Raw genomic sequence first — 80,762 nt, 5'->3', positions numbered from 1 at the left:
GCGATGACAAAAATTAAGATCAGAGCCGGCGCCATTAACAGGTAGGCGGCTTTCCAGTCTGAATTTCTACGCTGCACTTTCGTCCTCTTCATCTTTAACACCTCGTTTTAATAAACGATCAAACATGGACGTCTACGACTACGTCCTTCGTTTCAAATGCATTGGCCTCCAATAGTTTGAAGGCCAATGTTTTTAAAGCTTTATTTCATTGCAGCTTTCATTTCTTTTTCCATATTAGCGGCCGATTGTTCTGGTGTTTCTTGACCTGCCAACATTTTAGACACATGAATCTGAATAATACTTGAAATTTCTTGATAGTTAGGTGCGACTGGACGAGACGTTGCATTGGCAACAGCGTCGGTAAATCCTTTTTCTTTAAAGAATGGATTAGCTTTAAGCACATCTGGGTCTTGATACAAGCTCATAATGGCCGGTGCACTACCGCCTTTAATAGCTTGAATTTTTTCGCCTTCTTTACCTGTCATGAATTTAAGGAATTCCCAAGCCTCTTGTGGGTGCTTGGAGTATTTATTAATCCCCATTTGCCAACCACCAAGAGCAGAGGCAGAACCCTTATCACCGGCTGGAATTGCTGCAACGCCAACTTTACCTACGACTTTTGACTTGTCTTTATCATTAGCATCTGCCCACATATATGGCCAGTTACGTGCAAACACCGTTTGTCCTTCGACGAAGGAATTATCTGTATCTGTTTCTTCAAAGTTCGTCACATTATCTGGGGTAATGCCTGAGTCAACAGCAACCTTTTTCAATTCTTTTAGACCTTTTACTGTTTCTGGAGAGTTAACAGCTACATTACCATTACTATCGACAAACGCGCCGCCATAGCTGCCAAGGTATTCTACAGCGTTACAAACGAGACCTTCGTACTGCTTTGCTTGTAAAGCCATGCCATACTTTGTTCCATTTTTCCCTTGGAATTTCTTAGCGTCAGCAATAAGCTCATCCCATGTTTTCGGTGGTGATTTAACAAGATCAGTGCGATAGAATAAAACACCTGCATCAATGAAGATTGGTAAAGCCCACTGTTTACCATTGAACTGAGCAGCACTTAAAGCCCCTTTGTTATACTGGCTGAGATCAACATTATCTTGTTGAATAAAACGATCGAGGGGTAAAGTATAGCCTGCCTGAGCAAATTCAGCTGGCCAAACCACATCCATATTAATAACATCAATAGCTGAAGATTTAGCATTAAAAGCAGTGACATAGGCGTCATGTTGTTTACCTGTATCATTAGGCTCTTCTTGAACTTTAATATGAATATTTGGATGTTCCTTCTCAAATGCTGCAATCATCGACTTTGTTGCATCGGTTGTATCTTTACCACGAGCATAAACGAGTGTAACATCTTTATCCTTAGAATCCTTGCTTCCCCCATCACTTGATGAACTTGATGAATCATCCTTTGATGATGAACATGCCGTTAATATAAGACCAAATGCTAAGACAATAACCATTAAAAAGCTCAGTTTTTTCATATCACCATTTCCTCCTTATTTTCCATTTCTCGGTTGTAAACGATTTCAAATGAAACATATAAAAATCTTAAGTAGACTCTCTTATAACCAGATGCAATGGGAGTTCAATGACTTGTTGCCTAGGCTCTCGCTCCCCTTTTAGCAGGCTAATCATTAGTTCAATCGCCGCTTTACCCATTTTCTCTACAGGTTGATGAACGGTAGAAATACTTGGATAAACCAATTCTGCGATCGGTTGATCGTCAAATCCCAAGACAGCTAATTCCTCGGGAACTTTTGTATGATTTTTTCTCGCCTCAGCCAGGATCCCTAAAGCAACCTCATCACTGCTTGTGAACACACCATCGGGACGATTCTCCAGTGCCATCATTTCATAGTAAATGCGTCTGCCATCTTGGGTATCATAGGCGTCCTTAAAAATCCATTCCTCACGAAGTTCAAGACCACATTCCTCTAAGGCCTGCTTTTGACCTGTGAAACGTTCTCTAATATTCGTAAATTGGCTGCCAGCATAGCAGTGGGCAATTTTAGTATGACCGCGCTCAATAAGATGCTTTGTCCCAATATATCCTCCTTTATGTTGATCGAGACAAATAATCGGGGCCTCAGTATGAGGAGGATATTCATTGCAAAAGATAATTGGACCAAACGCCCTGTACTCCTTAATAACATCCCAATCATTTTCACTGGATGCCATGATCACACCACCCATCTGCCGTGTTTTTAACCAGTTAAGGTATAAAAGTTCACGACTCTTTTCGGATCGCGTTTGGCATACAATGACTTGGAATCCATTCTCAGCAGCAATTGATTCCATGGAATCAACAAGTTTGCTAAAAAACGGATTTGAAAGTCTAGGGATCAATACCCCTATCGTTTCGTTTATTCGGGTGCGCAATTGCCGGGCAATTGAATTAGGAACATAGCCAAGCTGTTCCATCGCTTGAAGTACTTTTCTTCTTTTCTCTTCAGATACATAAGGATAATTGTTAATGACCCTAGAGACCGTAGCCCGTGAATATCCCGTAAGCTTAGCAACATCTTCAATCGTTGTCATACAATCCTCCTCTGCGATGAACACCTCCCATGGTGAGTTAGGGTTTCGCAAAAACCATTAGTGAAATCGTTTTCAAAGTTATTATAATTGAAAGCGCTTTTAAAAGCAAGAACGAATTTAAATTATTTTTTATTATTTTTACAAGGATCCAAGGTATAAACAAAGGTAAATTTGACAAAAACCGTTACGCTTGCACTAAAGAAGCAGCGGACTCCAAAAAATGCGTCACACTAACAAAAGACAGCTACAATTAACAAATAACGCACGAATGGGAGCAAAAGCATCGACAGACAGCAAATCAAGTGGATTGGAGCGTAGGTGCGAGATTCGAAACACTTCAGGATAAGTGTGGTCCCCAACGCCAAAGCTCGCCCATCAATCCCCCAAAAAAGTAAAAAGCACTTTTCGGGGCCATCGACTCCCACCCACATCGTGTGGGCATGTGGAAAGCAAGCGACCTAAAGCGGAAATCCATACTAAAGCTCAGAGTCATCACCTTTTAGTCCTTAACATTACTCTACAAATTTACTTCTCCTCCATAATAGTGTAATAGAACCCAACATATAAATTAGTCCAAAAAAATAAGACCCCTAGAAATGTCTAGAAGGCTCAAAAAGAGTTTGAATAGCCTATGCACTTGTGTGTGGACTTTCAATAGGAAGTTTCGAGCGACGTCGAACCATCAGATAATACATGAATAAGCCTATACTCCCAAGCAGGGCCATCCACCCTAAGCAAAAGTAAAGCAAGTCGCCACCTTGCGTATCAATAATGGCTCCACCGAACAGCGAACCAACAATCCCTGAAAATCCAAAATATACGGAGAAAAAGAAAAGATGCCCTGTCGATTGTAAATCCTTCGGGATAAGCTTTGTCACATAGCTAAAAGAAGCCAGATAGAAGATCCCAAAACAGATGCCATGCATGACTTGTAAACCGACAATAATAAGTGGACTGCCTACTAACGAATAAATAAACCAGCGGATACTATAAAGCAAAGCCGCTGCACTAATAAAAAAGAGTTCATGGAAACGTCTGAACCACAATGTACCGAGCGCAAAAACCGTCGCTTCACTGGCTACACCGACAAACCAGGCCCATCCAATCAGACCCTCTCCTCCTCCTAATTCAGTGAGGTAAAGACTGATGAAACTATCATTAGCCCTATGGGTAATGGTCACAAACACCACTAAAAGTAAAAAAGTAAGGAAAGGGATGTTCTTTAATAGCCGCCAAATATCTCGAATCCGTATACTCGTGCCTTCACCTTTAACATCGGGAAGAAAAAAGCATACAATAAAGGCTAAGCTTCCATAAAACAAATAAGGGAATAGCATATATTGAACCCCTATCTTTCCAAGAAGCTGCCCAATCAATAAGGAAGAAGTCGCAAATCCAATCGACCCCCACATGCGTATGCTCCCAAAAGAAATATTGAGTTCCGCCGACTTTCTCTGCGATAAACTATCCCCGAGACCACTGATAGGCGAAGTAAAAAAATAAAATGCAACAGCGAATAAAATCAACGTCACAAAAGTGTTCATATTAAAAAACAAACAACTGCTGATTAATAGCCCAATTAAACAAATGAGTAAGGAACGTTTAACAGAATGATATTTATCACTTAAGTAGCCCCAAATCGGTTGAGAAATTAGAGCAGCAAAAGGACCCACTGCAAGCAACAAACCAATCTGTTCTCCATCCAATCCTTTATATTTTAAATAAATCGGCAAGAAGCTCACAATAATCGTGTTAGCGGAGTGAAAACAAAACAAAAGCATTCTCAAAGGAAGAACAGTATTATTTGTTGGCACAATCAACGCTCCCATTTTTTAGATTATGGTAAATAGGATCTGCCTCTCTCTTTAGCAAATCTCCAAAATATATAAAATCGTTTGCGATTATATAGCTAAGCCTCCTGTTAATAGATTAACAGAAGGCTCTGACTCTCTTATTACCTATTCTTTAATAAAATCTTTCATGGATTGAACCGCCACTTTACCCGGCTTTGCTGCAACAAACAGTCTTTCTCCAGCTACTTGTTTTGTGAATTCGATGGTTATTGGTTTTCCGGGAATAAGATCAAAGAAATTATCTGTAAATACACCGTCTTCCTCGGCAGAAAGCCAAACTTGTTTCGCAAGAACATCCGTTTCAATGGTAAATTGAGTACCCTGACTCCCTTCAACTTCAGTTACGGAGAGCGTTGGCGTCGGAAGATTTAAGGCCTTTAATGGAACAAAATAATGTTCTTTATTATCAAGCATTTCATCCTCGCTTTGAAGTTCTATAGAGAGAAAAGTTTCTTGAGGGGAATGATTCCCTAAGACTTGTTCTTCGGTCTTCTCCCATACCACTTGTGATGTATTGCTTGCCACCGTTATTTCTTCATGCCACTCATTGAGCGTATCTCCTTTAAAATTAAGAAGTTTAATGGAAAGTGTGCCCTTAATAGCGTCAAGCTTATCGGATACGGTATAAATTTTCACTTGATGATCACGACCATCTATAGAAACTATAACGTCCTGAAAGCTGCGTTTAGCATAATATTGTAGCGCCTTCCATCTGCCGTAGTAATCCATACTTGACCATGAAGCGACGGGCCAGCAGTCATTCATTTGCCAATATAAACTTCCCATAGTGAAAGGCATTTTACGACGGTGGGCCTCAATAGCCATTTTAATCGCTTCAGCTTGTTGAACTTGACTCATGTACAAGAAGGAGGGAAAATCCTTGGCCTCATTAAAGTATTGTTCCATGTATTCTTTAATCAGCCGGTTCCCAGCACCACTCCTTTGGTGTTGAAGCATCACTTCGGATTCGAGTGCCATATCCTCTTCTTCAGCATAGGTCCGCACTGTTTTTTCTTCAGGGAATGATTGGAAGCCATATTCACTCATGAACCTTCCGATTTTTACATTATAATTTTCAAAAGGCTCAACATTGTGCCAAACACCCCAATAATGAATATCCCCGTGTGGTGAATCATTGGTCGCATGCTGGTGAATATCCCCTGTTAAAGCTTGCATTGGTGAAGATGGCCAATAGGCTGTCCCAGGTGTATGCTTTTCAATCGCCTGAGGTAAAATTTCATGGAATACAGCCTCATAATCCTTCCATATTTTTTCTCGTAATTCAGGCTCATACTGTTCTTTCCAGCCCCAGCCCGCATTTTCGTCATAATGAGACCAAGCCGTATCCATCTCATTATTCCCACACCACAGGGCAATGGACGGATGATTTCTTAACCGTCTAATATTCTCTTCAGCTTCAATTTTAACATTTTCTAAAAAGGCCTGATCTCCAGGGTACATGCTACAAGCAAACATGAAATCCTGCCAGACAAGAATGCCATAAGCATCACAAAGCTCATAGAAAACATCGTATTCATAAATACCACCGCCCCAAACACGAAGCATGTTCATGTTAGAAGCTGCAGCACTTTGTATTTCATATCTGTAACGTTCATCATCAATGGACGTTAGAAAACTATCATTAGGGATGTGGTTAGCCCCTTTAGCAAATACCGGCACACCATTCAATTCGAAATAAAAAGAGGAGCCATCTTTATCCTTCTCAGTGACCAAACGTAATGAACGCAACCCTGTTTTTACGGTCTTCGAAGAATATTCTTGGTCTTTATCGCTTAAAGATGCTGTGAAATCATAAAGATGAGGTTCCCCTAAGCCGTTGCTCCACCAGAGCTTCGGTTGAGCTATTTCTCCATCCAGCTCAATCACATGCGTCCCCTTATCCAAAGAGACTTCCTTTTCTAAACTAAGACCTTCAGTAGAAACATTGACCTTCCCAACAAAATCAGCACTGCACTCTATTTCAATAACTGCAGTCACTTTCGCCAATGATGCATTGATCTCATTCTGCTTTATATAAAGGTCAGTAATCCGGCTATGATCCCAGCCCTCCAAATAGACATCCTTCCATATACCACTTGTTACAAATCTTGGACCCCAATCCCAGCCAAAATGATAAGGCGCCTTACGAGTAAACACACTCACCCTTTTATCCCCAATTTCTCCTATTTCGGAGACATCATTACCTGCGGGCAGATCATAACCCTGTTGTGCGAGTTTTACGAGACCTTTGTTAATGGGAGAATGAAAGTAAACTTTTAAAGTGTTCTTTTCCTTCCGCAAAAGGGACTTAACATCAGCCTTCCAAGTCCGAAACATATTATCCGCAAAAAATAATTTTTCCCCATTTAAGAAGACGTCCGCATAAGTATCCAGGCCTTCAAAGACAAGATGGACATGCTCTCTATTTAATACATCTTCAGAAACTGCAAACGTTGTTTCGTATTCCCAATCTTGCTTATCAATCCATTGTAAATCTCGTTCATTCTTTCCATAAAAGGGATCAGGAATTTTTTTATTTTCCAATAAATCAGTATGTACACAACCTGGAACCTTTGCAGGCAACCATTCTAAGGTATTGGATGCTTTAAATTGCCACTCATTTAATACATGCTGTTTCACTTCTACCACTTAATCGACTCTCCCTAAATTAAGGCGCTCTATACACGGCTTACCTCATTAATTTTCATACTCAATGTTATAAAACTTAAACAATTTCAATTTAAAAATCTACCTCAATAGGTAAACGGTATCAATTCTTTATTTTCAAGTAAATAGGGTTCATCTGTCAAGACTAAAACCTTGTCTTTTTTATTTTTTGAAGTCCCCGATTACGTACGCCGAAGAAAGCCCACTGATGACCTGCGACTTTTGCTTGGCTCAATTCCACATCATTAATAGAGATTGCGATGGAACGTGTAGATGGATTTTCGACTTAAACTACTCGCATAAAAGAAGGATATGACTAACAAAAGAGACCCCCCACTAACAAAAGAAGTGAGTCTCAACTTACAAAAGGAACTCATATCAAGGCTAAAATTAACAAAAAGCATCGACAGCAATTCAGTGGAGCGGAAGGTGCGAAATTATGCTTACCCGCAAAGACGACAAGAGGCACCTTAGTTTTCCTAAGGTACCTCTCTTCGACTATAGAACCTTATTTTCTTTTATCCTAAAGCCCTAAAAACATAGAGCTTCGACTGATAATCGCCGTGATCTCCTGAGGTTCGTGTCGGTTGTTGCTCCATATGCAAACCAAAGTGCATGAGTTCATCTCCATGATAGCTCTCTTCATGACCTTCTAATTGATACTTTTTGGTAGGGTCTAGTCCTAATAACTTAACTTTAGGAAGACGCACATTAGGCTGGGCTAGGGCCTGATAATAACCGAATATTGCTTGATCCTGATCCGCTGATACTACCATCCAACTGGTCACACCTTCACTTTCAAAAGGACTGATTAATCGATAAAACGTTCCATACTGAAATAGGCGGCGGTGCTTCTTAAAAAATTCAATTTGGTCCTGAACGAGTGCTTGTTCATCCTTTGTCATGTCATTGACATTTAGCTCATACCCAAAGGCCCCAAAATAAGCCACATTTGCTCGTGTCTCTAAACTCGTCAATCGACCTACTTGATGGTTCGGTACTGCTGAAACATGGGCCCCTATCGAACTGATCGGATAGACCATCGACGTGCCATACTGAATTTTAAGGCGCTCAATCGCATCCGTATCATCACTCGTCCAAGCCTGCGGCGCATAATACAGCATTCCTGGATCAAAACGAGCCCCTCCACTAGCACACGATTCAAAAAGAATCTCTGGGTATTTTGTCGTCAATCTCTCATATAAATCATAAACCCCTAAAATGTAACGATGAGCGACCTCTTGCTGGCGATCGGCCGTTAAATTAAAAGAGCCAATTTCAGTCATGTTTCGATTCATATCCCATTTGATATAAGAGATGGAGGCATCATCAATGATGGCACACATCTTTTCAAAGATGTAATCCACAACCTCTTTCCTCGAGAAATCGAGAACATATTGGTGTCTCCCTTGTGAGGGTGTACGATCAGGAACATGGATGATCCAGTCAGGGTGTTGCTCGTAAAGTTCACTCACCTTTGAAACCATTTCGGGCTCAAACCATAGGCCAAAGTCAAGCCCCAAAGCCTTAATCTTATTTGCCAATCCTTTAATCCCATTCGGTAACTTACGGGTGTCTACAAACCAATCTCCTAATGAAGAGCGATCATTGTCTCGCCTGCCAAACCAACCATCATCCAAGACAAACAATTCGACACCAAGGTTCTTCGACGTTCTAGCAATCTCTAATAGCTTCTCTTCATTAAAATCAAAATAAGTTGCTTCCCAGTTGTTAATAAGCACCGGTCTTTCACGATCCCGCCATTTACCACGGGCCATGCGTTCTCTATAAAACTGATGATAGATTTGACTCATTTTATTTAGTCCTTGATCAGAATAAACGCAAACGGCTTCAGGGGTTTGAAAAGATTCCCCTTGCTCCAATCGCCAACTAAAATCAAAGGGATTAATCCCTATCATAACTCTTGCCACATCAAAGGGGTCGACTTCAACTTGGGCTAAAAAGTTGCCACTATAGACAAGATTAAATCCATACACTTCGCCTTGGTTTTCAGTCGTGGCTTCTCTCTTAAGCGCAATAAATGGGTTTTGTTGGGCACTACTTGTGCCTCTTGTACTTGAAATACTTTGAATTCCGGGTTGTAATTTTCTTGTTTTAATATGCCTTTCGCGTGCCCAAGTCCCTGATAATTGTAGACATTCATAATCAGAATCTGGGAAGTCTATACTTGTGCTCAACAGCCTGTTGATGGTTAAGGCCTGCTCACCCTTATTGATGATTTGAGTGCTGCGGGTCAAGACATTATAAGTTTCATAGATTGAATAATAAAGTTCACATTCAGCTTGAATCACTTCATCATATAAGGTGACAATAAGTGTTGTTACCTCTTCTTCATTCTCAGCATAAGAAGCAGGTAATCCTTTAAGCTTGGGTTTCCCTTTAACAATTCTATGGGTCTTATATTTAAAATCTGAAATTCTACTGCCATTTTCTTGTGTGATTTGAATCGCTGGCTCCCTAAAATCAGTCGTGCCATAAGAAGGATACTCTTGTTTGATCATATCTAACGAAAATGTCGGATCGTCATCAAGGAAGGTGGAACTTGGCATCTCGCGTTGATAATAAAAATGTGGAAAGGCCTCTTGGTGTTGGATCGCTTTCCCATAGTAGAGAGACCCCAACTGTCCATTTTGTAAGACCTTAAAAATATAACTAGTCGACTCATTTTGTAGATGAAACTCTTTCGTCACTTCATTGAAATATATTGGCATATGATTCCTCCATTCAAACATTGACTCTCTATGCAAGTTTTCGCCCTAGTATAGAGAAAAATATATTTTAATTAAATTAATTAACTATTAAGTTAACGCTTTCAATTACCGCTGTCAATGGAAAGGATCTTATCATTTTTATTTCACTTAAAGAGTCGCTGTTACTGACCTTCCATATTCACCTCGATCACTTCCGACTCCTTTTTAAACTAAAATAAGCCAAGAACTCTATCTAGAAAACAAAAGCCCTTGGCCGCTGAATAGGTGGATTAGTATAATGCCGGAAACTCTGCGATCCTGAGACGCGCCGCTCCATAAGGAATGAGTTCCAATGTTTCGATCGGTGCATGAGGATAAGGGATAGGATTAAGCGGAGGATCTCCTGCTGAGTTATTTTCCATTATCCAATTTGAAATGAGACGCCCCTTCACTATGAGTTTGATTGGGGCATTGTCTAATGCAAACGGTTGACGTTCAACCTTATCTTTTGTAAACCTGGATTGGGGTTCGGCTTGTGTCAAAAGCGCATAGTGCCAAGCCTTTTTAGGGTAGATCTCCCAGTCATGGAATCGCTCTCGCTCTTGGACACGAACCCATTGTTCACCTAGAGGTAATGCATAGACAAGCGGTCCTCTTGTAACACTCACCGCCAAGTTATTGCGCTCTTCAAATTGAACTTGCATCGGCAAAGTCACTTCAATGCAGTCTCCATCATGCCACAGGCGCTTCACAATGGCAAAGCCTTGGTTCATCGTCTCAACTTGTTGGCGTTCTTCATTGATCTTTATTTCAAGTGCTTCACACCACTCTGGAACTCTTAAATACATCGGAAACTCCGTATTCTCTGATAAGGTCAGCTTTATTGAGACTTGCTCACGAAACGGATAGTCTGTTTTCACATCCAATTGTGCCTCAACTTCCTCCGCAACTGTTGTTACGACTTGACATGGAGCATAGGAAATTGCAGCTAGCCCCTTATCCTGAGTGGCCATCCATAAACTGGCGACAAATTTTGGCCAGCCTTGATGCATGTTAGACGTACAACACCCAAAGTTGGGTTCTAATCCAAAGATATTGGAATCTGGGGCATTAATCCACGGGCGGCGTGCTGCGTTACAGATAATTTGATTAACCTGTTGATCGTACTGATGCGCATCCCAATCTGGAGAGATGGTTGCAGGTAGGGCATTGAAGGCAACCTTTTCAAGAATATCTGCAAACTTTCCATCTCCTAATATGCGGACTAAATTTTCCATACTAAACATGTACTCCACTACAGCACATAATTCAACACCTTGGCTGGGATGTGTTCCCGATAACCATTCATCCCCAGAAAACATGCCATGGGCTTGACCATGGTATGTCATCAAACTTTTAATGCCTTTATAAACACTTTCCTTTTCCCAATCATTCTGAGTCTGTCGATAAAACACAGCAGGGGCTTTAATGCCCATAGCAACATTAACCACGTGAATGCGATGATCCCATTCCTTCTGTTTCCGCCAAAAAGGGAAATGATCAAAAAGGGTACTCCAGTCCATTGTTTGTTCACGCACTTGCTCAGCAAGCTCTATTAATGAGTCCTCTCCAGTTCTCTCATATAGCCACTGGATCGATAAAAGAAGGTCAGCTCCACGGGCCATTGCCCATTCTTTCAAGGGATACTTAAGTAAAGCCGCTTTTAAGTAATGACAATACTTAAGCATGAAAGGGATCACGCGTTCATCATGGGTAACTTCTTCGTACTGTGTCAACACCTTGAGCATGATGAAATCCTGCCACCAATCCTGGTCCTCTACCTCAGTATTAACAGTCTTAAGGTGACTGGGACCGAATGACCCATCTTTTTTTTGACTTTGCAATGTCCATTCTATCCACGGTTGAACTTTAGCTATTAAATGGTCATCCTCCAATAAATAAGCGAGTGGCAGCAACCCATCTAAATAATAGGGACCTCTTTCCCAACTGTCACCTTCACCTCCTAACCAACCATTATCAGGTCCAACATCCTTCCAGTGCTCATGCAGATGCCCGGTTAATCCTTCCGCCTGGATGTGCAATTGATTGAGTAACCAGCCCGCCGGCTTCACGCTTCCTAAGGGCAGAGCGCGAAACATCGTCTCACTTAATAAGGCTTTCTCCATCTTCTTTTCCTCCTTATACTTTTATCTCTTTAAAAGTGACCATCATTTATAGTAAATAAAGCGTTCACCAGCTGTCATCATATGAAACTTTTGGTGCGGATAATGCTGCAACAAGTAATCCACAAAATAAGCGGGATTGTCTCGATTATTTGGAAAGAGGTCAAAGTGAATGGGAAGAAGCATATCAATGCCTACTTCAACCGCAAAATCTGTAGCCTCTCTAAAGTTCATGTTGCCTATAATCCCACGCTTGGTTCTCGCATAATCTCCACCGTTAATGGGGAGAAAAGCGATATCCGGTTGAAAGGCTTTCGCCGCTTTAATGATGGGTTCTGTGACCAATGTATCACCACTGTGAAAGAGTTTGACCCCATTAACTTCAATAAAATAGCCGAAGTAAAAAGGATGGCCCTCAGCATCGCTGTCATATTCTGTATGTGCGACGGGAATAGGGATGACTTTAAATTCCTTCACAAAGAAAGCATCTTCATTTTTTACCCCCTTAAGCTTGTCTAGTTGAATCTTATCCGCCAGCAAAGCGCGATGGGAAGCAGGAACAACAATGGTCGCCTCTTCATTAGAAGCAGCGATGCCACAAATAGATCCCACATCAAGATGATCATCATGATAATGCGAGACTAAAATACCTGAAATTTGTGTCAGTTCACTGGGCGAAATCGGTGGAGAAAATGCTCTTTTAAATTCTGTTGTAGCATTCTTACTTTCAATCGATTCGGTAATATAAGGATCGATGACGATTGCCCCTGCATTTCTTTGTCCTTTAATGATCACCCCTGATTGTCCGAGATGCCAAATGGCTACTGTTCCATAAGGCATATCTGTAGATTCAATTTCTTTAGCTAAAGCGACTCCATTTTTCATTCATAACCCCTCGCCTTTTTTTATGATTAGAAAGAAGCACTCTTCAAAAGAAGAGCACTTCCAACTTTTTTATTTATTGACTTCACGTACTTTTTTTAGATCAACTTTCGGCTTCCGGTCCTCCGTTAATAGGCCATTAATTTCCTGCTGAACATCTGTGATTTGCGTATAGCAATACCCTGAAACATAATCAAGGTCTTTAATTGCCTGAGTGATCTCATGATAACGTTTAAAGAACTCTTCTTCAGTTGTGACTTGATGCCCATAGCCCCAACCACGGCCTTCGTCAAATGCAATCCCACCATACTCACTTATAATAATGGGTTGGCCTTTATACTCATAGCCTTTGGCAAAAGCGTACTTATCCTTGTTATGAGGAACGCTATTTGTAACTATTTTTTCTTTATCCTCGTAACGCTTATAAAGGGCAGAACCTAACTCTTCATAATCGTGTAAGGTGAGGATATCGGAAATGGTATGCTCCCAGCCATCATTAACAATAACTGGCCGCATGTCATCAATAGCTTTCGTTAAATAATAAATAGATTCAGTGAATCTCTGCTGCTTTTTCTGATTAAAGATTTGCTTCACACCCCAAGATTCATTGAATGGTGTCCAAGTGATGATCGAGGGATGATTATAATTCTGACGAACAATTTCCATCCATTCGGTTGTAAAATTATCGATAGCTTCATCAGAGAATTCATAGGTTGCCGCCACTTCTGACCAAACCAGCAACCCTTTTTTGTCACACCAGTAAAGATAACAAGGATCTTCAATTTTTTGGTGTTTACGAGCACCGTTAAAGCCCATTTCTAGTGTTCTATCAATATCTTCAATAAGTGCTTCTTCAGAAGGAGGCGTAAGATGGGTATCAGGCCAATAACCTTGGTCAAGGATCAATTTTTGGTAGATCGGTGAATTATTTAATAACACTTTACCGTTTTCTATAGATACTTTACGCATCCCAAAGTAAGAATAGACCTGATCCAGTTCCTTCTCACCCTCATAAAGTGTGAATGTGACGTCATAGAGATTAGGGTGATGAGGATGCCAGAGCTTCAGCTTCCATTCTTCAACATCACTCGTCATCTTGATTTTTATTTCAGAAGAGGATGAGTCAACATTTTGAATAAATGATTTGACGGGTTGCCCTTTAAACTGGATATCTGTCTTTAGGGTTAACCCTCGATTCGCGTCCACTCCCTCAATGAGATATTCGATAGCAACCGATGAGGTGTCGACATCCGGTGTGATTTTTACAGACTCAAGATGGGCGCGATTCACAAATTCTAACCAAACTGTTTGCCAAATTCCTGTGGTTTGAACATACCAGCAGCCAAAGTTCTCGGCAATCCAACGCTGCTTCCCGCGTGGTTGAGCACAGCTATCGGAATCCTCTACCTTAACTACAAGCTCATGTTGCTCAGTTTCTTGGAGAACATCACTCACATCAAAACTAAATCGCGTATAGCCGCCTTGATGTTGACCAACAAAAACACCATCAACCCAGACCTTCGTAATATAGTCCGAAGCATTAAAATGCAAAATCGTCCGTTGGTCTTGAACATGATCTGGAACTTCAAAAGAGCGACGATACCAAATATAAGGATGGAATTTTTCTTCTCCAATCCCACTTGCTTTTGTTTCATAAGTAAAGGGAACCTGTATTTTCTTATCGAAGGAGTGTTTAGCAAACCAGTTCTCCTTTTCGCCTTGATTGTCATCGTCAAAAGCAAAATCCCATTCTCCGTTGAGATTTATCCATTCCCCTCTTGTAAATTGTGGCGTTGGATGTGTTTCTTCGTTTAGTGTAGACATCTTCATCGTAACCTCTCCTTTAATTTTTCTTATGATTATCCTTTAATTCCCGAAAAGCTAATGCCTTTGACAATTTGTTTTTCAAAGAAGAAAAAGGCGATAATTAAGGGAATAGAAGATACAGCATTTACTGTCATCGGTAAGATATAGTCCTGTGAATAATTTGAATTAAATACAGGAATACCTACAGGCAATGTATATAAGTGATCTGAGAAAGTGATCATATATGGCCAAAGAAAGTTATTCCAAGAGCCAATAAAAGTGAATATAGCTATAGAGGCCAGTGCAGGCTTTGCTAGTGGAAGGACTATAGAGTAATAGATTCTGAATAAAGAACACCCATCCATTCTTGCACTTTCAATAACCTCCTTGGGGACGCTATCAAAAAAACTTTTTAGAACAATGACACCTAAAGGAGACGCAATCCCCGGGACAATCAACCCGATATACGAATCCAAAATGTGCATACTTTGGGCAATTTGATACAACGGTATAAGGGTTGCCTCCCCAGGAACCATAAGCCCAATTAAGAAAAAGATAAAAATAAACTTTTTATATTGAAAATTGATTTTAGAAATAGCAAATGCCGCTAGCGAGGTCACAATAAGAGTAATAATTGTAGTTACTATACCTACAAATAAACTATTTAGCAACCACCTTAAAACTTGGAAATCTGCAATAATGTGAACATAGTTTGTAAATGTATAAGGAGGTAAAAACCATTTTAAAGGATTACTAATCCCCAGCCCTTGAGGCTTAAGAGAAACAAAAAGCATCCATATAATAGGGAAAATAAAAATGATGGCTATGATAAAAGGAAGTAAATTCCCCATTACCGCTCTCGATTTTCTCATTAGCTTTCCCCTCCTTGACTTGTTTGTCCTTTTAATTGCAAAATAGATAAAATCAGTAAGATAACAAATAGACCGTAGGACATTGTCGCCGCATAGCCAAGATTATATTTATGAAAACCTGTTTGATAAATATATTGAATAATGGGTCTGGTCGATGTCCCAGGGCCACCATTAGTAATCAACATGATTTGTGCAAAAATTTTATAGGAAGCAAGCACTTGTAACAAAAGAATAATTCGTCCCACAGGAATTAATTGTGGAAGCGTAATGTTCCAAAATAACTGCCAACGCGTCGCCCCATCAATCTTCGCAGCTTCATACATATAATCAGGAATATCTTGTAATGCCGCGAGAAACAGGATCATATTAAAGCCAACCGTCCACCATAAAGTCACTCCAACAATAGACACCCAAGCTAAGTGAGGACCAGCCATCCAAAAGGGTTCAGCATGAATCCCTATGAGATGAAGAAAAGAATTTATAAATCCTGAATAGGGTTGTAACATAAAAATAGCAAGATACGAGATCACTGAGACAGAGAGTATAGTCGGTAAAAAGTAAGCCCCTCGATAAAAGGCTTGTAATTTTGATTTCTTATTGGCTAATAAAGCCAGAACTAATGCAAGAATGACCATTGTGGGTGTCGAAAATAGAACAAACAAAGTCGTATGCCATAGCGATGCCCAAAAATCGGGATCATGAAGCATTTGAGCATAGTTTTCTAGGCCGATAAATCTAATCTTTTTAATAATGGACCAATCATAAAAACTCATTTGTAGCCCTTTTATAATCGGCCAAATGGTAAAGAGAACATAGACCACAAAAAAAGGAAGTAAAAAAGGGATGGCCTTGATATTCCCTGAAATCCTTTTGTTTCTCATCCTTCACCTCTCCTCACATCAAAAAATTCTAAGTCAACCCTTGATTTTAACTATTTCAAAATCGAATTTTTGAGTAAATCATTGATTTGATTATTGAGTTTCTTAAATGCTCGCTCTGGAGAAACACTACCATTCCAAATCGTATCTAAATCTTCCATCATAAAATCCTTAATTCCCCCAAACTCTGCCGTTTGTCTCGGAAAGGCAACCGTACTCGCAACCTTTGTATATTCTTTACGATAAGGCAACTTTGTAAAATCGGGTTTATCCCAGTTGGTTGTATTCGCTGGAACATGCCCAGCCTGAGCCCACATTTGACCATTTTCTTCAACAAACTTGGCAAATTCTAGCGCAGCTTTCTGTTTCTTAGGATCAGGATTCTTTTGAACAGGAAATATCAGATTATGAGAATCTCCCCACGTCACTTGCTTCCCAAAAATATTTGGAATGTTCATCGCTCCAAAATCCAGTCCCTTAGTCGATGCCCACGTTCCAGTTGCCCAAACCCCTGTCATTGTAATAGCAGCCTTTTGTGTCTGGAACATTTGATAAAAGTCTGCAATATTTCTCGGAATAAATTTTTGTTTAAAATACAAGTCTTTTATGAACTGGGCTGCTTTAATTGCCTTATCCATATCTAAAGCCGACCTTTGTAAATCCTTAGAAACAATGCCTTCCGCTCCTTGTTGGAAATAAAGTGCCCACCAGAGGCGATAAGGATCGTCTCCCCCATTCGATAAGGAAAAGGGTGCAACATCATCGGGTAACTTTTCCTTCAATTGCTGTAAAAAGTTAAGAAAACCATCCGGGCCTTTTCCTATTATCGGATTTCCGCTCGCATCTAAAAGCCCTGCTTCTTTTAGATATTTTTTATTGTAAAACATGACAAAGGGATGAGTATCGATGGGTAATGAATAATGTTCACCATTAAAGATAGATGACTTTAATATATTTTGATTAAAATCATCCCATTTCACATTTACCTTTGTTTCATTTATGATGTCATCTACTGGTGATAGAATCCCTAAGTTTTCAAGTTCTGGCATCATTGTGATATGCGAAATGGCTACATCTGGAGAACGGCCTGCTGCCACCCCTGAAACAAGCTTGGTATAATATTGCGTAGAGTCCAGTTGCATATTATTGACATGGATATTTGGATGAGTCTTGTTAAACTTATCTACAATTTGCTGCATATATTCTGCATCCCCACCACCAAACAACGTCCAATATTGTAATGTGATTTTGCCTTTCGCTGACTCTGATGTACTTCCCGCCGTTGAACATGCTGTTGAAAAGGAAAACAACGCTATCGAACATAAAAGGACAACGAATACTCGCTTCAACCTTCTCCCTCCTTAACTCCATTATGTAAATCATCAATTGCACCATTCTACTAAATTAATTAATTTAATTTAGTAGAATACCAAAAAAACTAACCACAGACTGATATCGCTTACAATAAAATTAATGAGAAAAGGGCCACTTCTTTCATTACCATTAATATAACATTAAAAATTGTTTTATTACAATAAAAAATATAAAAAAGATGAGGAATGTGTGACTAAGAGTTAACGAGTGGCCCCACAATCATCATCTTTTCCTTGAGTAAATTACTCAACATCTTTCTTCACATATTGCACCTTCATAATAATATCTTGCTCATAGTTGCCAAACCTTTTACCAAACAAGTTCATTCCACCCTTATTGACAGCATCCTCCTTCACACCAAATTTTACCGAAATATAAGGTTTTGAAGAGAGCTTTAAGACGTCAATAGTTGTATCAGAAATCTTTGTTCCGTCAATATAGCACCCTTGGTCCGTGATTCTCCATCTTTTCAGCAATCCATATTGAGTGTTATGTGTTTCCCACCATGTGGGTGTTAGAAAGCCCCTTTGGCCTCCAAAATCACTTGGGGAGGTCCAAGTTCCCAGCTCAACATCATTTATCCAAAGGGTAATATCTGATGGCCAATCTAATTTTGAATAGGGAGCCTCTGAACAAAGCTCTGCCGATATTTCAAATGCTGTACTTAATGCCCCATAAGGAATTCTATTGGGAAAACGATACTCAACATGACCGGATCTGAACCATAATAATTGGGCTTGTTTATGTATGGGTTCATAAAAACTTCTTGGATCATCGTGTAGTCCTAAGATCTCATCTTCACTTAATAAACCACACGTAGGCGCGACTTCACAATTCACATATTCACCAATAGGCATTTCAATAATAATACTATCATTTGGAGCAGGGAGGTCATTTTTTAATTCAATCGAGATTCTATCATATCTGCTAGAACTAATCTTTTGACTCCCTCTTCCTGGTATCATTTCTGTCGTAATTAATCCAGCATCTTCAAGCTTTTTTACATTAACAGCTGTTGTAGAAAAGGGTAAATGAAGCCTTTCCGATATTTCATTAACATTAAGCGGCCCTTTATTTAGCATTGTTAATATCTTCATTCGATGTTCATTTGCCAACGCTTTTAAGATAGGCATTGCATTCTCAGAATTTAGCTGCAAGTTTTTCAAAAAAATCCCCCTTTTTATTACAACATTTATTGAAATAATAACACACATTCTCCAAACTAAAAAAGCGGTTCTTAAATCGGAAATTATTCACCCTGCCTTTGATTTTTGGATTGAAGCTTGGATTGTCATTCACCACCTCAGTCCAGCCTAATGTTCGTGCTTTCTCACTCAAACATTAGATTCCCCCTTCCTAAAAGCATATTTTTTACCCTCTCACCATAAAACTTTGATCATCGTATCAGGTATATATTAAGTGTAAAAAAAGAAGACATCACCAAAAGTGATGCCCCTTAATGCCTTCAAAATAAGTTTCTATGCAATTGACTATGCCCACCACATATCAGCGGGTTGATCTTTAATCAATACTGTTTTTAGATTGGTTACGGCACGGTTAAAGCCTTCTTCAATGGACATTAATGGATCCTCGTGCTCAATGCTGACGACATAATCATAGCCATAGGTTCTTAAAGCACTCATCATGTCAGACCACTCGCTCACACTGTGACCACAGCCCACCGAACGGAAGGTCCATGCCCGCGTTTGAACATTTTCATAAGGCTGCATATCGGTGAGTCCGTACATGTTAACATTGTCTTGATCAATGTAAGTATCTTTCGCGTGGAAATGGTGAATCGCTCCTGCTTTTCCTAAGATCTTAATGGCACCAACAGGATCAATACCTTGCCACCATAAATGACTAGGATCAAGGTTCGCACCGATAGCATCACAAGTCGCTTCTCTTAGCTTTAAGATTGTATAAGGGGTATGAACAAGGAAACCACCATGGAGTTCAAGTCCCACTTTTACATTATGATCCTGTGCGAACTTTCCTGCCTCTTTCCAATAAGGAATAAGCTTCTTTTCCCACTGCCATTTAAGGACATCCGCATATTCCGTTGGCCATGGAACAACTGGCCAGTTTGGATACTTAGCGCCTTCGTGGTCACCAGCAGTTCCTGAAAAACAGTTCACTACAGGAACCTTGAGCATTTCTGCAAGTCTGACTGTTTTAATAAAAGTTTCATGAGATTCTTTGGCATAAGCAGCATCCGGTGAAATTGGATTCGCATGGCAGCTAAACGCGCTGATGGTAAGACCACGTGATTCAATGGCCTCCATGTACTGCTTACGCTTTTCCTCACTCTCAAGAAGTTCATCTAACGGGCAATGGGCATTTCCGGGATTTCCTCCTGTACCGATCTCCACGGCATCTAGTCCTGCCTTTTGTGCTGTATCCAACATATCTTCAAAAGATTGGTCTGCAAATAGAACTGTAAATACACCTAGTTTCACTAATAAAACCTCCTAGAAGTTGACCTGTCCATTGTCATTTAAATTTATAATTGAATAAATGTCTTAGTCTCATTGGACTCTAGTGCGGCAATAATCACCTGAAGAGACTTCATGCCTTCCTCACCTGGAACTGGAGGCACTGTATCATTCACAATACTCTCTATAAAGTTTTCCATGACGTGAGTGGTCGTTTGTCCACCCTCTTCATTCGTCTGGATTTTGTCTAACTCATAATTAACGGTTTCACCATTTTTGTATTCTACAATTAAAGAATACTTAGGATCATCTTCAAGACGAAGCACACCCTTTTCACAGTAGATAACAGTGGAATTATCCCCATTTCTTACATAGGACCAACTTGCAGTCAGCGTCCCGATCGCACCGCTTTCAGTCTTCAATAATGTGACCGCGTTATCATCGACATCCGTATTCTCTTTGGCATTCGTTTCAACCAAAGAACCTACTTCTACAATTTCACCGAGGAGATAACGAATCAAATCAGATTTGTGGACCCCTAAGTCGCCAAGGGCACCAATAAAGGCTCTCTTTTTATCAAAGAACCAGCTTCCAGCACCATCTACGCTCCATGCTTCAGGTCCTGGATGACCAAAAGTGGTTCTAAAGGTGTAGACCTTTCCTAACTCCCCGCTGTCGAGAATCTGCTTCGCTTTGACATGGGAGCTCACAAAGCGTTGATTATGAGCAATCATTAATTTTTTTCCGTTTTCTTTTGCCGCTGCAATCATGGCTTCCGCTTCTTCTCTTGAGGTGGCCATCGGCTTTTCACACAAGACATGTTTTCCTGCATTCAGAGAATCAATAGAGACTGGTGCGTGAAGATAGTTAGGAAGACATACACTTATGGCATCGATACTTCCATCCTTTAAAAGCTCTTTGTAGTCCGTATAAGCTGTCGCACCATATTGGTGAGCGACTTCTTCTGCACGTTCAGGCACAATATCACACACAGCGACGATATCTACATTTTCTAATCCCGCATACTCAGGTAAATGCCTTCTAATGGCAATGGCGCCACAACCAATGACACCCACTCTAACCTTACTCATGATCTTCTCGCTCCTTATAGGGTTCACAACGCGTTAGATCGAATATCCCGACACTCCTTATTGAGCGAACTGTTATTGGGCTATGATCCTTTCGAAACCCTTTTTTATTTTTTTATTTTATAAGATAGTAGTTTTATAGAATATGTTGCTGTTTTAAGTAATTTATACTGATTTCTATACTTTCTAAGGGTGAACGACGGCTTTGATCCTGTTCAACAATCCACCATTCAACACCCGCAGCTTCACCATAATCGGTGACACTTTTAAGGTCAACACCACCAGTACCAAGTTCAGCAAAAAAGCGCTCATCATCGGTCGTCATATCCTTCAAGTGGACTAATGGCGTACGATTTGGGTAACGCTTGATCCATTCAAGTGGATTTTCACCTGCTCTCGTAAGCCAATAAATATCAAACTCCGCTTTGACCCATTCAGGATTAGTATCCTCTAATAGCGTTTGTAGAGCTGAGCGGCCATCACTTAATGTCTCTAACTCAAAATCATGGTTATGATAGCTGAAAGTTAACCCTTCCTTCTTACAGGTCTCGCCAATCTGATTAAGACTCTTTACAAGTTGTTTATAATCGGCCTCTGTTCGTCGGTCAGGGAAGAGAAACGGGCAGACCACATGTTTACTGCCTATGGTTTGTTGATAAGCAATCACCTCAGATAAGTTACTTTCCAGTTGATCAATAGGAACGTGACTTGAAGCAGCTTTTAAGCCGAGTTGATCTAAGATATTTTTTAATTCCTTAGCACTCAAATCCCCATATCCAGCAAACTCAACCCCTTGATAACCGAGCTGTGCTACCTTTTCAAGTGTTTTGACAAAATCCTTCTCCGTTTCTTCACGAAGCGTAAACATTTGTAATCCTACTGGTATATTTGCCACTGCCATTCTCTCCTTCAGTTAGTTTTATATTTAAAAGTCAGAGAAGAGTAAGAATCCTAGTTTTGAAAGAAACTCTACCTCTCTCTTCTTTAAATAACCCTCTATTCATGCAATCGATTACATGAAAATGTAAAAATCACCTGAAAATTACGCCACACGACTCACGAACGATTAGCTCAGCTTGGTAGATAAAATGTTGTTCCTCGAGAGCTTCATTATTAATTCTTTCAATTAATACCGTCATGGCCTTTTTCCCCATTTGAAACAATGGTTGAGCCATCGTTGTAAGTGTGGGCTCAAAAACCTCAGAAAACTTAATATTATCGAAGCCCACAACAGCAATGTCATCGGGAACCTTTAACCCACGACTTTTAATAGATTTAATGGCGCCCATGGCCATTTCATCACTTGCACAAAAAACAGCTGTTGGGGGGACTGATGTATTCAGTAGAGCCGACATCGCTTCAAAACCAGAGCTAAAGGTGAAATCTCCTTCTTTAATCAAAGTGTGATCAACAAAATAACCACCTTCTACTATAGCCTGCTGATAGCCTTGCAATCGATCTTGACTTGATGTAATATCAAGCGTTCCAGAGATATGCGCAATTCTTCGATGACCTAACTTAAGTAAATGATCAGTTGCTCTTTTACCACTCTCAACATTATCAAGGGTCACTGTTGACACTTCAACGGTCGCTTTGGCGTCCGGTGTCACGACAATAGGAAATTCATTTGCAAGATCTTGTAAAACGGGGTCAGGGAGATTAGATAACAGAACGATCATCCCATCAACCTGTCTCTGCTTAAAATGATCGATATAATCATAGATTTTCTCAACCCGATGATTCGTATTTCCTAGCAAAACCTTGTATCCCCTTTCATTGGCAACCGCATCTATCCCTCCGACAATTTGCGAAAAGACATTGTTCTCAATGTTAGGGACAACTACAAGGATTGTCTTTGTTTCCATACGTCTGAGCTGTCTTGCAAGAACATTGGGCATATAATCTAAAGCCTTAATAGCCTTGAACACCTTTTGACGGGTTTCCTCTTTGACCGTTTCAGGATTCTGCAATGTTCTTGACACTGTTGCCGTTGAAACACCCGCTAGCTTAGCGACGTCACTCATTTTTGCTCGTTTAGTCATTGCTGTTTTCACCCGATCTTCTCGGCGCTAAAAACTGACCTTTTTTGAACACGACGAAAAGTCCTTTTGTTTCAGCTTCTGATGTAATCGATTACATCGATAGGTTTAGTATACTTGATTTATTTGAGAATAACAATAGAAAAATTTAAGAACATCCAGACACATTCATCTGTTCTTCGTTTGTTCAAGGAGTAACAAAGTATTCATACCAAAGGGCATCGCTAATAATCCAATGGATTGGAACGTAAGGCACGACATTTGAAGCACTCGTATAAATTGTGGTCCTCAACACCACTGGCTCACGTGTGCCACAACTTTAGTCCATTGGGAACGAGCGTGCGACACTTCGCGAATAGACTCCCGAGTTGTTCCAAGAAAGCTGATGACGAAACCTGTATAGAAGCCGCAGGAACAGGGACATTGTGGTCGGAATCCCTTGGAAATCATCCAAAGTGAGCTGTGGCCATGTCCGTGAAAATCAACGTGTTCAGACGAAGCGATGTGCCTCATACTAAGAATGAAGAAAAATCCGCTCCATTCAAGAATGAGCGAATTTTTCTATGAGTGACAGACTACTGTCCCAACTTCATGAATAAGCATCCACAAGCCTCACCTTGATTAAATAGACTCCTAGGGATACCAATACATCGTTAAAAATTACTGATAAGAAATTGCTTGTTTCCCTTGTTGCTCCCAAGCTTCTTTAAAATCCTCTTTATTGGCTTTTCTATTTTTTATTCCTGCGAGGGGATCATTAAAATACACATTTTTTTCATCAAAGCCTGTCACTAATACAGAGTGTTCCTGCATTGTGACTTTCATCGTACCATTTTTCGTTTTCCAATCTTCCCAATAGCTATCCGCTAATTTCTTAAATTGTACGTTTACAATGACCCATACTGGTTTTCCCTTTATAATTTGCTCTTCAACCTTTTTCCAGTCACTCCCTGTCATATCCATGACCCTATTTCCAAGATACTGCTTGGCAAGGTCAGCAACAGGACCATGATATACAGAATAACCGGGGGGTCCATGATACATATTGCCGACAAATCCTTCATTAGGGTCCCCTTTAAGGCCATTTTCCTCAAAAGGCACAGTTTTCATTTTATCCGCAACGGTCATTTTATCCACATCGATTCCTGCGCTCTGGAGTAGCATCGTTAAGCTTGTGACCTCACACCCATTTGGTAACTCTGGCAATTGGTTAATCAAAGTAACGTCCAATATTTTAGATGTAGGCACCTCAGCTTCATCCGCTTTAATCCAACCTGTTTTCTTATTTTTATCATGAATATGGTACCAACTGTCCGCGTCTATATCTGCTTTTTCAAAGACAATGACAACCTCGCCTTTTTTTAACGTCTCAATCACTTGCTCCTCTGAGCCTGGATGCCCCGTGACTTTTGTGGCTGCCGTGGTGACCATGACTTTGTTCAATGTCGTGGTTTTAATACGCTTTTTTTCTAAGGCCTCTGTTTCGACATTTCCATTGACTTCCACTTCCTTCAATGCTTGGCCTGTCGTTTTTTCCTTTACACCATTCTGTTGAGTAGTGCTTTGAGTTTGATCTTTCTCACAGGAGACCACAAATAAAAGACTGAGAAGGACCAACGTGAATAACCCCCATGTTTTCATAAGTTCCTCCTCACATTGACAAAAAGATTTAGATTCTATTATAAAGGATGAACGAAAAAAATAAATCATTTTGAAAAAAACTACTTAATTGCTAAACCTCATAAGACAAGCGTCTAGGACAACCCGTCTATGGATCTAGCCGAAACCCCTATATAATTAGTGTTTCTTCATTCAATTAAGTGGGTAGACTGAAAAGACATAAGGTGAGATAAACTTAAAAGATTCACAAACTTTCCAGAGAAAAAGTTCAAAGATGACTTCAAAACATGTTATAATGGATCAGAATGTCTAAGTAATGGGTGTAAGAAATAGAGAGCGCCTATGGAGGAATGCATTAAATGTTAAGCGTAAATAATATCAGTCTACAATATGGTGGCCGCAAGCTATTTGAAGACGTCAATATAAAATTCACGCCCGGTAACTGTTATGGTCTCATTGGTGCAAACGGTGCGGGTAAGTCTACTTTCTTAAAAATTTTATCGGGTGATATCGAGGCTCAGCAAGGGGAGGTTCATCTTTCACCAGGTGAACGCCTTGCCGTTTTAAAACAAGACCACTTCGAATATGAGGAAAATGAGGTCTTACAAACGGTCATTATGGGGCATACACGTCTTTATAAAATTATGCAAGAAAAAGATGCCATTTATGCCAAAGCTGATTTTACTGAAGAAGACGGGATGAAAGCAGCAGAACTTGAAGGCGAATTTGCAGAGCTCAATGGTTGGGAAGCTGAGCCAGATGCTGCGATTCTGCTCCAGGGTCTCGGGATTCCTGAAGAATTACACACTAAGAAAATGGCAGAACTTACCGGTTCGGAAAAGGTCAAGGTTCTCTTAGCACAGGCCCTATTTGGTCAACCTGATATCCTGCTTTTAGACGAACCAACTAACCACCTTGATCTCAAAGCCATTCAATGGCTCGAGGAATTTCTCATTAACTTTGAAAACACCGTCATTGTTGTCTCTCACGACCGCCATTTTCTTAACAATGTGTGTACGCATATTGCCGATCTTGATTTTGGCAAAATCCAAATTTATGTCGGAAACTACGATTTTTGGTATGAGTCCAGCCAGTTGGCTCAAAAAATGGCACAAGAAGCAAATAAGAAGAAGGAAGAAAAAATTAAAGAATTGCAATCCTTTATTGCACGGTTCAGTGCGAACGCTTCTAAATCAAAACAAGCCACCTCTCGTAAAAAGCTTTTAGATAAAATTAGCTTGGACGATATCAAGCCTTCTTCACGTCGTTATCCTTATGTTGCCTTCACGCCTGACCGCGAAATCGGTAATGATTTACTAGAGGTTCAAGGATTGTCTAAGACCATTGATGGTGAAAAGGTGCTCGATAATATCAGCTTTACCATGAACAAAGATGATAAGATTGCTCTTGTGGGCGATGAACTGGCCAATACAACGCTATTTAAAATTTTGGCTGGTGAAATGGAACCTGATAGTGGATCGTTCAAATGGGGTGTGACGACAAGTCAAAGCTACTTCCCTAAGGACAACGCCAAATACTTCGAAAATAAGGATGTTAACCTCGTCGACTGGTTGCGTCAATTTTCACCACAAGATCAAACGGAAAGCTTCTTAAGAGGCTTTTTGGGAAGAATGCTGTTCTCTGGTGAAGAGGTCTTGAAAAAGGTTAATGTTCTATCCGGGGGCGAGAAGGTCCGTTGCATGCTTTCACGCATGATGTTGAGTGGTTCTAACGTACTCATGCTTGATGAACCCACCAACCACTTGGACCTTGAATCCATCCAAGCATTGAATAATGGCTTGATGAATTTCAAAGGCTCTGTCATCTTCACCTCACACGATCATCAATTTGTAGAGACGATTGCCAACCGTATTATCGACATTCGTCCTGACGGCATGTTTGATAAGCAAATCTCTTACGATGAGTTTCTTGAACTACAGCTACAAAAACAACAATAATTGAAAATATTAAAGGGTCTTGCCACTGGGGCAGACCCTTTTTTTAATAGATAGGAATAGATGCATCCGTTTTTCTTAGTTATCTAATTTTTTTTGCGTCAGAGACTTTAATGTTTACAAATTCTAAAGCTTTTACGACTGGTGCCTTGGTGACTAAGCTGACTACGATAAAAATAACAGTCGAAACAATCAGCCCCCACACTCCAGAGCCTAAATTCAACGGTGGCTCCATCCCTGTAAATTCAACAATAAGAACAACAATCGCCCCTATCGTAACACTTGAAATCACACCCGCAGCCGTTCCCCTTTTCCAGAAAAACGTGCCAAAGATAGCAGGAACAACAACAATTAGTCCAGCCGATGAGGCTACAGATAAAACCGAAATTAAGTTTAATTTTAACTCTGCAAAAATAAAAGCAAGAATGGCGATAATAGGCAAAATAACTTTGCCCACTTGAAGTTGTTTCGCGTCTGATGTCCCCTTCTTGACATTTCCATAAACATCTCTTGAGAAAAGTGACGATAAGGTTAAAAGAATCGCATCAATCGTTGAAACTGCCGCTGCCAATATCCCAATCATGACAATTACGCCTAGAACAGGTGGCACCAAGTGTGAAGAAAGCAGTTTTGGTGTCGCTAAATCCGCTGTTTCTAGATGAGGGAAGGACGCTAAGGCTGAGAACCCCCATAATACAGACACTAAAGTATAAATAAAGCCGAAAACTAGAAACCCCATGAGCATATTTCGAAGTCCACGTAATGAACCGGGCATATACAACCTCTGACTCACCTGCGGATTTGATAAACTAAAGAAAAACCAAGGCAATGTCATACTCAAAAAGGTTGTAAAGCTAAAATAACCATTTCCAGGAACGGCGAGTGAATCTGAATGATTCTGCTTCAAAGTATCAAAAAAGTGACTAAAGCCCCCTAAGCCATGAATGACTAAAAGAACAACAATAGTTGAAGTAATAATCATAACAATTGCTTGCAGAGAATCTGTCCAGACGACCGAACGAATACCCGCTATAAAAGAGAAAAGAAGCGCCAAAATCGTCGCAATCACAACCCCTACTGTAAAAGGAATGGCATTATTCGTCATCCCTTGAAGTAAGTAACCGACACCTGCAAGCTGAACGGCACTATAAGGAATTAAGAAAAGGCAGTTTGATAAAGCGATAATCATTGCTACCGTTTGACTCTCATAGCGGTCACCCATCATTTCCGATGGTGTTAAATAGCCTTTCTTCTTCCCAGCAATCCAAAATTTAGGACCAAATAGGGCAACAAGAGACACGCCAATAAAATAAATAATCTCAAAGCCTAAGGCCCCTACCCCACCTTGATAGGTTAGACCAGCCAGTCCCACCATCATAAAGGCACTGTATGTCGTCGCACTGTAACTCATTGCCGACAAAAATCCATTCATTTTCCGGCCCCCAAGAAAGTAGCCCTCCATATCGGTTAAATTTCCACGTCTTGAAATGACAGCAACGAACAAGGAGATCACAATATAAATGATAACCCCTATCCAAACCCAGTATGTACTCAACTTACTTCCCCCAATTCCGCGTGACTAAAAAGTTAAAACCAATAATGACCAAGGCTACGATAGCCCAAAATAAAAAGCTCCCATACCATGCATGAACTTCAGTTAAAGCTGTATAAGGAATGAGATAGGCTAAAATAACAATAATGACAAAGACCGTCCCCCAAAGGACCCCTCGCTTTGTTTCCAAAATAGATCTCCCCTCACTTCTCGTTTTGATATATAGTCATATGTCTTTACAGCTATATTTACACAAGAAACAAAAAAATACAATCCTTTTTTCTTATTCGAGGCATCCTAAAGTCATACGGAGCATTTGAAAACAGGGCTTATTTTTCACCACTTCGCTAAGCACAGCCAATGTTCTGGCATACCCTTCACACATTAGTTTGTCGCCAAGTGCCAATAACGAATGGAGCGCTTTTTTCCCCTCCTTACCCTTATCCTTGTGACAACGTCGAAGCTAGCGCCTTAACCACCCCAAAAAGTAAAGAACACTTTTCGGGGACCCCGATTACCACCCCAAAAAGTAAAGAACACTTTTCGGGGACCCCGATTACCACCCCAAAAAGTAAAGAGCACTTTTCGGGGACCCCGATGGTGCGTCGAACGCCGACCCTACCCACATCGAAAAATCGTAAAAATACGATTTTTCTGTGAGGATGATTCTCTTAGCAGCTTTCCTTAGTCGTGTGGGGCATGAGGAAAGCGAGCGCTCTGGAGTGGAGAGCCACACTGTTCTGCTGGCCAGAAATTTTATACTTTCTGATCTTTAGAAAAAACCACAGTTTGATCACTGTGGCTTTTTTCCCTTATTCTTTTTTAAGCATGGGAGCCTTCACCTGTATACGTCTCTCCCTCAAATTTATGCCGCATATATTTATGGAAAAACCATTCTCCCACCATAATAACGATAGCTGAAATAAGAGGCTCCCGTATTAAGGAAACAGGCTTATCCAAAAACAGATTTCCGAATATCCAAACCACCAAAAGTGCTAAAATAAAATCGGCAATTGTCGCCATCATATTGGCTGTTGTTGGAAGTATCCATAAGTCCCCAATTAAATAAGCGCCAACTGTCAAAATGAGACTAGTCCAAAAGACAGCTGAAAAAGACCAATTATAAAATAAACCAGCAACAATATATAAGATCGCAAAACACATGACAAACTTTATGAGTAATGGAACTAAATGTTTCATGTTAAGTCACCTACCTTTGTTTTTACATTGCTCAAAAGAAGGTGGGATTATTCTCATCACTACGATTTTTTTATCTGGATGTTCTATATTATTCTGGACAGTCTATCTTTAAGAGTCTTTAAATTTTTTTAGCCTTCACGAGTCAACGTCGAGTTGTTCCGAGAAGGCTTAACTTCGAAGCAACACTCTTAGACGCAGGAACAGGGGGCTTTTAACATAAATACTTTGGAGCCCGAAAAGACCTCTCCAAAGTGAGCTGAGGCCATGCCCGTGGAAAGCGAAGTCTTTTGACGGAGCGATTCGCCTCATGCTAGGTATAGAAAAATCAGGCCATTCAAGAATGTTCAGATTTTTCTTTGAGTGAAAGACTTCTGTCTCAACCTCTTCCTTTATCTTATATACTTTTCTCAGCCTCCATCTTGTCCCTACAACTAAAGCAATTGTTGAAGCTGTTCTACGGTCCCTTGAATGATCACTGGATTCTTCTTCGGATCCATCCACTGAAGGAGCTTTACAATATTTTCTTCAGAAACTGCTGTACATCCCGCTGTATATTTATCAGGCCCTGGCCAGATATGAAGAAAAATCGCACTTCCTTTATTAGGGATGGCGTCCTCATTATAGCCAATGACCGCAGCATATTTATACAAAGGAATGCTCAATCGCTCATAGGAACGCCAACGCAAGTCAGGATCTCCCTTGTAAACCACCCACTGATTATAGTCTTCAGAAGTCACATCATCCACCCAATAATCAAAAGCTGTGGTTTGTCTGTAAGGAAGCTTTATGCCTAGTGGTGACTTTTCCGTTCCAAAGCTTTGTCTGATTCTATAAATGCCGGCAGGAGAGCGCATCCCACCCTCCTTCATATCGAAGGTAATGCCTTTTTGTCCAATAACTGCTCGCATCTCTTCTCGTTTTTCCCAGTTGCCGTTGCCCCATTCATATACAGTTAGCAACGCTTGAGACGATCGGGAAGAGTGGGCCGTCACAATCATTGCTTGTTCTGAATGCTCCTCCGCTCTTACTCTTTCTAGCAGCCGATCTACATAAGTTATTTTCAGAGATGCTTGATTGCCTGTTTTGCTATTCATAGCTCTCTCCCTCTAGTGCCTTCACTGTTTTAAGAAGGTGCTTAATCTTATTCCCATTATATTTTACTTTCCAGCGAAAGAATGTCGATTTTTATAAAAAACTTGATTAATGATTAATTATTTTGCAAGGAGGACTGTTCCCCTCAAAAACATTTCGGAAACAGAACTGCTCAAGCAAACGTTCTGAAGCGCAAATCCACACCCTCCTGATGACCAGAAATTTTATACTTTCTGATCTTTTAACAAAAACCACTAGGACATACACTCCTAGTGGCTTTCGACTAACTTAAACATATTCTTTCACTCAATATCGAGCAAACTTTTTAGCAAGGGCAGCTACATCAGGGATACCAAGACCTGTCGCTTGATTATAGATAGTCCCTTTTGTACCCGTATAAAAGAGATTATCATTAGCACTACCTGTTGCATTTAACGGATCAAACGGTGAATCCTTTTCTTGAGCAAATCGATAAATTTGCGGGTTCCAGAATCCAACTCTGTTGTGATTATCACTATTAATCAAGGCGGAAATGCCACTCAGCTGTGGCGCAACAATACTCGTTCCCCCTATAGCAGACATCTCTCCATTGCTTCCTGGATTTCCAGGATCACTAGTATAAATTTTATAGCCACTATAAGGATCAGCATTCATCGAAAGATCAGGAAGATTGCGTCCGCTTCCTTTCCCTTTAACAATTTCAGGCTCTATTTTTTCTACAGATGAAAAATCTGCATTGGCTTGCCATTGCTTTACTCCTGTATACGTATTGACGCCTCTTACACCCTTTTGATAGTCAGGCGTATCAAATTGTGTGCTAAAGCCACCACCGCCACCAACAAAATAATTCGCCAACCAGCCTGAAGGTGTATTCAATCCAAGAGAATCAAAGAAAGGATATAAATAATCCCAGCCCCAGGCACGCTCATGATTAACTTGGACCTTTACGCCAGAACTGGTCGTAACCTCCCATGGTAAGGTTGTCCCACCAGCTGCCGTAATATAGGGACTATCAGCTGGATTATCTACTGAAAGTTGGTAGGTTCCCAAACTACGGGTCGCATCATAAGCACCTGCATCTCCCGCCGCAGCAAACATTGAAATCCCTTGTGCAGCCGCTTGCATGAAGAGCTCATTAAAGACCTCAGCGTATTCAGGGGACTCCATCTGTTGATCAACATAATAATCAATTGTCGGCTCACTTAATCCCCAGCTAACTGAAAGTTGTTGTGCCTTATTTTCATTGATCGCTTGCGCAAAGGCATCCACAAAACCTGGATCTGTATTTGGCCCTACATAAACATTAATATTGGCATCTGGAGCAAGGGCCCCTGACTGCTCTACATCGAGTGTCGTTTCATCATAGCCATCATAGCCAGAGCCACCATCAACTTCATTGACCTTAATACGATGAGGTTTTGTTTCAATGCCTTCCTGCTTCCAAAAACTATAGGCATCCTCGGGATTAAAATCCGCTAAAGTCACAATGCCTATGGTTTGTCCTTTACCAGTGGCCCCTTTATCGTATAAAGGCTGAAGATGATAATGCTCAATGAGATCCGATGGGTCTAAATTTAAAGGCCCTTGTTCAGCACTCTCTTTAATATCAACCGGCCGTTTAGCTATATTTGTTGTAAAACTGGAATAATCACTTAATCCTAGAATCGCTAAAATATTTTGAGCCACATCTTTTGGAGCTCTTGGACTTTTTTTAGTCGCTCGAAAGCTTTTCCCATGGAATTTTGCATGCTTAAGCTCAATACTGAAAGCTTTGTTAAACTGCGCCACTGTTCCTGTAGCAGTAATAACTAAATTATCTTTGTAGACCTGGCTTTGAATACCAAATGATTTTAAGTAACGAGTGACTCTATTAACCTCTGATGGGTTTGGAGCATATTTGGCTTTAAACTGACTCACATTTAAATATTTGTGGTAGTTACGACTCCCAGGGGTAACCGTGCTATTAATATAACGCTGCAATTCTGCCTGGTTCTGGACCTTCATTACGATATCCACTGTGACTTTTGTACTTGGATCAACGTCATCAAAATAATTCGCTTGATCTAATACAGCAGAGCCTGTTCCTTGTGGAATGACTTGGGTCGTTGGTTCTTTAGCAGAAGCGGTTATAGGGAGACTACCAAGAATTAATGTCCCACCAACAACAACAGACAAAAGTCCTTTTTTAAATTTAAAGTTCACTGAAATGCTCCTCTCCACTCTATTCATATCACCCCGTTTAAGAGACAGGCGGCCATGGGAATGCTTTGGCCAATGAAAACAAGTGCATAATTCGTCTATTAAACTTAGCGTGAATTTAGAATAAGTGATAGATTCAGTTTATTCAATAAGTGGATAGTCCCAAGTCTGACATAAATCAAAAGATCGCTCTAGTCATTCATACCTATCATTGGACCTATCCTTTATCACAATTAGTACTTTGTGCTTACTTCTTAATAAACTTTTTATCTATAAAAGTTTTTGTTAGTGCTTTCGTCCCTAAAAGACACCCTCAGCCCTAAAGTTTTCCCTGATAATTAATTAACTATTATAATAATTAAGACTTTCCTAAATTGGTTTACATCCCCTACTTGAGGTGGTTATCATAAGTTATAAGCAATAATAAAACTTAAGTGACATGAAGGAAGGAAAGACAAATGACGGAAGAATGGCTGTTTGTCGATACCGGTGATCAATCTGCAGCCTTTAACATGGCCTTTGATGAAGCCTTACTCAATTGGGTCCACCAAGGGAAACTTAAACCTATCCTTAGATTTTATGGCTGGAAACCTGCCGGGTTATCTCTCGGTTATTTTCAGAAAACGAAAAATCGGATCAATATTGATGCGGCTAAAAGCCATGGTTTTGATATTGTGAGACGCCCAACAGGTGGATTAGCCGTCTTGCATGACAATGAATTAACTTATAGTGTCGTCATCAGTGAGGCGCATGAAAAGATGCCTTCTTCGATAACAGCGGCCTATAAGGTGCTGTCCATGGGGCTATTAGAAGGCTATCGAAAGTTAAATCTTCAGGCGTCACTTGCCGAGCCCAAAAACATTCCTGGAAAATCGGGGACAGCTGTCTGCTTCGAAGAACCCTCATGGTATGAACTTGTGGTAGATGGGCGTAAAGCCGCTGGCAGTGCCCAAACCCGTCAAAAAGGCGTCATCTTGCAGCATGGCTCAATTCCATTAGAAATCGATGATGAAGTGCTCTTTCATTTATTTGAATTTCCAAATGAACGCATAAGAGAACGTGCAAGAAAAGCTTTTGGTGATAAAGCTGTGGCCATCAACCAAGTCGCCCAGTCCCCCTTCTCATTAACCGAGGTGAAACAAGCATTCAAAGAAGGTTTTGAAAAAGGACTTGATATTACCCTTACCCCCTACGAACCCGATAAAGAATTATTAGAAGAAGCCCGTCAGCTTGCTCTAGAGAAATACAATAATCCTGAATATAATTTCTCACGCTAGGAGTGATCGTCAATGTCTAATAATGAAGGTTACCAAAGAAAACCCGAGTGGCTAAAAATTAAACTCAATACCAATAAAAGCTACAAAAGCTTAAAGAAAATGATGCGTGATAATCGTCTACATACCGTCTGTGAAGAAGCAAAATGCCCCAATATTCATGAATGTTGGGCCAGTCGTAAAACTGCCACTTTCATGATTCTCGGCAATATTTGTACGCGCGGTTGTCGTTTCTGCGCGGTTCAGACAGGAAGACCAACTGAACTTGACTTACAAGAACCCGAAAGAGTCGCCGCCTCTGTTGAAACGATGGGTTTGCGACATGTCGTTGTCACTGCCGTTGCACGCGATGATTTACAGGATGGTGGAGCGGGTGTCTTTGCCGAAACGATACGTGCTATTCGACGGCGCGTCCCTAATTGCACCGTCGAAGTCCTTCCTTCTGATATGAAGGGAGATTATGAGAGTTTACGCACACTAATGGATGCTAAACCCGATATTTTTAATCATAATATCGAAACCGTTCGGCGCTTAACCAAACGTGTCCGTGCCCGGGCCACTTATGACCGTTCCCTTGAGCTTTTGAAGCGTGTAAAGGAAATAAGTCCAGACCTTCCAACAAAATCGAGCATGATGCTTGGACTAGGTGAGACAAAGGAAGAAGTACTAGAAGCGATGGATGATCTCCTCGCCCATAATGTCGATATCTTAACCTTAGGCCAATACCTGCAACCCACGAAAAAACACTTAAATGTTGAACGTTATGTCCATCCCGATGAATTTGATGAATTTAAGAAAATCGCCTTAGAGAAAGGCTTTAAGCATTGCGAATCAGGGCCACTCGTGCGTTCCTCTTACCATGCCGATGAACAAGTTAACGAAACCGCTCGCCGTCGTCAGTTAATGCAAGAGTGGAAAAAATTAGAAGATGCAAAATAAGTCACATTCTCTATAGAAGGACTAGACCCAACGTCTAGTCCTTTAAAATATCTTCATTCTATGAGCACTCACATCATGATCCGCCTCGTAGGTCTTTCGAGTCCTCTTCATCTTTTAATAGAGGAAGCCTCCTTCTGAAATAACTTCCCTACTCCGGATCTCCTTGAATTTTTTTATTATAGAACTACCAGCACTTGTAAGCGCAACCGCTCTTTATTTTCCATAATTTTCAATTGACACTGTTTCTTGCACACTATATTATTAATATCGTTACTTCGAAAGACTCGAATGCTGTAAAGGAAAGTGAGCTTTTCTTGCTTTATTTGTAGTATAAAAGAATCGTAACTAAATAAATAACTTATCAAGAGTGACTGAGGGAACAGGCCCGATGAAGTCCAGCAACCTTCCTCTTCGGAAAAGGTGCTACATCCTGCAGAATGAATTCATTCTGAAAGATAAGGTTCACTAAGATGCAAACCTCTTTCTGGATGAAAGTGGTTTTTTTTGATGGTTTCGTAAAAACTATCACAATAAATATGGTAAGCAAGGAGGGCCCTCATGCTTGTACTTAAAGATATTCACAAAGTATATGGAAAAGATAAAAAGCGCGTCGAAGCCTTAAAAGGCATTAATCTTGAAGTCGGCAAAGGCGAGATCTTTGGCGTAATTGGATTTAGCGGAGCGGGAAAGAGCACACTCATTCGTTGTGTCAACCTTCTTGAAAGACCGACGTCAGGTCAGGTTTTGATCAATAATGTGGATATGCAGAAACTCCCTCCACGCCATCTTAGAAAAGAACGTAAGAAAATCGGTATGATTTTTCAACAATTTAACTTACTTAACGCCAAAACGGTCTTCAAAAATGTGGCGATGCCCTTGATTATCGATGGCCGGCCCAAGCAAGAAATTGAGAAAAAGGTCAATGAACTGCTCTCCTTTGTTGGTCTATCCGATAAAGCCAAACAATATCCCGAACAACTTTCTGGGGGACAAAAGCAAAGAGTCGGTATAGCGAGAGCACTTGCGACGGATCCACATATTCTTCTCTGTGATGAGGCAACTTCAGCACTCGATCCCGATACGACTCAATCTATTTTGGAACTTCTAAAAAAGGTCCGAAATGAGCTTGGCATTACCATTTTGATAATCACACACGAAATGAATGTGATCCGTGATATTTGTGATAAAGTAGCGGTGATTGACGGTGGGGTTATTGTCGAACAAGGCTCTGTTTTAGATGTCTTCTCTGAACCTAAAAAGGAGATTACAAAGAACTTTGTGCGGACAATTCTCAATGATGAAATACCACCAACCATTAAAACATTTATAAAAACGAAGCATCAGCATTCTGACTCTCATTACATGTATCGCGTCCTTTTTAAAGGAGCATCGGCCAATAATCCCTTGCTATCCAATATCGCGAAGCAGTTCCCGGTAGATGTGAATGTCATTCATGGTACGATTACCGAGCTACAAGGAATACCTTTTGGCAATCTCATTATCGAATTGCAAGGGAAACCTGAAGATATCAAACAAGCTCTCGCATTTATTAAGCAACAAGAGGTCATTGTAAAGGAGGTCGACATCCATGCCACTTGATTGGAGCTATTTTAGACCCGAATTAATCCACGCCATTGAACAAACACTTCTCATGGTCGGAGTTGGTTTACTTATCTCACTTATTATTGGTATACCTTTAGGGATTGTATTAGTTGTCACTAGGGAAAATGGAATTTTACAGAACAAGTTTATCTTCAGTGTTCTCAGTGTCATTGTTAATATTTTTCGGTCAATACCATTTATCATTTTGATTGTTGCCATTATTCCTTTTACTCGTTTTATCATTGGAACATCCATTGGGACTGTCGCTGCCATTGTCCCTCTTGTCATTTTTACCGCTCCCTATATTGGGCGTTTAATTGAAAACTCTCTACTAGAAGTAGACAGCGGAGTCATTGAACTTGCACAAGCCATGGGAGCAAATCCGTGGCAGATCATCTGGCGTTTTCTTTTACCAGAAGCCTTAAGCTCTATTATCCTTGCCGTTACAATCGCAACGATTGGTCTCATTGGGGCCTCGGCCATGGCCGGAGCTGTCGGTGGCGGTGGATTAGGCGATCTCGCTATTGTCTACGGCTATCAACAATTCCAGACAGAAGTCATGATAATTACCGTCATCCTTCTCGTCATTTTTGTTCAGCTTATTCAATCCATTGGTAACCTGCTTGCCAAGAAAATTCGTAGAAAATAAAACAATTTTTTGGGGGTAAACATCTTATGAAAAAATCATTATTCGCACTGATTCTCGTCCTCGTTCTCATCGTCACAGCGGCGTGTGGCTCGAGTAAGGAAAGTAAGAATGAATCTAGTAGTAGCAGCGGGAAGGAAACAACCGTTAAAGTCGGGATTTCACCAGCAGAACTTCCAACATGGAATCTTGTGAAAAAACTCGCTGCAAAAGAAAATATTAACATTAAAATTGTAAAATTTAGTGACTACGTTCAACCTAATATCGCTTTAAATAATGGAGACATTGATCTCAATGCCTTTCAAACGGTGATTTATTTTGATGCTTTTAAAGAACAGCACCATCTCGATTTAACCGCGATTGGAACAACCGCTATTTGGCCAATGGGGATCTACTCCAAGAAGGTGAAGGACATAAAGGATATTAAAGATGGCGATCAAATCATTGTGCCTAATGATGCCACTAACCTTAGCCGTGCGCTTGCCCTTCTCCAAAAAGCAGGTTTAATTAAACTTTCATCTAAGTTCACAGGAACAGAAGGTATGGAAAGCATTAAAGAAAATCCAAAGCATTTAAAAATTACACCTGTAGAAGCGGGCCAAACGCCTCGTGGTCTGGACGATGCAACGGCTTCAATCATCAATTGTGATATGGCCATCAATGCTGGCTTGAATCCAACAAGTGACCCGATCTTCCATGAAGATGCCAGTAACAATGCCTACGTCAATATCATCGCTGCACACACAAAGAACAAAGACAATAAAACCTATCAAAAAATCGTTGATATCTTCCAGAAAAAAGAAGTTAGCGACTTTATCAAGAAACAATATAAAGGGGCAGCGATTCCTGTCACCAAACCTGTTTCAGAGCTTAAATATTAATAGGATGAGAGGTTGAGACAAAACAAAATAATGAATACAAATACCGAACAATGCGAGTTCAAAGATTGAGTAGGAAAAGGAGAGCGTAGTCAAAATACGGAGACTCCGACGGGAACAGCACGCGTCCGAAGATCCACTTTGGAGCACTAAAAGACACACTCCAAAGTTAGCTGTGGCCGTGCCCGTGGAAAGCGAAGTATTTTGACGAAGCGATTCACCTCATGCTAAGTATAAAGAAAAATCCGTCCGTTCAAAGAGAATGTTCGGATTTTTCTTTGAGTGAAATACTTCTGTCCCAGCCTCTTTCTTCTCCCCTTTGACTTTAATTTAGGAGGTTATGCGTAATGAAACAAGAGATTTATGATTGTATTGTTGTAGGTGCAGGAACTATGGGAATGGCCGCTGGTGCTTTCTTGGCCAAACAAGGGGTACATACATTACTTATCGATGCTTTTAACCCACCACATGCTTCTAGTAGTCATCACGGAGACACACGCATGATTCGTCATGCTTATGGGGAAGGACGACAATACGTTCAGTTGGTCAAAAGGGCCCAACAATTGTGGGAGGAACTTGATCACATTTCTGACTACAAAATTTTTGAAAAAACAGGTGTTCTTGGTATCGGAGCGAAAGACTCTCCCTTTTTACAAGAAACCATTGAAGCAGCACACAAATACGATCTACCTTTAGAAATTCTCACTGCACAAGCCATGATGGAAAGATGGCCAGGCATCACTGTCCCTGAACATTTTATCGGTTGTTTAGAACCTGATTCCGGCTTATTATATAGTGAGCATTGTATCCAAGCATATAAAGAACTTGCCTTAAAACATGGGGCTGAAATGGTTAGCAATGCGCCTGTATTAGCTATTGATACCAGCGAGTCCAATGGTGTTAAAGTCTCTACTCGTGAGGCTACTTTTTATGGAAAAAAGGTCATCGTCACCGTTGGCGCTTGGGCTGGGAAATTATTCAATCATTTCGCACTCCCGATTCAACCAATACGGAAAGTCTTTGGATGGTTTGATGCGCCTAAAGCATTGTACAGTAGCTCCCATTTTCCCTCATTCTATATTGATGAAGGCACGCGCATGTTCTACGGCTTTCCTGTGCTTAACAATACAGGCTTAAAAATAGGGCGCACTGACGGTGGCCAACCGATTGACCCCGATCAGCACGGGCAAAACTTCGGTGTTTACGATGAAGATGAAGGTGAATTAAGGGAATGTCTGCAAACCTACCTTCCAGCATCCAATGAAACTTTATTACAAGGAAAAACATGCCTACAAACACGTTCCAGTGATAGTCATTTCATTATAGATGAACATCCTGAAGATAGCAGAGTAATCATCGCAACAGGTTTCTCAGGACATGGATTCAAGTTTGGAAGTGTTATAGGTGAGGCTTTAAGTGAAATTGTCATCAACGGCTCCACTCAGCATGATCTCTCTCTTTTCTCGCTAGAGCGCTTTTCCAAATAAAAGCCTTTAGTCATGAAAACCTAACGAACCTATGAATAAAGAAGTGTAGTGTCAGCATATCTAAGATACACGTTTGTTGTCCTTGTTCTGAAAAATGGCACCAAGTCACCTTTCTGATGCCCGTTACCCTGCCCATAACCTGTCTCCTCAATTTATCTATGAATATTTTACAAAACAGTTATCCACAAGTCGATTATTTTATAATTTTCATGACAATGGAAAAAACCGGGCAAAAGCCCGGTCCATATTAAAACAAAAACACGGAAATAGTTTTTAATACCAAAAGGCACCGTCTGCACCCCGTTGATTGGAACGGAAGGCGCTCTGGCTCTATCAGGAACAGCAACCAGCGTTACTTCACGAATAAACTTCGAGTTGTTCCGAGGAAGCTGACTTCGAAGCAATACTCGTAGACGCAGGAACAGGGGATTTGTAACTTATATATTTTGGACCATTAATCGTCCATTCCAAAATGATCTGAGGCCACTAATGACGTTCGGCTAAAAGCATCACGTTATTAAGGAACTACGACTAAAACCGCCACATCCGTGTGACAACGCCGAAGCTAGCACCTCAACCACCCCAAAAAGTAAAGGGCACTTTTCATGAGGACAGCGAACGCTGCTATCCGCTATGTCTAGACGCCTATTAAACTTCCAATTAAACCTGCAATGATGCCTAGAATCGCCACGCTTAAGCCTAGAAAACCCAACACCCGCCAAGACAATGCTTTTCGAACCATTAAAGCGGATGGTAGGCTAATCACAGGAAGGACAATCGCCAAAACTGCAGCCGGCCCACTACTTAAACCGAAGTTCATAAAGGTTTGAATAATAGGAATCTCTCCAGATGTCGGGATCACAAATAAGGTCCCGACAATCGCAAATAATAAAATTAAGAAAAGACTGTTTCCCCACTCAATCCCTGCCTCTGGAAAAAGCCAAGCCCTAAAAGCGCCAAGGACAATGACACTTAGTACGTAAGCTGGAACTGTGGCTATAAGAATAGCACCTAAGCTTTTCAGCCAACGGAAAGCAAGATTCCCTTTCGGCTTTTGAAACGACTCTTCCACTTTATCTATCATTTCCGTCACGTTAGTATCTTTTCTCGCAAAACGTCCAGCAAGATAACTAATTCCAAAGACAAGCACCACACCAAAGATGAGGCGAAGTAAGGTAAATTTCCACCCTAATACGAAAAACATGAAAACCAATACGGCTGGATTAAGTGCTGTATTCCCGAACCAGAAGGCAACAGCTGCTGAAACTGAGCTGGACTGTTTTCTCATCCCTACAACAAGAGGAGCTGTACAACACGTACACATCATCCCCGGTAATGCAGATAACCCGGCAATCACAGTACTCCCATAGGTGGTTTTACCTAAAACCCGACGAATCCAATCCTTAGGAAGGGCCACTTGAACAAGTGAAGCTAAAATAATCGCCACTAAATAAGCCTTCCAGATCGAGTTAAAATAGTTTACTGTAAAGTCCCAGGCAGCATGCCAAGACGGCGCTGGAGCTGAAACCTTCTCACCTGAAATTGATGATGAACCTATCGCATGGTCATGTGCCGCTATAAAAGCTTTGTGAAAATAAGGATTCCACTTTGCCCAGTACAAACCTATTAATGCCACTACGATAAAAATAACCCCGCCAACGATGAATGACTTTCTGGCCTTAAGCGGAGACTCTGAAGCAAGTTTGGTTTGCCCATTCATCTCTAACACCCTCTATACTTATAAAAAGCCAAAGGTTCCATGAGACGATTAGCCTCATAAAATCAATGGCTTTTTCTTTTATTCTGCTTAATATATGAACACTTTATTATACACTTTTTAAGGTAGGACTTGCAAACAAACGGGTTTCTCAATGGTATACTGACTTCCTGTCGGTTTGGGCAGTCCTTGTGTCGTTATTTTCATGACGACGATAGTATCAGAATCTTGATTGGCCACAAGCATAAAGTCACTATTGGGAATCAGTAAAAAATTACGCGGGGTTTGCCCTAACGTGGCTGTATGTCCAATACAATCCAATGTGCCCTTTTCACCAATTTGGAAAGCAGCAATACTATCATGCCCACGATTGGAAGCATAAAGAAAGTGACCATCTTCTGAAACATGAATATCTGAAGCGGTATTTTCATCCGTAAATCCTTTCGGTAAAGTACTCACTGTTTCAACCAAGGCTAATGTACCTTCTTCATCTTGTCGATACACTGTAATGCTGGACTTCAGTTCCTGAATAACGTAGATAACCGGTTGGGTAGGATGAAAAGCAACATGTCTAGGACCCGAACCAGGAACAACGTCCACTTCATCATGAAGAGACCAATGTCCATCAGGTGTTTCGCTTCTATAAACATAGAGATGGTCCGTCCCTAAATCCGTCACTAACCGGTCAGTGGTTCCAGGTATGGTCACAATAGTATGAGGATGTGGCCCTTCCTGTCTTTCAGGATGAACACTGTGCCCTGAATGTTTAATACAATCGATTACATCACCAACGGCCCCATCTGCTTCTAGCGGATATTGACAAATACTTCCTCCCATATAATTGACAATAAATACACGTTGTTGTTCATTATCAATACTTACGTAACATGGTGCAGACCCAAGAGTGGGTTTACGGTTGATCTCCTTTAATACCTTTTCCTCTTTATCAAATGAATACGAAACAATTTGGCCTTCATCAATTTCACTCACCGCGTACAAGTGCTGACCTTTTTGATCCAAGGTTAGATAAGAAGGGTTTTTAATCCCTTTGACACCACTCACTTTTGTGAGTGTCCCTTCCCCATCTGGATCAAAGAGTAAAAGTTGGATAGCTTCATCCTCGTCTGACAAATAGGTCCCCACAAAAATATAATAACCCTCTTGCTTTTGCCCCATTACACGCTTTCCTCCCTTATGATGAAGAAGGTTGCCATTTCTTAGAAGTCAACCCACCTTCTTCGACTATAATCTCACCGTTTCATACGCTTCCTTCGCAAGAATGAGTCCACCCGTAATGCCGGCGTGATCCCCTAAGCCTGGTGGAACAATATACTGTTCAATATTTTCAGTGACTTCAGGAATGTTGAGATAACCGTTTAAAAGTGTTTGTACTTTTTTATGAATAAGTGGGAAAAGCTGCTTTTGTTTCATGACGCCCCCACCAAGGACAATCCTCTTTGGAGATAAAATGAGCATATACTGCATCAGTGCTTCCGCAATATAATGCGCTTCCAATTCCCATACTTCTTTTTTGTCTGCAAGTTCAATACCTTTCTTCCCCCAGCGTGCTTCAATCGCTGGTCCCGCAGCAAGTCCCTCTAAACAATCTTGATGATAAGGGCATTTCCCTGAATAGGCATCGTCAGGATGTCTAGGAATAAGAATATGTCCCATTTCTGGATGGGACAGCCCAGATAATAGTTGACCCTGAACAACAGCACCAGCACCAACACCTGTTCCCACTGTTATGTATAAACAACTATCTAATCCTTTTGCTGCGCCTAGTGTTGCCTCACCTAATGCTGCCGCATTGACGTCGGTATTAAAGCCAACAGGGATGTCAAATTCATCTTTGATCGCTTTCATAAAAGGATAGTTTCGCCAAGGCAGTTTTGGTGTTGAAGTGATAAAGCCATAGGTTGGACTATCGACATTAATATCTATAGGTCCGAATGAGCCTATCCCTATGGCCATTAAATCATAGTTTTTAAAGAAATCAATGACTTGTGGCATCGTGATCTCTGGTGTTTCTGTTTTTATTTGTATAGAATCCTTTATTTCACCCTTTTCATTTCCAACTGCACAGACAAATTTCGTCCCTCCAGCTTCAATAGATCCATAATACATGCTATTCACCCTTTTTCTCTTTAGATGGCTCAACATCTTTTATTGATGACTGAGCTAGACTCTCATTTATAACTCTCTAAATCTTCTTTCCTTGTTTTATTATACCTTTTTTTTCATCGTTAGTAAGTGTCAATTACGACAGGCGATGATCCAAAACCTCACGCAGCCCATTACTTAACATATAAAAACCAAGAATAAGTAATGAGAGCGTGACCCCTGGAGCCAAAGCATACCATGGATCATCTGTTAGATATTCTTGCGCTTCATTTAGCATTTGCCCTAAACTCGGATCCGGCGGTTGAACACCCAAACCGAGATAGCTAAGTGCTGATTCGGCTAGAAGGGCCCCAGCAAAGGCGATAGATCCGGCCACAAGCAATTGGGAGTAGACGTTGGGAAGAATCTCTTGAAATACAATTTTCATAGGATGGACACCTACTGCCTTAGCAGCCACCACATAATCTAATGCTTTGTTTTGGATAAAGCCACTGCGTGCAATCCGGGCTATACTAGGGACGGTCAATATACCTAATGCCAAAGAGGTATTGATGATGCCAGTCCCAAATACAGCAACAATCATAATCGCCAAAATAATTCCCGGAAAGGCCATCATGGCATCGATAAAGCGCATGATAATATCATCGATCCATCCACCAATATAGCCTGCAATCCCCCCAATTAAAGTGCCAATAACCAGTCCAATGACCACCACAACAGCTCCGACAAAAAAGGCCGTTTGCGTACTTTTCATGATGCGACTTAGCGTATCTCGACCAAATTTATCTGTACCGAGCCAATGCGCAAGGCTTGGAGATTGCAACTTATCGCTAACTTGAATTTTACTGACATCATAAGGCGTATAGAAAAAACTAATCACCATTAGGCATAAAAAGAATAGGAGAATAATAGTCCCGATCAGGAGATTCATATTCTTCTTTTTCCTTGTCTGATTCATCGTTCACCCTCACTTCAACCGAATCCGTGGATCGAGTACGGAATATAAAATATCCACTAAGAAATTGATGACCACAATGACAAACGCAATATAAAGCACAAGCCCTTGTACCACCGGGAAATCACGATAGCTTACCGAGGTAATTAACAATTGACCAATGCCGGGAAGCGAGAAAACTTGTTCAACAACAATCGTCCCCGCTACAACTTCTGCCAAAATAAGCCCTAATATGGTCAATACCGGGATTAGGGAATTTCTTAAAATATGATGAGAGAGGGTCTTCCATTCGGAGGCCCCTTTTCCCCGAGCTGTACGTACATAATCCATTTGCCCTTGTTCAATCACACCATTTCGAACATAACGATAACTCACGGCAATTTGCGGGATCGCGATTGTCAAAGCTGGTAATAGCAATGACCCTAAAGCACCCCAAAAATCTTCTGACCATGGCACATAACTTCCAGGTGAAAATAGACTAAAAACCGAACCAAAGAGTAAAATTAAAATCATGCCCATGAAGAAAGACGGAATGGCCATCCCAAACTGTGTAAAAATAGAGAGAAGCAGATCTCCCCAGCTATTTTCTCTTCTCGCTGCAATGACGCCGAGTGGAATAGATACAAAAATAACGATGATTAGGGACATGAAGGCCAACGATAGCGTCAACGGGAGTCTATCGAAAATCAAATCACGTACTGGCATTGAAAAGCGAATGGATTGCCCCAAGTCCCCTCTAATAAAGCCCTCAATAAGGTGCCCGTATTGTATGTAAAGAGGTTGATCTAATCCTAATTGGTGTCGAAGCGTTTTGATCCGGATAGGATCTGCATCTGGACCTAGCATCGTTTGTACCGGATCACCCGGAAGAATTTGAAAGACGAGAAACGTGATGATAGAGATAAAGACAAGCGTGAGAATAAGCAACCCTAAACGACGAATGATATAAGCCAACACTGTTCACCCCTTTCCCCACAATGAGTAGATAGAAGCGGACCCCATTTGGCGCCCGCTTATTTATTTAGGAAAGTGATACGCCCCGCTTCATTAGTTAGCTGGCTTAATATGGGCCATGTCTAAATAATAGATAGGGTATTGCTTGAATCCTGTAAATTGTTTATTTAATGCCCACTCAGTTTGATAATCACAAATAAAGACGGCCGGTGCCTTTTCAGTAAGGACTTTTTGTGCCTGTTTATAGAGAGACGCCCGCTGATCATCATCATTTTCTTTCATTGCTTGCTTCATAAGGGAATCAAATTGGCTATCACTAAAATTCATCATGTTAGAAGGATCATTCGTTTGATAACGACTCAACATTTCAAATGGACTAATCGTCCCTGTGAAATCAATAATCGTTGCCTCATAGTTTTTCTTTTTATAAACATCATCAAGCCATTTCGCCCACTCGATCACATTAATTTTAGCATCAATGCCTACTTCTTTTAACTCCTCTGCAATCACTTGAGCGGCCTCTGAATACACCTTATTATGTGAACTTACTGTGATCGTCATCGAAAAGCCATTGCCATAACCGGCTTCTTTTAATAACGCCTTGGCTTTCTTAATATTAGGTTGATAATAATCAACCAAATCTTTATTGAAGTATTTGCCCATAGCTGGACTCATATTGGAACCTAATTTTGAACCGTGTCCGGAAAAAGCAGCGTCAATCACATCATCCTTGTTCACGACATAGCTTATCGCTTGGCGCACACGCTCATCGTTGAAAGGTTTTTTATCATTATTGAAGCCCATCAGAAAAACAGCATTATTATTTTGTTCAATGATATTATTGTTCGTCTTGACCTCATCCACTTTATTTGCGGTTACACCGGAAAGATCAAGATTTCCCGACTTTACACTCAAGGACGCGGCATCATCATCAGGCTGGTAGGAAAAAGTCACTTTATTTAAATAAGGAAGATCCTCATCCCAATAATCAGCAAATTTTTCAAGAACGAGTTTATTTTGTGGTTTATATTCTACAAACTTAAAGGGCCCAGTGCCTATTGGATGCGTATTTTGCTTACTATCATTACTCTTTTCTAAAATAGCGGCATTCATGGCCGTCAATTGCGATAAGAAAGGAGAATAGGCTTTCTTCAAGGAAATGACTATGGTCTCTTGATCAGGGGTTTTCACAGATTTAATAATCTGACTCAAATCAGAAAGAGGTGCCCCTCCCGATTGACCTGTTAGACGATCAAAGGAATACTTGACATCATCCACTGTGACAGGATTGCCGTCATGGAACTTAATGCCTTTCCTCAGTTTAAAAGTATACGTCAGACCATCCTTTGAAATTTTGTCAGACTCAGCAACAGCAGGCTCTACCCCACCATTTGGTGTCGGTTTCATCAATCCTTCATAGACGTTTAACAACATTTGGAAAGTCAATGATGCCGTTGCTTTATGGGGGTCAAGATAATCGGGGTCGGCCATCATCCGAACAGTGATTTCCTTTTTGGCTTCGCCTTGCTTTTTTGTCTGACCGTTACTCGAACAACCACTAATCAATAAAATAAGCATCGCGAAGGTTACACTCATAACCCAAACCTTACGCATAGTCTTGTTCACTCCTTAGCGAATTAAGTTTATTTAACCATTCATAGTAAAGAAACATTCAAGCCTCCACCTTATGATAAAGATGGCAAGAAACAAAATGATCAGCTTCGCTCTCCTGCAATCGAGGGACAACAGTTTTACACGCTTCCATCGCCAGAGGACAACGCGTATGAAAAGGACAACCCGATGGCGGCTCTGATGCACTCGGAATATCACCTTGTAAGAGCACGCGTTCACCCGAGTACTCAGGGTCTGGGATAGGGACCGTCGAAATCAAGGCCTGCGTATAGGGGTGCTTCGGATCATTATATAAGTCCTCCGTTGAGGCTATCTCTACTATTCTCCCAAGATACATGACAGCGACACGGTCGCTAATATGGCGAACAACTCCTAGGTCATGAGAAATAAAGAGATAGGTTAATTGATAAGCTTCTTGCAAATCCTTAAGTAAATTTAGTATCTGCGCTTGAACGGAAACATCGAGGGCTGAGACCGGTTCATCGGCTACAATGAGCTTTGGTGTCACCGCCAATGCCCGAGCAATGGCAATGCGCTGTCTTTGCCCACCACTAAATTGATGAGGATAACGTCCATAAGCGGTTTCATTTAAACCGACTGTTTTAAGCAATGCCATTACCCGCTGCTTTCTTTCACTGACATTGCCCATCCGGTGCACTTTTAAAGGTTGTTCTAATAATTCACCAACAGTCCGCCGGGGATTAAGCGAAGCCAAGGGATTTTGAAAGACCATTTGTATATGTCGACGTTGCTTTCTCATCTCTCTTTGGCTGAGCTGCGTGAGATCGCGCCCTTCGAAAAGAATCTGTCCCGCTGTCGGTTCAATCAGCCTCAATAACATTCTCCCAGTTGTTGACTTACCACAGCCTGACTCTCCCACTATGCCTAGCGTTTCCCCTTTGCTTACAGAAAAACTAACGCCATCAACAGCTTTTAATAGGTTGGGGTGTTTTCTTCCCCCACTCCCTTTGACATCAAAATACTTTCTTAGGTTGCGGGCTTCTAGTAAAGTCTCCGATTCTACCATGAGTCGTCACCTCCTTTTTTTCAGCTTCGTAAAGAAGGCATCGCACGGCATCCCCGTTCTCATATTTGATAAAGGGAGGCTCAATCTCATAGCATTGAGCCAAAGCCCGCTCACACCGTGGGGCAAAAGGGCACCCTTTTTTTATTTCCCCTGGGCTGGGCACCATTCCTGGGATTGAATATAGCCTTTGCTTCTTTTCACGGACATCTGGGACTGATTGAATTAAACCTTTAGTATAAGGATGCTTTGGGGCTTTAAAAAGCGTGTGGATCGTCCCTTGTTCAACAACCCTTCCATTGTACATGACGAGGACTCGATCACAAATCTCAGCAACAACTCCTAAATCATGCGTAATAAAGATGATCGAAGTGTTAAACTCTCTATTAAGCGTCTTCATCAATTCAAGAATTTGCGCCTGTATCGTAACATCCAACGCCGTTGTTGGTTCGTCAGCGATGAGAACCTCTGGCTCACAAATCATGGCCATTGCAATCATCACGCGCTGACACATCCCTCCTGACAGCTGATGGGGATAGTAATGCATCAATTGTTCAGCCTGAGGCAGCCCTACACGTTCAAGACACTCTATGGCTTGGCGTCGCGCTGATTTCCTTGTGGCCTTGTGATGAAGCCCAAGACATTCCATCAATTGCGCGCCAATCGTATGTACAGGGTTCAGCGCAGACATTGGATCTTGATAGATCATTGCGATGTCATTGCCTCTGATCTGTCTCATCTTTTTTGCCGAGGCTTGAGTTAGATCCTCACCTTTAAATGCAATGTGTCCCCCGACAACTTTGCCTGGCTGTTCAACCAATCCCATAATCGAAAGCGAGGTGACACTTTTACCACAACCGGATTCGCCAACAACCCCTAATATTTCTCCCTTTTCCAAACGAAAGGTAACATCACTTACGGCAGGGACCTCACCATTTTCAGTGAAAAATGAGGTTTTTAGCTGACTTACTTCGAGGATTGTCCCCGTCATAACGCCACTCCTCTTATATGACTTTGATCAATTAAACCTACATTTAAAAAGGCGGAAAATAAGCAGAATAAGTTTTTTTAACAACAAAACCTCTCGATGGAGACGTAAAACCTATGAGTCTCTCACCTTACCAAAACCTCTTTAAACATCTCGCCACCTATTATATTACGAAGACCAAGAATAAGCTATTAAGCGACGACTTTTTATTTATTTTTCTTATTAAAATTGTATTAAATTGGACCATTGTAATAATTAGAAATTATTATATAATTTAGAGACATCAATCAATTAAAGGAGGACAAAATGAAAACCTTAGAATCAATTAGCCGTTTTTTTGGCAGCACCTTTGCAATTTGGGTCATCCTATTTGCTGTACTTGGCTTTATCTTCCCAAGTGCATTTACTTGGATTGGTGCTTATGTCCAGCTTTTATTAGGCATTATTATGTTTGGGATGGGGCTAACACTTCGAGGACAAGACTTCAAAGAAGTGTTTAAAAGACCTAAGGATGTAGCTATCGGTGTTTTAGCTCAATTTATTATTATGCCCTTATTAGCCTTTTTACTTGCTACTTTATTACCTGTATCAAAAGAAGTTGCTGTAGGAATTATTCTTGTCGGTTCTTGTCCAGGAGGAACAGCCTCCAATGTTATGACTTATTTATCAAAAGGTGACACGGCCTTATCTGTATCTATTACTTCTGTTTCAACCGTTTTAGCACCCATCTTAACCCCCTTTCTCATTTTTCTATTAGCCAGTAAGTGGGTCTCAGTCAGTTTTAGTTCTCTTTTCATCTCTATTTTAGAAATTGTGATTGTTCCAATCGTTTTAGGGATTGTTGTTCGCCTGATTCTCAGACAAAAGGTTGAAGCCGGTGTCAAAGTGTTACCCTTAGTCTCTGTTATCGCGATCATTGCTATTGTCGCTGCAGTTGTCGGTGGCAGCAGTGAACAAATTGCCAAAACGGGCTGGCTGATCTTTCTAGCCGTAGTCCTTCACAACGTATTAGGATTAATCATTGGATTTCTGGCAGCAAAACTCATGCGCATGAGCCCGGCAAAACAAAAAGCAGTCTCTATTGAGGTGGGTATGCAGAATTCAGCATTAGGCGCTACACTTGCCCAAGCCCATTTTTCACCCTTAGCTGCGGTTCCTAGCGCCATTTTTAGTGTTTGGCATAATATCTCTGGTCCTATTATTGCGACCCTTTATCGTAAGTTTGTCTCTGATGATAGGGATAACAAGGAAAGCCCCTCTAATAAAGCCTCATGAACATGAGATGAGTTAATAACAAATTAATGAGGTTAGGCCCACTCGCGTGTAAAGAATTCTAATCAATCCGCGAGCACGGTCTAACCTCTTTCTTTTTCCTCGCGACCTTCCATTCCCGTTTATTTATAGCTAGAGAACTAGCCTTTTACTTGTTTCTTTCTAAGACATCCATTATTCTATAGGTATACATTATTTTCCTTAAAAGGAGCTTAGATCAAGTTCTTGTGAATCTCGATCCCTTTTGATTTAAGAAAACACTGTCCCTTTCTCGTCTTTTTTTAACTTTTAATGCTTGGAGGATCTTATGGGTATGAGTTATTTAAATAAGGAAACAGTAAGCATCCATTATAACTATCTACAATCTAAGAACCCTCATGCAGAAACGATCATCCTTGCCCACGGTCTGGGCCTTAACATGAAGACTTGGAAGTATCTTATTAAGGAATTTCAAGATTACCATCTTCTCCTATTTGATTTTCGCGGACATGGCGAGACAAAAGGAGATTGTCACGCTTTAACATGGGATATTCTATATGGGGATTTTACCGCTCTTCTTAAGCAACTTAACATTGACCATTACCATTTTATCGGTCATGGATTAGGTGCTTATTTCGGCATTCAACTTTTTGGTGAGTATGGAGAAAAAGCAGAATCATTAACCTTAATTGGGATCACATCGTTTTTTCCAAATGAAATCAGTGAGGAAATGCTCGCCTATCGCAAAAGATTCTCCAAACCTGAAAACTACCCCGCTTTAGCCGACTTTATGATCCCACAAATCATACATAAAATGACGCCTGAGAAGCATCAATTGCTTTATGAGGCATATCATCAAGTTGAACAAAAGGTTTATTTTCAACTAATAGAACTGATTGCGCGATCCTCATCATTGTCAAAACTTCGATCTATACCCATACCGACACTTGTTTTAGGAGGAGAATGTGATCCTAATTATCTCCCGACCTTCGTCACAATGAATTCGCATTATTTGCCTAACGGGCGCACAGCCATCATTATTGATGCTTCCAATATGGTACACATTGATCAACCTGAGATCGTCGCTCGGATTTTTCGTCACTTTCTCAAAACAAAATACGATGATTTGAAACCGAATTCACACTACTCGGATGTTTTGGACCATTACTTCGACAGACTTTCATTAAGCCGGTCCAAAGCCAGCCATTCTCTGGATCAGAAGATTGTTATCCGCCTACTTCATAATTTTGAGATGATCAATAAAGGAAAAAAAGTGAGTGGACACTGGAACAGGCGAAGTGCAAAGGAGCTCCTTGCTTTTTTAGCGATTAATCGGGTGGTCCTAAGAGAACAATTATTTGAAGTGTTTTGGCCGCATTTACCACTTCCCAATGCGCAAAATCAGTTAAGAGTGGCTCTCAGCCATTTACGCAAGATATTTGCTGATGCAGGCTTTCCTAATGCCATTACAACGAATAAAAAAGATTTGCAGTTGAATATAGACTATGAATGCGATGTACTCCAATTACAAGAATTAATAAAAAAAGCTTCAACACTTACAGATTATCCTTTACTCCATAGGTCTATTTTACAAATTCTAGAAAAATTAGATCAAGATTTAGAACTTTTTCCTGACTTCTATTTCGATTGGTTCCTTGACTTTAAGCTATATCTTGAAGAACAAATCATTTATCTCTTTACGCGCAGTTACCCTTTATTCATTGAACATGAAGACTATATCTTGGCCAAACAAATGCTTGAGATTATATTGAAGTTTAAGCCATTTAATCAGTCCATCAAGCAAGATTTTTATTTAGTAAATGAGAAGCTTAATCAAGCCTAAACTAAAAAAACCCTAAGAATGGACAAGAGACTACTCATGTCCACTCAATAGAGATCTTCTCTTTCTCCTTATTCCAAATGACTATGACGCACAAACGCCATTTCAGCCGTCTGCTTCTTCCCCTCACTTTATAATAGAAATAGACAAAGGAGGTCAAAGAGGATGGGACAGCACCGATCGAAGAGTGAGCCTAAGGGTTGAATCGGCTCAGATTCACCCGCTCGTCAACATTTTGTGGCAGCTGGTACATGAGGGGGATAATCTGTGATCCAAGCAAGCTCGTTCTTCTGGCTAGACATTTTCTGATCTTTTAAGAAAACCGGGCAAAGTGGCCCGGCCTTGTTTAGACTTGTAAAATTTTTTATACATAAAGCAGTGGAGTTGGGATTTTAAAAACACTTTTCCAATTGCAAATCCACTTCAATCTTCCCAATGCTATCACCGCGCATGTTCTTAACCGCAGGCTCTCGATACTTTTTATAGGTTTCATCCTGCCCAGATGGAGCGGTAACCCCAAGATCCTCTAATACTTTTAACGTCACTGCACTCAGTGATCGAGGATTGCCATCTTCACATTTTATTGCAATCCCAATTCCCCTATCGACGACACCTAAGCACTGAACCCCTTCAGCCCCTGCTTTGGATACAATCTTGTTTGGAAACATTCTCATTAAATCAGTATCAAACCGTTGATAACCACCGACCATTTCTGGATGCTTCATCATCGCATCACGTAAAGTCTCCAGGGCCTGACTATGTTCAGGGGAGTTCGCAGACTGACCTGCCGCCAATTGGGCATAGCCATAAGCTGTTTTATTTAGTGGTAAACGATGCACCGGAACTCCACATCCATCTACACTGAGTCCAATTTGATCGATTGGTGTCTCGCAAAGCTCTGAAATCACTTTAAGAATTCGTTGTTGTTCTGCACTTTCGATCTCTCGATACACACGATGATCCTCTTTCATAAACACGGAAGTCGCCAGCATCCCGGAATGTTTTCCAGAACAATTACTAAATAAAGGTGTTAACTCTCCCCCGGATCGTATCAGTGCCTTATAATCCTCAGGATTTTTAGGTGGGTGCATACCACATTGCAGGGCATCAATATCAAGATTGATCTTCTTTAAAATATTTTGAACGGTCTCTCTATGGTAGGCCTCACCACTATGAGAAGCACAACTTATCGCCAGCTCTTGTGGCTCATAGTTGAAAAACGCTGCCGCACCGGTCTCAATTAACGGTACTGCTTGAAAAGGTTTCATCGAAGAACGCGCAAAGGTGGCACGCTCTGGATTTCCATATTGATATAATAATTGCCCTTCTGTATTTACGACTGCGATATGCACTTCATGTTGGCTTTCAACGTAGTTACCTCGATAGACTTTAATCATATTATCAGTTCCTTCTAGAAGAATTTAAGAATATTAATCTTTCATTTTAGGATCTACCGCATCGCGCAGACCATCTGCCAATAAATTAAAACAAACCATAAGAGCAACAATAACAATTGAAGGAAAGATCAAAAGGTAATAATGAGACTGCATCGCATGGAACCCATCATTGATCAACACTCCCAAAGACGCTAAAGGCTCTTGTAGTCCTAATCCTATAAAACTCAGAAAGGCTTCTGTAAAAATAGCTGATGGAATAGTGAACATTAAATTGACTAAGATCAGACTCATACTATTGGGGATAAAGTGCTTAAAAATAATCCGAAAAACATTGGCCCCTAACGCCTGTGAAGCCATAACATATTCTTGTGTTTTAAGTTTAAAAATTTGTGAACGAACCAATCTAGCCATATTCACCCAACCTGTTATCACCATCGCAACCGATATAGTCACTATCCCCGGTTTCATAAATAGAATTAATAGAATAACAACGATAAGATTGGGTATCCCTACTAAAATGTCGATAATTCTCTGCAAAACTAAATCGACCTTACCCCCGAACACACCGGAAATGGCGCCAAACATTACGCCAATAATGAGGTCTAGCACCGCTGCTAGCAAAGCAATGTATAACGAAATTCTGGTCCCTTCCCAAATTCGAGTCCATTGATCCCGTCCAAACTTATCCGTCCCCAACCAATGCTCCGAACTCGGTGGTTGAAAAGAAACGGAATAATCCGTTTGATAATAAGTATAGCTATTCATATGCGGTCCAAATATCGCGAGCAAAACGATAAAGGCTAGAACAAATAGACTTACAAAAGCCCCTTTATTTTTCTTAAGACGTCGCCAGGAATTCCGCCAACCCACTAATTCTTTTCCAGAGAGGGCCTCTTTATCAGAAGGGTCACTTAAAACGGGCTGAAAGCTTTCATCGTTAATTTCTACTTTTTCGATACTCATCTTACCCCTCCTTCCCCCCTGCTAAGCGGATTCTTGGATCAATCAGACCATAAAGCAAGTCAATAATTAACACCATAAAAACAAATAAAACACTGAATAATAAAGTGACCCCCATGATCATGGAATAATCATTCACTTTAATCGATTCAACAAAAAGACTCCCGATCCCCGGAATACTAAAGACTTGTTCAATAACTAGGGAGCCCGTAATGAGACTAACAACGACGGGGCCTAACACTGTTAATACAGGGATCATTGCGTTCCTAACCGCATGATGAATGATGATATTGCGAGAAGATAACCCTTTGGCTTTAGCCGTCATAATATAATCCTGACCCAATACCTCTAACATCTCATTTCTTGTAAACCGTGCAACCACAGCTACAACCCCTATAGCAAGAGCAATGGTAGGTAAAATAGTACTCTGGTAACTCTCCCAATAGGCAATGGGCAAGACCCCCCATTTCAAACCGACAAAGTACTGCAGTAGCGCGGCAAAAACAAAATTGGGAATCGATATACCCAGCACCGCGATAAGCATCGTAATGTAATCCCACATTGAATTGTGCTTAAAAGCTGCAATTAATCCAAGAATTAATCCTACCGCTGTTCCAATGATTAACGCTTGAATACCTAATAAGGCTGATGGTCCAATACGATCGACGATGATATTTGAGACTGGGCGATCCTGATAATAGAAAGACAACCCCATATCACCTTTTAATAGGTTTCCTAAATAGTTCACGTATTGATGCCAGACTGGTGCGTTTAAACCGTATTGATCATAAATTTGTGTCCGAACCTCATCAGGAAGAGCCGCTAATTTTTCTTCATCAAAGGGGGAGCCAGGAAGCTGTTTCATTAAGAAAAAAGTCAAAGTTGAAATGACAAATAATGTTGCTACTATATTAAACAATCGTACTAAGATATATTTTTGCAAGTCGCTACACCACCCCACAACAATTTTTCCAATCTATCCTTTGAAAGAAGGAAGAGAGGGCCTTCGCCCTCGCTCCGCTCAATCCATAGTGGCATATTTATAATCCCAAGGATTACCCCAAGGATGGAATACCAAGCCTTTAACTTTCGGGTTTTGGAGATAAGCCTGCCCTTGATAATAGAGAGGTGCAAGGACAGCTTCATCCTTCAATAAGATTTGTTCTGTTTTTAACAACTCATTCATACGCTTGGTATCATCACTTTGACTCTTGGCATCCTTAATGAGTTGGTCATATTCTTTATTTGAAAAACTTCCACGGAAAGGTGTTGCCGGTGACACCCACAAATCCATATAAGTCATGGGGTCATTATAATCAGCACCCCATGCCGAGATCGCCATTTGGTAATCGCCTGCCCGCATTGTATCTAAACGACCACTATAAGGTTTAGTGACAAGTTCAACATCAATGCCAAGGTTTTTCTTCCACTGGCTCTGTAAAAAAGTTGCCGTATCTTTTTCGACCGTATCATCAGAAACAAGCAGCTGTAGTTTCGGTGTCTTGCCGAGTTCCTTTATGCCCTCCTTCCAGAGATCTTTGGCTTTAGCCACATCTGGTTTGATCACATCTCCTTGTAAGTCGCGGAATGATTTTCCATCTACGCCTTCCATTCCTGGAGGAATAAGACCAGAAGCTGCTTTCGAGCCATTATTCAAAATGACCTTTTCTAGAGTGCTCGGATCATATGAAAGCTGTAGTGCCTGTCTGAGACTCTTGTTTTTAAGAACTGAATCTCCTAAATTAAATTGTACATAATAGGATCTAAAATTCGTCTGTGTACCAAACTCCGGCTTGTCTTTATAGTTATTCACATCTTCAGATGAAAGATTAACGTAATCTAACTGGCCACCATTGTATAAGTTCAAGGCTGTACTTGCCTCTTTTATCACTTTAATATCAATATTAGGAATATTAACATTAGCCTTATCCCAGTATTGATCATTTTTCTTTAAGGTGACCCCTGATGCTGGATTAAAGTCAGTCAGAACATATGGCCCATTATATAAGAGCTTGTCTGGACTTTGGCCGAAATCATCCTTGTTTTTCTCGAAAAAGGCTTTGTTAACTGGATAATACTTTTCAAAGGTTGTTAACCCTAAGAAATAAGGCGTTGGTTTTTTGATATGAACGATAAATGTTTTATCATCAGGCGCTTCCACCCCAACCTTGTCGGCTTTCACTTTGCCATTGGTATACTCTTCACCATTCACAATATAATCTGTCAAAATAAATCGGTAGGATCCTGATGTTTGAGGATTCATCCCCAATAACCAACCATCAACAAAATCTTGAGCGGTAACAGGCTCGCCATTACTCCACTTAATCCCATCACGTAGGGTAAAGGTATAGGTCAAACCGTCGTCTGAAACCTTGACACTTTTGGCCATGGCGGGAACAGGCTTATTATTCTCATCCAGTCGATACAATCCTTCCATGACATTACCTAGAACGGAGAAAGAGATAGAATCCGTAGTTTTTATCGGGTTCAAGTCCGGAATATCATTATCAAAATATAAATTTAACGTGTCATCAGATTTTTTTGAACCTCCACTTGTGCCCTCCGTACCAGAGCCAGAAGAAGCATCCTTTGATGAAAAACTATTACACGCACTTAAAACTAAACAGACTATCAGTAAAAATGAAACAACTAACCCCTTTTTCATCTCTATTGCCTCCTTATATATTTTTCACTATTTTAATATGCAAAAATCGTGCCAAAACAAAACAAAATAGGACTCTTTGGCCATAAAATAAAGCAAAAAAGCGCGACCTTTAGCTCCTTTCAAGGATGATGAAGTGCATAAAACCAAGTCCTTATCATTCAACCCACTGCTCTAAAAATTTTCTTTTTATTATTTTCTATGAATTTGTAACCTTTTAAAAATAGCGCTTACACTTTATTTTTTAAAATATTCTTCTTTTTATTTAGTAACCAATTAAAAGATTCATTGTGCTATTGGTTAACTCTTTAATTCTAAAATGATCTAAAGTGACACTTTCCTTTTGGTTGGGCTTTTTCTTTTTTTATCTTTAAAATAAAAAGAGCCCCTAATGATGATAAGGCACATGACTCGTCTACCCTCCCGCTTTTGGGAAAGCTGGGCTCGACTTCCTCAGATTGAATGTTGTAGAAATCAAAGAAAACTCAACTGGCATGAAAATTGCATTAGATTATGATGAATATAAAAGGAGGTCATAAAATGAGCAATATAGATTGGATGAAAGAAGCAGAACAACGCAAGGATGATTTATTAAAGGATCTTATTGGATTATTAAATATTCCGAGTGTTAAATCACTCGAAACCCAGACCCCAGAAAGCCCCATGGGTGTCAACATAGATAAAGCTTTAAACTATGCCTTAGAGCTAGGCAATAAAAATGATTTTACAACTAAAAATATAGAGGGCTATGCGGGTTACATAGAATATGGAGACTCTGATGACTATATCGGTGTTTTAGCTCATGTTGATGTCGTACCAGCAACGGCCTCCGAATGGGATACCCCACCGTTCGACGCCACGATTGTTGGTGACAAACTTATCGCAAGAGGTGCTATTGACGACAAAGGTCCTGGTATGGCAGCCTTTTATGCCCTTAAAATCCTCAAGGAGCTAGGAGTGCCTATAAAGCGTCGAATTCGACTTATTTTTGGAACAGATGAAGAAAGTGGTATGCGTTGTATTCGCCACTATTTAAAAGTGGAACAACAGCCCATCTTCGGCTTTTCTCCTGATGCTGATTTTCCAATCATTCATGCTGAAAAGGGACAAATTCATGTAAAAATAACGCGTCCTGCCAAAAAGTCAGACATAAAAGACGACAAAAATATAAACATCCATCATTTCCATTCTGGAGAAAGAAGTAATATGGTTCCTGGACAAGCTGTCGTTCAATTACAAGGACAAGACCTCCAAGCCATCCCTTCCGCTTTCCAAGAATATTGCCAAAGCTATCATTTAAAAGGTGAAACGAAGCTCATTTCAGAAGGCCTTGAACTAACTCTTTATGGCAAAACCGTTCATGGTATGGAACCGCAAAATGGTGTGAATGCGGCTCTAGAACTTCTATACTTTTTAAATACCCTGCCTCTTGCCAGTGAAGATCAAGCTTTTGCGAACTACTGTAGTACCCATCTTTATAGAGACCCTTTCGGCAAAGCACTCGGTATTTCATATAGTGAACCTACCCTTGGACCACTTACCGTCAATGCTGGGATTTTCCGTTATGATCACAACGGACTCGATATATCCCTAAATATCCGGTGTCCATTAAATACCAACTATATGAGAACAGTAGAAATTCTGATGGAATCCGCAGAAGCCTTTGGCTTAAAGGTGGAGGAAGTACGCCACTCGCAGCCGCACCATGTCTCACCCGAGCATCCTATGATTAAAACCATGCAAAAGGCCTATCAAGACATTACCGGTCAAGAGCCCACGTTGTTAACAACTGGGGGAGGGACCTATGCTCGACTTATGGAAAACGGCGTAGCCTTCGGCGCCTCCTTCCCTGGAAAAGCGATGACCGCCCACCAGGCCAATGAATTTATTGACATTGACGACTTAATTCAAGCCACAGCCATTTATGCCAAGGCTCTGTACGATTTAAGCCAACTGTGAATGACATGATGTCAAAAAACAACCATGCAAATGCGCCCAATCCCTTTTATAACGCTGAAAATTTAGAACACCAAAATACAGTGTTCTAAGCAAAAGTGATGAAACGAAGGACACTGAGTACCATTACCGACTATAACCCTTGTTCGTTTACACTTGTATGATGTAAAAAAGGTCATCTCCACTTTATGTGTTGATGACCTTTCAAATTATTGAACACTTTTCATATAACTTAATAACTCTTTTCCCCGCTGCGTAATTGTACTCCCCTTTCTGCCTCTATGCATCTCAATTAAATTGAAGTCTCGTAATATTTGCTGGCGATAGCGCAGCTGTTGATCCGTTAAATGTAATTGCTTCTCTGACAAGCCTTTTAATAACGCCGGACGCCCTGCACAGTTCTTTGACATGTTAAGAAACTCTAAAATAGAGGTCATTTCTGTGAGAAAGTTTTTTTCTCGGAACTCATCAAGCAAACCCTCGAAATCAGGTCGGCGCCCCATCGTATTATTAACAAAATTTGAGCCTGAGACAAACGGTAGATGCTCAGCATCAATATACTCCTCTACAATGTGCATCAAGTATTCAATCACATTATGCAATTCCCGGACATTCCCAGGCCAATGATAATTGACCATTTCCTTCTTAGCCCTCGAGGTAAAGTAAGGGGGCTCGCGATGAAGATGCTGACAGACCTCCTGGATAAAGAGTTCGGTTAAGACTTCTATATCTTCCTTCCGTTCCCGTAACGGCGGTAAATATAGCGGCAATATATTCAAACGATAAAAAAGATCCTTTCTAAAACTGCCCTCTTCCATCATCTCTTCTAAATTTCTATTTGTCGCCGCAATAATCCGAACATCAACAGGAATAACTTGTTCGCCCCCGACCCTCATAATCTCTTTTTCTTGCAAGACCCTTAATAGTCTTTGTTGAATAGCACCCGAGGCATCCCCGATTTCATCTAAAAATAAGGTGCCCTTATGCGCTTGTTCAAATAAGCCACTTTTGCCATTTTTCCTTGCTCCAGTAAAAGCACCACCTTCATACCCAAACAGTTCGCTTTCCAATAAACTTTCGGAAAAGGACGAAAAGTTAACCCCTACGAAAGGAAGATAGGCTCTCGGAGAAGCATGATGAATCGATTGAGCTAACACTTCTTTTCCTGTACCGGTTTCACCCAAAATAAGAATCGTACTATCACTTTTTGCAAGCTTCCTGGCGATGACTTTTAAATGCATAATGGAACCGCTAGTGGCCACCATATCATCAAACGAATATTTGGAAACAAAATTTTTCCTTTTACTTTGATCACGGTATCGATGTTCAAGCCTCTGAATTTCATTGGCTTCTCGAAACATCACAAGCGTTCCGAAGGGCTGCTGATCAATTTCAATAGGCTTTTTCTGCATATAGTACGTCACTTGATCAATTTCTTTAAAAACATCGTATGCATTCTTGATCGATTTTACCGCCTCGAGAAAAGAGGGCTTGGCTATATGATGAATACTTTTCCCGACTAATTGTTCTTCTTTAATCTCCAAAAGCTTAATAGCTTTATGATTGATAAAGTGAACAATTCCCTCTTCGTTATAGACAATAACCGCTTCATCAACATTGTCCACTATTTCCTCCAAACTGTTCCGAAGCATTTTGGTCATAAAAATCTCTTCGTTTAATTGAACGGTGACGGATAATAAGGAGTGAAGATAGCGAGTTGTCAAGCGGTGATACGGAAGATCCGTTATCCCAAAGTGATGAAATACCTCAATGATCGTTGAGATATCGAGCAGGCGGACACCCATATCGATGACATGATCAATGGTTTCTGGGACTTGTTCCTTATCCCCTGGCGTTATGGCAACCCGAATATTCTTCGGTAGATCTGCGTTAGGATAATAAGGAAAGAAGTTAAGATTAATGCCCGCTTCAATTAAAACGTCTTTGATCTCATGAGCGGCTTCTTTCATATTACTCACTAATAATACATCCATCTGATCAGGTAATTCTAAGAGTTGCCGAATATTGGCATAATTAATCATTCGTTTAGCGACCAGTATAGGTGTTTCCTTAGGTAAATACGGTTTGGCCATGGCTTGAAGGACGCGGCTTGTCACAAGGACAAGCACATCCTTGGGGAGTGTTCTATCCAATAACTTATCGATTGTTAATGCCGTAAACTCAAAGTAATCATCCATCCCAATTTCATAAAGCTGATCGATAATCGTTTTGACAGTACTTTGCCCATACCCTATCACCGCAAGTTGTTTTTTCACCATTTCCGGACACCTCGAGACATTTCTAGCTGAAATCTTTTAAATAATATCTTAGCACGCCATCAGCAATAGTCAAAGGTAATTATAATAGGGTCTATCATCCTCTTTTTGTCAGTCTGCTACTTGGCAGCCCCCTCTTATGTGCGCGCACGGCTCTCTTTTGTGAGTTTCACCCTTGTTATGTGCGCCATTTGTGCGTTGTGACTCGCTTTCGTGAGTGGGACGGCTCTTTTGTGAGTCAGCCCACTCTTCCGTGCGCACGGCTCTCTTTTGTTAGTCAGGTGTTATCCCATCATTACAATAAATAAAAGCCAAAGGCCATGGCAATATACGTTCCGATCAACAAAGCCCCTTCAAACCAATTCGAATCACCGTCATTAGTCATCGACATTGTCATTAACACAGCCAGAATCATAGCCACAAGATCGGTTGTAGTAAATACAAGGGGAAGGAAAGTAAAGAAATAGGATAAGAGCACAAGAATCGGGGCGACAAACATGGCCGATTGCACCGTAGAGCCAATGGCGATTTCCATCATAATATCCATCCGATTGCGATACGCCATATAAATAGCAGAGACATACTCCGCTGCACTGCCCACGACAGCAACAACAATAATCCCAATAAACACCTCTGTCCACCCGAGTGCATCGCCGACGGGTTCAATGGTTCCGACGAGCTTTTCACTAATATAGGCCAGAACAACTGTAGCCAATGCCAGGATAAGTATCGCTTTCCCTTTTCCCCATTCTGGTTCTTCTTGTTCCTCCCCCTCTTTCTTTTCGCCTGTAAATACCCCCTTATGTGTGACCAGTTTAAAGAAGAGGGCCAGAAGATATAAAACAACCATGACAATCGCAAAGGCCGTTGACAAGACTTGCATTTTGGCTTCATTTATACGACTGGAAAAAATGTAAGGCAACACAAAGGCAACAACAATCGCGAAGAAAAGAAGCCCCGTATTATGACGGGCTTTAAATACACTAAAGTTCTGTTGTTTATATCGAAGACCCCCTATTAATATGGATAATCCCCCTGCAAATAAGAGATTAACGAGGATCACCCCTGTAATGGAGGATATGACAACGGTATTCAGCCCCTCACGTAAAGCAAAAAAGGAAATAATAATTTCAGCCGCATTTCCAAAGGTTGCATTGAGGAGTCCCCCAATCGTATCTCCAACAACACTTGCTAAACTTTCTGTTGATCGCCTGATATAATTCGCTAAGCTAATGATCGTTACACAATAGATAGCGAACATCATAATAAAGTTCCAATTCAAGAGGCTGCCAATCACGGATAAAGGCACCCCAATGATCACGAGAATAAAAAAGGCCTTATTCATAAACACCCTCCGCACCGTACTAAGCTTTTATTTCATTGTCTTAATATGCCTGAAATGGCGGAGGTTATACACAAAACGTTACATAGACAATCATTCTTCTCAATAACCAACTAAATCAATATGAATTATTTTTTTATGGTACAATAGGACTACCTTTTCACCCTATCGTCCTTGATCTATTAGAAAATTGTGTAAACCCATGATAAAATGGACCTACTTAATTAGAAAACTTGACTTCGCCGCGACCTTATGGTGAAGAAGCCAAAGTTGCCCTTATTAGGTCTTACATAAAGTTATCATGCTGAGTTTTTTTAAAATTTCACTTTTATAAGTTCTACTTCCTCACCTATTGAATTTTTTATACATAGGTATCATCACTGGTTTATTTAGGAGAGCGATTTTATGAGTCAAAGCACATTATATGATGTTATCGTAGTAGGCGCCGGCACAATGGGAATGGCCACAGGAGCCTTTCTTGCACAAGCCAAGGTCAAAACATTATTGTTAGATGCTTTTAATCCGCCTCATAATTATGGTAGTCATCATGGAGAAACACGTATGATCCGTCATGCCTATGGGGAGGGGCATCAGTATGTTTCTTTACTCCAACATGCACAAGCTCTTTGGGAGGAATTAGAACGGGAATCCAGTTACAAAATATTCGAAAAAACTGGAGTCCTTGGCATCGGTCAAGAACACTCCCCCTTTATAAAAGAAACATTAGCATCAGCCGATCGCTACAACCTCCCTCTTCAAATCATGTCATCACGTGACATCATGAAGAAATGGCCAGGGATTATGGTTCCTCGCCATTTCATTGGGTGTTTTGAAGCGGATTCTGGCTTCTTATATAGTGAAAATTGTATAGAAGCCTACAAAGCCCTGGCCTTAAAAAACAAAGCTGAGCTGATGACACATACGCCTGTCCTTGATATCGAAACAACTCCTCATAAAATTAAAGTTAGGACACCTAACAACACCTACCTCGCCGACAAGGTCATAGTTACTGTAGGTGCCTCTTCTCCTAAGCTTTTGAGAACTCTCAAACTTCCTATCCAGCCTTTGCGTAAGGTTTTTGCTTGGTTTGCACCTAAGGAAAAAGTGTTTGAGTCTTCTCGCTTTCCCTGTTTTTATCTCGATGAAGGCTCACATCTATACTATGGTTTCCCAAGTGTAAAAGGGAGTGGTCTTAAATTAGGACATACCAATGGCGGTCTTCCTATAGCCCCGGATCAACACAAACAAAATTTTGGTGCCTATGATGAAGATGAAGACGAATTGCGCGATTTTCTAAAAAAGTATATGCCTAAGGCAAATGGTGAACTTGTCAGAGGCAGGACATGTCTTTTATCACGCTCGATAGATAACCACTTTATTATTGACCATTACCCTGAGAATAAAAATATTCTGTTTGCGAGTGGCTTTTCTGGCCACGGGTTTAAGTTTGCAAGTATCATAGGCAAAGCTCTTAGTCAACTTGCTACTCAAGGGATCACTGATTATGACTTATCCCCCTTCTCACTCGCCCGCTTCAAGTGAATCAAAGTTTCAAAACACACGTCCATACCACGAGCGGCTGTTCCTCCCAATATAGAATCTGCGTTACCCAAGGAAAGCAAAAAGGAGACTCCCCGCAAAAGCCATGCTTTTGCAGGTGTCTCCTTTCGTCTATTTATAGCATTTCTGAAATGGTTTTTCCTTCTAAGAAGTTGGTCAAATAATCAGGTCCCCCTGCTTTCGAGTCTGTGCCTGACATTTTAAAACCACCAAAAGGATGATAACCCACAATGGCTGCGGTGCATCCCCGGTTGAAGTAAAGGTTCCCGACATGAAATTCCGTTCGAGCCCGATTGAGGTGCTCACGGTTATTAGAAATTACAGCGCCAGTCAAACCATATTCAGTATTGTTGGCGATCTCAAGAAGTTCGTCAAAATTCTTTGCTTTGGCAAACGCAACCACAGGACCGAAAATCTCTTCTTGCATGAGTCTTGCTTTCGGATCTACACCCGCAAAGATCGTCGGATAAACAAAATACCCTTCAGAATCATCAGTCTCTCCGCCGAAGACTAATTCGCCTTCTTGTTTTCCAATTTCAATATAATCTTTAATTTTGTCAAATTGCTTTTGATTGATAACTGGCCCCATATAAGGATCATTCACTGGGTGATCAACTTTTATCCCTTTAGTGAGTTCAATAGTTTTAGCAAGCACTTCATCATAGACCTCTTCATGGATAACCGCTCGAGAGCAAGCTGAGCACTTTTGTCCCGAGAATCCAAAGGCAGAGTTCATAATGGCATCAGCTGCAAGATCTAAGTCAGCCTCTTTATCTACAATAATGGTATCTTTTCCACCCATTTCAGCCACGACTGTTTTTAAGAAAGTTTGCCCTGGTTGCACTTTTGCCGCCCGTTCATAAATGCGTACCCCTGTGGCTCTTGAGCCAGTAAAGTTTATAAATCGTGTTTGGGGATGATCAACAAGATAATCGCCAATTTCAGTTGGTTCTCCTGGAATATAGTTGACCACCCCTTTTGGAAGCCCTGCTTCTTCAAGAATCTCCATAAGTTTGTAAGCCATAATTGGTGTACTTTCCGCAGGCTTTAAAAGCACGGTATTTCCAGCAACAACGGGAGCAACTGTCGTCCCACACATAATCGCAAAAGGGAAATTCCATGGAGGAATAACTGCCCCAACACCTACAGGTTGATAAACAAAATGGTTATTTTCACCCTGACGATCATTAACCGGACGCCCTTGTGCCAATTCGAGCATTTGTCTGCCATAGTACTCGAGAAAATCGATGCCTTCAGCGGTATCTGCATCCGCTTGTGACCATGGCTTCCCTGCTTCATAAACCATCCAAGCTGATATTTCATGCTTACGACGTCTTACAATCGCTGCTGTTCGGAATAAGATATCGGCGCGCACTTCTGGAGACCATGTCCGCCATTCCTTAAAAGCATCCTGTGCAACTTGCATTGCTTGATCAACATGCGCCTGCGTTGCCTTGGACACCTTACCGATGACTTGATCCTTTTTAGCTGGGTTATAGGAAACAAGCTTCTCCTCTGTGGAAATTCTCTCACCACCAATAATGAGGTCATATTCCTTGCCAAGCTGCTCCTCCACTTGCTTCAGGGCCGCTTTAAAAGCCTTTCGATTCTCTTCTTTTGTAAAGTCCGTAAATGGTTCATGTGTGTATGGTAATACCATTATATATGCCTCCTCTAACGAATATAGTGAACTTGTGGTCCTTTAACCTATTTTCTCTTTAACATCCCTTTTAACACGAAGGCTACATTTGCTGGCCGTTCCGCCAAGCGCCGCATATTATAACCATACCAATCCTCACCATATGGAACATAAATACGCATCTTATACCCTTCTTCAACAATTTGCTTCTGTCTTTCTGGACGAATACCATAAAGCATTTGAAATTCAAAGCGATCTTTAGGGACTTGATGCTCTGCGACAAGTTTTTTAGCGAATTGAATCATCGCCTCATCGTGCGTGGCAATAGCGGTATAGTTCCCTTGCAACAAATGAATCGTCACGAGATTCTTGTAATTTTCATCCACGTCCCTTTTATCAGGGAAAGCCACTTCAGGCGGCTCTTTATAAGCGCCCTTTACAATCCGGAGATTAGGATGATAAGGATTTAAATCCTGTAAATCATCTACCGTCCGATAGAGATATGCCTGCACAACCGTTCCAATATTATCGTATTCGGCACGAAGTTCTTTGAAAATATCTAAGGTAATCTGACAATGCGGTTCATCCTCCATATCTATGGTGATGAAGACCCCACGCTTTTGCGCGACCTTAAGAATCCGGTGCATATTGCTGATAGCTAATTCTCTATCAATATCCAATCCCATAGAAGTGAGTTTAAGAGAAAGCTGTGAATCTAACCCTCGGTCCGCAATAGCTTCGATAGCCTGAATACAATGATCGGCCATATCGCAAGCTTCACGCTCATTATCAACAAACTCACCTAGATGATCAATGGTGACAGAAAAGCCTTGAGCATTTAGTTCATGAATCGTTTTTAAAGCCCCTTCCAATGTTGCGCCCGCAACAAAACGACTCGCACCAAACATCATCCCATATTTTTTTGCAAGAACAGTCAACCGACGATTTTTACCTAAGAACAAAAAGAAATTGCGTAATAATTGTTCCATGCTCATTGCCCCCATAACGCCTGCTGATGCAGTGTCATTCTATATTTTTTAAGACCCCACTCACCCAAACTTCTCTGTCACTGAAATAACTCTCTTCACCTAATATATATGCAAGAATCATGCCAACTATATAAAAAGCATAGTTAATGGACTTTACATCTTTCCATGTTTACAACTTTGCTTTTAAGATGTATATTTGATTTACAATTGTATAAAAACTTTACACTTTCCTATAAAAGGGTGAGATCTGATGAACGACAAGCATGCACGTTCTTTTTTACAAGCCATCCTTAATACAGATACCGATGCAATTACTATTGTTGATGATCAATGCCATGTGCTTTTTTGGAACAAAGCTGCGGAGGAAACCTATAATATTCCTGCTAGTACCATTGTTGGTCAGCCCATCTCTGCTTTCTTCAAGGAAGATCATTTGATGGTGTCTACTGTTTTAAAGAGCGAACAACCAGTCACGAACATGTACCATCATCCTCGTGAAGATAAGCATGTCTTTGTAAACTGTTCACCTATCTATGATGACCAACATCAACTGGTGGGGGCTGTTTCCATTGAACAAGATATCACTCATATCGTGAAATTAAATGAACAATTATCAACGACTTCACATCAGCTTAATGAATTAAAACATAAAGTGTATTTGCAGCAACTCGAGAGTCCTTTTTCAAAAATCAAAGGGAAAAGTAAGGCCATTCAAGATGTCATCCAGCTGGCTTCTAAGGCGGCAAAAACCCCTGCAACTGTCCTTATCTTAGGAGAAAGTGGAACAGGAAAAGAATTATGTGCACAAGCGATCCACGAAACAAGTCCTAGACATGAGTCTGCTTTTGTCGCCGTTAACTGTGGGGCCATCCCCCATGCCCTTTTCGAAAGTGAACTTTTCGGTTATGAGCGCGGGGCCTTTACTGGTGCAATGAAGGAGGGAAAAATAGGAAAAATTGAAGGCGCTAACGGCGGAACGCTCTTTTTAGATGAAATCGGAGAATTACCCTTGGATATGCAGGTGAAATTACTCCGCGTTCTACAAGATGGTGAACTTATCCGGGTCGGGGGAACAACGAGCAAAAAGATTAACGTTCGTGTGATCGCAGCCACTAATCGTCATTTAGAAGATATGGTTCGGCAAGGAACGTTTCGCTCGGATCTCTTTTATCGACTGAATGTTATTCAAATCACTATGCCGCCTTTACGGGATCGATTAGAGGATATTCCCGAACTTGTCCAGGTCTTCCTTAACGAATTTGCGAATCAATATCAAATGACTGTCCCCGCCTTTACTCCCGAGGCCCTTCAGGCGCTCCTTTATTATCAGTGGCCAGGAAATGTGCGTGAATTGCGGAATGCTATTGAAAGAGCCGTCATTTTATCGGAGGAGGCAACCATTGACGAACATGAGGTCATGAGTTTTTTTAGAACGACGATTGATCCCGAGGAGCACCATCCTATTATTTTAGAAAAAGACAGCTCTCTTATCAGTGAAAAAATGGCTTTAGAGAAACGGCATATAGAGAGTGCCTTAAAGAAAAACAAAGGGAATAAAAGTGCAACGGCAAGAGAATTAGGGATTTCAAGAGTCAGTCTCTATAAGAAATTAAAACAATATCAGTTAATCATCACAGAAAGACTTTAATAATAATGGCAGATGCGAGGGACATGGAGAATTATCTGATCAATGACGTTAAGCTTCTTGCTGGGGTTTCTGTCCGAAGGCTTTCTGACTTCGGACTTAGCCCCAGCATACTCTGATAAAAACCTCATATTACTTTCCTTATTGTAAAAAGGAATAAGAGGTCTAATTTTGTGGCATTGAGTCAACACTATAGGGAGTAACTTTTATAGAGTGGGGGCTCAGGAATGAAAAAGTGTATCTTCCGTTTATCCTTAATCATGTTTGTGTTCTTTGTCAGTTTTTTCTTGACTCTACGAGGAGCGTTTGCGATTGAGAACCCTTCTTCTCAGGAAAGCCTTGGAGCTATGCCTGTTAATGAACAAAGAGACATCTATCATCAGATCGGGTTGACACAAGCGGAAATCAATCGTCTCATGACATACATCGCTTCCCTTGATTTAGACACCATCATTCCACAACTAACAGGAATAACAAATGAGCTTAATGCTTTGAGGATTTCTTCTGAAGAGCATAAAAAGATCACATTAGACGGGAAACAATTGCTTACGACCATCAATGAGATGCTGGATCTACTCCAGTTGGACACAGATGTCTTTTTTGTAGACGGGCAGCATCACGAACCCTTTTCTTTAAAAAAGATGATGGCAACTCAATATCAAAATAAAAAGGTGATCATTCAACTCTTGGATCAAAACCATCATCGCATCGCTGACCTCGAGCTCCATCCTCATACTGTTAAAGAAGTCGCAGGTTACTTTATCGCCAATTCCCTATAAATTAAGCAAAGAGGCACACAAAGGCCTCTTTTTTATTGGCTTAAAACAATGATTTAATATGGTCATGATTATTAATCTCTATGAAGGATATAGGCTGTCCTTTTTCTAGCTCAAATACTGTAATAGCCGTATTAAATTGGTGAATCGATCGGTAATTACGGAGGGGCATTCCAAGCATGCCGGCAATAAAGATTCGGTTAAATGTATTATGAGCAGTGACCAGGACGGTATCTCCCTCATGTCTTTCTACGAGTTCATCAAAAAATGAGCGAGCCCGCACAAAGACTTCTTCTGCGGTTTCTCCTGTCCTTCCTGCCTTAGTGCTTTCAGGATATTCAAGCCAGCGTTTCCAAGCCTCAGGATCCGCTTTTATAAATGCCTGTTTTTGCTTCCCTTCCCATTCACCAAAATCGACTTCAACTAACCGCTTATCCTTTTGGATGGTGACGGTTGACCCTTCTGTCACAATCTCCGCTGTTTGTTGAGCCCGTTGGAGTGACGAGACATATATCCCAGAAAAACGGACCGAGCATAAAACTTCTCGCGCCTTTTCAGCTTGCCTTACCCCTACCTCAGAAAGCGGAATATCGGTTCGTCCGCAATAACGATTATGATCACTGTTCCATTCAGTCTCTCCATGCCTTAATAAGTATACTTTTACCATCGTCTTCTAACCTCTCATTACTTAAGATCAACTCATTAAGCTGTCAATCACTTTTATTCTTCTATTGTACCTCAGCAAGACTACTATGACTAAATACAGTCAAATAACTAAAAAGCCTCTCAGATTTCAATATTGTATGAGTATTAACTTAAAGTAGGACTCTTCTTATAATTAAGAAAGGTTACTTTTAATGTTAGGAGATCTTACATGAAAATTTATGATAACGTCTATCAACACGTTGTTCTTCAACTGCCTGCTGAAGCATTTAAAGGTCTTCTTGAAAAAATTAGAGACGATAAAGAAAATGAGATGACTCTGTTGAAACATAAAATACAAAAATATGAGGAAAAAAGACGAACAGAAGCAGCACTATATCAATCCATGTCACCGATTCGTAAATTTTTTTCTAGCCGGCCTCCTAGCCACCATCAGGCTGTCGAATATCTCGTCCATGTTAAGGAACGACTAAAAAAGATTGCGATCATCAAGCAACAACTATTGGAGATTAATCGCTTATTAGAACAAGAAACTGCTCAAGAATGTTTGGAGCTTCCCTCACCTTTTATTCATGAATTACTCGCCTATCACGAACAATTAGGAGACCAAATATGACACTCAATACTTTAAGCACTGGCCTTGACACCATTTGGGTCGTATTAACCGCTGCCATGATTCTCCTCATGGAGGGAGGATTTGCGCTTTTAGAGGCTGGTTTTGTCAGACACAAAAATAATGTCAACATTATTATGAAGGTGTTTGTCGATATTACTATCGGCACTCTCTGTTTCTATCTCGCTGGATTCGCCCTTATGTATGGTGTCGATTTTCATGGATTGATAGGAACAAACGGCTTTCTTATCAGTGGCCACCTTTCTCACCTCAACCAGTCCATTTCAACGGATACCTTTTGGCTTTTTCAAGCTGCCTTTGTTATTTCCGTGATATCGATTGTTTCGGGTGCTGTTGCCGAGCGCATCAATTTCCGGGCTTACATCCTTTACGTCGTCCTAATGACAACGCTCATCTACCCTATCGCAGGACATTGGGTTTGGGGTTCAGGATGGCTGGGCAAACTCGGCATGCAAGATTTCGCAGGTTCAGCCGTTATTCACGCCTTAGGCGGCTTTTCAGCATTAGCCGCTGCCATGTTTATCGGACCCCGCATCGGAAAATTCACCCCAAAAGGCACGAGTACAATTGCCCTCCCTAGCAATCTCCCTCTAGCCTCCGTGGGCGCTTTCTTACTTTGGTTCGGATGGTTTGGCTTTAATGCTGGGAGTACCTTAAATGCGACAGATGGACGCATTGGTCATATTGCTATTGTTACTATGCTATCAGCAGCCTCAGGAGGAGCAACTGCCCTTTTATATACACTATTCCGCTATAACCGTTCAGACGCTCCCGCTGTGATTAATGGCTCCTTGGCCGGGTTAGTGGGTATCACGGCCGGCTGCGCTTATGTCAATGATGAATTCTCGGTTTTAATCGGAGCCGTCTCTGGACTCCTGATGATCACGGCTACCCATTGGTTAGAATCAAGAGGGATTGATGATCCCGTCGGCGCCTTTCCTGTTCACGCTGTTTCAGGAATGTGGGGCACGCTCGCTGTCGGCCTATTTGCTTCCGATGACGGGCTTGTAACTAACGGAAGCTGGCATTTACTTGGGATTCAAACCCTTGGACTCCTCATTTTATGCGTATGGGGCTTTGGCTTAACGTGGTTTGGTTTAAAACTCATTAACCTCTGGATTCCTGTTCGGTCAACCGCGGAGGAAGAAGAAATCGGTCTAGACATTAGCTACCATGGTATCATCGCGGCTTATCAAGCACACGATTTTTTAAAAGAAGAAGATTATTTTTCTAGAAAAGACGAAGATTGACCCCACCCCGCATCAATCGAACATTGACGAGCAGACCTAAGAAAAGCCGGGCGAAAAGCATGCCCGGTCCTCATTCAGTTGGGCATTAAAAAGCTTTTTACCAAAAGGCTTCGTCAGTATCAAGTGGATTGGAGTGGAAGACGCGAGACTCCTTCGGGAACAGCACGTGTCCGAAGATCCACTTGGGAAACAAAGTATTCAATTCCCAAGTTAGCTGAGGCCACTAAGGACGATCGGCTAAAAACGTCACGTCATTAAGGGACTTCGACTAAAACCGTCACATCCGTGTGACAACGTCGAAGCTAGCACATCCTGTGCGTCGAACGCCGACCCTACCCACATCGTGTGGGCATGAGGAAAGCGAGTGTTCTGGAGCGGAAATCCACACCATCCAGATGACCAAATTTTATACATTCTTATACTTTGAGAAAAACTTGCTTCCGCCAAGTCCTTATCAGAGAAGATAAATTTTTCTACCGATCTCTTTATTGCTTCGACGGCTTATACTTTCTTACCTTTTGAGAAAAACTTGGCTTACACCAAGTCCTTATCCATGAAGACATGTTTTTCTACGCTCTCTTTATTGCTTCGATAGCTTAAACTCTCTTATTCTGCTAAAAAAATAAGGAGGCAATATTTCGCCTCCCTGCCTTCACCGTATATAACGTTTATTATAGATTCTCTTTGAACTCCCCACCACTTAGCACGGTGATGAGTACCATGAAGTGGGAGTCTTCAGTCGGGAAAACGATAAGAACTGCTCTCTGTCTATTCTTTTACTTTCTCATAGGCATTAAATAGACGCTGGATCCCATGTCGAATGACTTCTTCATTTCCTCTCGCGTAAGTTAAACGAATACATCCTTTTTCAGTCCCTAAGGTCGACCCCGGTGCAAAGATCATCCCCTCGGCAATAGCCTGTTCTAATAAACGGTTTTCATCAATGTCTTCTTTAAACCTACACCACATATGAATGCCACCCAAGGGAGAATAAAACTCAATTTGATCATGAAAATGTTCATTTAAACAGCGGATCATCGTATCTCTTCTTCTCTTAAGAGCGACCTTCAAGTGTTCAAGATGTTCTTCAAAGTAAGGAGAGCTAAGAAACTGATTGCCAATCCACTGAGATAATGCCGAGTGCCCAAAATCAAATTGCTGTTTTGCATCTGCTAGTCTTTCAATGACTGAAGGGGGACCAATAATCCAGCCAATTCTTAATCCTGGCGCAGCAATTTTTGATAACGAGCTGATGTACAATACATTTCCATTCATATCCATTGATTTCAAGGTTGAAACTCTGTCTTCAGTAAAAGGAAGCAAGCTGTACGGATCATCCTCAATCACAGGAATCCCATATTGTGATGAGATATTTAATATTTCTTTTCGCTGTGAATAGGGAAGTAATGTTCCAGTTGGATTTTGAAAAATTGGATTTAAAAATAGCATTTTTATTTGATGCTTTTTATGTAACTCGATTAAATCCTGTGGTCGAATGCCTTTTTCTCCAACCTCAAGAGAATAAACCTTCAAGCCAGCCGTTTTGAAAATGGGAAGACTATAATTGTATGAAGGATTTTCAATAACAACCGCATCTCCGGGTTTCAATAAACATTCAATAACAAGATGAATAGCTTGCTGAGCACCTGAAGTCATAAGGATGGATTCAGGTTTGGTTATAATATTACGAAAGTCCTTTACATGCTTCACTAACGTTTGGCGCAAATCGCTATGACCTTGCGGATGGTCATAGCCTAAATGCCCTTTGAACTCCTTCGTTAATAAGGTCTTCCGTATAAAGTCATCGGGAAATAAATCCGCTGACAGCTCACCACTGGCCAAGTTAATAAGCTGGCTTTCTTCAGTCTCTTTTCTGATCCTTTGCATGACAGGGAGATTCGGTAAAAAGGTACCTGCTTCAATATATTTATTCCAACTCGGGATTCTTTTTTTGGCTAAACCCCAAATATCCCTACTGATAATGGTGCCACTGCCTTTTTTACGCTCTACTACCCCTCGAGCCTCCAGTTCAGCATACGCTGAAACAATTGTACTTCGATTCACTCCATATAAATGGGCTAAATTTCTCTCAGAAGGTAGCGGCTTATCCAAAGGAAAGGTGCCATCTCCTATTCCATTTTCTATATACTCAGCAATTTGTTTATACATCGGTTTTTTAACGGTCCTATCCGGTCTCCACACCATCGTAAACATCCTTTTCCCAAGAGGCTAAAATATTGATATTATTCAAAGTTAACTCTGTATTGTTATTATAGATAAAATGCCTTTGAGAAAAACCCGACAAGAGCGCCCGGTCCTCAGTTGGGCATTAAAATGTATTTTTATCAAAATACTTCGTCAGTATTAAGTGGATTGGAACGGAAGCGCGAGATTCGGCACATGTAAACATCATGTGTTCCCCAGCGCCGCTGACTTATGGATGCCTAAACGAGAGTCCTGCGGGACCGGCTCCAGTGTGACTTCACGAATACATTTCGAGTTGTTCCGAGAAAGCTGACGACGCAGCGATACGAGTAGACACAGGAACAGAGGGGGGAGCTTAAAAATTTGGGAACCCCCAGTGCTTGCGGAAAGCAAGCGTTCCGGAATAAAGATCAACACCTCTCATTTACCAGCATTTAATCAAAATAGACAGCCGTAAAACGTTCAACGTCTACATTCTGATCCTATTCGAAAAACTTAGCTTGCGCTTTATCGCTTCGCTAAGCACAGCCTGATATTCAGTCATAAGCCTTAGTTACACTTATATGGTCGTCCACTAAGTTATAATTTTCGACATTACAAAAAACGCTCTACCCAATTGGACGGTAAATTCCCCTTACAATTGGATGGTTCCTTTCTCTTGATTCTGGTTTATTATAAATATGAAAAGATTGAAAGGTTCTCTATAACTATTTATAACATAATGGAGATGAAGAATATGACATGGGGCCTTATTATTTCATTAGTACTCGTCTTTTTTATTAAAATCCTATTATCATGCCCACCCAAACGTTGGGTTAAGTGGTCCTTAGATAAGTTTGAACTCCATCCTAAACTCTTAATTACGGATGTGACCGTGACCTATGATGGAAGACTATTAAAAGACGAGGAAAAACAGCATTTCATTAGCGAGTTTAACAATGGAAATTTTTTAAAACGTTATAACATATTCCCAGGCTATGAAGAAGGCTATCTCCATCCTGAAAATAACAACACTCCCTTTATTATCGAGACAGCCAAAGCACGTATAATGGTTTACCGATACGTCGATCACGTGGATGTCATCAAGCAGTTTAAAAAGAAAGTGATCGCCTACAGCCTGCACGCTGATGGGCTACAAATATCTTAACATACCAAAAAACACACGAGATTTCACATCATCTCATGTGTTTTTTGTCTTTTTCTTATCCCAGATGAAGGCACAAACTCAATCGTGTGCTCGATATAAAACGGTACTGAAAACTTGGGCAGGGGCTTTCTCATTAAGATATAAAGTGGCACTATTAACTGCCGAGATAGCTTCAGTAAAGCCCGAGGCCACAAGATTTGTTTTGCCTGGGTACTGAACACTATCACCTGCCGCAAATAGCCCATCCACATTTGTTTTCATAGTCCCATCCACAGGGATTTTATTCTTCTCAAGAGTGACTCCCCATTTTTCTAGTGGTGCAGCAATCAATTTAACCCCATTATAAACTAAAACGTGATCAACAGGAATTTCAACCTTTTCTTGATTTATCCGATTGGTAAGACTTACGGCCTTTAAAACACCATCAGCGTTCCCACTAAATTCAGAAACTTGATGCGATAAGAGCACCTTAACATGGGAAGCCTTCAAATCAGCAATATCCTCTTCTGAGACATGAAGGAATTTTGGGTTTTCATTGACAATATACACTTCATCAGCAATCTGTTCTAAAGCCAAAGCCCAATCTAATCCGACGCGCTGGTTGGAATACACCATAACGTTTTTCCCCGAAAACTTATCCATGTGATTTATCGTATAATGAAGACTTTTGTCATGAAAGCGCTCAAGCTGATCTACTTGAGGTGGCACCATTTGAATCGTACCTCTCCCAGCAGTAATAATAATGGTACGACTATAATGTACCGCACCTTTTTCTGTCGTCACTACAAAAGTGCCATCGTCTTGTCTCTCCACAGATTCAACGCACTGATTCATGACGATTTCAGGCTTTTCTTGGCTCGCTTGGGCAATTAATTGCTTTACTAGATCTTCACCTGTGACTTTTGGCAGGGCGCCAATATCATAGATCGCTTTTTCTGGATAAAAGCTAGACACTTGTCCACCTAGCTCTGATTGACTTTCAATAAGCTTTGTTTTCAGCCCCCGCATTCTGCTGTAAAACGCGGCATAAAGTCCCGTTGGTCCCCCACCAATAATGGTAACATCATAAATTTCATGGTTTTCGACAGTCATGACCTCTCCCACCTCTTTTTAAGATAAAAAACGGGCGGTGTAAACACCACCCGAAAGTAACTGACGTTTCCCGGTAATATTCGACTATTTCCCGAGCAATAATTTCTCCTGTATTTCGAGCTGTTTTTCCAGAGAAATTGGATCAAAGTAGAAAAATTGATCTAGATTTATATTATAAACATGACCCTTTTTCACTGCAGGTAGTGACTTCCAAATATCGCTCTTTTTAATTTCGTCTGCACGCTTATCACCGCCATCAGCAGAATAGACCGATAAAAAGATATAATCCCCAGCAACCTTCGGTAAGGTTTCTAAAGACACTTCCATGTATGGCTTATTATCGATGACATTCTCTTTTACAAGCTGTGGTGGTTTAAAGCCAAGGACATTGTATAAGTTATAACCTCCACGTCCCCACTTATTCCCATACACATAAATCTTGTTCGACCAGATTTCAATAATCGACACGGTATCATTTGGACCGACAACACCTTTGAGGTCATCCTTTGCTTTTTGACCCTTAGCATTAAAATCAGCAAGCCATTGGTCTGATTGCTTTTCTTTTCCTAGAATTTTTCCAAGCATTTTCATTTCATCAACAACATTATGCTTGCCATATTCAATCAGAACGGTCGGTGCAATTTTTTTCAATTTATCATAAGACTCTTTATCAGAGGCAATGATTAAATCCGGATCTAAATCAACAACTTTTTCAAGTGACGGTGTACTTCCAATATCCTCAATCCCCTTCACTTTATCCTTAATAAATGGGTTATCCAGTTCCGAGGACAAAGTACCCACAGGTTTAATCCCTAGGGTAAGGAGATGGCCAACATAATACATAGAGACGATTCTTTTGGGGTGGGAAGGGACTTTGACTTTACCTAAATCGTCAGTTACCGTTCGCATACCACCATTTCCCTCAGTCTGTGAATCTCCTTGCGCGTTTTCCGATGGGCTCTTCTGATTTCCACAAGCGACAAGGAAGCTCATGAGAAGTAATGCACAAAAAACAAATAAACTTTTTTTCACTTTATATCCACTCCTTTAATTCGACCGCATTAACAAATAAATAAAATAAGGGGCTGCAATAACAGAAACAACCAAACCTACAGGAATCTCTGAAGGGGCCATTAAATTTTTGCTTACCATATCAGCCAGCAATAGGACTAATGCCCCTAGTAAAGCAGCCGTTGGAATGGTAACTTGATGTTCAGCCCCTACCAATTTTCTAGCCAAATGGGGGACAGCTAGGCCAAGAAAGGCAATATTACCCGCAACGGCCACACAAGCACCCGCTAAAGCTACTGAAAGCAGTAAAAGGATCATCCGCTCCTTTTCTACCTTTACCCCTAGCCCAGTCGCAATTTTATCCCCCATATTCATCACATTTAAGCTTCTATACTTTATGAGTACAACCGGGATAAGAAGAATGATCCAAGGAAGAATCCCTAAGACAAATCTCCAATCCGCTCCCCAAATACTCCCCGATAGCCAAATGGTTGCTTGCATAAAGTCCTCTGGATTCATTTTCACTTGAAAGATAATAATGATCGCATTAAACGCAGCATTTACACCGATCCCTACAAGCACAAGCCGGACAGGTGTAATCCCCCTTTTCCAAGCAAATATGTAGATGAGTGTTGCGGCAAGAATTGCACCTAACAAAGCAAATACAGGCATAAGATAAACCGAAAGCGTCCCTATATCAGTTAGTGAAGAATGCGCAAAAAAGATAAATAAAATGACAGCCAAACCCGCTCCTGCATTTATCCCTAGTATCCCCGGATCAGCCATCTCATTCTTTGTGATCGCTTGTAAAACCGCTCCTGATACCGCGAGTCCCGCACCAACGAGTAGAGCAATCACCATCCTAGGCAAGCGAAATTCAAATAAAATAAGATTATCCTTATCACTTCCCATACCCGCTAAGGTCCTAATGGCCTCAGTCACCGTTAGCTTGGCCACCCCAGTATTAAGACAAATGAGAAATGCTATGATGAGGAGGAAAAAAAGCACACCCATCACTAATAACGGATGGCGGCGAAGAGTAAGTATTTTTCGCATTATAATCCCCTCCCTACACGTCGAGTTAAGTAGAGGAATATTGGCACACCGATAAAAGCAGTAATCGCACCAACTGGGGTTTCAAAAGGGGGATTAATTAATCGGGATCCAATATCAGCAAACACGAGAAGCAAGCCCCCGACCACCGCACTACAAGGGATATTCCATCTATAGTCCACTCCAACAATAAATCGTGTAATATGGGGAATCACCAGCCCTATAAAGCCTATGGTTCCCGCAACAGAGACTGCCGCACCTGTTAAAAGTAAGATCGTAAGCATGCCAAAGCCTTTAATAAGACCCGTCCGTTGCCCAAGGCCCTTAGCTACAGATTCTCCCAAGGTGAGCACGGTCATTGCCCGAGCAAGGATAAAAGCTAGGATCATCCCAATAATAAAAATAGGAAGTAACAGTTTTATACTTGTCCAGTTGACCCCAACAAGGCCGCCTGCATAAAAAAAGCTCATTCCCTGAGCAACCTCGTAATGGATGGCGATGCCTGATGATAAAGAATGAAGGAGTGCCGCAATCGCTACCCCCGCTAAAGCTAATTTAACAGGCGTCAGATTCCCTTTAGCTAATGCCCCTACACCAAAAACAAGAACGACACCTAGCCCAGCTCCCACAAAGGAAAGTAACATTTGACTAAAATAAGAAAGACCGGGAAAGAAAGCAAAGGCAATGGCAAGGGCTAAAGCAGAGCCATCTGTTACCCCCATAATAGAAGGATCTGCTAAAGGATTTCGGGTCATTCCTTGCATCATAGCACCCGAAACCGCAAGCATCGCGCCAACAAGGGCACCGCCAATTGCTCGAGGCAATCGAACCTCTTGTATAATTTGGTGTGAAGTTAAAGCTGAATTATAATGAAAAACTGCATCCCAGACCGTTTTAAGACTAATATCTGTTGCCCCCACTGCAACAGAAAGCCCAAAACCTAAAACGAGAAGGACGAGTCCAAGGACTAATGTCAGGACCCCTAAGTAAGGACCCGCTTGTTGTCTTGTCAATTCGTGCTGAGTCCTAGTGTTGTGAGCCATTTCATACCAAGCCTTTCTCAAACAAAAAATAGCCTTTCTCGCTATTATTCCGCTCTTTTATATCAATAACACTGTTTTTTAAACATCTGTTTAAACACTTCTGATGAAAATGATTATCATAATCGCTTACTATTTTATTTTAAACCATTATTTTTATCAAGCAACATAAACTTATATGATGAATTATGTCGACGCGATTATTCCATCAAAAGGGCTTTAAACCAACTGAAAAAAACCGGGCTTAAAAACGTGCCTGGTTTTTCTCAGTTGGCATTAAAATGTTTTCTTACCAAAAGGCATCGTCAGTACCAAGCGGATTGGAGCGGAAGACACGAGACTCCTTCGGGAACAGCAACCAGCGTTACTTCACGAATACACTTCGAGTTGTTCCGAGAAAGCTGACTTCGAAGCAATACTTGTAGACGCAGGGACAGGGGTTTTTATTCATAAATACTTGGAACACATATATTACATTCCAAAATTAGCTGAGGCCACTAAGGACGATCGGCTAAAAGCGTCACGTCCTGTGGCAACGCCGACCCTACCCACGTCAAAAAATCGTAAAAAACACGATTTTTCTGCGAGGAATATTCTCTTAGTAGCTTTCCTTAGTCCTGCGGGCATGAGGAAAGCGAGCGTTCTGGAGCGGAAATCCACTCCGTCCTGATGACCAGAAATTTTATACTTCCTTTCCTTTTGAGAAAAACTTGGCTCCCGCGAGGTCCTTATCAGAGAAGACAAATTTTTCTACCGATCTCTTTATTGCTTCGACGGCTTTCTTATTCTTTGAGAAAAACAGCTTCGCCATCATCCAAGCCCTGGTGCTTTGACTTCGGACTCTCTTTCCTGCTTGCTCTCGGTTTTGTCCAAACCTGACCTGACTTCGGACTCTAATCAGCTGCTTGCTCTCATTTCTGTCCAAAGGCGCCCTGTCTTCGGACTCTAATCAGCCGCTCGCTCTCGGTTTTGTCCAAACCTGACCTGACTTCGGACTCTAATCAGCCGCTCGCTCTCATTTCTGTCCAAAGGCGCCCTGTCTTCGGACTCTAATCAGCCGCTCGCTCTCGGTTTTGTCCAAAGGCGCCCTGTCTTCGGACTCTAATCAGCCGCTCGCTCTCGGTTTTGTCCGAAGCTGACCTGACTTCGGACTCTAATCAGCCGCTTGCTCTCATTTCTGTCCAAAGGCGCCCTGTCTTCGGACTCTAAT

60 protein-coding genes and 1 riboswitch are annotated in these 80,762 nt (G+C 41.0%); of the genes, 16 read left to right on the top strand and 44 right to left on the bottom strand.

Annotation, left to right across the window (positions count from 1 at the left end):
* Window positions 1–200: 200 nt before the first annotated feature.
* The 17 genes from IEV91_RS13540 to IEV91_RS13460 all read right to left on the bottom strand — a co-directional run bounded on the left by IEV91_RS13540 (window position 201) and on the right by IEV91_RS13460 (window position 24,967).
* Window positions 201–1,502, bottom strand: coding sequence for an ABC transporter substrate-binding protein (locus IEV91_RS13540; protein WP_188497952.1), 1,302 nt, complete (start codon window positions 1,500–1,502; stop codon window positions 201–203).
* Between the two features lie 67 nt (window positions 1,503–1,569).
* Window positions 1,570–2,559, bottom strand: a complete 990-nt coding sequence (locus IEV91_RS13535) for a LacI family DNA-binding transcriptional regulator (protein WP_188497951.1) — start codon at window positions 2,557–2,559, stop codon at window positions 1,570–1,572.
* 629 nt (window positions 2,560–3,188) lie between these two features.
* A complete protein-coding gene (locus tag IEV91_RS13530; RefSeq protein WP_229745601.1) occupies window positions 3,189–4,373 on the bottom strand; it encodes an MFS transporter in 1,185 nt (394 codons plus the stop codon).
* 144 nt (window positions 4,374–4,517) lie between these two features.
* Window positions 4,518–7,061 (bottom strand): beta-mannosidase, encoded by a 2,544-nt coding sequence (locus IEV91_RS13525; RefSeq protein ID WP_229745600.1) that lies wholly within the window; start codon window positions 7,059–7,061, stop codon window positions 4,518–4,520.
* Between the two features lie 536 nt (window positions 7,062–7,597).
* Complete coding sequence (locus tag IEV91_RS13520) at window positions 7,598–9,811, bottom strand: alpha-galactosidase (RefSeq protein ID WP_188497949.1); 2,214 nt, start codon at window positions 9,809–9,811, stop codon at window positions 7,598–7,600.
* A gap of 269 nt (window positions 9,812–10,080) precedes the next feature.
* The gene (locus IEV91_RS13515; protein WP_188497948.1) at window positions 10,081–11,955 is read right to left on the bottom strand and encodes a beta-L-arabinofuranosidase domain-containing protein; all 1,875 of its coding nucleotides are present in this window, start codon (window positions 11,953–11,955) and stop codon (window positions 10,081–10,083) included.
* 42 nt (window positions 11,956–11,997) lie between these two features.
* On the bottom strand, window positions 11,998–12,837 hold the full coding sequence (locus tag IEV91_RS13510; protein WP_188497947.1) for an MBL fold metallo-hydrolase: 840 nt from the start codon (window positions 12,835–12,837) through the stop codon (window positions 11,998–12,000).
* A 69-nt stretch (window positions 12,838–12,906) separates the two neighbouring features.
* The gene (locus tag IEV91_RS13505) at window positions 12,907–14,664 is read right to left on the bottom strand and encodes a glycoside hydrolase family 2 protein (protein WP_229745599.1); all 1,758 of its coding nucleotides are present in this window, start codon (window positions 14,662–14,664) and stop codon (window positions 12,907–12,909) included.
* Between the two features lie 29 nt (window positions 14,665–14,693).
* On the bottom strand, window positions 14,694–15,512 hold the full coding sequence (locus IEV91_RS13500; RefSeq protein WP_188497946.1) for a carbohydrate ABC transporter permease: 819 nt from the start codon (window positions 15,510–15,512) through the stop codon (window positions 14,694–14,696).
* Window positions 15,512–16,393, bottom strand: coding sequence for a carbohydrate ABC transporter permease (locus tag IEV91_RS13495; RefSeq protein ID WP_188497945.1), 882 nt, complete (start codon window positions 16,391–16,393; stop codon window positions 15,512–15,514). The genes IEV91_RS13500 and IEV91_RS13495 overlap by 1 nt, the downstream gene beginning before the upstream one ends.
* A 50-nt stretch (window positions 16,394–16,443) precedes the next feature.
* Window positions 16,444–17,739 (bottom strand): ABC transporter substrate-binding protein, encoded by a 1,296-nt coding sequence (locus IEV91_RS13490; RefSeq protein ID WP_188497944.1) that lies wholly within the window; start codon window positions 17,737–17,739, stop codon window positions 16,444–16,446.
* Window positions 17,740–18,006: 267 nt separating this feature from the next.
* The gene (locus tag IEV91_RS13485; RefSeq protein WP_229745598.1) at window positions 18,007–18,930 is read right to left on the bottom strand and encodes an ArsR/SmtB family transcription factor; all 924 of its coding nucleotides are present in this window, start codon (window positions 18,928–18,930) and stop codon (window positions 18,007–18,009) included.
* 324 nt (window positions 18,931–19,254) lie between these two features.
* Window positions 19,255–20,223, bottom strand: coding sequence for a sugar phosphate isomerase/epimerase family protein (locus IEV91_RS13480; protein ID WP_188497942.1), 969 nt, complete (start codon window positions 20,221–20,223; stop codon window positions 19,255–19,257).
* 44 nt (window positions 20,224–20,267) lie between these two features.
* A complete protein-coding gene (locus IEV91_RS13475; RefSeq protein WP_188497941.1) occupies window positions 20,268–21,290 on the bottom strand; it encodes a Gfo/Idh/MocA family protein in 1,023 nt (340 codons plus the stop codon).
* Between the two features lie 133 nt (window positions 21,291–21,423).
* Window positions 21,424–22,182, bottom strand: coding sequence for a sugar phosphate isomerase/epimerase family protein (locus IEV91_RS13470; RefSeq protein WP_188497940.1), 759 nt, complete (start codon window positions 22,180–22,182; stop codon window positions 21,424–21,426).
* 136 nt (window positions 22,183–22,318) lie between these two features.
* Window positions 22,319–23,329, bottom strand: a complete 1,011-nt coding sequence (locus IEV91_RS13465; protein WP_188497939.1) for a LacI family DNA-binding transcriptional regulator — start codon at window positions 23,327–23,329, stop codon at window positions 22,319–22,321.
* 657 nt (window positions 23,330–23,986) lie between these two features.
* A complete protein-coding gene (locus tag IEV91_RS13460) occupies window positions 23,987–24,967 on the bottom strand; it encodes a C39 family peptidase (RefSeq protein WP_229745597.1) in 981 nt (326 codons plus the stop codon).
* 338 nt (window positions 24,968–25,305) lie between these two features.
* Between IEV91_RS13460 and IEV91_RS13455 the strand changes: the two genes are divergently transcribed.
* The gene (locus tag IEV91_RS13455) at window positions 25,306–26,904 is read left to right on the top strand and encodes an ABC-F family ATP-binding cassette domain-containing protein (RefSeq protein ID WP_188497938.1); all 1,599 of its coding nucleotides are present in this window, start codon (window positions 25,306–25,308) and stop codon (window positions 26,902–26,904) included.
* Between the two features lie 79 nt (window positions 26,905–26,983).
* Here IEV91_RS13455 and IEV91_RS13450 read toward each other — a convergent pair whose 3' ends face one another.
* The 5 genes from IEV91_RS13450 to IEV91_RS13430 form a co-directional block, all read right to left on the bottom strand.
* A complete protein-coding gene (locus tag IEV91_RS13450) occupies window positions 26,984–28,456 on the bottom strand; it encodes a sodium:solute symporter family protein (RefSeq protein WP_188497937.1) in 1,473 nt (490 codons plus the stop codon).
* Between the two features lies 1 nt (window position 28,457).
* Window positions 28,458–28,643: a hypothetical protein gene (locus tag IEV91_RS13445; RefSeq protein WP_188497936.1), complete on the bottom strand. Its 186-nt coding sequence runs from the start codon at window positions 28,641–28,643 to the stop codon at window positions 28,458–28,460.
* 632 nt (window positions 28,644–29,275) lie between these two features.
* A complete protein-coding gene (locus tag IEV91_RS13440; protein ID WP_188497935.1) occupies window positions 29,276–29,653 on the bottom strand; it encodes a YndM family protein in 378 nt (125 codons plus the stop codon).
* Between the two features lie 431 nt (window positions 29,654–30,084).
* Window positions 30,085–30,747, bottom strand: coding sequence for a L,D-transpeptidase family protein (locus tag IEV91_RS13435; RefSeq protein ID WP_229745596.1), 663 nt, complete (start codon window positions 30,745–30,747; stop codon window positions 30,085–30,087).
* A 304-nt stretch (window positions 30,748–31,051) separates the two neighbouring features.
* Complete coding sequence (locus IEV91_RS13430; RefSeq protein WP_229745595.1) at window positions 31,052–32,947, bottom strand: S53 family peptidase; 1,896 nt, start codon at window positions 32,945–32,947, stop codon at window positions 31,052–31,054.
* A 455-nt stretch (window positions 32,948–33,402) separates the two neighbouring features.
* Here IEV91_RS13430 and lipM point away from each other — a divergent pair, with 455 nt between their 5' ends.
* From lipM to solA (IEV91_RS13400), 6 genes are all read left to right on the top strand, one after another.
* Window positions 33,403–34,221 (top strand): octanoyltransferase LipM, encoded by an 819-nt coding sequence (gene lipM, locus IEV91_RS13425; protein WP_188497933.1) that lies wholly within the window; start codon window positions 33,403–33,405, stop codon window positions 34,219–34,221.
* A 12-nt stretch (window positions 34,222–34,233) separates the two neighbouring features.
* Entirely contained in the window at window positions 34,234–35,157 is a 924-nt protein-coding gene (gene lipA / locus IEV91_RS13420; protein ID WP_188497932.1) for a lipoyl synthase, read from the top strand.
* 355 nt (window positions 35,158–35,512) lie between these two features.
* Window positions 35,513–35,619: riboswitch (SAM riboswitch) on the top strand.
* 96 nt (window positions 35,620–35,715) lie between these two features.
* The gene (locus tag IEV91_RS13415) at window positions 35,716–36,756 is read left to right on the top strand and encodes a methionine ABC transporter ATP-binding protein (RefSeq protein ID WP_188497931.1); all 1,041 of its coding nucleotides are present in this window, start codon (window positions 35,716–35,718) and stop codon (window positions 36,754–36,756) included.
* A complete protein-coding gene (locus IEV91_RS13410) occupies window positions 36,746–37,408 on the top strand; it encodes a methionine ABC transporter permease (RefSeq protein ID WP_188497930.1) in 663 nt (220 codons plus the stop codon). Before IEV91_RS13415 ends, IEV91_RS13410 begins: the two co-directional genes overlap by 11 nt.
* A 26-nt stretch (window positions 37,409–37,434) precedes the next feature.
* Window positions 37,435–38,286: a MetQ/NlpA family ABC transporter substrate-binding protein gene (locus tag IEV91_RS13405; protein WP_188497929.1), complete on the top strand. Its 852-nt coding sequence runs from the start codon at window positions 37,435–37,437 to the stop codon at window positions 38,284–38,286.
* Between the two features lie 344 nt (window positions 38,287–38,630).
* Entirely contained in the window at window positions 38,631–39,770 is a 1,140-nt protein-coding gene (solA, locus tag IEV91_RS13400; RefSeq protein ID WP_188497928.1) for an N-methyl-L-tryptophan oxidase, read from the top strand.
* Between the two features lie 637 nt (window positions 39,771–40,407).
* On the opposite strand, the gene IEV91_RS13395 is transcribed toward solA (IEV91_RS13400), so the two are convergent.
* From IEV91_RS13395 to IEV91_RS13360, 8 genes are all read right to left on the bottom strand, one after another.
* Window positions 40,408–41,490, bottom strand: a complete 1,083-nt coding sequence (locus IEV91_RS13395) for a permease (RefSeq protein ID WP_188497927.1) — start codon at window positions 41,488–41,490, stop codon at window positions 40,408–40,410.
* Between the two features lie 117 nt (window positions 41,491–41,607).
* Window positions 41,608–42,663, bottom strand: coding sequence for a lactonase family protein (locus IEV91_RS13390; RefSeq protein WP_188497926.1), 1,056 nt, complete (start codon window positions 42,661–42,663; stop codon window positions 41,608–41,610).
* 66 nt (window positions 42,664–42,729) lie between these two features.
* On the bottom strand, window positions 42,730–43,614 hold the full coding sequence (locus tag IEV91_RS13385; protein WP_188497925.1) for an ROK family protein: 885 nt from the start codon (window positions 43,612–43,614) through the stop codon (window positions 42,730–42,732).
* 133 nt (window positions 43,615–43,747) lie between these two features.
* The gene (locus tag IEV91_RS13380) at window positions 43,748–44,569 is read right to left on the bottom strand and encodes an ABC transporter permease (protein ID WP_188497924.1); all 822 of its coding nucleotides are present in this window, start codon (window positions 44,567–44,569) and stop codon (window positions 43,748–43,750) included.
* 9 nt (window positions 44,570–44,578) lie between these two features.
* Window positions 44,579–45,520 (bottom strand): ABC transporter permease, encoded by a 942-nt coding sequence (locus IEV91_RS13375; protein WP_188497923.1) that lies wholly within the window; start codon window positions 45,518–45,520, stop codon window positions 44,579–44,581.
* Window positions 45,521–45,613: 93 nt separating this feature from the next.
* A complete protein-coding gene (locus IEV91_RS13370; protein WP_188497922.1) occupies window positions 45,614–47,134 on the bottom strand; it encodes an ABC transporter substrate-binding protein in 1,521 nt (506 codons plus the stop codon).
* 58 nt (window positions 47,135–47,192) lie between these two features.
* Complete coding sequence (locus IEV91_RS13365; RefSeq protein WP_188497921.1) at window positions 47,193–48,179, bottom strand: ABC transporter ATP-binding protein; 987 nt, start codon at window positions 48,177–48,179, stop codon at window positions 47,193–47,195.
* Window positions 48,127–49,167: an ABC transporter ATP-binding protein gene (locus IEV91_RS13360; protein ID WP_188497920.1), complete on the bottom strand. Its 1,041-nt coding sequence runs from the start codon at window positions 49,165–49,167 to the stop codon at window positions 48,127–48,129. Before IEV91_RS13360 ends, IEV91_RS13365 begins: the two co-directional genes overlap by 53 nt.
* Window positions 49,168–49,470: 303 nt before the next feature.
* Between IEV91_RS13360 and IEV91_RS13355 the strand changes: the two genes are divergently transcribed.
* Window positions 49,471–50,439 (top strand): bile acid:sodium symporter family protein, encoded by a 969-nt coding sequence (locus IEV91_RS13355; protein ID WP_188497919.1) that lies wholly within the window; start codon window positions 49,471–49,473, stop codon window positions 50,437–50,439.
* A 310-nt stretch (window positions 50,440–50,749) separates the two neighbouring features.
* Window positions 50,750–52,258, top strand: coding sequence for an alpha/beta hydrolase (locus IEV91_RS13350; protein ID WP_188497918.1), 1,509 nt, complete (start codon window positions 50,750–50,752; stop codon window positions 52,256–52,258).
* 389 nt (window positions 52,259–52,647) lie between these two features.
* On the opposite strand, the gene IEV91_RS13345 is transcribed toward IEV91_RS13350, so the two are convergent.
* The 4 genes from IEV91_RS13345 to IEV91_RS13330 form a co-directional block, all read right to left on the bottom strand.
* On the bottom strand, window positions 52,648–53,652 hold the full coding sequence (locus IEV91_RS13345) for an asparaginase (RefSeq protein WP_188497917.1): 1,005 nt from the start codon (window positions 53,650–53,652) through the stop codon (window positions 52,648–52,650).
* A gap of 33 nt (window positions 53,653–53,685) precedes the next feature.
* Complete coding sequence (locus IEV91_RS13340) at window positions 53,686–54,615, bottom strand: ABC transporter permease (RefSeq protein ID WP_188497916.1); 930 nt, start codon at window positions 54,613–54,615, stop codon at window positions 53,686–53,688.
* 1 nt (window position 54,616) lies between these two features.
* Window positions 54,617–55,555 (bottom strand): ABC transporter permease, encoded by a 939-nt coding sequence (locus tag IEV91_RS13335; RefSeq protein WP_188497915.1) that lies wholly within the window; start codon window positions 55,553–55,555, stop codon window positions 54,617–54,619.
* Between the two features lie 78 nt (window positions 55,556–55,633).
* Entirely contained in the window at window positions 55,634–57,277 is a 1,644-nt protein-coding gene (locus tag IEV91_RS13330) for a peptide ABC transporter substrate-binding protein (protein ID WP_188497914.1), read from the bottom strand.
* Between the two features lie 537 nt (window positions 57,278–57,814).
* On the opposite strand from IEV91_RS13330, the gene pepV reads away from it, so the two are divergent.
* Complete coding sequence (gene pepV / locus IEV91_RS13325) at window positions 57,815–59,233, top strand: dipeptidase PepV (RefSeq protein ID WP_188497913.1); 1,419 nt, start codon at window positions 57,815–57,817, stop codon at window positions 59,231–59,233.
* Between the two features lie 206 nt (window positions 59,234–59,439).
* On the opposite strand, the gene IEV91_RS13320 is transcribed toward pepV, so the two are convergent.
* The gene (locus tag IEV91_RS13320; RefSeq protein ID WP_188497912.1) at window positions 59,440–61,509 is read right to left on the bottom strand and encodes a sigma-54 interaction domain-containing protein; all 2,070 of its coding nucleotides are present in this window, start codon (window positions 61,507–61,509) and stop codon (window positions 59,440–59,442) included.
* A 292-nt stretch (window positions 61,510–61,801) separates the two neighbouring features.
* Window positions 61,802–62,866: a calcium/proton exchanger gene (cax, locus tag IEV91_RS13315; protein ID WP_188497911.1), complete on the bottom strand. Its 1,065-nt coding sequence runs from the start codon at window positions 62,864–62,866 to the stop codon at window positions 61,802–61,804.
* A gap of 387 nt (window positions 62,867–63,253) precedes the next feature.
* Here cax and solA (IEV91_RS13310) point away from each other — a divergent pair, with 387 nt between their 5' ends.
* Complete coding sequence (gene solA / locus IEV91_RS13310) at window positions 63,254–64,390, top strand: N-methyl-L-tryptophan oxidase (protein ID WP_188497910.1); 1,137 nt, start codon at window positions 63,254–63,256, stop codon at window positions 64,388–64,390.
* Between the two features lie 133 nt (window positions 64,391–64,523).
* Here the strand turns inward: solA (IEV91_RS13310) and pruA are convergent, their stop codons facing one another.
* Window positions 64,524–66,068: an L-glutamate gamma-semialdehyde dehydrogenase gene (pruA, locus tag IEV91_RS13305; RefSeq protein ID WP_188497909.1), complete on the bottom strand. Its 1,545-nt coding sequence runs from the start codon at window positions 66,066–66,068 to the stop codon at window positions 64,524–64,526.
* A gap of 47 nt (window positions 66,069–66,115) precedes the next feature.
* Window positions 66,116–67,036 (bottom strand): proline dehydrogenase family protein, encoded by a 921-nt coding sequence (locus IEV91_RS13300; RefSeq protein WP_188497908.1) that lies wholly within the window; start codon window positions 67,034–67,036, stop codon window positions 66,116–66,118.
* 250 nt (window positions 67,037–67,286) lie between these two features.
* Here IEV91_RS13300 and IEV91_RS13295 point away from each other — a divergent pair, with 250 nt between their 5' ends.
* Together IEV91_RS13295 and IEV91_RS13290 are read left to right on the top strand one after the other, a co-directional pair.
* Window positions 67,287–68,684 (top strand): sigma-54 interaction domain-containing protein, encoded by a 1,398-nt coding sequence (locus IEV91_RS13295; RefSeq protein ID WP_188497907.1) that lies wholly within the window; start codon window positions 67,287–67,289, stop codon window positions 68,682–68,684.
* A 224-nt stretch (window positions 68,685–68,908) separates the two neighbouring features.
* Window positions 68,909–69,460, top strand: a complete 552-nt coding sequence (locus IEV91_RS13290) for a processed acidic surface protein (RefSeq protein ID WP_188497906.1) — start codon at window positions 68,909–68,911, stop codon at window positions 69,458–69,460.
* A gap of 40 nt (window positions 69,461–69,500) precedes the next feature.
* Here the strand turns inward: IEV91_RS13290 and IEV91_RS13285 are convergent, their stop codons facing one another.
* A complete protein-coding gene (locus tag IEV91_RS13285; protein WP_188497905.1) occupies window positions 69,501–70,124 on the bottom strand; it encodes a histidine phosphatase family protein in 624 nt (207 codons plus the stop codon).
* Window positions 70,125–70,331: 207 nt separating this feature from the next.
* On the opposite strand from IEV91_RS13285, the gene IEV91_RS13280 reads away from it, so the two are divergent.
* Window positions 70,332–70,736, top strand: coding sequence for a hypothetical protein (locus tag IEV91_RS13280; RefSeq protein WP_188497904.1), 405 nt, complete (start codon window positions 70,332–70,334; stop codon window positions 70,734–70,736).
* On the top strand, window positions 70,733–72,004 hold the full coding sequence (locus IEV91_RS13275) for an ammonium transporter (protein ID WP_188497903.1): 1,272 nt from the start codon (window positions 70,733–70,735) through the stop codon (window positions 72,002–72,004). The genes IEV91_RS13280 and IEV91_RS13275 overlap by 4 nt, the downstream gene beginning before the upstream one ends.
* Before the next feature lie 768 nt (window positions 72,005–72,772).
* Here IEV91_RS13275 and pdxR read toward each other — a convergent pair.
* On the bottom strand, window positions 72,773–74,209 hold the full coding sequence (gene pdxR, locus IEV91_RS13270; protein WP_188497902.1) for a MocR-like pyridoxine biosynthesis transcription factor PdxR: 1,437 nt from the start codon (window positions 74,207–74,209) through the stop codon (window positions 72,773–72,775).
* Between the two features lie 736 nt (window positions 74,210–74,945).
* Here pdxR and IEV91_RS13265 point away from each other — a divergent pair.
* Window positions 74,946–75,356: a YfmQ family protein gene (locus IEV91_RS13265; RefSeq protein WP_188497901.1), complete on the top strand. Its 411-nt coding sequence runs from the start codon at window positions 74,946–74,948 to the stop codon at window positions 75,354–75,356.
* Window positions 75,357–75,434: 78 nt separating this feature from the next.
* Here the strand turns inward: IEV91_RS13265 and IEV91_RS13260 are convergent, their stop codons facing one another.
* The 4 genes from IEV91_RS13260 to IEV91_RS13245 form a co-directional block, all read right to left on the bottom strand.
* Window positions 75,435–76,448 carry an NAD(P)/FAD-dependent oxidoreductase gene (locus IEV91_RS13260; protein WP_188497900.1) on the bottom strand — a complete coding sequence of 338 codons (1,014 nt, stop codon included), beginning with the start codon at window positions 76,446–76,448 and terminating at the stop codon, window positions 75,435–75,437.
* Window positions 76,449–76,532: 84 nt separating this feature from the next.
* On the bottom strand, window positions 76,533–77,480 hold the full coding sequence (locus IEV91_RS13255) for an iron-hydroxamate ABC transporter substrate-binding protein (protein ID WP_188497899.1): 948 nt from the start codon (window positions 77,478–77,480) through the stop codon (window positions 76,533–76,535).
* A gap of 15 nt (window positions 77,481–77,495) precedes the next feature.
* Complete coding sequence (locus IEV91_RS13250) at window positions 77,496–78,515, bottom strand: FecCD family ABC transporter permease (RefSeq protein WP_188497898.1); 1,020 nt, start codon at window positions 78,513–78,515, stop codon at window positions 77,496–77,498.
* Window positions 78,515–79,555: a FecCD family ABC transporter permease gene (locus IEV91_RS13245; protein WP_188497897.1), complete on the bottom strand. Its 1,041-nt coding sequence runs from the start codon at window positions 79,553–79,555 to the stop codon at window positions 78,515–78,517. Before IEV91_RS13245 ends, IEV91_RS13250 begins: the two co-directional genes overlap by 1 nt.
* Between the last annotated feature and the right edge of the window lie 1,207 nt (window positions 79,556–80,762).

This window comes from Pullulanibacillus pueri, from assembly GCF_014639255.1.
Taxonomy (GTDB): Bacteria; Bacillota; Bacilli; order Bacillales; family Sporolactobacillaceae; genus Pullulanibacillus; species Pullulanibacillus pueri.
Note: the sequence above shows the minus strand (reverse complement) of the source record. Positions and strands in the feature narration are given on the sequence as shown.

Excerpts from the sequence above, each read along its gene's own strand:
- lipM (WP_188497933.1), top strand. The coding sequence starts at position 33,403 with ATGACGGAAGAATGGCTGTTTGTCGATACCGGTGATCAATCTGCAGCC.
- IEV91_RS13355 (WP_188497919.1), top strand. The coding sequence starts at position 49,471 with ATGAAAACCTTAGAATCAATTAGCCGTTTTTTTGGCAGCACCTTTGCA.
- IEV91_RS13465 (WP_188497939.1), bottom strand. The coding sequence starts at position 23,329 with ATGACTAAACGAGCAAAAATGAGTGACGTCGCTAAGCTAGCGGGTGTT.
- IEV91_RS13500 (WP_188497946.1), bottom strand. The coding sequence starts at position 15,512 with ATGAGAAAATCGAGAGCGGTAATGGGGAATTTACTTCCTTTTATCATA.
- solA (WP_188497910.1), top strand. The coding sequence starts at position 63,254 with ATGAGTCAAAGCACATTATATGATGTTATCGTAGTAGGCGCCGGCACA.
- IEV91_RS13455 (WP_188497938.1), top strand. The coding sequence starts at position 25,306 with ATGTTAAGCGTAAATAATATCAGTCTACAATATGGTGGCCGCAAGCTA.
- IEV91_RS13510 (WP_188497947.1), bottom strand. The coding sequence starts at position 12,837 with ATGAAAAATGGAGTCGCTTTAGCTAAAGAAATTGAATCTACAGATATG.
- IEV91_RS13285 (WP_188497905.1), bottom strand. The coding sequence starts at position 70,124 with ATGGTAAAAGTATACTTATTAAGGCATGGAGAGACTGAATGGAACAGT.
- IEV91_RS13275 (WP_188497903.1), top strand. The coding sequence starts at position 70,733 with ATGACACTCAATACTTTAAGCACTGGCCTTGACACCATTTGGGTCGTA.
- IEV91_RS13380 (WP_188497924.1), bottom strand. The coding sequence starts at position 44,569 with ATGAATCAGACAAGGAAAAAGAAGAATATGAATCTCCTGATCGGGACT.
- IEV91_RS13460 (WP_229745597.1), bottom strand. The coding sequence starts at position 24,967 with ATGAAAACATGGGGGTTATTCACGTTGGTCCTTCTCAGTCTTTTATTT.
- IEV91_RS13370 (WP_188497922.1), bottom strand. The coding sequence starts at position 47,134 with ATGCGTAAGGTTTGGGTTATGAGTGTAACCTTCGCGATGCTTATTTTA.
- pdxR (WP_188497902.1), bottom strand. The coding sequence starts at position 74,209 with ATGGTGTGGAGACCGGATAGGACCGTTAAAAAACCGATGTATAAACAA.
- IEV91_RS13350 (WP_188497918.1), top strand. The coding sequence starts at position 50,750 with ATGAGTTATTTAAATAAGGAAACAGTAAGCATCCATTATAACTATCTA.
- IEV91_RS13290 (WP_188497906.1), top strand. The coding sequence starts at position 68,909 with ATGAAAAAGTGTATCTTCCGTTTATCCTTAATCATGTTTGTGTTCTTT.
- IEV91_RS13390 (WP_188497926.1), bottom strand. The coding sequence starts at position 42,663 with ATGGGGCAAAAGCAAGAGGGTTATTATATTTTTGTGGGGACCTATTTG.
- IEV91_RS13415 (WP_188497931.1), top strand. The coding sequence starts at position 35,716 with ATGCTTGTACTTAAAGATATTCACAAAGTATATGGAAAAGATAAAAAG.
- lipA (WP_188497932.1), top strand. The coding sequence starts at position 34,234 with ATGTCTAATAATGAAGGTTACCAAAGAAAACCCGAGTGGCTAAAAATT.
- pepV (WP_188497913.1), top strand. The coding sequence starts at position 57,815 with ATGAGCAATATAGATTGGATGAAAGAAGCAGAACAACGCAAGGATGAT.
- IEV91_RS13320 (WP_188497912.1), bottom strand. The coding sequence starts at position 61,509 with ATGGTGAAAAAACAACTTGCGGTGATAGGGTATGGGCAAAGTACTGTC.
- IEV91_RS13280 (WP_188497904.1), top strand. The coding sequence starts at position 70,332 with ATGAAAATTTATGATAACGTCTATCAACACGTTGTTCTTCAACTGCCT.
- IEV91_RS13505 (WP_229745599.1), bottom strand. The coding sequence starts at position 14,664 with ATGAAGATGTCTACACTAAACGAAGAAACACATCCAACGCCACAATTT.
- IEV91_RS13475 (WP_188497941.1), bottom strand. The coding sequence starts at position 21,290 with ATGAGTAAGGTTAGAGTGGGTGTCATTGGTTGTGGCGCCATTGCCATT.
- IEV91_RS13300 (WP_188497908.1), bottom strand. The coding sequence starts at position 67,036 with ATGGAACAATTATTACGCAATTTCTTTTTGTTCTTAGGTAAAAATCGT.
- IEV91_RS13540 (WP_188497952.1), bottom strand. The coding sequence starts at position 1,502 with ATGAAAAAACTGAGCTTTTTAATGGTTATTGTCTTAGCATTTGGTCTT.
- IEV91_RS13495 (WP_188497945.1), bottom strand. The coding sequence starts at position 16,393 with ATGAGAAACAAAAGGATTTCAGGGAATATCAAGGCCATCCCTTTTTTA.
- IEV91_RS13345 (WP_188497917.1), bottom strand. The coding sequence starts at position 53,652 with ATGATTAAAGTCTATCGAGGTAACTACGTTGAAAGCCAACATGAAGTG.
- IEV91_RS13245 (WP_188497897.1), bottom strand. The coding sequence starts at position 79,555 with ATGGCTCACAACACTAGGACTCAGCACGAATTGACAAGACAACAAGCG.
- IEV91_RS13395 (WP_188497927.1), bottom strand. The coding sequence starts at position 41,490 with ATGAATGGGCAAACCAAACTTGCTTCAGAGTCTCCGCTTAAGGCCAGA.
- IEV91_RS13435 (WP_229745596.1), bottom strand. The coding sequence starts at position 30,747 with ATGAATAGCAAAACAGGCAATCAAGCATCTCTGAAAATAACTTATGTA.
- IEV91_RS13295 (WP_188497907.1), top strand. The coding sequence starts at position 67,287 with ATGAACGACAAGCATGCACGTTCTTTTTTACAAGCCATCCTTAATACA.
- IEV91_RS13405 (WP_188497929.1), top strand. The coding sequence starts at position 37,435 with ATGAAAAAATCATTATTCGCACTGATTCTCGTCCTCGTTCTCATCGTC.
- IEV91_RS13440 (WP_188497935.1), bottom strand. The coding sequence starts at position 29,653 with ATGAAACATTTAGTTCCATTACTCATAAAGTTTGTCATGTGTTTTGCG.
- IEV91_RS13515 (WP_188497948.1), bottom strand. The coding sequence starts at position 11,955 with ATGGAGAAAGCCTTATTAAGTGAGACGATGTTTCGCGCTCTGCCCTTA.
- solA (WP_188497928.1), top strand. The coding sequence starts at position 38,631 with ATGAAACAAGAGATTTATGATTGTATTGTTGTAGGTGCAGGAACTATG.
- IEV91_RS13340 (WP_188497916.1), bottom strand. The coding sequence starts at position 54,615 with ATGAGTATCGAAAAAGTAGAAATTAACGATGAAAGCTTTCAGCCCGTT.
- IEV91_RS13260 (WP_188497900.1), bottom strand. The coding sequence starts at position 76,448 with ATGACTGTCGAAAACCATGAAATTTATGATGTTACCATTATTGGTGGG.
- IEV91_RS13265 (WP_188497901.1), top strand. The coding sequence starts at position 74,946 with ATGACATGGGGCCTTATTATTTCATTAGTACTCGTCTTTTTTATTAAA.
- IEV91_RS13410 (WP_188497930.1), top strand. The coding sequence starts at position 36,746 with ATGCCACTTGATTGGAGCTATTTTAGACCCGAATTAATCCACGCCATT.
- IEV91_RS13250 (WP_188497898.1), bottom strand. The coding sequence starts at position 78,515 with ATGCGAAAAATACTTACTCTTCGCCGCCATCCGTTATTAGTGATGGGT.
- IEV91_RS13365 (WP_188497921.1), bottom strand. The coding sequence starts at position 48,179 with ATGGTAGAATCGGAGACTTTACTAGAAGCCCGCAACCTAAGAAAGTAT.
- IEV91_RS13535 (WP_188497951.1), bottom strand. The coding sequence starts at position 2,559 with ATGACAACGATTGAAGATGTTGCTAAGCTTACGGGATATTCACGGGCT.
- IEV91_RS13360 (WP_188497920.1), bottom strand. The coding sequence starts at position 49,167 with ATGACGGGGACAATCCTCGAAGTAAGTCAGCTAAAAACCTCATTTTTC.
- IEV91_RS13520 (WP_188497949.1), bottom strand. The coding sequence starts at position 9,811 with ATGCCAATATATTTCAATGAAGTGACGAAAGAGTTTCATCTACAAAAT.
- pruA (WP_188497909.1), bottom strand. The coding sequence starts at position 66,068 with ATGGTATTACCATACACACATGAACCATTTACGGACTTTACAAAAGAA.
- IEV91_RS13330 (WP_188497914.1), bottom strand. The coding sequence starts at position 57,277 with ATGAAAAAGGGGTTAGTTGTTTCATTTTTACTGATAGTCTGTTTAGTT.
- IEV91_RS13385 (WP_188497925.1), bottom strand. The coding sequence starts at position 43,614 with ATGTATTATGGATCTATTGAAGCTGGAGGGACGAAATTTGTCTGTGCA.